Here is a 113,073-nt window from a genome sequence, read left to right as displayed (position 1 = left end):
GCCGAATTCGCCCGGCTCGGGGGTCTACACCGCAACACCTTCCTCAATTCGCCCGAAGTGCTCGACCGCCAGCTGCGGTTGCGCGCTGCGCCGCATATCCGCTTTGCCGGGCAGGTGACGGGCTGCGAGGGCTACGTCGAAAGCGCGGCCATCGGCCTTGTGGCCGGCATGATGACCGCCGCTGAGCTTGCCGGTCGCGAATGGCGTCCCCTGCCTGCCACCACCGCGCTGGGTGCGCTGCTGAGCCACATCACCGGCGATGCCGAGGCCGAGACCTTCCAGCCCATGAACGTCAATTTCGGGCTGTTCCCACCGCTTCACGAGATCGGCAAGAAGGTCCGCAAAGAAGCCTATACCGCCCGCGCCAAGGCTGACCTTGCCGGCTGGATCAGCGAAACCCGCGAGACTATCGCGGCATAGGCGGTCAGCACTTGCAGGCGGGCTTCTTCGCCACCGGCTTTGGCGCAGTCGCCGCGAATTCGCGCGGGGTCAGGCGCTCATCGCCATCGCCATCGGCCTTCTCGAACCTCATGACCGTGGACACCGCCCATTCTTCAAAGGTCAGCAGATTGTTGCCATCCTTGTCGAGCGCGCGGAATCCCTCTGTCCGGGTGCTGAGCATTTCGTTGCGGGTGATCAGTCGATCACGGTTGCGATCATAGCGGAAGAAGCGCTGCTCCTCACGGCTGAGATCACTCATCTCGGGCGGTGACGGGCCGGACATGTTGCCGGGATCGGCATTTGGGAGCGCCTCGGGATCAGGCGCCGGTGTGGCTAGGGGCGGCGGCGGCGCGCTCTGTTCAACCGCGGCGCGGCCCTGCCACCAGAACATTCCAATCCCGACAAGGGCCAAGGCCCCTAAGCCTCCCAACACGGTTTGTCGCAAAGGTCTGCCCCCTTTTGCTGAACACCCTCACGTAAATATACCCAATTAGTTCAGAAAGATAGCGCCCCTGAGTGCCGCAAGTGCGGCGCCCCTCCCCTCCATCAAGGGCCGTCCACCACGCTGAAGCGCTCGCGTCGCCAAGACATCGAGCACGCCAAGACCGCGAAGGCCCCGCGGAAGGCGTGTGGCCGTGCCGTCCTGCGCTTTCGCAAGGCCAGCAGTGACGAATGCGGCCCGCTCTTCTTCGTCCGAGACGGCAGCCGCAGCATCGGCCAGCGCCCAACGTGATCCTACCGCCGCCAGACGCGTGGCCACCGCTGGAGAGCTATCAGGAGCCAAGGCTGCAAAGAACGCTCCGCGCGCTCTGCCGAAGGCTTCGGCTTCGCCCGGCCCCAAGCGCTCGGCGCTCAGCAGGACCTCCCAGCCATCGACCATCTCGGCCAAAGACCTTTCGCGCCCGGCCCAATGCAGCCCAATGCCATCGAGCACCAGATCACCGCGCGGGCGCCCCGCCACAGGTTTGGCAAGAGCGTCACGCCACCACGCCAGCCGCATCTGACCCAGCATCGGTTCGCTGGTGCGCATCACGATCCGCGCCAGCCGCCGATCAAGCTGAAGAGCTATGCTTAACGGCCCGCGAACCTTTGGGCTGCTCCATGCAAGGGCCAGATCAGCTTCGGGCGATAGGGGTTCGGGTGTCTCGTTCGTCACGCTTCCAGCGCGTAGCCAAGCATTCGCACGCTTGGCAAGCAAACTGTCCCGGCCCGGGACGCCACCATTTCGGGAACCTGCGAGCAGGCCGTTAGGACTTTGCTAACCATGTCCTTTCGCACTCCGCTTACCAGAACCGCTTAAGGGCGAAGGCTGCATCTGAATTGTCCGCGGTAGTTCCGTGCGGGCATCAGGGGAAGGGCAGCTAAGTGATGGGGCGAGAAAAGCAGGCCAAGATGTCGTTTATGCGCAAACTGGCGCGCGACAAGACCGCAAACACCCTCGTGATTTCAGCCGCTGCGCTGGTTCCGATCATGGCGATGGTGGGCGGCGGTGTCGACGCGAGCCGCTATTACATGGCCGCTGCGCGGATGCAGGCCGCGTGCGACGCAGGCGCCCTCGCCGCGCGGCGCGCGATGACGAATGACACATTCACATCAGCGCATCGCACGATTGGGCTCAATTTCTTTGATCAGAACTTCAACGACGGCATCTTCGGCACCGAAAACCGGACCCGCGATTATACCACCGACGGCGACGGGGTCGTAATCGGCAATGCCAGCGCAACCTTGCCGGCGACGATCATGGACGCCTTCGGTTACGGTGAGTTCAACATCGAGGTCAGCTGCACGGCCGAAATCAACATCTCCAACTCCGACATCATGTTCGTGCTCGACGTTACGGGCTCCATGTCGGAATGTCCCAACGGCACCCAGTGCAACTCGAACTCCAGCTCGAAGATCGTCGCGCTTCGCACGGCTGTGATGAACTTCTACGACACGGTGGAAGCGGCAACCTCATCCAGCGCGCAAGTGCGTTATGGATTTGTGCCCTATTCGCAGCAGGTCAATGTCGGTTTCTCGATCCCCCGCGCCTACATGGCTGACACGCACAACTATGAAACGCGCGTCGCGCGGTACAATCCCGCCCCGTTCCCCAATTCCGCACACCCGGATGTGGATCAGGTGGGCGAGACGATCCTGATTTCAGATCAGGACGAATGGTTGCCGCGAAACACGTCGCGATTCAACTCCACCAATACTGACGATTATCGCTTCCGTACCGATGGCTCAAACGGAACGACCGCGACCAATTTCTGCAGGAACACGCTGCCGGGCACCCGCAACGTAACGGTCAGTGGCCAGACCCAAAGCTGGCAGGTCTTTGCGACGCCGCAGATCGTGCTTAACCAGTGGGATGGCGGCAACTCCAACAATCGCGCCGGTTGTCGCGGCCGGGTGCGCAAGACGCGTCTTGCGACCGCCGCTGACGTGATTCCGCAGTTCCGCGAGTGGATCTATTGCGAGGTTACGCCGGGGACGGCCAATCCGTGCAATGTGAACAACCCGCCTCGCAGCCCCGCTGGCTGGGAGTCGGTCAACCTTTCGTCGATCTATGCCAACAACACGCTCCAGATCCCGGTCGGCACCAATGGTGCAATGACCACCCAGACCTGGACCGGCTGCATTGAGGAGCCGGTGTGGATGGACACCACGGGCAATTACAGCCCCATTGTTCCCGCAGCCCACGATCTCAACATCAATCTGGTGCCAGCAAACGAATCGCAGAAGTGGAAGCCGGCGCTCAATACTGCGGCCTATGAACGCCGCGACGGCAGCGGCAATCGGACTACGAACCCGGTGAGCGATTCCGACCGGATCGCCGCCGGACTGTCGACCACTCAGGACCGCCCTGGCTGGGTCTGCCCCGCGGCAGCGCGCAAGCTGGCCGAAATCAACCGCACTGATCTGCAAACCTACGTCAATGGTCTGGCTGCCAACGGCAACACCTATCACGACATTGGCATGGTGTGGGGCGCACGCTTCATTTCGCCGCGTGGCATGTTCGCTTCGGAAAACACCACCGCGCCGAACGGCGACGCGATTGCCCGTCACATCGTGTTCATGACGGACGGTATTCTTGTCACCGGCATCGAGAACTATTCGACCCAGGGGATCGAATGGTGGGATCGCCGTGTCACGGGTAACGCCGATGCGAACCGCGAAGCGACCCGGCGTGCAGCCCGTCTGCAAGCCATCTGTCGTGCTGCCCAGCAGGAGAACATCACCGTCTGGGTGGTGGCCTTCGGGACCGCGCTGACCCAGAATCTGATCGACTGCGCATCGCCCGGCCGTGCCTTCCAGGCCAGCGACTCCGTGACCCTGAACGCCCGGTTCCAGGAAATCGCGCAGAAGATCGCCGCGCTGAGGTTGACCTCGTGATCGGCCGGTTGTCACGCACAGTCGCGGTGCTCCGCCGGCTGCATGCCGACCGGGGTGGTACGACCCTCATCGAGTTCGCGATCGTCGCACCGGTTCTGCTCCTGATGATCATGGGCCTGTTCGACATGGCGCATACGCAATACTCGAGTTCGGTGTTGCACGGCGCCATGCAGAAGGCGGGCCGCGACCTTACGCTGGAGAATGCCAATAGCCAGCAAGTCAATATTGATCAGCGGGTTACGGATCAGATCAGGACGGTTATGCCGTCTGATGCCACGATCGATCTTGAAAAGCTGTCATTCTTCGAATTCGCCGACGTTAGCGAGCCGGAGGAATTCACCGACCTGAACAACGACGGCATCTGCAACAACAACGAACCTTACATCGATGCCAACGAGAATGGCGGCTGGGATGAAGATCGCGGCAGGGACGGTATCGGGGGTGCACGCGATGTCGTGCTCTACACGGCTACCGTTACCTACCCCCGTCTGTTCCCGATGTACTCCATGGCTGGCCTGTCGGACACCGTGACCATTGAGGCATCGACCGTGCTGCGCAATCAGCCGTTCGACGAGCAGAATGACCGCGTCACCACTCCGGGGAATTGCACATGACCAGCACCACGAGGAAACCGCTGCGGAGCCGCGTGCGAAGCCTCGCCCGGCGGCTTTCGCTTGACACATCCGGCCTTGCGCTGATCGAGTTCGCCTTTGCCGCGCCACTTGTGCTTGGCATGGGGATGCTCGGCACCGATACGGCCTATCTGGTAATCACGCATATGCAGATCAGCCAGATCGCGATGCAGGTCGCGGACAACGCCTCGCGCGTCGGTGAACAGGACGTGCTGACAGCGCGTAAAGTGTTCGAGCGTGACATCGCCGAAACGCTGATCGGTGCGGAAAAGCTCGGCCAGAACCTAGACTTCTATGACAACGCACGGGTCATCATTTCCAGCTTGCAGCGCAATGCATCGGGCGGTCAGTGGATTGCCTGGCAACGGTGCCGCGGGGCGGTCCAGCATACCTCCAGCTACGGCGTTGAAGGCAACGGCGCAACCGGAACCAGCTTTCCTGGAATGGGTGTGCCCGGGCGCTATATCACGGCATCACAAGGCACCGCCGTGATGTTTGTGGAAGTGGCGTTCGATTATGAGCCGATCACGCCGATCACCGTGTTTGAGAACCGCCGCATCGTCTACACGGCCGCCTTCAATGTCCGCGACAACCGCGACCTGACCCGGCTGTACGCCGGTGGCCCGGTGGCGCGTTGCAACGTCTTTTCCGCAGCCCGCCCGACCTGACCCAGGCCGGGCGGTTTGCGCCGTCGGCTTTACTTGTAGCAGACCTTGCGCGCAGCAGCCGCGATGCGAGCCGGATCGATCAGCGCGAGCTTTTCGAGATTGGCGGCATAGGGCAGCGGCACGTCTTCGTTGCAGACCCGCAGCACCGGCGCATCCAGGTGGTCGAAGCCCTCTTCCATGCAGATGCTGATGACTTCGCTGGCGATCGAGCAGGTCGGCCAACCTTCTTCGGCCACGATCAGCCGGTTGGTCTTGGCGAGGCTTTCGAGGACGGTCTGTTTGTCGAGCGGGCGCAGGGTGCGCAGGTCGATCACTTCGGCATCGAATCCCTCGTCCGCCAGCGTCGCTGCTGCTTCGAGCGCCATGCCGACGCCGATCGAATAGCTGACGATGGTCACGTCCTTGCCTTCGCGCATGATGCGCGCCTTGCCGATCGGCAGGACATAGTCCTCGACATCGGGCACATCGAAGCTGCGGCCATAGACAAGTTCGTTTTCGAGGAAGACGACCGGATCTTCGCAGCGGATCGCGGCCTTCATCAGCCCCTTGGCATCGGCAGCATCATAGGGCGCGATGACAATCAGGCCGGGGACGCTGGCGTACCACGGGCCGTAGTTCTGGCTGTGCTGCGCGCCCACGCGGGAGGCCGCACCATTGGGGCCGCGGAACACGATCGGGCAGCGCATCTGCCCGCCCGACATGTAGTTGGTCTTGGCGGCCGAGTTGATGATGTGGTCGATCGCCTGCATAGCGAAGTTGAAGGTCATGAACTCGACGATGGGGCGCAAGCCGCCCATCGCCGCGCCGGTGCCGATCCCGGCAAAGCCATATTCGGTGATCGGCGTATCGATCACGCGCTTGGGGCCGAACTCCGCCAACAAGCCCTGAGTGACCTTGTAGGCGCCCTGATATTCGGCAACTTCCTCGCCCATCACAAACACCCGCGGGTCGCGGCGCATTTCCTCGGCCATGGCATCGCGCAGCGCTTCGCGTACGGTGGTGCTGGTGAGGCTGGTGCCGGCAGGGATGGCGGGATCGGCAGCCGCAGGCGCGCGCGCGGGGGCTGCCGCCTTGGGGGCCGGAGCGCAAGCGGGTTCAGGTGCAGGCGCTTCTGCCTTCGCCGGAGCAGGTGCGGGCGCCGCAGACGGCTCCTCCCCTTCCCCCGCGATCAGGGCGATCACCGCGCCAACCGCGACATCTTCCGTCCCGGCGGCGACCAGAATCTTCTCCAGCACGCCCTCATCGATGGCTTCGAATTCCATCGTCGCCTTGTCGGTCTCGATCTCGGCAAGAATATCGCCCGGTTCGATCCGATCACCCTCCTGCTTGAGCCACTTCGCGAGCGTGCCCTGCTCCATCGTCGGCGACAGCGCCGGCATCTTCAGTTCAATCGCCATGGCTCAATAGGCCTCCACCAGAACATCGGTGTAGAGTTCGGCTGCACCCGGCTCGGGCGAGGTTTCCGCAAAGTCGGCGGCGGATGCCACCTCGGCGCGGATCGCCTTGTCGATCGCTTTCAAATCGTCCTCGGTCTTGCCTGCTTCGATCAGGGTCTTCTTCAGCCCCTCGATCGGATCGTGGTGGTCACGCTGTTCCTGCACTTCCTCGCGGGTGCGGTACTTGGCCGGGTCGGACATCGAATGCCCGCGATAGCGATAGGTGTTGCACTCCATCAGCACCGGGCCCTTGCCGGCGCGGACATGGGCGAAAGCGACTTCGGCCGCAGCGCGCACTTCGAGCACGTCCATGCCGTTCACTTCCATCCCCGGAATACGGAACGCAGTGCCGCGGCGGTGGAACCGGGTTTCGGCCGACGAGCGCGAGCTGGCCGTGCCCATCGCGTATTGGTTGTCCTCGACTACAAACACGATCGGCAGCTTCCAAAGCGCCGCCATGTTGAAGGTCTCGTAGACCTGCCCCTGGTTGGCCGCGCCGTCGCCGAAATAGGCCAGACACAACCCGCCATCATCGTTGTATTGATGCGCCAGCGCCAAGCCCCCGCCCAGCGCGACCTGCGCGCCGACGATTCCGTGGCCGCCGTAGAATTTGTGCTCGGTGCTGAACATGTGCATCGAGCCGCCCTTGCCCTTGGAAATCCCGGCTTCGCGGCCCGTCAATTCCGCCATGATCACCTTGGGATCGATCCCGTAGGCAAGCATGTGGCCATGATCGCGGTAGCCTGTGATCACGCTGTCCCGTTCGTTGTCGAGCACGCTTTGCAGGCCGATCGCCACGGCTTCCTGGCCGATATAGAGGTGGCAGAAGCCGCCGATCAGGCCGAGGCCGTAAAGCTGGCCAGCCTTTTCCTCAAAGCGGCGGATCAGCAGCATCTGGCGGTAGAACTCCAGCATCTCTTCCGGCGAAGCGTCATAACGCTTCTTGGCCTCGAAGGCGGCTTGCAAGGAGTGGAGCATGAAATCGGCGTCGTCCGCAGCGGTTGCGGACTTCTTTGCAGGCTGTTTGGCCAAGACAAGTATCCCTCTCTCTGGCGCACTCATGGGGAGGAGAAGCGCATCATGGTTCTATAGGCAGGGAGATAAGGCCCGCGCAACGCCAAGCCGTAACGGTAACCGCTCACGCATACGAAATCAGGTGAGCGGAGCCGATAGCCCGACGTCAGTCTTCGAGCGTGATTACGACCTCATCTTCGCGCATCACGCCAAGCTGATCGCGAACCAGTTCACTGGCGAGATCGGGATCAGCGGCTTCAGGATCGAGGAGCATCACCCGGTTGCGCAGTGCATCGCGCTTGGCCGTCAGCTGGGCGATTTCGGTCTCGCGCGCTTCCAGCGCGGCAGCGTTCACGCTCCAGGCGAGCAGGCCCGTCGGACCGGCCACAGCCACGCCCGTCAGGAGCAGCAAGGCACCAAGGGCGCCAAACCGCTTCAGCCTGTTTTCAGATCCTGATTTACGCATTGCCGCGAATGATCCCTCGTCCGTTAAATCGAACAGAATCATATCTGACCGCCCTCTGCAAGAACAATGCGACACAATGGGACACATTGCGGGCAATTCCTTGGGGATTGCCGGTTTCAGTAGCTTCGCGGCAACCCCAGCACGTGTTCGGCAAGGTAGGAGAGGATGAGGTTGGTCGAGATTGGCGCCACGGTGTAGAGTCGCGCCTCGCGGAATTTGCGCTCGACATCGTATTCTTCGGCGAACCCGAAGCCGCCGAAGGTCTGCACGCACATGTCCGCCGCCGCCCAGCTGGCCTCGGATGCCAGGAGCTTGGCCATATTGGCCTCCTCGCCCGGATTGCCGCCCTCGTCGTAAACCCGCGCTGCGTGGTACACCATCAACTCTGCAGCGCGCATCTGCGCGTAGCAGCGCGCGATCGGGAACTGCACGCCCTGATTCTGCCCGATGGGTCGGGCAAAGACCGAGCGGTCCTTGGCATAACCCGTCGCCTTCTCGATAAACCACTTGGCATCGCCGATACACTCGGCGGCGATCAGGATGCGTTCGGCATTCATGCCGGAGAGGATGTAACGGAAGCCTTTCCCCTCCTCGCCCACCAGCGCGGAGGCCGGGATGCGCAGGTCGTCGAAGAACACCTCGCAGGACGAGTGGTTCATCATCGTACGGATCGGCTTGACCGTCATGCCGCCCGCCAGCGCGGCCTGCATATCGACGAGGAAGATCGAAAGCCCTTCGGTCTTGCTCGCCACTTCCTCGCGCGGGGTGGTGCGAGCGAGCAGCAGCATGAGGTCGGAGTGCTCGGCGCGGCTGGTCCAGATCTTCTGACCGGTGATGATATACTCGTCGCCATTGCGGACTGCGCGGGTCTTCAGGCTGAGGGTATCGGTGCCACTGGTTGGCTCGCTGACGCCAAACGCCTGCAAGCGCAATTCGCCGCTGGCGATACGGGGGAGATAGGCCGCCTTCTGCGCTTCGGAGCCGTACCGCAGCAGCGTGTTCATGATGTACATTTGCGCATGGGCGCTGGAGCCGTTGCAACCGGACGCCTGAATCTCCTCCATGATCACGCAGGCCGCCTCCAGGCTGAGGCCGCTGCCACCGTGTTCGACAGGGATGAGCGCGGCGAGGAAGCCCGCCTTGGTCAGCGCGTCGACGAATTCCGCCGGGTATTCCCGAACCGCATCCTTGGCGCGCCAATAGTCCCCCGGAAAACCATCGCACAGGCTGCGCACTGCGTGCCGGATTTCGGCGATTTCATCGGGTTCGTGGCGATACATCGACAAGCCTTCTCTCCTGCAATCGGCGGGTGGCTTGCCCGCTCCCTGCGGCCAAGTCCACCTCATCAATTTGGGTGCTTTTGTGCAAGATGGCGGGCATGGCAATCCCGTTTCGATCTGCTACTCACCATGGTGATGGAAGGAACGGCCATGAAAATCATCGCTCACGACCCGGCGCGTTTTGCTGCTTTGCCCTATTACCCGTTTGCCGAAAACTGGCTGACCATCGACCTTGGCGAAGGGCAGTCAGGGCAGATGCATTATCTCGATGAAGGGCCAAAGGACGCCCCTCCCCTGATCCTGTTTCATGGCGAGCCGAGCTGGAGCTATCTCTATCGTAAGATGATCCCGCTGCTCGTGGAGGCGGGCTTTCGCTGCCTGGCCCCTGACCTCATCGGCTTCGGCAAGAGCGACAAGCCGGATGATCAGACCTTCTACACCTATGCCCGCCATGTCGATTGGCTGAAGCAGTGGCGCGATGCCGTGGTGCCGGAAGTCGCCGGGCTGTTCTGTCAGGACTGGGGCGGGCTTCTGGGCCTGCGCATCGTCGGGCAGGAGCCGGAGCGCTTTGCCTTTGTCGTCGCCAGCAACACCTTCCTGCCGACAGGCGGCGGCAAAGCTTCACCGGGGTTTCTCGCGTGGCGCGCCTTTGCCAAGTCCTCGCCCGATTTCAGGATCGGCGGGATCATGGATCGCGGCTGCCAGAGCGAACTCAGCGCTGCCGAGATTGCCGCCTACGATGCCCCCTTCCCCGATGAACCCAGCAAGGCCGGTGCGCGCGCCTTCCCGCAATTGGTGCCGGTCGAGGATGACAAGCCCGGTGTCGCCGAAAACGTCGCTGCGTGGGAGGGCCTTGCCGCCTTCGACAAGCCGTTCCTGACTCTGTTCGGAGAGGATGACCCGGTGCTCGGTCTGGCAGGGCCGCAGCTCGCCAAACGCATCAAGGGGGCCGAGGGCCAACCCCATGCGATGCTATCGAAATGCGGCCACTTCAGTCAGGAAGACCGTCCGGCAGAGCTGGCTCAAGGCGTGATCGACATGGCGCGGCAGGCAGGCTTCCTCGCTTGATCCAGTCCACCTCCGTGCCTGCCTACCTCACCCGCACGCAGGAACGGGCGCTGGCGCTCACCATCGCGGTGGTGACGGCGAACGCCTATTACATCCACCCGATCATCGGCGAAGTCGCCCGCGCATTTGGCGTCGGCGAGGCGGAGATCGGGCTTGTCCCGGCGCTCAACCAGCTGGCACTTGCGCTGGGGATCCTCCTGCTGCTGCCGCTGGGCGACTTCTATTCGAACCGGCGGCTGTGCATGGTGTTCGTCGCCGCGCAGACTGTATGCCTTGGCGGCATGGTGCTGGCGGGGGATCTGGTGCTGTTCACCGCCGCCTCCACCCTGCTCGGTTTCGTCACCATCGCTCCCTATCTGATCCCCGCCTTCGCCTCCAAACGCGTTGCGCTTGAGCGGTTGGGACAGGTTACCGCGCAACTCACCGCAGCGGTGATCTTCGGCATTCTGGTCGCACGGGTCGGCGCGGGGATCATCGCCGAGCACGCCGACTGGCACACGGTCTATGTCGGTGCGTTCGGCTTGATGGCGGCCGTGACCGCCTTTCTGCCCATCGCCATGCGCAGCGAGCCTGCCGCACCCAAACAATCGCAGGCGCGTTACGGCACGCTGATTGCTTCGGTCTTCACGCTGGCGGCCAAGCATCCCGACATGCGGATCTCTGCCGCGATCCAGGGCCTGAACTTTGCGATCTTCACCGCCAGCTGGCTCGCGCTCGCGCTGCACCTCACCAGCCCCACCATGGGCTACGGCACGGATGATGTCGGCTATCTGGCAGGCGTTGCGGCGATCAGCGTGTTCACCACGCCACGGCTGGGGCGCTGGGCGGATAAGGTTGGCCCACGCAAAGCCCGGCTGACGGCAGCTGCGGTGCAGATTTTCGGCATCGCGCTGTTCTATCCGCTCGGCTTCAGCATCTGGGGCGTGCTCGTGCCACTGCTCGTGGTCAACATGGTCGGGCCGACCATTGATGTGACCGGGCGGATGACCCTGTTCACCCTCGCCCCGGACATCCGCACGCGGCTGACCACGTCCTATATCGTTACGATGTTTGTCGGCGGCGCGATCGGCAGCGCGCTTGGCACGGCGGTGTATGATTTTGGCGGTTGGGCCGGCACCTGCGCACTGATGCTTGCCATGTCGAGTGGGGTGCTGGGGTTGGCCCTTTACGCCGAGCGGCGCTGGCAGCGCCTGCAAGCATAGTGGTGACCCCGGCGCGATTCGAACGCGCGGCCCCCAGATTAGGAATCTGATGCTCTATCCGGCTGAGCTACGGGGTCCCGAGGCGCTTCATAGCAGTCGCGCGTTTCAATTCAACTTTTCGGGCGGCGCCACGGGGAACGGCAGTGGGGCAACCCGCACGCCCTCCTCGATCAGCGCCTTGGCCTCGGCGAGGCTTGCCTGCCCGTGGATCGGAGCTTCGTCACGCTCGCCATAATGCATCTTCCGGGTTTCCTCGGCGAACTTGTCGCCGACCCATGTGCTGTTCTTGAGTGCAGCTGCCTGCGCCTTGGCCAATGCGGTGAGCGCCTTTTGCACCTCGGGCGGCATCGGCGTGTTGGCGACCTGCCGCGGTGCCTCTGGCGGCAGAACTTCCTGCCGGGCGTTGCCCTTGGCCGGCACGGCGGGGGCCATCGGGGCCTTGCTCACCTCGGCCGAGCCGCAGAACGGACACGCGAGCAACCCGCGCGCTTGCTGATCCGCGTAATCGGTCGAGGAGGCAAACCAGCCCTCGAAGCGGTGGCCTTCATGGCAGGAGAGGTCGAAAACGATCATTGCAAGTCAGGATGTGGCGATTTCACGGCGGTTGGCAAGAGCGGGCACCTGCGCGCGCACTTCGGCGATGCGGGCCAGGTCGATGTCGCAGAATGCCAAGCCGGGCGCATCCCCGCCCATATCGAGCAGCACCTCACCCCACGGATCGACGACGAGGCTATGGCCGTAGGTCTCGCGCCCGTCTTCATGGCTCCCGACCTGTGCGGCGGCAATCACGAAGGCGCTCGCCTCGATCGCGCGGGCGCGCAGCATCACGTGCCAATGGGCAGCCCCGGTGGGTTTGGTGAAGGCGGCTGGCACGGCAATCGCATCGCAGCGCCGGTTGCCAAGCTCGCCAAACAAGGCAGGGAAACGCAGATCGTAGCAGACTGCCAGACCAAGCCGCCCGACGGGCGTATCTTCGACGCTCACCACCGCGCGACCCGGTTCATAGGCATTGCTTTCCCGCCAGGTCTCGCCCGTCGCCAGTTCGACATCGAACATATGGATCTTGTCGTAGGTCATCGGCTGCGCGGCGGCGGGAGCGAAGAGCATTGAACGGTTGGCGTTCTTGCCGCCCGGCACCGCCACGGCCATGGAACCAAGCGCAATAGTCAGGCCCATCTCGCCTGCCAGATCGGCCAATAGGGGCACATAAGGCGATTCGTCCTGCGGGACGATATGCTCTGCCGCGCGCGCACGGTTGCGGTCGAGCAGTAGCGACATTTCCGGCGTAAAGAGTATCTCCGCCCCGCCTTCACGCGCGGCATAGGCGGCATCGCGGATGCAATCGAAATTACGGCCCGGGTCGATCCCCGAACACATCTGCAAGACCGCAATCTTCGGCATCAGCCCGCCAGCAACGCGTCGAGCTTGCCCGCAGCTTCCAGCGCGGCGAGATCGTCCGACCCGCCAACATGCACATCGCCGATAAAGATTTGCGGCACCGTCATCGCGTTGGGCGCGCGGGCGAGCATCTCGTCGCGTCGTGCTCCACCCATGGTGATGTCATGCTCGGTGAATTCGGCGCCTTTTTGCGTCAGCAGTCGCTTGGCGCGTACGCAGAAGGGGCAGGCAAACTTGGTGTAGATATCGATCTGTGGGCTGGCCATAGGTCCCTCTTGCCAAATGCTCTTGAAAGCGCGGGTTGATAAACCAGATAGGCGGTGTCGCCGCGTTTCGCCAGTCTTGGGAAACGGCCACGGCGACAAGGCGGGTGCTGCATCCGGCAGGCCCGCATCCGAGCCAAATTGCTCAACCAAGAGGATTTGCAACTATGTCCCGTTTTGATTTCACCCCGTACCGCCGCTCGACCGTGGGCTTTGATCGTCTGTTCGACCTGCTCGAAAATCAGGCACGCCTGAATGCGGGCGACAATTATCCCCCCTTCAACATCTCGCGCCGGGGCGAGGACAATTACCGCATTACCCTCGCTGTGGCCGGTTTCCGCCCGCATGATATCGACATCACCGCCCAGCAGAACCTGCTGGTCGTGCAGGGTCGCAAGCGCGAAGAGGCTGAGGATGGTTCAGAGCTGATCCATGTCGGTATCGCCAACCGCGGCTTTGAACGCCGGTTCGAGCTGGCTGATTTCGTCCGCGTCGAGCGTGCTGATCTGGCCGATGGCCTGCTGATCATCGACCTGGTGCGCGAAGTGCCCGATGCGATGAAGCCTCGCAAAATCGCGATCGGCGGCACCACGACGCTCACCGCCGTCCCGACCAACGAAGGCGACGACACCGCCAGCGCTGCCTGAGGCACGCCGGTTCAATCCGATCATGAAATTGAAAGGGGGCGGGTCTTGCGATCCGCCCCCGCGACTTGCGCCGCCTCGTCTGAACCTATCCGTCCGGGTCGCAGAAGACGGACAAGACCAGACAAGCCTGTTTCATAAAGACCCGCAAAAGCCGGATCGAATCACTGTGTGTTTGTACAACAGCAATCCGATAGACTCAGCGCAATTGTCCCTAGAAAATAGTTAAATCTGGCCCCCGTCTAATGCGGAAAGGCAACAACGCGCAAGGCTTATCTGCAAACCTTGTAAGGAAGGGAAATCGCAAGTCCCGCTTGTGAAACAAAGGATTGCAAAGCCTTGCTAAACGCCGATTGAGTTCCCTCAGGAGCCGGCCGAACGACGGCCGCGCAGACCAACTCGAGCGCTATGAAAAGTGACAGGACGAGCGCTTAGACGAGTCGCGACTGTTCCAGCGCCGCCGCAATGAACCCGGCAAACAGGGGGTGCGGATCAAATGGCCGCGATTTCAATTCCGGGTGGAATTGCACGCCCACGAACCACGGATGATCGGGCCGCTCGACGATTTCAGGCAGCAACCCGTCCGGCGACATACCGGCAAAGATCAGGCCCTGCTTCTCGAGCGGCTCGATGAAGGCGCTATTCACCTCATAACGATGGCGGTGGCGTTCGGAGATGACCTCCGCCCCGCCATAGATCTGCGAGGTGTGGCTGTTGGGGCTGAGTTTGGCCGGGTAGGCGCCCAAACGCATCGTGCCGCCCAGATCGCCGCCTTCGGCACGGCTCTGGAGGCCTTCCTTGCTCATCCACTCGGTGATGATGCCGACCACCGGGCTATCCGTCGGACCAAACTCGGTCGACGAGGCATCGGCAAAGCCGGCCGCGCGCGCGCCTTCAATGCAGGCCATCTGCATGCCGAGGCAGATGCCAAAGAACGGCACGTTGCGTTCCCGCGCGAAGCGAACGCTGGCAATCTTGCCTTCGCTCCCGCGCTCACCAAAGCCGCCGGGGACGAGAATCCCGTGCATCGGTTCCAATGCGGCGATGATCTGCGAATCGTCGTCGCCTTCGAAGATTTCGGCGTCGATCCAGCGAATGTTGACCTTGACCCGGTTGGCGAGGCCACCATGCACCAGCGCCTCGTTGAGGCTCTTGTAGGCGTCCTGCAGGCCGACATATTTGCCGACCACAGCAATCGTCACTTCGCCTTCCGGGTTGAACTGGCGGTCGGTCACATCCTCCCACGCCGAAAGATCGGGTGCGGGCGCATCTGTGATACCGAACGCGCGGAGCACTTCGGCGTCGAGACCTTCGGCGTGATATTGCTGCGGCACCGCATAGATCGAAGGCGCATCCAAGGCCTGAATCACCGCTTCGGTGCGCACGTTGCAGAACTGCGCGATCTTGCGGCGGTCGCTTTCCGGGATCGGGTGCTCGGCGCGGCAAAGCAGAATGTCGGGCTTGATACCGAGGCTGGCAAGCTCGCGCACCGAGTGCTGGGTCGGCTTGGTCTTCAGCTCGCCCGCGGCCTTGATATAGGGCACCAGCGTAACGTGGACCGAAAGGGTCTGGAGGGGTTCCAGCTCGTTCCTGAGCTGGCGGATCGCTTCCATGAACGGCAGCGATTCGATGTCGCCCACCGTGCCGCCAATCTCGCACAGGATGAAATCGTGATCGTCCTGATCGGCGAGCGCGAAGGCCTTGATCTCGTCGGTGACGTGCGGGATCACTTGCACCGTCGCGCCAAGATAGTCCCCGCGCCGTTCACGCGCGATAATGTCGCGGTAAACCCGACCCGAGGTGATGTTGTCGCTTTGCCGCGCGGAGACCCCTGTGAAGCGCTCGTAATGCCCGAGGTCGAGATCGGTCTCGGCCCCGTCATCGGTCACATAGACCTCGCCGTGCTGATACGGGCTCATCGTGCCCGGATCGACGTTGAGATAGGGATCAAACTTGCGGATGCGGACCTTGAAGCCACGCGCCTGGAGAAGAGCAGCCAGTGAGGCTGCCATGAGACCTTTGCCGAGCGAGGAGACCACGCCGCCGGTGATGAAAATGTACCGCGCCATGGGATTTGGGCCTTAAGCAACAGGAGGGATTCGGGGCAAGCGAATTGCGCCGCACAGGATGCGCGCCATCCACAGTCACGTAGATTTTATGGCCGCGGGGCAGCAGCGCGCCGCCCCATGCGGGCGATTACTGGCCGGCCGGAGCCGCAGGAGCCGGTGCAGCGGGCGCAGGCGCCGCTTCGTTCGGGGCCTGAGCAGGCGCCGGAGCGGGGTCGGCCAAAAGGTCAGGCACTGCCGGAGCCGCGGCGCCGGGTGCATTGCGGTCGAGCGTGCTCGTCACCCCGCCGACGCGACTTTCACGCACGGCGAGAGCGGCCAGAACGATCGAGAGCGTCACGAAGGCCACCGCCAGCCACTTGGTCGACCGTGTGAGGAAATCCGCCGCACCGCGCGCACCGAACGCCCCGCCGGGGCTGGAGCCGATGCCGAGACCGCCGCCTTCGGAGCGCTGCATCAGCACGACGCCGACCAGTGCGGCGGCCACGAGGGCCTGAATCACGGTGAGGAAGATGAACAGAGACATGAACGATTCTCGTGGCCGAGGGCGATTGCCCGCCCGGTTGCATTGCTTGCGCGCCATGTAGGGGCGCAAGGCCTGCGCGGCAAGCCCGCAGCGCCTTGTCGTCCGTCACGGCATGGCCGCCTAGTTCTCGAACGGCTCGCTTGCAGCAAGGGCGATGCCCATGAAGCTGTCCGCCGTCAGGCTCGCTCCGCCGACCAAGGCGCCGCCGACATCGGGGACAGCGAAGATCGCAGCCGCATTCTCAGGCTTGACCGAGCCGCCATAGATAATGCGCACATCGCGTCCATGCTCCTCGCCGAACAGCTCAATCAAGAGCGCGCGGATCGCGCCATGCATCTCGGCGATATCATCGGTGGTGGCGGCATTGCCGGTGCCGATCGCCCAGATCGGCTCATAGGCGACCGTCAGCTTGTCGCCGATGTCGGAGGGCAATTGGTCGGCTGGCGGGAGCGAGGCCTTGAGCTGCTTCTTCACGAAGGCGACCGCCTTGCCCGATTCGCGGGTTTCCGCACTTTCGCCGCAGCACATGATGATCCGCAGGCCCGCCGCCAACGCGGCTTCGGCCTTGGCACGCACGCGGGCATCGCTTTCATTATGTCCGGTGCGGCGTTCGGAATGGCCGAGGATCACGAACTTCGCGCCCGCATCGGCAATCATCGCCGCCGAGATATCGCCGGTATGCGCGCCGCCATCTTCATGGTGGCAGTCCTGCGCGCCAACGCCGATCTGTTCGGCTTCGCGGTGGATCGGATGGATGAGGGTGTAAGGCGGCGCGAGCGCCACCTCCACCTTCATGTGACGCTGAGCCGCACGGTCGATCGCACGCGCTTCGGACAGCATCGCGCGGGTGCCGTGCATCTTCCAGTTTCCGACGATATAGGGTCGGCGGGTCATGACTTGTCCTGCACTTTATATAATTGAGAGGGATAGCCCTGAGCGGGTTATGATTCTGTGCTCGCTGTAGTGCCCGGGGCCCGCGTCCGCTAGCCGAGGAAGCCGGACTAGTCAAAACGCGCAGCCACCTGTTGCCGTGTGGTCGCAGGGCCTCTAAAGCGCCCGGGCAACGCGAGTGATCGCGGTGTGCGAAAAGGGCGCTTGCGTCCTGCCATCAGCCAGCCTCGGATGGGTCAATTACGCCATGTTTTCGTTTTTCCGCCGCTTTTTCCAGTCGAAGATCGGGCTGCCGATCTTTCTTGCCTTCCTTGGTCTGATGGCGCTGGCCTTCGTTGCTTCTGACCTTGGCAACACGAATTTTGGCGGCGTGACCAATACCGACCGCATGGCTGTGGTGGGCGGCGAAGCGATTCCGATTTCCGATCTGACCGTATCGGCGAACAACGCGCTGGCGCAGGTTCGCCAGCGCAACCCGACGCTGACCATGCCCGAATTCATCGCCGAAGGCTCACTTGACGAAGTGGTCAAGCAGATGATCGACCGCTTTGCCGTGGGCCAATATGGCAAGGACTATGGCCTGCGCGCCGGCGAAAACCTGGTGAACAGCGAGATTTTGCAGATTCAGGCGTTTCAGGGCCTCACCGGGCAGTTCGATCAGCAGGCCTATCTTGCCGCGATCGGCCAGCGCGGACTGACCGACGCGACCTTCCGCCGCGACCTCGCGATTGACCTTATCGAGCAGCAGTTGCTGCGCACGGCAGTGGCAGCGCCGCAACTCCCTGAAAAGGTCGCGCGCCAATATGCCGCGCTGGTGCTGGAAAAGCGCAAGGGCGAGATCGCTCTCATCCCGAGCGCAGCCTTCGCTCCCGCCGGGAACCCGTCCGAGAGCCAGCTCACTGCCTGGTATAATGACAACCGCGCCCAGTTCGTCCGGCCAGAGCGACGCACGCTGCGTTTCGCGGTGTTCGGCACCGACACGCTCAAGGTCAACGCAGCGCCCACCCCGGCCGAAATCGCCGAGCGGTTCAAGCGTGATGCCACCAAGTATCAAGCCTCCGAGAGCCGCATCGTCTCGAGCTTCGTCGTGCCCACCGAAGACGCCGCCAAGGCGCTCGCCGCCCGCATCCGCGCGGGCGCCTCGCTCGAGACCGTTGCGCGCGAAGCGAACTTCACCGCCTCACGCTCCCCGGCGCGCACCCGCGAAGCCATGGCGAGTGCCACCAGCTTTGCGTTTGCCCAGGCCGCCTTCAAGGCGAGCGAAGGCGGCGTCGTTGATCCGGCCCAGGGCACGCTCGGCTGGTATGTCGCGCGGGTCGACAAGATTGAGCGCGCGCCGGCTCGCACCTTGGCGCAGGCCACGCCTGAATTGACCGAACAGCTCACCACCGAAAAGCGGGCCGCCGCAATCGCCGACCTCACTTCCGAAATCGAAGCCGAAATCGACGGCGGTACGGCTCTCGCCGAAGTTGCCAAGGCCTATGGCCTGACAGTCGAGACCACACCAGCACTGCTGGCCGATGGGCGCGCCTTCGGACAGCCGCAGGTGCAGATCGTGCCGCAGCTCGCCCCGCTGCTCAGCACGGCCTTCCAGATGGAAGAAAGCGAGCCGCAGCTCGCGCAGGTTGAAGCCGAGCAATTCGTGATCTTCGAAGTCGCCCGCGTCGATGAAGCCCGCGCCGCGCCGCTCGCCGAAGTGCGCGAAGGCGCAATCGCCGGCTGGAAGCGCAGTCAGGGTGCGGTCCTCGCCAAGCAGGCGGCTGACCGGATCATGGCCAAGGTTCGTGCCGGAACGCCGCTGGCTGCTGCGATGGCCGCCGAAAACAAGCCGGGTTTCGAGCGTGAACAGATCAATCTGGAACGCCGCGAACTGCTCGCCAGCCAGCGTCAGCGAATTGCGCCGCCGCTTGTGCTGCTGTTCAGCATGGCCGAAGGCACGGTCAAATCGCTCGAAGGTCCGCGCGGACTCGGCTGGTATGTCGTCGCGCTTGAGGACATCAGCACTCTGCCGCTCGACCAGGAACCCAATCTCGTCGCCCAGACCCGTCAGCAGCTTGGCGCAGCGCTGAGCGATGAATACCGCGCGCAGGCGGCGGCCGCCATGCGCAAGTCGCTGGGCGTGACCCGCAACGAGACCGCCATCGCGGCGGTGCGCAAGCGGCTCTCGGGCGAACAGTAAGCGACTGGCGGGCTGGCTTCGTGACTGCACCCCTCTCCGGCGCTGCCGCAGGCCTGCCCGAAAACGCCGCCGCAGCCGCAGCCATGCTGGCCGAGGGCCGCGCGGCGCTGGTGTGGCGACGGATCATCGCTGACAGCGACACGCCGGTCGGCGCAGCGCGGCGGCTTATCGTGCCGGGGCGCGGTGATTTCCTGCTCGAATCGGTCGAAGGCGGCGAAGTGCGCGGGCGTTACAGCCTGCTCGGGCTCGACCCTGATCTGGTGTTCCGCGCCAAAGGCAACGCGGCCGAGATCAATCCTGACTGGCGCATTGACCGCGATGCCTTCACGCGCTGCCGCGGCGACGCGCTTGGGGAACTGCGCGCGCTTGCAGCCACCTGCCGTATCGACCCGATGCCTGAAGGCCTGCCACCTGCGCTGGCCTGTCTCGTCGGCTATCTCGGTTACGAGACGATCGGGCTGGTCGAGACCCTGCCCCGCGCGGCCGACAGCCCGCTCGACCTGCCCGACATGCTGTTTGTGCGGCCCACGGTCATTCTGGTGTTCGACGGCCTGACCAACGCGTTGTTCGCCATCGCGCCGATCTGGGCGGCAAGCGATCCCGCCGCCGCCGTAGAGCGCGCTGGCGAGCGGATCGACGCGACCCTCAGCCAGCTTGGTCAGGCCATGCCTGCGGCCTCCGCCGATGCGGTGCCCGGCAGCCTGCCCGATCTCGCCCCCGTCATCGCGCCCGACGATTACAAGGCGATGGCCCTACGCGCCAAGGACTACATTCTGGCAGGCGATATCTTCCAAGTGGTTCTGGCCCAGCGCTTCACCTGCCCCTTTACCCTGCCTCCACTGGCGCTCTACCGCGCGCTGCGACGGGTGAACCCTTCCCCGTTCCTCTATTTCCTCGACCTGCCGGGCTTTGCACTCGTGGGGTCGAGCCCGGAGATCCTCGTCAGGGTCCGCCCCAACGACAAGGGCGCGAACGAAGTCACAATCCGCCCCATCGCCGGAACGCGCCCCCGCGGCGTCACGCGCGAAGACGACCTCGCCAACGAGGCCAGCCTGCTCGCCGATCCCAAGGAACGGGCCGAGCATCTGATGCTGCTCGATCTCGGGCGCAATGATGTCGGACGGGTCGCAGCGGCGGGGACGGTAGAGGTCACCGACAGCTTCACGATCGAGCGCTACAGTCACGTCATGCACATCGTCAGCAATGTCATTGGCAATCTCGCGCCTGACAAGGACGCGCTCGACGCGCTGTTTGCAGGCTTCCCGGCAGGCACAGTCTCGGGCGCACCCAAGATCCGCGCCTGCGAAATCATCGCCGAACTCGAACCCGAGACTCGCGGCGCCTATGCGGGCGGCGTAGGTTATTTCGCCCCGGATGGCAGTCTCGATAGCTGCATCGTGCTGCGGACCGCCGTGGTGAAGGACGGGGTAATGCATGTGCAGGCGGGCGCAGGGATCGTTGCCGACAGCGACCCCGATTACGAACTCGCCGAATGCCGCGCCAAATCGGGCGCGCTCATCGCCGCTGCGCGTGAGGCTGTGCGGGTCGCTGGCGAACCGGGGTATGGCCAATGACGCGCGCAGCCCTCCTCGCCGCCGGTCTGATCTTCGCCCTCTCCGCCTGTTCCGAGGCGCCGGCGGGTGATGCCGTGGTGACCGTCAACCTTGATGGGTCGCCGGTCACACAAGGCAGCTCGCCCTCCCCCACGCCGAGTGAGAATGCCGGGCCTTCGGCCTGCCGCAGCGTGACCTTTGAGACCGTCGCGCTCACCCATTGCATTGCCGATCCCGCCACGCACGCGATCACCATGGCGAACCTCGGCGCGGACAAGCAACCCTTTGGTTCGCTCTCCGCCTTTGCGGGGAGCGTCGATCCCAAGCGTATCGCCTTTGCCGTCAATGGCGGAATGTATGGCGATGACCTCAAGCCGATCGGCTACTACGTCCAGAACGGCGAGCGTCTCGGCGAACTCAACCGCGCCGAGGGTGACGGCAATTTCTACATGAAGCCCAACGGGGTGTTCTTCGGCACCGGCACCACATGGCGCGTGCTGGGAAGCAACACCTTCTTCGAGACCGTCGGCGACCGGCCGGACTTCGGCACGCAATCCGGCCCACTGCTGCTGATCGACGGCAAGCTCCACCCGGAAATTCAGGACGACGGCCCGTCAAAGGCGATCCGCAACGGCGTAGGCGTCGACGCGGCGGGCAAAGCGCACTTCGTGATCTCCGACGCGCCGATCAGCTTCGGGCAATTGGCGCGCTTCTTCCGCGATGAGCTGAAGGTATCGACCGCGCTCTACCTCGACGGGCAGGTGTCGAGCCTGTGGGACCCGGCGAAGGGGCGGCAAGACAAGGGCCGGGTCGGGCCCATAATCGTGGTGACCAAACGCGAGAAGGCAGCCGCAGAATGATTCTCGTCATCGACAATTACGACAGCTTCACCTTCAACCTCGTCCATTACCTGATGGAGCTGGGGGCCGAGGTGCGCGTGGAACGCAACGACGCGATGAGTGCGGCAGATGCCTTGCGCACCAATGCCGCCGGGTTCCTGATTTCGCCCGGCCCCTGCACGCCCAACGAGGCCGGAATCAGCCTCGATCTGGTCGCGGCCTGTGCCGATGCGGGCAAGCCTTTGATGGGTGTGTGCCTCGGCCATCAAGCGATCGGGCAGCATTTTGGCGGGACCGTGCAACGCGGCGGGTTGATGCATGGCAAGACCTCGCCGGTGACGCATGACGGGACGGGCGTGTTTGCCGGGTTGCCCTCGCCCTTCATCGCCACGCGCTATCACAGCCTTGAGGTGGTGAATGAGCCCGCCGAGTTGGTCGCCAATGCTCACGCGGAAACGCCCGGCGCGGATCACCCCAGCGTAATGGGCTTCCGCCACGAAAGCCTCCCGATCCACTCGGTACAGTTCCACCCGGAAAGCATCGCCACCGAACATGGCCACGCGCTGCTGGCCAACTTCGTGCGTCTCTGCGGCCTGAAGCCGGCAATGCCTTCAAGGCTAACGGCATGAACGCCCTCCCCGATGTCGCCGCACCGCTGAGCGAGGCCGAAGCCGAAGCGGCCTTTGGCGTACTGCTCGATGGCGCACCGTCCGAAAGCGAGATCGAAGCCTTCCTCGTCGCCCTTTCTGCGCGCGGGGAGACGGCGGACGAAATCGCAGGCGCAGCGCGGGCGCTGAGGGCACGGCTGATCCCGATCACCGCCCCCGATGATGCGATCGACGTCTGCGGCACAGGGGGCGACGGGCACCACACCTTGAACGTCTCGACCGCCGTCAGCTTGGTGGTCGCCGCCTGCGGCGTGCCGGTCGCCAAGCACGGTAACCGTGCGGCATCGTCGAAAGCGGGCGCGGCGGATACGCTGGAAGCGCTCGGCCTCGACATGGACGCCGCCGGGCGGACGGCGGAACGCACCCTCGCCGAAATCGGCATCTGCTTCCTGTTTGCGAAGAACCATCACCCTGCGATGGCGCGCATCCAGCCCATCCGCCTGAAAATCGGCAAGCGCACGATCTTCAATCTGATGGGCCCGCTGTCGAACCCAGCGAAGGTGACCAGCCAGCTGATCGGCATTGCGCGGCCCGCCTATGTCCCGATCTATGCCGGTGCGATGGCGCGGCTTGGCACCGGCAAGTCGCTGATCGTCTCGGGCGACGAAGGGCTCGACGAATTGAGCCTCGCGGGCGGTAACGAGGTGGCGGTGGTCACCGGCAACGCCTTCACGATGGAGCGCCTCGACGCGAGCATCGCCGGACTGCCCCACGCCCCGATCGAAGCGATCCGCGGCGATGATGCGACGCATAACGCCGCCGCCTTGAAGGCGCTGCTGATGGGCACCCCCGGCCCCTATCGCGATGCGGTGCTGCTCAACGCGGCCGGTGCGCTGACGGTCGCGGGACGCGGCAGCAACTGGACGGAACGCGCCGCAATGGCAGGCGAGGCACTGGATTCGGGCGCGGCGATGGGGCTGCTCGAACGCTGGATCGAAATGGCAAAGTAACCCCACACGTTCGCCCTGAGCTTGTCGAAGGGCCGTACTTCCTCTTATCTGCCGCTCGAAGAAAGACGGTGCTTCGACAGGCTCAGCACGAACGGTAGTTTTTTAGGTGAACAAGCTCGAAGAAATCTGCGCCACCAAGCGCGAGGAAGTCGCCGCGCGTCAGCACGCGGTGAGCGACGCGCAGCTGGCAGAAGCCGCCCGGCTGCAATCTGCACCACGCGGGTTCGAAGCGGCCCTGCGCGCCCGTGCCGCCTCAGGCTACGCCCTGATTGCCGAGATTAAGAAGGCAAGCCCCTCCAAAGGGCTGATCCGCGCGGATTTCCACCCTGCCGCGCACGCAGCCGCCTATGAAGCGGGCGGCGCAGCGTGCCTCTCGATCCTGACCGACGCGCCTTATTTTCAGGGGCACGAGGATTACCTCATCGCTGCCCGCGCCGCCTGCAAGCTGCCCGTGCTGCGCAAGGACTTCATGGTCGACCCGTGGCAATGCCTCGAAGCGCGCGCCATTGGGGCCGATGCGATCCTGATCATCGTCGCCGCGCTGGAGGACAGTGTGATGGCCGAAATCGAAGCCGCCGCGCGCGATCACGGTATGGACGTGCTGGTCGAAGTCCATGACGAGGCCGAGATGGAGCGCGCCGCGGGCGTGCTCAAATCGCGCCTGATCGGGGTCAACAACCGCGATCTCAAGACCTTCACCACCAGCCTTGCCGTCACCGAACGCCTCGCCCCGCTCGCGCCGGAAGGCACGTTGCTGGTGGGCGAGAGCGGGATCAACACCCATGCGGATTGCCAGCGGCTCGAAGCGGCAGGCGTGCGCACTTTCCTCGTCGGCGAAAGCCTGATGCGCGCTGACGATATTGCGAGTGCCACCGCCGCGCTGCTCGGGCCACAAGCGCACGCATGAGCAAGCTCACCCACCTCGACAGCGACGGCGCGGCGCATATGGTCGATGTGGGCGGCAAGCCGCAGACACAGCGCCGCGCGGTCGCGTCGGGACGGATCATGATGTCGGCCGAGGTTCTCGAAGCCATCCGCCACGGCAACGCGCCCAAGGGTGACGTGCTCGGCACGGCGCGCATCGCCGGGATCATGGCGGCCAAACGCACCGGTGAGCTGATCCCGCTGTGCCACCCGCTCGGGCTGGAAGCGGTGAGCGTGGATTTCGCCTATGAAGACGGCGCTATCCGTGCGACGGCCACCGCCTCGCTGACTGGTCGAACCGGCGTCGAAATGGAAGCGATGACAGCGGTTTCTGTCGCACTCCTCACAATCTATGACATGGCCAAGGCGATCGACAAGGGCATGGTCATCTCCGACATCCGCCTGATCGCCAAGTCCGGTGGCAAGTCGGGTGACTGGAACGCACCCCTTTGAGCGAGCTGCTGGGCCTCGAACAAGCGCAGGCCCGTCTGCTGGCGCTGGCCCCGCTGCTGCCGCTGCAATCAATCCCGACCGAAGCGGCGCTCGGCCGCATCATTGCCGAGGATATCCGCGCGGCCCGCACCCAGCCTGCGGCCGACCTGTCGGCAATGGACGGCTATGCACTCAGCCCCGGCGAAGGGCCGTGGACCCTGGTCGGCGAAAGCCGTGCCGGTGCGCCCTTCCCCGGCACGCTTATCCCAGGCGAATGCGTGCGGATCTCGACCGGGGCGATCGTGCCCGAAGGCGCGGACCGGGTGCTGCTTCAGGAAGATGCCGTGCGCGCCGAGAGCACTATCACCGCCACCGAAATGCCCCCGCCCGGTCGCCATATCCGCATGGCCGGGTTCGATTTTCGCAGCGGCGACCTGCTTCTGACGCGCGGCACGCGCATCACCGCGGGCCGCATGGCACTGGCGCTCGCCGCCGGGCATGGGCAGGTCACCGTCACCCGCCCCATTCGCGTTGCGGTGATGGACAGCGGGGACGAACTCGCGAGCGACCCGGCCCAGTGCCTCCCCCACCAGATCCCTGCCAGCAACGGCGCAATGATTGCCGCCCTGATCGCGCCCTTGGGCTGCGAGGTGACTCGCATCGGTCCCGTCCCCGATGATCGCGCCGCGCTCGCCGCAGCCCTGGCACGGGCCGAAGCGGCCGACATCCTCATCACCTCGGGCGGCGCGTCGGTCGGCGATCATGACCTCATCAAACCCGCGCTGACCGATTGGGGCGCGCAGATCGCCTTCTGGAAGATCGCGATCAAGCCGGGCAAACCGCTGCTGGTCGCCACGCGCGGTTCGCAGGTGGTGCTGGGCCTGCCGGGCAATCCGGTCTCCAGCTTCGTCACCGCGCTGCTGTTCGCCTTGCCGCTGATCCGCGCGAGCCAGGGTGATCCCGATCCCCTGCCCCGCCCCGAGACCTTGCGTGCAGGCGAAGACCTGCCCGCCATCGGGCCCCGGCGCGAATTTCTGCGCGCGGTGCGCGAGGGCGACAGTGTGCGGCTGGCCGGATCGCAGGATTCCTCCGCGCTGTCTGCCTTGGCCGAGGCCGATTGCCTGATTGACCGCCCGGCGCATTCGCCAGCCCTTCAGGCGGGCGAGCCTGTTCCGGTGTTCAAGCTCCAAAATGGCTGAAATGCGCGGGTTTGGCGCAAGGCGCGCTTGACACCTCCCATTGAGTTGCCTAATTGTTCCTTGTTCGTTCACCTTAATGGCGGATCGAACGTGCATGCAACGCACCACGCGCTGACCGGCGCGGGTGCCTCTTGGAGCACAAGTGGGACTGGCGCCTGGCCGATGGGCTGGGCGTGAATGCGACCAAGGGAGATTTGATCCATGCTGACGGCCAAGCAGCACGAGTTGATCCGTTTCATTCAGCAGCGGCTGGAGGAGACCGGGATCTCGCCAAGTTTCGAGGAAATGAAGGAAGCGCTCGATCTGAAGAGCAAGTCGGGCGTGCACCGGCTGATTTCCGCTCTGGAAGAACGCGGCTTCCTGCGCCGCCTGCCTAACCGGGCACGCGCGCTGGAAGTGATCCGTCAGCCTGAAGATGCCACCCCGGCCCGCGCCGCTGCGTCTGCGGGTGACAACGTGGTGCCAATGGTTCCGCCCGCCCCGCGCGTTGCCGAAGCGATCGCCGCGAATGATGTGATCGAGCTGCCGTTGCATGGCCGGATCGCGGCTGGTGCCCCGATCGAGGCGCTGGAAGGCCAGACCACCTTGCCGGTACCGGCTGCACTGCTTGGGCCGGGTGAGCACTATGCGCTCGAAGTGTCAGGGGATTCGATGGTCGAGGCCGGGATCTTTGATGGCGACTTCGCGCTGGTGCGGCGGACAAACACCGCCCGTGACGGCGAGATCGTGGTCGCGCTGGTGCGCGGCGAGGAAGCGACGCTCAAGTACCTGCGGCGCGAGGGCAGTCAGGTGCGGCTCGATCCGGCCAATGCGGCTTATGATCCGCAATTCTACCGCCCCGACGAAGTTGAAGTGCAGGGCAAGCTGGCAGGGTTGCTGCGGCGCTATCACTGATGCGCTGACGCGACTGGCGGATGCCAAGCGTGCTTTGGCTAGTGAATAGTCTTTGATTGCAAACGCGTAGAGAAATGTGAGGCCGCGTCAGGGAACCCCTTGAGGCGGCCTTGCTGCGTCTAAACCCCCGCCATGCTGTGCTTGGCCCAGATTAGACCCCTTTGTGTCTGGACTTATCGCGGTTGCCGGCAGAGCGCGGCGGGGGCGATTGTCCTCGATCCGCCACCAGCCATGCGATCCCTGCCCCGCTGAGACCGTGGTGATCGTCTGGCTGGCAAGATCGATAGACAGTCCGCCACTTTGGCGCAGATAGCGCCGATCCGCCTTGAGCCAGCGCGGGCGACAGGAGCGGGGGAGAAACCGCTCTGATACAATCACATCCGCCTCGGCGCAGGCTGCAGCCAAGGCGCGTTCCTCGACCTGCTCGCGCCCCCGCCCGAGCAGGAGAACCCAATCCCGCCCGCCGCGGTTCAGGATCAGCGTGCAGAACGCCGAAGAACAATGCGCCCCGTCCCAATCCGTCAGCGGCACAGGCTCGGCCGCGACGCCGGCAATCTCCATCAGATTATCGCGAGTGTAGGACGAGCGGCTATCGCGCAGAGACAGCAGCTGCCGCGATCCATCAGGACCGGGGACAGTGATGCCCACCTGCTGCCCGTCACCTGCCACCAAGAGATCGGGGATCGGGGTGAGCGCCACCATCACGCTCGCCACCGTTACTGGCACCAGCCCCGCGAGCCGCACCGGCCCGCGCCAGAGCGCAAGCCATAGCCCACCCGCTGCAAACAGACCGACCACGAAACCGCTGATCTGCGGCATCAGCGTCACCGCCCCCGCCTGCCCAGCCGTGACATGGGCAATGGCCAGCAGCAGCGAGAGCGAGCGTTCGACCAACCACCACACCGGGCCACCCAGCCCCACCAGATCGAGGAACAAACCCAGCGCAATCAGCGGCATGGATACAAATGTAACCAAGGGTATCGCGATGACATTGGCTACCGCGCCATACATTCCGGCTCGGTGAAAATGGAACAGCACGATCGGCATGAGTGCGAGTTCGATCACCACCCCGGTCACAAACAGCATCACCACCTGCCGTCCGGTGCGCGCCAACCACGGCTCCTCGCGCGGGGCGAGAAAGGCGCGGACCGGCGCGCTGTTCGACAGGGCGATGATCGCCAGCACCGCGGCAAAGCTCATCTGGAAGCTCGGACCGATCGCGCTCTCGGGCCAGAGCAGGAGCACGAAGCCCGCTGCCACCGCCACCATCCTGAGCGAGAGCGCATCCCGCCCCAGCGCCAGCGCGCCGAGCACCAGCAGCGCCGCAATGCAGCTGCGGACCGTCGGCACTTCGGCACCGGTCAGCAGTGTATATCCGATCCCCGCCAGCGCCCCGATCCCGGCTGCCACCACCGGCAGCCGCACCCGCAAGGCCAGCGCGGGCCACAGCGCCAGCAAGCGCAGCGCGGCGAAATAGGCCGCCGCGATAACCGCGCTCACATGCAGCCCGCTGATGGAGAGCAGGTGAGTGAGGCCCGAATCGCGCATCGCCACCTCGTCCGCCTCGGCGATCCCGCCACGGTCACCGCTGGCAAAGGCTGCCGCAATCGCTCCCGGCGACCCTTCGACCCGGCCGCGCATATAGGCCGAAAGCCAACGCTGCACGCTGGCAATACCCGTGTCTTCGGGGGCAGGCCGAACGAGCGTCAGGGGGCCGACCATGGTTCCCGTGGCCGCCAGCCCCTTGAACCACGCCGCCCGCGCAAAGTCGTAACTGCCGGGTAGCATCGGGCTCGCCGGGGGCATAAGCCTGGCGCGCAATCGTACCATTGCCCCTTCGGCAAGGCCCGCAGGCGCGCCCCGCTCGCCCAGCGCCGCCAAGGGCACGTTGACCCTGACCTTCCGCGCCGTTGCGCTCTCGGTGCCCTCCGCCGGCAGCCGCACCGCCAGCGTCAGCCGCAACCTCTCATCCGCAGGCTGGTCCTCGCGCGCCAGCACGCGGCCTTGCAGCAGTGCGACAACCGGCCCAGCAATCGGCGTCGCCCCGACAATCGCCGAGCGGGCCCACACCGTCGCAATCCCGCCCGCAAACACCAGCCCGCACAGGATCAGAGCGAGACGCAGGTTGGCGCGGGTTTCGTCCGCGATACTCCCCATCGGCCACACCGCCAGTGTCGCCAGCACGAGCGCGGCTCCCAAAGCCATGGCTGCGATCCAGTGCGACGCCTCGGGGAGCACGAACCATGTGATAATCCCGAGCGCGAACACCACCGCCAGCCACGGCGCACGGTCGAAGCCGGCCTCTCCCAGAAAGCGTTCCGCCCCGTCGAGCATCCGCCCGCCGAGACCTCGGGTGCTGGACAATCGCCGTAGGGTTTGCCAAGGGCGCGGCGTCGGTTCTCCGGGGCTAATCAGGCCACCCGGGTCCTCTCCCATCGGAATGATCGGCACATCGCGCATCGGCTTGTCCCCCGACAGGCCCGGAAGGCGCCCAAGCCGTTCAAATTGAACAGGAAGTCGAAGCCAATGGCAAGCGAAAGCAGCACCCCCCTCGCAAGCGCGCCAGGCGAAGTCGTGACCCGCTTCGCGCCCTCGCCCACCGGGTTCCTGCATATCGGCGGCGCGCGTACCGCGCTGTTCAACTGGCTGTATGCCCGCCACCACGGTGGTCGCACGCTGCTGCGGATCGAGGATACCGACGCCAAGCGTTCCACGCAGGCGGCGATTGATGCGATCATCGACGGGCTCGATTGGCTCGGGCTCGATTACGATGCGCCGCCGGTGTTCCAGTCCGACCGGGCCGAGCGCCATGCCGAGGTCGCGTGGCAACTGCTCAACGCAGGCCACGCTTACAGGTGCTTTGCCACCCCCGAAGAGCTTGAAGCGATGCGCAACGACCAGCGCATGAACAAGCAACCACTGCGCTATGACGGGCGTTGGCGCGACCGCGATCCTGCCGAGGCCCCGGAAGGCGCGCCTTTCACCATCCGCCTCAAGACCCCGACCGAGGGTGAAGTCACCATTCACGATCAGGTGCAGGGTGCTGTGACGGTCAGGAACGAGGAAATCGACGATTACATCATCCTGCGCGCGGACGGGACGCCGACCTATATGCTCGCGGTGGTGGTCGATGATCACGACATGGGCGTGACTCACGTTATCCGCGGTGACGATCACCTCAACAACGCGTTCCGCCAGTTGCCGATCAATCGTGCGATGAACGCTATCGAGGGCAACTGGCCCGATCCGGTCTATGCCCATATCCCGCTGATCCATGGCTCGGACGGGGCCAAGCTCTCCAAACGCCACGGTGCACTGGGCGTTGAGGCCTATCGTGACGAATTCGGCATACTGCCCGAAGCGCTTTTCAATTACCTGCTGCGTTTGGGCTGGGGCCATGGCGACCGCGAGGAAATCACGCGCGATGAGGCCGTCGAACTGTTCGATCTGGCCGGCGTCGGCAAGAGCCCGTCGCGCTTCGACATGAAGAAGCTCGAAAACCTGAACGGCCATTACCTGCGCGAGGCCGAGGATGCCCGCCTTGCCGCGCTGGTAGCGGCGCGCATTGGCGAGACGGCCGACGAAGACCTGCTCGCCCGCGCAATGCCGGTCCTTAAAGTGCGCGCGAAGAACCTCAATGAAGTAGTTGACGGCGCAGCGTTTCTGTTCGCAAAGCGTCCGCTCGCCATGACCGAGAAGGCCGCTGCCCTGCTGGAAGGCGATGCGCCCGCGATCCTGCGCACAATTCACGACCATCTGGCTGCGCAAAACGACTGGACAAGCGAGGCGCTCGAAGCCACTACGAAGGCGCTCGCCGAGGAGCAGGGATTGGGACTTGGCAAGCTGGCGCAGCCGATGCGCGCGGCGCTGACCGGGACGACCACCTCACCCGGTATCTTTGACGTACTGGTCCTCTTGGGCCGGGACGAAGCTCTCGCTCGGCTCGACGCACAGGCTGCGTAGCCGCGCCGCTGCGGGGGCAGAAAACTTGGACAGGAGAAACATCGTGGCAGACAAGCTGGCGAAACTCGAACTCGGGGGCAATACCTTCGACTATTCCGTGCTCGAAGGCAGCACCGGGCCGGATGTGATCGACATCCGCAAGCTCTACGCCCAAACCGGGGCGTTCACCTTCGATCCGGGCTTCACCTCGACCGCCAGCTGCGAAAGCGCGCTGACCTATATCGATGGCGATGAAGGCGTGCTGCTGCACCGCGGCTACCCGATCGGCCAGCTGGCCGAACATTCCAGCTTCATGGAAGTCAGCTACCTGCTGCTCAATGGCGAGTTGCCGAGCAAGGTCGAGCTCGACGATTTCAGCTACACCATCACCCGCCACACCATGCTGCACGAGCAGCTGATGACCTTCTACCGCGGGTTCCGCCGCGATGCGCACCCGATGGCGATTATGTGCGGCGTGGTTGGCGCGCTGTCGGCGTTCTATCACGACAGCACCGACATCTCCGATCCCACGCACCGGACGATCAGCTCGCACCGCTTGATCGCCAAGATGCCAACGATTGCGGCGATGGCGTACAAGTATTCGGTCGGCCAGCCCTTCGTCTATCCTGACAATTCGCTGAGCTACACCGGCAACTTCCTGCGCATGACCTTCGGCGTTCCGGCCGAGCCCTATGTGGTGAACCCAGTGGTGGAGCGTGCGCTTGACCGCATCTTCATCCTTCACGCCGATCACGAACAGAACGCTTCGACCTCGACCGTGCGGCTCGCCGGTTCGTCGGGCGCCAACCCGTTCGCCTGCATCGCGGCGGGCATCGCCTGTCTGTGGGGCCCGGCGCACGGCGGCGCGAATGAAGCCGCGCTCAACATGCTCAAGGAAATCGGCACGCCCGACAAGATCCCGCACTATATCGAGCGCGCGAAGGACAAGAACGATCCGTTCCGCCTGATGGGCTTCGGCCACCGCGTGTACAAGAACTACGACCCGCGCGCGACGGTGATGCAGAAGACCGTGCGTGAGGTGTTCGAGGCGCTGAAGGTCACCGACCCGCTGTTCGAAACCGCACTGCGGCTCGAAGAGATCGCGCTGAACGATCCCTACTTCATCGAGAAGAAGCTGTTCCCGAACGTCGATTTCTATTCGGGCATCATCCTCTCGGCGATCGGCTTCCCGACCACCATGTTCACCGCGCTCTTCGCGCTGGCCCGCACCGTGGGCTGGGTGGCGCAGTGGAACGAAATGATCAGCGATCCCGGCCAGAAAATCGGGCGTCCGCGCCAGCTCTACACCGGCCCGACCGAGCGCGACTACATCTCGCTCGACCAGCGCTAAGGCCCTAACAAACCCATGATGATGCTCCGCGCGGCAGGCATATTCCTGATCGCGATGGGCATCATCTGGGCCTTGCAAGGTGCCGGGCTGCTGGCTTGGCCCGCGGACAGCTTCATGCTGGGTCAGGGCGAGTGGGTTGTGCGGGGTTTTGCGGTGATCGCCGCCGGGGCGGCATTGCTTGCACTCATCACATACCGGCAAGGCAAATCATAAGCGTGCGAATACAGCGCGGCGTTTCAGTCGCGCGGCAGTTCGAGCCGGAACAGCGCTCCGCCGCCCGGTGCGCTCTCCACCGTCAAACTGCCTTCCATCGCCTCGGCCAGTCGGCGCGAGATATAGAGGCCGAGGCCTGACCCTCGATCTCGCCCGCCGTCACTATCGCGGCCCAGACGTTCGCCCTTATCGAAGATGCGCTCGGCCTGTTCGGGCGTGACCCCCGGGCCTTCGTCGGCAACGGTGACAGCCACCCTGCCCTCGCTCACCCCATGCGCCGTGATCGTGACCGTGCTCGCTGCGGGCGAATAGGCGATGGCATTGCCGATCAGGTTGATGAGGATCTGGAGCACCCGCCGGAACTCGGCTGTGGCGACTGCCTCGGCATGGACCCCCTCGGTCACCAGCACGGTGTCGCGGTTGCGCGCGCGCACGCCGAGTATCCCGGCGGCCCGCATGGCCGCATCCGCCAGATCGACCGGCTCCTTCGCCGTGGCAAAGCCGGGGGTCTCGACCACTTCGAGATCGGCGAGATCGTCCAGCATCGCGGAAAGGTGCTGCCCGGCGCTGGCGATGGTGCCGGCATATTCGCTGTATTCGTCCCGCAAGGGCCCGGCGAGCCGCGCGCGGATCGTCTCGGCATTGGCGATGATGCGGGCGACCGGCTGGCGCAACACCGGGGTGAGCGCAGTGCCGACAAGCCGCGTGGGCGACGTTTCGGGTGCGCCGTCCTCAGCCGGATCGGGCTCGGTCGGTGCAGTGAGCGGCTCCTCGGCGATCAGCAGCAATTCGAATCCCGCCGGGTTCTGCACATCCGTCCCCAGCGGGATCAGCCGCACGCGCCAGTGGCGCTGCGATCCGGCAAACCGGCAGGTCGCCCCGTCGAGCAATCGCCAGTGCAACGGCTGTTGGTGGGCGATGCCGATCAATTCGACCAACTCGCTCCACACTATACCGGGCGCGGCCAGAGCGGCGACCTGAAGCGCGGCGGCATCGGGCGCGCGGGCGCTGAGCACCTGGAGGCGCTGGCGGGCATCGAGCCGAGCGCTGACCTCGGCAGTGGCACGGTCAATCGCGTCGATTGTCTCGGCGAATTCGCGGGCACTGGGCGGCGTCAGCGGGCTGCGCTGCCAGTTCTCGACCAGTACTTCGCACCCGCCGCCATCATCATCGCTCAAGGGGTGGATGCGGGCGAAACCGGAAATCTCGGCATCCCCGTCAAAGGCGCTGAAGGCCCGTGCGATCCTGAGTCCCATGCGCCGTGCCTGCTGCACCAGCGCCAGAAGCTCAGGGATCGCCAGGGTGCCGGGCAGATCGCCGCCGCACCGCTCCTGCAATTCCGCGAGCGGCGCATCGGCGCTCAGCAGCCGGTCCCGCGCATCGGTGAGGCCATAGGCGCCCAACAGGCCGTCCGTGCGGTCTATGGTGTTCATCACAGCGCGCCGCCGCCCAGCAGCACGCCCGCGCGGTCGGCCGAAACCCCGCCAAAGCCGCGCGGCAAGCGGCCCGATGGCTCGACCAGCAGCAGCTGACGCTCGATCGCAGCAGGTGACAGTTCGCCCGCCCGCAGCATCAAGGCGAGCCGCAATCCCTGCCCGTCGTGGCAGGCGAGCACCGCGTCTCCGCGCTGTTGGCGTGTGGTGATCGACAGCGCACTGGCGAACAGCGCCAGCCCGGCATGATCCAGCGCCAGCGCCGCCATCGCCCCGCGCCGCATCGCTGCGACCAGTCTCGCCAGCAGGCCGAGCCGCCCAGTCGCCTCGTCATAGCCTGCCTGCAACCGCCCCAGCGCCGCGGTTTCCTGTGCTTCGGTCTGAGCCCTGCCGATCAGGCGGTGGAACAGTTCGGCGGGCAATTCGCCCAGCGGCAGTTCCATCCGGCGCTGGCCTTGGACGAACCGCGATTGCGCCGCGAGCGTGCTCATCGCAAGGCTGGCGATGGCGGGGTCTTCGGAGGCGATTAGCTCCTGCAAGAGCGGGCTCAACACCGGATCGATTGCGTGGCGTTGGTGCAAGCGTTCGGCAATCAGCCCCTCGGCCGCGAGCGCATGGCAGAAGCCGAGCAATGCCTCGTCCGCCATCAGGGTCGCAGCAAGCCGATCGAGCGCGGCTGGATCGGCGGAGGCATGCGCGCGGGTGACCGGATCGCGGCCCGACAATGCGGCCAGCAATTGTGCGGCGAGATCGAAGATCATGCCCCTCACGCGGGCGAGGATCGCCTCGCTCACCAGCGCTTCAGCCTCGCTGCTCAAGAGATGGCGCAGAACGGGGACGACCGCCGCCAGCGCGCGGGCTTCCCGCGCGAGTTCATCCGTGAGGATCGCCTCGACATCAGCGTCGGCGGCCAGGTCCATCGTCTTTTCGCCCATCCTTGCAGGCCATAGCGCCCACATAGTTAAGACGGCGTTAGATCAAACCCGGTCAGGACGCAGCAGCAAAGCGAGGAGTAGCCCCAAGGCGAGACAGGCCAATCCTTCTGGCAAAACGCCAAAGGCGGCGGCAAGCGCCAGCATCAGCAACAGGCTCGCTCGGTCAGCAGCAGGGACAGCCAACATTGCCTCGGACTGGCGCGCGGTGAGGCGGGCGAGACCGACCACCACAGGCCCCAGAACCGCGAGCGGTTGCCATTCGGGCCAGGGCGACAGCGCAAACCATGCCGTGAGCGCCGCCAGCCCGTCCACCGCCGCCGCCAGCACGGCTGGCCCGCGCCCGGGATCGCCCGCCCGCCTGAGCCTTGCGGCCAGCGCGGTATAGTCAATCGCGACCCTCGCGGCGAAGGCCCCCAGCCCCGCCAGCGCCAGCCCCACGGCCGCCGGACCGAAAGCTGCAAACATCACGCCGATCAGCAGCAGCGCCAAAGCCAGCCCGCCTGCCGCAAGCCCGCCCTGTTCAAGGCCCCTCGGAGCCAAGGCGCGCACCAGCATTGCCGCCAGCGTCGCAAGCGGTGCGCGCCAATCCGTCGGCGCGGCGGCATCGGCGATCAGTGCCTGCTCGGCCTCGGCAACCGTGGCTGTGCCATCGGCCAGCAGCCAGCGTTCCGGCACCAGCTCGCGCGCGGCGAGATCGCGGCACAGGGTTCCTGCCTGCAAGGCGAGCCGCAGCAACAGTGAGACGGCGTCGGCATCATCCGGAAAATCCGCCAATTGCTGCACCGGCGCGCCGCGCATCACCAGCACGCCCGCCCAGTGGCGCGCGGCATCAATCCGCTCGAAATCATCGGGGTAAGCGGCGGCGAGCGCGTGATCCGCCGGGATCGCTGCGATCACCCTCTGGAGCCCCACGTCTCCCCCGAGCACTGCCTGCACGACCGCTGGATCGGGCACCAGACCATCGCGCAGGATGATGAGATCATCCTCTGCCCGCACCAATGCAGGCAGAGCGGCGAAGTTTGGCAATGCATGAAACGCTGCCCCGTCTGCCTCGATCCGGTGCTGCAATTGCAGCACTTCGTCAGTGTTGGTCTCGGTCAGGCACAGCACCCGCTCGGCGCCCAGGGATTGCAGCAGATCCGCCTGCCAGGCCAGAACGCTGCGCCCGGCGAGTGAGAGTTCCGCGCGCAGTCCACCATCCGCGCTGCGCCGGAGTGCTGCGATGAGGCCGATGCGCATTCCAAACCCCCTTCCCTCGATCCGCCAGCAGGCGACCAAGGATTGGCGGTTTCAGAGCGGAGGTTCAAGCGGCACTGCGCGGTTTGCCCCGACGCAGCGCACGGCGCGGCGAATCAGAAGCGGATGTTGCGATTCTGCGCGCGGTTGAAGCGTGCGAGCACAGCCTCAATCTCGCGGATTGCCATCGGCTCGCCCGGCGCGGCGTGGAGCGCGATTTCAGCGGCCTGGAGCAGGTCTTCGGCGTGAAAGCTGGCAGCAAGGCCCTTCAGCCGCATCGCTGCGACATGCCAATTGCCATCACAGCGCGCGCGCTTGAGCAGATCGAGCTGCTTGGCCGCACTTTCGAGGAAAGCCGCGCGCAGCTCACGCAGCAAGGCGGCATCGTCGCCGGCCGCTGCCGCAAGGGTCGCATCAAGAGCACCGTGATTGAAAGCCATGACAGGCACATAGGCCGAATTGGGTTAATGCGGGGTTTATCCCGATTCCGGCTGTGGTATGAGGTGGCTTATGGCAGGACGGCACCAGATGCGCGCGTTGGGGCGCAAGAGCGGCGATGACGGCGCAGACGACATGGCTTTTGCAGAAGCCGATGGGCAGGATGGGGCATTCGACGCTATGCTCGATCTGTCCGAAACCTGGGCCGAGGATGATGAGGTAGCGGTCTCCCCCGCCCGATCCGGCTGGCTCGCGCCAAGCCTTGCGGTGCTGGTGATTGCGGGATGGAGCGGGTTTTTCGTCTCGGCTCACCTGGCTGACATTCGTGGCGGGGCCTTGCCTGCGCAGTGGGCTGGCTGGATCGTCGAATGGGCTGTGCCGGTTGCCTTGGTGGGTATCGTGTGGCTGCTCGCGATGCGCTCCTCACATGCTGAAGGCCGACGCTTTGCCGCAACCGCCGCGCTGATGAACCGCGAGGGCGCCGCTCTCGAAGCGCGGCTGAAGTTCGTGAACCGCGAATTGAGCCTGGCGCGTGAATTTCTGGCCGCCGAAGCCCGCGATCTTGAGGCGCTTGGCCGAATCGCGGCGGAACGCTTGTCCACCCATGCCGGCGAATTGCAGGCGCTGATCACCACCAATGGCGCACAGGTCGAGGCGATTGGCACCACCAGCGAAACCGCGCTGGGCAACATGAACCGGCTGCGCGACGATCTGCCCGTGATTGCCAATGCCGCGCGCGATGTCGCCAATCAGATTGGCGGCGCGGGCCGCGTCGCCGAAGATCAGTTGGCGCGGCTCACCGGCGGGTTTGACCGGCTCGGTTTCGCCGGGGCCGAAAGTGAGGCGCAGGTCACACGCCTGACCGCGCAAGTCGGCGATACGCTCGGCCAGTATGAGGCCCAGCTGACCCGGATCGAAGCGATTGTCACGAAGCGCTTTGCGGCCTTGCAGACAGAGGCTGAGGCCTATCGCACCCGCATCGCGGCGCTTGAGGAAGAAGCGCTGGCGGCACATGGCGAGCGGGCGCAGGCCATCGCAAGCCAAAGCGAAGCGCTCGCCAATCGGCTGCGCGAAGCGGGAGAGACCGCGCGCGCCAGCTATGCCGCCGCGATTGCCGCGCTGCACGAGACGCTGGTGGAGAAACTCAATCTGGTCGACCAGCTCGACCGCAATTCTGCCACCGTTGCGAACGAGCGGATCGCCAAGCTCCGTGAGGAAGCGGTGCAGTTCGATGAGCAGCTGGCGACACGCAACCGCCAGTTCGACGAGCTGATCGAACAGCGGCAGGCGGCCTTTGAAACCCATGAAGCGCAGGCAAGCGAAGTGTTGGCCCAGCGGCTGGCGGCGCTCGACGATGCGCTCGCCCAGCGGCGCGAGGCGCAGGTCGCCGAGATCGAAAAGCTGGTCGTCCAGGGTGAAGCGATGACCGAGCGGGTCGCAGAACTCGGACGGGTCTTGGCCGAGATCGACCAGACAAGCGTAGCTGCCCGCGAAAGCCTTGGTGCGGGCCTTGACACGCTGGCCCAACAGCTTGGCGAGAAGCGCGCTGTGATCTCTGCTACCGAAGCGCATTTGATGCAATTGACCGATAGCAGCGTGCGCTTGCTGGAGATTTTGCAATCCGGCGCTCGCACGTGCCGCGAAGACCTCAACACCGCGATCAACGGGGCCAACATCGCTCTGGAAGGGGTCGAAGCGCGGGCCGACAAGGTCGAGGCGCTGATGCTGCGCAGCACGCAGGCGGGCAGCGACCTGTCGGACTATCTGCTGCGCACCCGCGCGGAGATCGAGACGGCGGAAACGGCAATTGCCGGGTTCAAGTCCCATCTGGCCGAAGAAACAGAAGACGCCCTCGCCCGGTTGCAGGGTCTGCGCGGCGGGTTCGCGCGGCTGGCCGAGGAAAGCGGCACGCTGGCGGTCGAGACGCAGGACAGCCTGCGCGCATCGCTTTCGGCGCTGGAAACCGCGATCACCCGCGCCTTCGCCACCCTTGATGAAGGCGCGCGCGAGAAGATGCTGGCCTTGGCGAACAATCTCGGCGGCGAAGCGGTTGAGGTGCTCGAACGCGCGCTGCGCAATGAGGCCGCTGCGACGCTCGGCAAGCTTGAACAGTCAGCCGCTCATGCCTCGGGAGTGGGGCGCGAGGCGGCGATCCAGCTGCGCGATCAGTTGGTGAAGGTGAACGAGCTCACCGGCAATCTCGAACAGCGGGTGATGCACGCCCGTGAACTTGCAGAGGAGCAGGTCAATAACGACTTCGCCCGGCGCATGGCGCTGATCACCGACAGCCTCAATTCAGCCGCGATTGACATCACCGGAGCCTTGGCTGACGAAGTGGCCGACACGGCGTGGGAAGCCTATCTCAAGGGTGACCGGGGCATCTTCACCCGCCGCGCCGTGCGGCTGATCGACAATGGCACTGCCAAGGATATCGCGGCGCTCTACAGCGCCGACGACACGTTCAAAGCCAATGTCAGCCGCTACATCCACGACTTCGAAGCGATGCTGCGCCAGACCCTCTCGACCCGCGATGGTCACGTCCTGAGCGTGACGATGCTGGGTTCGGACATGGGCAAGCTCTACGTGGCGCTGGCCCAGGCGATCCAGCGGTTCCGGACTTAGTCGGCTGCCGAGGGCGGCTTGGGCAGAAAGTCGATATCGGCCGCAGTGATCCACCCATAGGTATAGTTGGCGACGAATAACGCGGTCGCCACCGCCGCCACTATGGATGCGCGCGCGGCGACCTTGCCCGGCTGGAAGTTGACCGGCGCGCTGTCTGCCTGCCCCGGCACCTTTTCGATCCCCGCCTCGTCCGCCGTTTTCACGCCGAACGGCAGCATCATGAAGCCGCTCATCACGAAGAACAGGAAGTAGATCGCCGCAATCGAGGTGATCTGCATCAGGCCGCCGCCCCCGGCATCACTACCCGCACCTGCGGCTTCTTACCCGACCAGCGCTGCGCCGCACGGCGCGCCGCAAGGCGCGCAGCCTCTCGGATCACGGCCATATCGCGCGCGTCCTTGCCCTTGAGGCGATTGATCGCGGTCAGCACATCGCCCGCAGCTTCCTCAAGGAAGTCGGGCAAATCCTCGTCGAGCGGCAAGCCGATCGCCTCGATCACCGGCTTTGCCCCGCGCGCCAGCACCACGATCAGCACACCATCACCCGAAATGCGGCGGCGCATGGTGATGGCATCGCCGTCAGCCGCGGTGATGATATCGCCATCCAGAACCAGACGCCCGGCACGCACTTCGGCGAGTTTGCCCGGCTTGCCGGGGGCGAGGCGGACCAGATCGCCGTTCTTCTGCACCACCTGATGCGGGATACCCGCAGCCTTGCCGACCCGCGCCTGCTCGGCCATGTGGCGGATTTCACCGTGGACCGGCACGAGGATTTCGGGCTTCAGCCAGCTGTAGAGCGCTTCCAGCTCCGGCCGCCCCGGGTGGCCCGAGACGTGGATCAGCGCCTGACGGTCGGTCACCATCTGGATTCCGCGCGCGGCGAGCTGGTTCTGGATCTTGCCAATCGGGATTTCGTTGCCGGGGATCTGGCGTGAGGAAAACAGGACGACATCACCGGCGACCAGCTCAATCGGATGGTTCATGTCCGCCATCCGGCCTAACGCGGCGCGGGGCTCGCCCTGCCCACCGGTGGCGATGATCAGCACCTCGCCGCGCGGGAGGCCCATCGCCGTCTCGAAGCTGATCGGGGTCGGGAAGTCCTCAAGATAGCCATTGTCCTGCGCCACCTCAATAATCCGGTCGAGCGAGCGGCCGGCAACACACAGCTTCCGCCCCGTCTCAATCGCGACTTCGCCAAGGGTTTGCAGGCGGGCAACATTGCTGGCGAAGGTGGTCACGACGACGCGCTTGCCCTTGTGGCGCGCGACTTCCTCCATCAGCGCACTATGGACCGCGCCTTCCGAGCCGGAGGGGTTGGGATTGAACACATTGGTCGAATCGCACACCAGCGCGAGCACGCCTTCCTCACCGATTTCGCGCAGTTCTTCCTCGGTGGTCGGCTCGCCGATGATCGGATCGTCATCAAGCTTCCAGTCGCCGGTGTGAAAGATGCGCCCATGCGGCGTGTCGATCAGCAGCGCGTTGCCCTCGGCAATCGAGTGCGCCAGCGGGAGGTAGGTGATGGTGAAGGGGCCAAGCTCGATCTCACCGCGATCTTCCTCGATGATGATAATCTCGACCTTGCCGAGCAGCCCCGCTTCTTCCAGCTTGCGCGCCACCAGATCGGCCGTGAACGGCGTGGCATAGAGCGGCACGCCCAGCTCGCCAGCGAAATAGGGCACCGCGCCGATATGATCCTCGTGCGCGTGGGTGAGAACGATACCGATCAGGTCCTTGCGGCGCTCCTCGATAAAATCGAGATCGGCGAAGACCAGCTCGACGCCGGGATATTCATTGCCCGAAAAGGTCATGCCGAGATCGACCATGATCCACTTGCCCTGACAGCCGTAGAGATTGACGTTCATGCCAATCTCTCCGGACCCGCCAAGCGCGAGAAACAGGAGTTCGTCTTCGGGGGTAAAATCTTTCTTCAATGTGTTTCCGGTTCTGTGAGAGAGGATCAGGCGGCTTCTGCCTGCCTGGCAAGTATGGCGAGGCCGTCCAGTGTAAGGTCGGCATCAACGTGGTCGAAAATTTCGGTGGCGTCGTCGAACAATATGGCGAGCCCGCCGGTGGCTACAACCTTTGCGGGGCGGCCGATCTCGGCCTTCATCTTGGCGACCATGCCCTCCATCATCGCGACATAGCCCCAGAAGACGCCGATCAGCATCTGGTCTTCGGTGTTGCGGCCAATGACGCTGCGGGTGGACGGCGCGCGGATCGCGATGCGCGGCAGCTTGGCGGTCTTGCCGACCAGCGCGTCCAATGACAGGTTGATCCCAGGCGCGATCGAGCCGCCCTTGTAGGCGCCGGTGAAATCGACCGCTTCGAACTTGGTGGCGGTGCCGAAGTCGACGATGATAAGGTCGCCGCCATATTTGTGGTGCGCGGCAAGAATGTTGAGTGCGCGGTCAGCGCCGAGCGACGAGGGTTGGTCGACATCGATCTCAAAGCGCCAACGCGCTGTTCCCTGCCCGGCGAACAGCGGCGTGATGCCGAAATACTTTTCGCACAATACGGTGAGGTTGTGGTCGGCGCGCGGGACGACCGAGGCGACGATGATCTGGGTGATGTCCGAGCGTTCGAACCCCTCGATCTTCAGCAGTTGGAGCAGCCACACCGCATATTCATCGCCCGTCCGGCGCGGGTCGGTGGCGATGCGCCAGCGTGCACGAATGTGGTGCGTGCCGTCCTCCCCATAGGTGAACAGGGCGAAGACGACATTGGTGTTCCCGACATCGGCGGCGAGCAGCATCTCTGGCAGTCCTTAACTTACGAAATGTCGCCTGCGCGAATGACACGTTCGCTGCCATCCGCCAAGCGTAGCCGCAAAGCGCCGTCGCTTTCCTCAAGGCCAGCAAAGGAGCCCGACAGCACTGAGCCATCGGTATCGTGGACAGTTACGGGAGATCCCTGCGCATGGATGGAGCGGCTGAGGAAGGCGTGGAGTGTCGCGCCAAGGCCGTAGGTGCGCCAACTTTCCAGCCTGCGATCGAAGGCGGCGGCGAGGCTGGCCGCGAAATCTTCCAGCGGCGGCGGCGGGATCACATCCGCGAGTGCGGCGGTCTTGCGGTCAGGCAGGTCAGGCGCACGGGCGAGGTTCACCCCGATCCCGACGACAATGTGCCCGCGCACCATCTCCAAGAGGATGCCGGACAGCTTGCCGCCATCCAGCAGGACATCATTGGGCCATTTGAGCGCCAGCGCAGTATCGTCGGGCAATGCGGCAGCAGCCGCGTCACTAACGGCCAGCGCCGCGACGAAGCTGAGGCTGGCAGGCGGCGGACCGCCCTCCGCCAGCATCACTACGGTGGAGCCCATGAAATTGCCCGCGCCGTCAAACCATTCGCGCCCTTGCCGCCCGCGTCCCGCGGTCTGGCGGCGGGCGACCAGCCAGCGCCCCTCGGCCCAGCCCTCACCCGCACGCAAGGCTGCGGCGAGGTCGGCGTTGGTCGAGCCGGTCTGTTCGGCGAAGGCGATCAAACCGTAAGGAACAGCGAGGCCGCAGCCTTGTCAGCCAGATCGGTCAGCGACGGGGTCAACAGATAGCCCAAGGGCGAGACGATCAATGCCGTCAGCCCCAGCAGCACCCAATGCGCCGCACCGCTCTTGCCAGTGGCCACGCCTGCGGGTTCATCGAAGAACATCACCTTGACGAACTTGATGTAGTAGAACGCGCCGATCACACTCGCCGCGATGGCGATCGCGCCGAATGCCACCAGCCCGGCCTCAATGGTCGCCTGGAACACCACGAACTTGCTGTAGAAGCCGAGCAGCGGCGGAATGCCCGCGAGGCTGAACATGAACAGGAGCAGCGCCCACGCAATCGCAGGCTGGGTCACGGAAAGCCCGCGGATGTCGGCAAAGGTTTCGAACAGCGCGCCATCCTCGCCGCGCAGCATCAGCAGCGCGACAAAGCTGCCAAGGCTCATGGCGACATAGATGAACAGGTAAACGAGCATGGCGCTCGCCCCGTCGGCATTGGCTACGGCGAGGCCGAGCAGGATGAAGCCGATATTGTTGATCGAGGAATAGGCGAGCAACCGCTTCAGGTTCTCCTGCCCGATCGCTCCCAATGCGCCGAAGATGATCGAGGCGAGCGCCATGAACATCACGATCTGCTGCCACGCGGCGACTTGCCCGCCGAACACTTCGAACACCACCCGCGCGGTGAGCGCGACGGCGGCAACCTTGGGTGCCGTGGCAAAGAAGGCGGTAACCGGCGTCGGCGCGCCTTCGTAGACGTCGGGCGTCCACATGTGGAACGGCACGGCAGAGATCTTGAACGCAAGGCCGGAGAGCACGAAGATCACCCCGAACAGCGCGCCGTAACCCATCTCGCCCGTCAGGCCTGCACGGACAGCGGTGAAGGACGTGCCGCCGGTGAACCCGTAAAGCAGGCTCATCCCGTAAAGCAGGATGCCCGAGGCAAGCGCCCCCAGCACGAAATACTTGAGGCCCGCTTCGCCCGACCGCGGATCGCGCCGCAGGATCGCGGCGAGCACATAGGCTGACAGACTGTTGAGCTCGAGCCCGAGGTACAGGCTCATGAAATCATTGGCCGAGACCATGATGCTCATGCCGACGGCTGCGAACAGGATCAGCACCGGGTATTCCGCGCGCATCCCGCGCTCGGTGCCCGCCGAGGGGCCATCGAAGAACGCCGGCGCGATCATCAGCGCACCGATGGCGGCGAGGTAGATCAGCGCCTTGGCAAACAGCGCGAAGCTATCGACTTTGATCAACCCGCCGAACGCCAGCGTGGCGGGGCCATCGACCCCGAAATGCAGCCCCGGCACGAGCAGGAACCCGGCCGCGAAAAATGCAGCAACGGCAGCGATGGCGATCAGGCGCGCGGCCTTGTCTCCGCCCCAGGCTGCGACCAGCAGCAGCGTGAGCCCGGCTGCAATCAGCACCAGCTCGGGCATCACAAGCGCGAAAGAAGCAGCGAATTCCATCAGTGCGCGCCCTCCTTGGCGCTCGAAGTCTCGGAGCCCTCATGATGTGGCATCGCATTGGCAGCCGCCGCGCGCGGGGCGCCGGGGGCCAGCTTCGCATCACCCGCCGGGGCCGCCGCCGCAAGCCGTGCATCGAGGACGGCGATGTCGGCGCGCATCGGCGCAAGGAAGCTTTCGGGATAGACGCCCATCCACATCACCGCCGCCGCAATCGGGGCCATCATGACCCACTCGCGCGCCGAAATGTCGCGCATCGCGGCGGCGTCTGCATTCACCTGTCCGCCAAATGCGACGCGGCGATAGAGGTAAAGCATGTAAGCCGCACCCAGAATGATGCCGGTGGTGCAGATCAGCGCCACGAGGCTCGAGGTCTGGTAGATGCCCGCCAGCGAGAGGAACTCGCCGACGAAACCGCTGGTGCCCGGCAGGCCGATGCTCGCCATGGTGAACAGCAGGAAGAACAGCGCGTAATAGGGCATGTTGATCGCCAGCCCGCCGTAACGCGCAATCTCGCGGGTGTGCAGGCGGTCATAGATCACACCCACGCACAGGAACAGCGCGCCCGATACGAGGCCGTGTGAGAGCATGACGATCATCGCGCCCTCCAGCCCCTGCACGTTGAAGGCGAACAGTCCGACCGTGACAATCGCCATGTGCGCGACCGAGGAATAGGCGATCAGCTTCTTCATGTCGGTCTGCACCAGCGCAACCAGCGAGGTATAGACCACCGCGATCATCGACAGGGCGAACACCAGCCAAGCGAACTGCGCCGATGCCTCGGGGAACATCGGCAGGCTGAAGCGGATGAAGCCGTATCCGCCCAGCTTCAGCAGCACGCCGGCAAGGATGACCGAACCTGCGGTCGGCGCCTGCACGTGGGCATCGGGCAGCCAGGTGTGGAGCGGCCACATCGGCACCTTCACCGCAAAGCTGGCGAAGAAGGCCAGCCAGAGCCACGTCTGCGCGCTGGTCGGGAAGCTGTACTGCATCAGCGTCGGGATGTCGGAGGTGCCCGCTTCGGCCACCATCCAGAACATCGCGATCAGCATCAGCACTGATCCGAACAGCGTGTAGAGGAAGAACTTGTAGCTCGCGTAAATGCGGTTGTCCCCGCCCCACACCCCGATGATCAGGTACATCGGGATCAGGCCCGCCTCGAAGAAGACGTAGAACAGGAAGAGGTCCTGCGCCGCGAAAGTGCCGATCATCAGCACTTCCATGAACAGGAAGGCCGCCATGTATTCGCCGACGCGCTTTTGCACCGATTCCCAGCTTGCCAGAATGCAGACCGGCATCAGGAAGACGCTGAGCATGATCAGCATCAGCGCAATCCCGTCGATCCCGAGTGCATAGCTGAAGCCTGCGAAAAGCTCAGCCCGCTCGGTGAACTGCCACTGCGGGCCGCCGATCTGGTAATTCGACCACAGCACGACGCCGAGCACGAAGGTGACAAGCGTCGCGCCGAGCGCGATCCAGCGGGCCGCAGTCGCGCCCGCAAACAGGCACGCCGCAGCACCCGCCAGCGGCGCGAGCATCATCAGCGACAGGATGGGAAGGCCTTCCATTACGAAGCGCGCTCCTAAAGCAGAACAAAGGTGACAGCGGCGACCAGCCCGAGCAGCATGATCAACGCGTAGGTGTAGACGTAGCCCGACTGGATCGACTTCGCGGCGACCGACGAACGCTCGACCGCCCAGGCGATGCCGTTGGGGCCGAAGCGGTCGATCGTGCCGATATCGCCGAGCTTCCAGAAAGCGCGGCCCAGCGCGAAGGCAGGCTTCACGAAGATCGCATCGTACAGCTCGTCGAAGTACCACTTGCGGTAGACGAAGTTATGCAGCGCGCCAAAGGTCGCGACGAACTTCGCCGGGATGTCAGGCTTGGCGATGTAGGCCACATAGGCACCTGCAAAGCCGATCAGCATGACGATCAGCGCCGTATACTTCACCCAGTAGGGCACGGCGTGCATCGCGTGGATCAGGTCTTCGTTGTAGAAAATCGAGCCGTTCCAGAAGGCCGCGCTGTCGAGGAAGCTGGGCGCAAACACCTGCCCTGCGGCAATCGCGCCAATGGTCAGCAGGCCGAGCGGGATCAGCATCGTGATCGGGCTTTCATGCGGATGATAGCCACCCGTGGTGTCCTCACCCGCTTCGGCAGGGGTCTTGTGCACCGAGTGCTGGATATGCTCGCTCTCGATCCAGCGCGGCTTGCCCCAGAAGGTCAGGAACATCAGGCGCCAGGAATAGAAGCTGGTCAGCAGCGCAGCGATGGCACCGGCCCAGAAGGCGAACTGCCCTGCGCCATTGTGGCGCGCATAGGCAACTTCGAGGATCGCGTCCTTCGACCAGAAGCCCGCGAAGCCGACACCGAGGTGATAGACACCCAGCCCCGTGATCGCCAACGTGCCTGCCAGCATCGCATAGAAGGTGAACGGGATCACTTTACGCAACCCGCCGTAGTACCGCATGTCCTGCTCGTGGTGCATCGCGTGGATCACAGAGCCCGCACCCAAGAACAGCAGCGCCTTGAAGAAGGCGTGGGTGAAAAGGTGGAACATCGCCGCGCCATAAGCGCCGACGCCCGCGGCAAAGAACATGTAGCCCAGCTGCGAGCAGGTCGAATAGGCGATCACCCGCTTGATGTCCCACTGCGTCGTGCCGATCGTGGCAGCAAAGAAGCAGGTCGCAGCGCCGACGATGGTGACGATGGTGAGTGCGGTCGGTGCCGTCTCGAACATCGGCGAGAGGCGGCACAGCATGAACACGCCCGCCGTCACCATGGTCGCGGCGTGGATCAGCGCGGACACCGGGGTCGGGCCTTCCATCGCGTCCGGCAGCCAGGTGTGCAGGCCCAGCTGCGCGCTCTTGCCCATCGCGCCGATGAACAGCAGGATGCACAGGATATCCATGGTGTAGAGCCGCATCCCGACGAAGGTGATCGTCGAACCGCTCATGCCCGGAGCCGCCGCCAGAATTTCGGGGATCGAGGTGGTCTGGAACACCAGATAGGTGCCGAAGATGCCGAGCATGAAGCCGAGGTCACCCACGCGGTTGACCACGAAGGCCTTGATCGCCGCTGCGCCCGCACTCGGCTTTTTGAACCAGAAACCGATCAGCAGGTAGGACGCAAGGCCCACCCCTTCCCAGCCAAAGAACATCTGGACGAGGTTATCGGCCGTCACCAGCATCAGCATCGCGAAGGTGAACAGCGAGAGGTAGGCGAAGAAGCGCGGCTGATCCGGGTCTTCCTCCATATACCCCCATGAATAGAGGTGCACGAGCGCCGACACGGTGTTGATCACGACCAGCATGATCGCGGTCAGCGTATCGACCCGCAGCGCCCAGTCGAAGCTCAGCGTGCCGCTTTCGACCCACTTCAGAACCTGAACGACCTCCGCGCTTTCGGTCCCGCCGATAAAGCCGAGGAAGATCGGCCAGCTCAGGCCCGCGGATAGCAGCAGCGCGCCGGTGGTGACGGACTTGGCCGCCACATTGCCGAGCATCCGGTTGCCCAGCCCTGCGATCAGGGCAGCAACCAACGGCGCGAAAACAATGATGAGGATGGGATGCACGGGCGTCTTACCCCTTCATCCGGTTGATATCGTCAACCGCGATCGAACCGCGGGTGCGGAAATAGATCACCAGGATCGCCAGCCCGATCGCCGCCTCGGCCGCTGCCACGGTCAGCACCAGCATTGCGAAGACCTGACCCACCAGATCCTGCATGAAGGCGCTGAAGGCCACGAGGTTGAGGTTCACACTCAGCAGGATCAGCTCGACCGCCATCAGGATGACGATCACGTTCTTGCGGTTGAGGAAAATCCCCAGCACGCCGAGCACGAACAGGATCGCGCCGACGGTGAGATAATGTTCGATGCCGATCACAGTTCGACCCCTTGCCCGATCTCCGGGTTCTTCATGACGGTTGCGTCCTCTGGACGGCGACGGATCTGCTTGCCCACGTCCTGCCGCGCGCGCGCGCCGGGCTTGGGCGGCTGGAAGGTCAGCACAATCGCGCCGATCATCGCGACCAGCAGGATGATCCCTGCGATCTCGAACAATACGATGTAGCGGCCATAGAGCAGCGCGCCGAGCGCCTCGATGTTCGACGTGTCAGCGGCCTGCACCGCAGACCCGTCAGGCGTGCCAAGGCTCAGCCCGCCCGCATTGTAAGCGCCCACGGCCAGCAGCAGTTCGGCGAGCAGCACGGCTGCGATAAGCAGGCCCAGCGGCGCATTGCGACTGAGCCCTGCGCGCATCGCGGCAAAATCGATGTCGAGCATCATGACCACGAACAGGAACAGCACCGCGACTGCACCGACATAAACGATCACCAACAGCATCGCGATGAACTCCGCGCCCACCAGCACCATCAGCCCGGCGGCGTTGAAGAACGCCATGATCAGCCACAGGACCGAATGCACAGGATTGCGCGCCATGACGACCATCACGGCGCTGGCGACAACAATGGTCGCGAAGAAATAGAAGGCGATGGCCTGTATCATGACGTTACTCCGCCGATCCGCAGCCCCGGCAATGCGCCCGAGCCCAGAAAGCGGCAATGTGATCCCTAGTCCAAGTTCCGTCCCGGTTCCGATCCCTCGGTGCCGGGGCGGCATTTACGTTGACCCCAATTCCCTCGTCCGGCGCGCCCTAGCGGTAGGGTGCGTCGGCTTCAAGGTTGGCCGCGATGGCCCGTTCCCACTTGTCACCATTCGCAAGCAGCTTGGCCTTGTCGTAAAGCAGCTCCTCGCGGGTTTCGGTGGCGTATTCGAAATTCGGTCCCTCGACGATGGCATCGACCGGACAGGCTTCCTGGCAGAAGCCGCAATAGATGCACTTCGTCATGTCGATGTCGTATCGCGTGGTGCGGCGGCTGCCGTCTTCACGCGGTTCGCTCTCGATGGTGATCGCCTGCGCGGGACACACGGCCTCGCACAGCTTGCACGCGATGCAGCGTTCCTCGCCGTTCGGATAGCGCCGCAAAGCGTGCTCACCGCGGAAGCGGGGCGAAAGCGGGGCTTTCTCGAACGGGTAGTTGATCGTCACCTTGGGCTTGAAGAAATACTTCAGCGTCAAGGCGTGCGCCTTGAGGAATTCCCAGAGGGTGAAGCTCTTGATGAGGTGGGAGACGGTGGTCATGACTGGCCTCTCACAGCGACAGGCTGCGCAGGGGTGGTTTGGACGATTTCGGTGGAGGTCGCAGGCGCAGTCGGCGCTATCGAGCGATCAAAATGCCCCGTCGCCATCAGGTACCCACTGGTGACTGCGACGAACACGAGGCTCATCGGCAGGAACACCTTCCACCCGAGCCGCATCAGCTGGTCGTAGCGGTAGCGCGGCACGGTGGCCCAGATCCAGCTGAACATGAAGAAGAACACGAACGTCTTGAGCAGGAACCAGATGATCCCCGGCACCATGTAAAGCACCGGAATGTCGAGAGGCGGCAGCCACCCGCCCCAGAACAGCAGCGTGTTGAGCGAGCACATCAAGAGGATGTTCGCATACTCGCCAAGCCAGAAGAGAGCGAAGCTCATCGAGGAATATTCGGTCTGGTAGCCCGCAACGAGTTCGCTCTCGGCCTCGGTGAGGTCAAACGGCGCTCGCGCGGTTTCGGCCAGCGCCGAGATGAAGAACACCACCCACATCGGGAAGAGCAGCGGGTGGATCGCATAGGCGTTGATCAGCCCGAGCCCGAAGCCCTGCTGCGCGTTGACGATCCCGCTCATGTTGAAGGTGCCAGCAAACAGCACCACGCACACCAGCACGAATCCGATCGAGACTTCGTAGGAGATCATCTGCGCCGAAGCGCGCATCGCCGAGAAGAACGGGTATTTTGAGTTCGACGCCCACCCGCTCATCACCACGCCGTAAACCCCCATCGAGGAGATCGCGAGGATGTAGAGCAGACCCACATTGATATCCGCCAGCACCACGCCCGCCGAGAACGGGATGACCGCCCAGGCTGCCAGCGCGACGGTGAAAGTGATGATCGGCGCGAGCAGGAAGATGCCCTTGTTCGCGGCGCTCGGGATGATGGTTTCTTGGAGGAAGACCTTGAGGCCATCCGCGAAAGATTGCAGCAAACCGAATGGCCCGACCACATTCGGCCCCCGCCGCATCATGATCGCGCCCAGCACCTTGCGGTCGACATAGATCACCATGGCGACGCTGAACATGACGAGCAGCGAGATCACGATGATCCCGGTCAGGGTCGCGGCGGTCCAGGCCCATTCGTAGCTGAGGCCGAGGGATTGGAAGAAGGCGGTCATTCCGCAGCCTCCTTCACGTCCGCCCCGTGGAGCAGCTCGTCCGAGCAGCGCTGCATCACCTCGCTTGCGCGGGCGATTGCGTTGGTGAGGTAGAAGTCCTTGATCGGGTAGCCTGCAAGCTCGCCTTCGAACTTCGCGCCGCTGTCGGCCTTGGGAAGCGCGCCATAATCGGCGAGGCCCTCTTCTACCAAGGCGGGCACTGCAGCGATCATCTTGGCCTGCAATGCGGCAAAGCTGTCAAAGCCGACGGTGACGCCCACCGCGTCAGCAAGTGCGCGCAGGATCGTCCAATCCTCACGCGCGTCGCCGGGGGCGAAGACCGCCTTCTCGGCGAACTGCACCCGGCCTTCGGCGTTCACGTAAGTTCCGTCCTTCTCGGCATAGGACGCACCCGGCAAGATGATGTCGGCGTGATGCGCGCCCTTGTCGCCGTGGTGGCCGATATAGACCTTGAGGCTGTTCGCGTAGGGCGCGTAGTCCATCTCGTCCGCGCCGAGGCTGAGCAGCACCTTTGGCGCAGCTTGCGCGATATCGCCCATCCCGCCCGGCAGCGTGAAGCCGAGCATCAGCGACGCCATCCGCGCGGCCGAAATGTGGAGGACATTGAAACCGTTCCAATCGTCACGCACGAGGTTGAACTTGTCGATCAGCTTCAGGCCCGCCGGAAGCGCGCCCTTCGCCAGCGCCGCCGCGCCGAGGATCACTGCCGGACGATTCGCCGACTTCATGACGTCACCCAATTCCTTGGGGATGCGGTTCAGCAGCTTGAGGTCGGAACCGAGGAAAGTCGCAGGATAGGTCGGGTCCCATTCGGGGCCGATGATGTAGACCTTTGCCCCCGCCTTCACCGCCTTGCGCAGGCGGACGTTGAGCAGTGCCGCTTCCCAGCGGACATTGCTGCCGACGATCAGGATCGCGTCGGCGGTCTCGATCCCCGCGAAGGTCGAGTTGAAATTCACCGCCGCAAGGTTCGACACGTCATAGGTCATGCCGGTCTGGCGCGCTTCGGTGAGCTGCGATCCGCAGGCATTGACGAGCGCCTTGGCGGCAAACATCGTCTCGGCATCGAGCAAATCGCCCGCCACCGCCGCAATGCTAGCTTTGTCGCCCTCCAGAGCGCCCGCGATCATCCCGAAAGCCTCGGTCCACTCAGCAGGCTGGAGCTTGCCTTCACGGCGCACCCACACGCGGTCCAAGCGACGCTTGGTCAAGCCATCGACCTGATAACGGCCCTTGTCCGACAGCCACTCCTCGTTGACGTCGTCATTGACGCGCGGGAGCGCGCGCATGACTTCGCGGCCCTTGGAATGGAGCGTGATGTTCGCGCCAACCGCGTCCGAGACGTCGATGCTGAGCGTCTTCTTGAGCTCCCACGGCCGCGCCTCGAAGGCATAGGGCCGCGAGGTCAGCGCGCCCACCGGGCACAGGTCGATCACGTTCGCCGAAAGCTCGTGCGCCGCCGCCTGTTCCAGATAGGTCGTGATCTGCATGTCCTCGCCGCGATAGAGCGCGCCGATTTCGTCCACGCCCGCGATCTCTTCGGAGAAGCGCACGCAGCGGGTGCAGTGGATGCAGCGGGTCATGATCGTCTTGATCAGCGGGCCCATGTACTTCTCGGTCACCGCGCGCTTGTTCTCGTGGTAGCGAGAGCCGCCGCGGCCATAGGCAACGGCCTGATCCTGAAGATCGCACTCGCCGCCCTGATCGCAGATCGGGCAATCGAGCGGGTGGTTGATGAGCAGGAACTCCATCACCCCCTCGCGGGCCTTCTTGACCATCGGGCTGTCGGTGCGGATTTCCTGGCCCTCTGCTGCCGGCAGCGCGCAGGAGGCCTGCGGCTTGGGCGGCCCGGGCTTCACCTCAACAAGGCACATGCGGCAATTGCCCGCGATGGAGAGGCGCTCATGATAACAGAAGCGCGGAATTTCTTTGCCCGCCAGCTCGCACGCCTGCAGCACAGTCGCGCCCGCCGGGACCTCGATTTCCTGACCGTCTACGGTGACTTTAGGCATTACTCGGCTGCCTCTTGGAATTGCGCATTATGCTCGTTGATTCGCCGCTCAAGCTCGGGGCGGAAATGGCGGATGAGGCCCTGGATCGGCCACGCGGCGGCGTCGCCCAGCGCGCAGATGGTGTGGCCTTCGACCTGCTTGGTGACTTCCTGCAGCATGTCGATTTCCTCGATCGCCGCATCGCCGGTGCGCAGGCGCTCCATCATGCGCCACATCCAGCCCGTGCCTTCGCGGCAGGGGGTGCACTGGCCGCAGCTTTCGTGCTTGTAGAAGTAGCTGAGGCGGCTGATCGCGCGGACGATGTCGGTGGACTTGTCCATGACGATGACCGCCGCGGTGCCAAGGCCTGAGCCCAATTCCTTCAGCCCATCAAAGTCCATCGGCGCGTGGCGGATTTGCGCAGCCGGGACCAGCGGCACGGACGAACCGCCGGGGATCACCGCCAGCAGATTGTCCCACCCGCCGCGAATGCCGCCGCAGTGCTTCTCGATTAGCTCCTCGAAGGGGATGCTCATCGCTTCCTCGACCACGCAGGGCTTTTCCACGTGGCCAGAAATCTGGAACAGCTTGGTGCCCTTGTTGTTCTCGCGTCCGAAGGACGAGAACCACGAGGCCCCGCGCCGCAGGATCGTCGGCGCGACCGCGATGCTTTCGACGTTGTTGACCGTGGTCGGGCAGCCATAGAGGCCCGCGCCCGCCGGGAACGGGGGCTTGAGGCGCGGCTGGCCCTTCTTGCCTTCGAGGCTCTCGATCATCGCGGTTTCTTCGCCGCAGATGTAGGCGCCCGCACCGCGGTGCATGAAGACGTCGAAATCGTAGCCCGAACCGCAGGCGTTCTTGCCGATCAATCCAGCTTCGTAAGCCTGATGGATCGCCGCCTGCAGCACTTCGGCCTCACGAATGTATTCGCCGCGCACGTAAATATAGGCCGCCCGCGCACGCATGGCGAAGCCTGCGACCAACGCGCCTTCGACCAGCTTGTGCGGATCATGGCGCAGGATCTCGCGGTCCTTGCAGGAGCCGGGCTCGGATTCGTCGGCGTTGATGACGAGGAAGCTCGGGCGTCCATCGCGCGATTCCTTGGGCATGAAGGACCACTTGAGCCCAGTCGGGAAGCCCGCCCCGCCCCGACCGCGCAAGCCGGATGCCTTCATTTCCTCAATGATCGCCTCAGGCCCGCGCGCGAGCAGCGCCTTGGTATCGTCCCAATCGCCCCGCGCCTGGGCTGCCTTCAGGCCCCAGTCCTGGAAGCCATAGACGTTGGTGAAGATGCGGTCCTTATCCGCCAGCATTGCTGCCATCCCTTTGTTTGGCGCGCTTGATGCGCACCAGCGAAATCACTTGAAACACAAGGCCCAGACCCATCACGATCACGCCCATCTCGAGCGGCCCCGTCACGGTCAATATCGCGCCGAGCGCGAAACCGCCGAGGCCGAGGATGGCGAGCAGAAGCGTCACCGGGTTCATCCGATCGCTCCCGACTGCCACAGGCCCGCGAGGACTGCGATGATGAGCAGAATCACACCCACGCGCACCAAACCCATCAGCACCTTGTAGGCGATGAAGGCCAGCAGCAGCGCGCCGAAGATGGAGACGACTGCGGTCACCACTCGCTCCGATAGTCGTGATTGGCGCTGACCATGTCCTTCAGCGTGGTCGGCCCGCCCGAAGGCTCGGAGGTGTGACGGCCCGGCTCCTGCGTGCCCGCCTTGGGCGTCTCGCCCGCGGCAAGCGCATCAAGCACCGCGTCGAGGCGTTCGGGCGTCAGGTCCTCGTAATTGTCGTCGTTGATCTGGACCATCGGCGCGGTCGCGCAATTGCCCATGCATTCGACCTCGGTGAGGGTCCAGAGGCCATCCGCCGAGATCCCGCCCTTCACCATCCCGCGCTTCTTGCAGGCGGCCATGATGTCGTCGCTCCCGCGCAGCATGCAGGGCGTGGTGCCGCACACCTGCACGTGGAATTTGCCGACGGGCTTCAAGTTATACATGAAGTAGAAGCTGGCGACTTCGAGCACGCGGATCACCGGCATCCCGAGATAGGCCGCGACATATTCGATCACCGGCAGCGGCAGCCAGCCCTGCGTATCGGTCTCCGCGCCGACCTGCCGCTGGGCGAGATCGAGCAGCGGCATCACCGCCGAGCGTTGACGCCCCTCGGGATACTTGGCGATGTGCCAATCGGCGGTTTTCTTGTTCTCCGGCGTCCACGCGAAGGCGCTCCAACGGGCGCGCAGTTCGGGGGTATCGGGTGCGGGGGTACGGTCAGCCATTAGCGGATGAACTCCACGCGAGAGCACTTGTCGCCCTCAAAGGAATAGACGGACATGACTTCGAACGGCTCAGCGGCCGACGAACGGTAGACCCGCTCATGCAGCACCGCATATTCGCCCAGTTCATAGCCAGTGATGATCTCGGCGCGGTTCTCCGGAAACTCGGCGAACATGGCCTTGAGGCCCGCGCGCGTGCCTTCCTTGCCATCACGGATCACAGCCCCGCGGTACCCTGCCTCGCAGGCATCATCGGTCATCAGCGCCACATAGGCGTCAGCATCCTGCGCGTTGTAATGCGCGATCATCTGCTCGGCGATGGCGAGTTTGCTCACCGGTCACACTCCCCGAACACCACGTCGATCGCGCCGAGAATGGCGGTAGCATCAGGCAACATGTGGCCCTTGGACATGAAGTCCATCGCCTGAAGGTGGCTGAACGCCGTGGGGCGGATCTTGCAGCGGTAGGGCTTGTTGGTGCCGTCGCTGACGAGATAGACGCCGAATTCGCCCTTGGGGCTCTCGGTCGCGACGTAAACCTCGCCCGCGGGCACGTGGAAGCCTTCTGTGTAGAGCTTGAAGTGGTGAATCAGGCTTTCCATCGACTGCTTCATCTCGCCGCGCTTGGGCGGAGAAACCTTGCCGTCGGTGCTAGCAATCGGCCCCTGCGGCATATCGCGCAGGCACTGGCGGATGATCTTGGCGCTCTCGTAGACTTCCTTCACGCGCACCATGAAGCGGTCGTAGCAGTCCGAATTGGTGCCGACCGGAATGTCGAACTCCATGCGGTCATAGACATCATAGGGCTGGCTCTTGCGCAGATCCCACGGAATGCCCGCCGCGCGGATCATCGGTCCGCTGAAGCCCCAGGCAATTGCGTCCTCGCGGCTGACGACCGCGATATCGACGTTGCGCTGCTTGAAGATGCGGTTGTCCATGACGAGGCTCATCGCGTCCTCGAACAGCTGGAAGAAGCGATTGTCGAGCCAGTCGCCGATATCCACCAGCAGCTTCTCCGGCACGTCCTGATGGACGCCGCCGGGGCGGAAATAGGCGGAATGCATCCGCGCGCCGCTCGCCCGCTCGAAGAAGTTGAGGCAATCTTCGCGCAGGTCCATGATCCACAGGTTCGGCGTAAACGCGCCGACATCGAGGATGTGCGCGCCCATGTTGAGCATGTGGTTGCAGATGCGAGTCAGCTCGGCGAACAGCACGCGCAGATATTGCGCGCGGATCGGCACCTCGAGGTTCAGCAGCTTTTCGATGGCGAGCACGTAGGAGTGCTCCATCGCCAGCGGCGAGCAGTAATCGAGCCGGTCGAAGTACGGCAGCGCTTGCAGATAGGTCTTGTGCTCGATCAGCTTTTCGGTGCCGCGGTGAAGCAGGCCGATATGCGGATCGATCCGCTCGATCACTTCGCCGTCCAGCTCCATCACCATCCGCAGCACGCCGTGCGCGGCCGGGTGCTGGGGGCCGAAGTTGATCGTGTAGTTGGAGATGACTTCGCCCGTGGTGGTGAGCGAGTCTTCGCGTTGCATGGTCATCGTCCACCCTCCTTCGAGGTGGCATCTGGCGCACCGGGGGCGGGCGTGCCGCTACCCTTTTGCTCGGGGGCAGAGGGCTTGGCCGCGGCTTCGTTGGCCTTGGCCCCTGCGCCGGTGTCGGCGGGCTTTTCGGTCGTCTTGGGCTCGGTCACCGTCGGCGCGCCGCGCGATTTTTCATCGCCAGGCAGCTCGTAATCAGCGCCTTCCCACGGGCTGAGGAAGTCAAAGCTGCGCATTTCCTGCGCGAGTTCGACGGGTTCATACACCACGCGCTTCTCTTCCTCGGAATAGCGCAGTTCGGTGTAACCCGTCATCGGGAAGTCCTTGCGGAACGGGTGGCCTTCAAAGCCATAATCGGTGAGGATCCGGCGCAGGTCCGGGTTACCAGCAAAGGTGACGCCGTACATGTCGAACACTTCGCGTTCCAGCCAGCCGGCATTGGGCCACAGCGTGGTGACGGTCGGCACCGGCGTATCCTCGCTCGCCGAGCACTTGACCATCACGCGGTGGTTCTTGGTCAGGCTCTGGAGCATGTAGACGACTTCGAAGCGTTCGGCCCGGTCCGGATAATCGACGCCCGCGATCTCCATCAGCTGCTGGTAGGCGTGATCATCACGCAGCGTCTCAAGCACGCGGGCGATGTCGTCACGCTTCACGCGGAAACTGACTTCGCCATGCGCTTCGGTAGCGCCCAACAGCCAGACGCTGATGCTTTCGCTGATAGCGTCAATCACGCCTTCATTCGAGGCGTATCTGGGGGCGGAATGGAGAACGGCCATGCGCCCTTACCTCTCGATCGTGCCGACGCGGCGGATCTTCCGCTGCAACTGCATTACGCCGTAGAGCAGCGCCTCGGCAGTGGGCGGGCAGCCGGGCACATAGATGTCGACCGGGACGATCCGGTCACAGCCGCGCACGACGCTGTAGGAATAATGGTAATAGCCGCCGCCATTGGCGCAGCTGCCCATGCTGATCACATATTTGGGGTCCGACATCTGGTCGTAAACCTTGCGCAGCGCCGGGGCCATCTTGTTGCACAGAGTACCCGCGACGATCATCACGTCTGACTGGCGCGGGGACGCGCGCGGGGCAGCGCCGAAGCGCTCCATGTCATAACGCGGCATGTTCACGTGGATCATCTCGACCGCGCAGCAGGCAAGCCCGAAGGTCATCCACCACAGGCTGCCGGTGCGCGCCCACTGGAACAGGTCCTCGGTCGATGTGACGAGGAAGCCCTTGTCATTCACTTCGGTCTGAAGCGCGGTGAAATAGGACGCATCAGGCTGCCGCACGTCACCGCCAGCGGCGGTTGTCAGCGCAGAAATGTCGGGCAATCCTTGGGGAGGAGTAACGATGGTATTCATTCCCAGTCCAACGCCCCTTTCTTCCATTCATAAGCGAGGCCTACCGCGAGGATGAACAGGAACACCATCATGCCGCCCCAGCCAACCCAGCCCGTCTCACCCAGGCTGACAGCCCAGGGGAACAGGAAGGCGGCTTCAAGGTCGAAGACGATGAAGCTGATCGCGACCAGATAGAAGCGCACGTCGAACTGGCTGCGCGCATCCTCGAACGCGGGGAAGCCGCATTCATACTCGGAGAGCTTTTCGGCATCGGGATTGTGCGTGCCCGTGAGGCGCGACACCGCCATGGGCGCGACCACAAACAGGATCGAGAGCCCGAAAGCCACGAGCACGAATAACAGTATCGGTAGATACTGGCTGAGGTCGACCACGACGATGTCCAAGCTGTTAATCCCGTTCGTCGCCCTAAGCCTGTCGCACGCGGGGCGCAAGCCTGCGACTCGCGGAAAACCCCTCAGGTATGTTGCAGGAAATCGAACAAAGGTTGCGGCAGGTCGTTCAGCGCGGGGCGAGCGGCAACCGGCGGATCACGTTGGGGATGGCGGCCATGCCGTCGCGCAGGCGCCCTTGCTCGTAACGGTCCCACTGGCCGGTGGCGATATAGTAGAGCGTTCCTTTGGCGATGCTGCCGCCCAGGGGCTCGGTCCATTCCGGGTGCGCTTGTTCCAGGATGCGGTGCCCGATGATCCGAGTGCCGTCCTCCGACAGAGCGAAAGCGCTGATCCGCATCGGGCTCGTGCCATTCTGCACGGCAATCAGCTCGCGACCATGCAGCCACAAGCCATCCACCCCGTCGAGCGCCGTCGGAACATCGCTGGAAATCCGCCGCACTGCGCCGCTGGCAAGATCGACCATCGCCAACCCATAGCGGTAATCGCTGACATAGAGCCGCGCGCCATCCGCGCTGGCCGCCAGCCCTTGGGGCGAGCGGAAGGTGCCGGGGGCAATGAGCGTCTCAAGCGCAGGTGCATCGTCGCGCGCGCGATAGACACCGCCGCCTTGCGGATCGCTGGCGTAAACCGTGCCGTCCACCCCAACCGCAAGGTCCGATACCGCCACCCCTGCCGGAGCAGGGACAAAGCGAAACGCGCCGGGTTCATCGGTCAACCCGATCAAGCCGGAGAACATTTCCGGTTCAGCGGGCAAACCGTCGATATTGCCCGATGCGATCCAGCCCGCTTGCCCATCGGGGGCAGCGACAATGCCGGAGAGGGCATAAGCGCGCGGGATTACGGTCTCCTCCCACGTGTCGCCGGGTCCGCGAACATAAACGGACCGACGGGAAACCGAAGTTGCCAACGCTTCAACGCCGTTTGGCGCGACAAACACGCTCTCGATCAAGCCGGCTTCGGCCTGCATCGTGTCGAAGATAGTGCTTGCAGCGATCACCCCGGGTGATGGCAACAGCAGTGCGCGCGCCGCTTCGGCATGGGCCGGACCGATCAGTTCGGGAATCTGCGCCTGCGCCCTTGCCCCGAACACATGCCCGCGCGCCTTGAGCCAGGCGAGGCTGACAAGCGCCCCCGCGCCATCTCCCGCCGCAAGCTGCGCATTGAACAACCGCAGCCGCACATTGGCGCTGTCCGGAAAGTCGCGCGCCAACTGTTCCAGCCCGGCGACGTCTGCGATCGTGCCTGTCGCGGCATCGACAGCGCGCCACGCCGGCGGCTCCTCAGCGCCGAGCGGGACCGCCGGGATCTGGGCCAGAAGCACAGCCAGCGCGGCGGCGAGCGCCTTCATTTCATCATGTTCGCCGCAGCCTTCTCCGTCGCCTTGCCATAGGGCGGCTTCATCCCGGCGAGCTTGGCGATGTCGATCTTGGGCTGGTGATAGACCGCGCGGGCGTGGCTGAATTCGCGGAAGCCCTCGATCGCGTGATAGCTCCCCATCCCCGACGGACCGACCCCGCCGAACGGCAGGTCTTCCATAGAGACGTGGAACACCACGTCATTGGTGGTCACCCCGCCCGAGATCGTGCGGGTCAGCACCCGCTCCTGCTCGCCCTTGTCCTCACCGAAGTAATAGAGGCCGAGCGGGCGGTCATGCTCGTTGATGTAATCCACCGCCTGATCGACCGCCTTGTAGGTCATCACCGGCAGAACCGGGCCAAAGATTTCCTCCTGCATCGCAGCCATGCCGTCGTTCACGTTCTTGAGGATGGTGAGCGGCATCTTGCGCTGGTTGGAGTTGGCGAAGTCCTCGCCCGCCGGGTTGACCTCGATCACCTCGGCGCCCTTGTCTTTCGCGTCGGACACGAGGCCCTGCAACCGTTCAAAATGGCGGTCGGATACGATCGAGGCATAATCGTCGTTGTCGAGCAGCGTGGGATACATCGCGCTGGCGGCACCGACGACACCCGCGACGGCCTCGTCCTGCTTGTCTTCGGGCACCATCAGATAATCGGGCGCGAGGCAGATCTGGCCAGCATTCATCATCTTGCCGAGCGCGATCCGCTCACCCGCCTTGGCGAAGTCGGCGCTGCGGCCCATGATGACGGGCGACTTGCCGCCGAGTTCAAGCGTCACGGGCACCAGATTCGCTGCGGCGGCCTGCATCACGCGGCGGCCGGTGGCGGTCGATCCGGTGAAGACCAGGTGGTCGAAGGGCAGCGAGGAGAATGCGGCGGCCACTTCCGGGCTGCCCGTCACGACCGCGACTTCCTCGGGCGCGAAATACTCAGCCGTCAGCTCAGCCATCAGCTCGCTGGTGCGCTCGGTGAATTCGGACGGCTTGATCATCGCCCGGTTGCCCGCAGCCAGCACCTGCATCAGCGGGCCGAAAGCCAGCTGCACCGGGAAGTTCCACGGCGAGAGAATGCCGATCACGCCCTTGGGTTCGTAACGCACCTCGGCCTTGGCCCCCAGCAGACCGAGCGGGAACTGCACCTTGCGCTTCTCAGGCTTGGCCCAGGCGTCCATGTGCTTGAGCGCATGATTGCCCGCGCCAACCGTGGCGGCAATGTCGGTCAGCATCGACTGCGCGTAGGAACGATTGCCGAAATCGGCGCTCATCGCCTTGGCGAACGCCTCGCCGTGGTCCTTGACCAACGCGATCGCGCGGCGGATGCGGTCTTTGCGCTGCGACAACGGCTCGGGGCGCGAGGCGGTGAAGGCGGCGCGCTGGCGCGCAAGCAGGGCTTCGAGTTCATCGCGGCGATCATCGGCCATGTCATTCTCCCGTGAGACATAGATGCGTTTTCATTTGCGACGCGTTCTCGCCCAAAGGCGAGGTCAAGGCAAGGCGCTTCGATCCGGGCCGCGATTGCGTTTGACGCATTGCAGCATTACATCCGCCCCGGAACACCCCCCTATGTCACGCAAGGACTTTGCCATGACCCAGCTCTCCCCCGCCGACCCGATCGTGATCCTCTCTTACGCCCGCACCCCGATGGGTGCGATGCAGGGCGCGCTGTCCGAAGTGTCGGCGACTGATCTCGGGGCGATCGCGGTCAAGGCTGCGGTCGAGCGCGCGGGCGTGGCGGGCGAGGATATTGACCGCGCCTATATGGGCTGCGTGCTGCCCGCTGGGCTCGGTCAGGCCCCGGCGCGTCAGGCGGCGATCAAGGCGGGCTTGCCGCTCTCGGTCGAGGCGACCACGGTGAACAAGGTCTGCGGCAGCGGTATGCAAACCGTGATCATGGGCAGCGAGGCACTGGCCAGCGGAACCGTCGACGTGGTGGTCGCAGGCGGGATGGAGAGCATGACCAATGCGCCCTACCTCCTCAAGAAGCACCGCTCGGGCGCGCGGCTGGGCCATGACACCGCCTATGACCACATGTTCCTCGATGGCCTCGAAGACGCTTACGAGCCGGGCCGTGCCATGGGCACCTTCGCGCAGGACACCGCCAACGCCTACCAGATGACCCGCGAGGACATGGACGCCTATTCGATCGAATCGCTCGCCCGCGCCAATCGCGCGATTGCCAGCGGCGCCTTTGCAGACGAAGTGGTGGCCGTCACGGTCTCGACCCGCGCCGGCGATGTCGTGGTCGAGCATGACGAAGCCCCCGGCAAGGGCCGCCCCGACAAGATCCCGCAGCTGAAGCCCGCCTTCGCCAAGGACGGGACGATCACCGCCGCGACCTCCAGCTCGATTTCGGACGGCGCCGCCGCCGTGGTCCTCACCCGCGCCAGCATCGCCGAGGCCAAGGGCCTTACGCCGGTCGCCCGCGTTGTCGCGATTGCCTCACACGCCCAAGCCCCCGCGCAGTTCACCACCGCGCCGATCCCGGCGATCCAGAAGGTGCTCGCCCGCGCGGGCTGGGGCGTGGACGATGTCGATCTGTTTGAAGTGAACGAGGCTTTCGCCTGTGTCGCGATGTTCGCGATGCGTGACCTCGGCATTCCGCACGACAAGATCAACGTCAACGGCGGCGGCACCGCGCTCGGTCACCCGATCGGGGCGAGCGGAACGCGGATCATCGTCACGTTGCTCAATGCGCTGAAGCAGCAGGGCAAGACACGCGGTGTCGCCTCGCTGTGCATCGGCGGCGGGGAAGCGACAGCCGTCGCGGTCGAACTGATCTGATGTGCGCGCGCCGGGCGGCGTTATTCGTCACCCGGCAGCGTGTCGGAGCCCCACAGGCGCGCGGCGCTGACCCAGCCCTTGCGCCCGGCAATATCGACTTCGCACCAGCCTGAGCGGCACGTCTTGAGCTTGGTCACCACGCCCGGCTCGGCCCGCCACTTCACGGCTGCCGCAGTGCTGGGCTCAGCCCGCACCTCGGCGAGCCCCGCTCCAATCACCAACCCACCCCGCGCTGGATCGAGCTGGCTCGAAGCCACCCAGCCCTGCGTGCCTTCATGGTCCTCGACCAAGCGCCAGCCTTCGCGCACCCGCACCACCTTCACCGGCAGGCCCTGCCGCAGATAGACCCAGGTGACGGGATATTCCGCGCTCGGCCCCACGCGCATATTGACCTTCTCGTACCGCAGGCTCGCCCAATAGGGCAGCGTCCGGTCCTGCGCGCTGAGCGGCGCGATCACGAAGGTGGCGGCCAGCATCAGCACAAAGCTGAGCGTCGAGATGAAACGGAATCCCTGCATTCCTGAAGCGATAGCGCCTTAGCCCCTGCGGATTCAAGCAGTGCGTGTGCATCCGCGCCTTGACCGCAAAGGCCCTGTGGCATTAGCCCGTCAGCCATGACCCAGCGCCCCACCCGTCCGCTCGCCAATGCCCCGCGCGTGATCGTCACCCGCCACCTGATGCCGGAGGTCGAAGCGCGGATGCGCGAGCTGTTCGATGTGGTGCTGAATGAGAGCGATGTGCCGCTCACGCGCGAGCAACTGGCCAAGGCAATGCAGGATTGCGATGTGCTGGTGCCGACCGTGACCGACCGGATCGACGCCGATCTGATCGCGGGTGCTGGCGAGCGGCTGGGCCTGATCGCCAATTTCGGCGCTGGCACCGAACATATCGACCTGCCTGCCGCCGCCGCGCGCAAGATCCTCGTCACCAACACCCCCGGCGTCTTCACCGACGACACCGCCGATATCGCCATGGCCGGGATCATCGGCGTGCCGCGCAGGATCCGCGAAGGCACCGGCCTGGTGCGGAGTGGCAAGTGGACCGGCTGGGCGCCGTCAGGCTTGCTCGGGCGTAAGCTGGCAGGCAAGGTGCTCGGCATCATCGGCATGGGCCGCATCGGCCAAGCGGTGGCTCACCGCGCCCGCGCCTTCGGGCTGGAGATCGCCTATTACAACCGCAAGCCCCTGCCCGAAGCATTGGAACGGATGCTCGGCGCACGCTACGTCGGCGATGTCGATACTCTGATGGCCGAGGCTGACATCCTCACCCTGCACTGCCCGCTGACCGAGGACACCCGCCACCTGATCGACGCACGCCGGATCGCGCTGATGAAACCGGGCAGCAGCATCATCAACACCGCGCGCGGCGAATTGATCGATCAGGAGGCGTTGATTGCGGCGCTGGAATCCGGGCATCTGGCAGGCGCAGGTCTGGACGTGTACCCAGACGAGCCTCATGTCGATCCGCGCCTGATCGCGCACCCCAACGTCATGACCCTCCCCCACATCGGCAGCGCCACGGCGGAGGGCCGCGAGGATTCGGGTCACAAGGTGATCGCCAACATCCGCATGTGGGCCGACGGCCACCGCCCACCCGATCAGGTGCTGACGGCGCTGGTGTGGGGCTGATCGCCGCCAACACCGCGCCGAAGGGTCAATCCCCCGTCAAAATCCGCTCGACCAACTCGCCTACGCTCGGGGTGTAGCCGTTGGAGAAGAACGGATCGGTCTTGAACCGGTAAGCCGCGTGGCCTGCGAAGGCGAGGTTGTTGTCGGGATCATCGCCATGGGCAATGTCCTGCAAGGTCTTCTGGATGCAGAAGCTGCGCGGGTCGGCCAGACGCCCGGTGGTGAAGTCGTCGTGGTCCTTCCAGCTCGAAAAACCGCAATGCGACAAACAGCCCATGCAATCCTGTTGGTCCTTGCGGATGGTGTCGCGCGCTTCGGGGGTGACGAACACGATCGTGTCGTCCGGAGTCTTGAGGGGCTCGGTATGCCCGGCGCGCATCCACATTTCGGCCTTGGCCTTGTCTTCCGGCTTGACCCAGAAGCTGCGCGCCTTGCCGTCTTCGCCGAGCTGCACGGTGCCTTCTTCCGCGCCGCGCTTGAAATAGGGCACCTGACGCTCTGAACGGTGCATCAGGTCATAGAGGAACGGGGTCTTCACCGCGCTCGAATAGAAGCCGGTGGGCGAGAACTTGTGGAGCAGCACATCGCCCGGCTCCACCGTGCGCAGCAGATCCTTCCAGATCTGGGGGATCGGGCTCTCCTGCGTGAGCAGCGGCCGCGTGCCGAACTGGAAGGCGATCCTGCCCAGCTCGGGATTGTCGATCCAGTCGTTCCATTCGCGCAGGTACCAGACCCCGCCCGCCATCACGATCGGCACGTCATCGCTGACACCTTCGGCGCGCATCATGTCGCGCAGCACCTTGACGCGCGGATAGGGGTCTTCGGGCTTGGTTGGGTCCTCAGCGTTGGAGAGGCCATTGTGCCCGCCCGCCAGCCACGGGTCTTCATAGACCACTGCCGCCATCAGATCGGGGACCTTGTGATAGGACCGCTTCCACAGCGCGCGGAAGGCGCGGCCCGAGCTCACGATCGGCAGATAGCAGACGTTAAAGCGCGCCGCGATTTCAGCCAGCTTGTAAGGCATCCCCGCCCCGCAGGTGACGCCGGTCACCATGCCGCGGGTGTTTTCCAGCACGCCTTCGAGCACGGCCTGCGCCCCGCCCATTTCCCACAGCACGTTGATGTTGATCGCGCCCTTGCCGTTGGCGAGTTCATAGGCCTGTTTGACCTGCGTGGTGGCGCCGTCAATGGCGTAGCGGATCAGCTCCTGATGCCGTTCTTCACGGGTGCGGCCATGATAGACCTGCGGGATGGGATTACCGTCATTGTCATAGCTGTCAGCATTGACCGCACTGACCGTGCCGATCCCGCCAGCAGCGGCCCAAGCGCCGGAACTCGCATGATTGGTTGCCGATACACCCTTGCCGCCTTCAACCAGCGGCCAGACTTCACGACCGCCATAAACGATCGGGCTCAATCCCTTGAACAATGAAAATCCCCTTTGCGCGAAACCCGCGCTTTCTTACGTAATCTTGCCATAGTCGGGGCGGGCGCGCCTCGCAACCTCATGGGTTAGCGCTCTCAGCCGGCCTCGCAGACCTTGATCGCATCAGGCGCGGTGCGATCGGTGCCGCGCTGAAAGCGTGCGAAATACCCCTTGATATCAGGGCGTTCAATATATTCGACCAGCACATAGCCGACCGCTTCGAACTCGCAGAACAAGAGCGTGTGCGGCAGGCCGTGGCGGCCGACCGGGCTGTCGCTTTCCACGACCACAATCTGCCCGCCAGCGTTCAGCGCGGGCCACATGTTCCACAGGAAGGCGTAGGGATCGGTCACTTCATGGTACATGTGGACCATGAAGATCCGGTCGAAACTGTCAGGCGGAAGCTGCGGATTATCGGCATCACCGAACTTGATCGAGATGTTCTCGAGCCGCTCGCGCTCCACTCGTCGGCCGAGCCGGTCGAGCGCTTCGCGGCTGATGTCCTGCGCCAGCACGCGCCCGTCCACGCCGACCCGTTCGGCCAGGCGCACGGTGTAATAGCCCTCACCCGCGCCGATATCGGCAACGGTCATGCCGGAACGAAGGTCGGCCAGGTCCATGACGACCTGCGCCTCGTTACGCTCGTCACGCGCGTCCTCGTTGGAGAACTGGTTGGAGACGACCTTGGCGACCGGGCGATCGGGCCTGGGGAAACTCACTTCGCCTGCGGCCGGATCGCCGGTGACCGGCGCAATGCCGTCGCACCCGGCCAGCAGCAGCGCTGCGCCCACTCCCAAACCAGACCAGACCGCACCGCGCCGCATCGGGCTTACTCCACGTCCTCGATGTCGACCTTTTCACCCGTCACCCGCTGGGCAAGCGCAGCGGAAATAAAGGGATCGATTGCGCCATCGAGCACAGCGTCAGGGGCGGTCGAAACAACGCCGGTGCGCAGGTCCTTGACCATCTGATAGGGCTGCAAGACGTAGGAACGGATCTGGTGGCCCCAGCCAATGTCGCTCTTGGCCGAGTGTTCGGCGCTGGCGGCTTCCTCGCGCGCGCGCATCTCTGCCTCGTAAAGCCGTGCCTTGAGCATGTTCATCGCGATTTCGCGGTTCTTGTGCTGGCTACGATCCTGCTGGCTGGCGACCACGATGCCGGAGGGCTGGTGGGTGATACGTACCGCGGAGTCGGTGGTGTTGACGTGCTGCCCGCCTGCGCCCGACGCGCGGTAGGTGTCGATCTTGAGGTCGGCCGGGTTGATGTCGATCTCGAAGGAATCGTCGATCACCGGATAGACCCACACGCTCGAAAAGCTGGTGTGGCGGCGGGCGCTGCTATCATAGGGGCTGATGCGGACCAGGCGGTGAACACCGCTCTCGGTCTTGGCATAGCCATAGGCGCCATCGCCCTTGATCAGCAGGGTCGCCGACTTGATCCCGGCCTGTTCGCCTGCCTGATATTCGACCGTGTCGACCTTGAAGCCGCGCCGTTCGGCCCAGCGGCCATACATGCGGAACAGCATTTCGGCCCAGTCCTGGCTCTCGGTCCCGCCGGCCCCGGCGTGGATTTCGAGATAGGTGTCATTGCCGTCCGCCTCGCCCGAAAGCAGCGCCTGCACCTTGTCGGCATCCGCCCGGTCGGCGAGCGCGGCGAGCGTCTTGAGACCATCCTCGACGATGGTGTCTTCGCCCTCGGCCTCGCCCATTTCGATGAACTCGATCGCGTCCGCCATTTCCGCGGCGATTTCGTTCACGGTGTTCACCGCCGTTTCCAGCGACTTCTGCTCGCGGCTGATCGCCTGCGCCTGCTTGGGATTGTCCCACAGGTTCGGGTCCTGCACCCGCGCGTTCAACTCGTCGAGCCTCCGCAGCGCGCGATCCCAATCGAGCGACAGGCGCACCAGCGCCAGCGCCGCTTCGATCCGGTTGATGTAAGCCTGGCCTTCGGCCCGCATCGTCTATCCTTCAGTGATGCTCTAAAAAAGTCGGCCCCGCTTAGCGCTGCGCGCGCGATTGTAAAGCGGCTGCGCCGCTCCCCGGGGCCCTACTTCTTGAGCGCGCGCACCGCCGCCAAGGTCTTTTCGACATGGCCGCGATAGTCGGCGGCGGAATGCACGGCAACGATGCTGCCGTCGCGCGCGATCACATAAGATGTGCGGCTGGCATAGCCCGAACCACTGCCCGCCACATCATAGGCCGCCATGATCTTGGCCGAGGCAACGCCGACCGGAAAAGCATCGCGGCATTCTTCACGGCTGAAGCGCTTAAGGGTTTCGATATCGTCGTTCGACATCCCGATGACGCTCGCACCGGCCGCCTTGAACTGCGGCATGGCGGCGGCAAAGGCATTGGCTTCCAGCGTGCAGCCGCTGGTGAAGGCCTTGGGGTAGAAATAGAGCACCACCGGCCCCTTGGCCAAGGCGGCGCTGAGGGTGAAACCGAACTCCGAGCCTGCCAGCGCGGCGCGGGTGGCAAAGCCGGGGGCCTTGGCGCCCTTGGGCAGTTCAGCCGAAGCGGAGGTGACGGTCATCGCGGCGAGCCCGATCAGGGCGAGTGCGGCGAAGGGGGTGAAGCGGTTGCGGGTGCTGGTCATGGCACACTAACCCGCCAGCCCCGCGACCGGTTCCACGGGAGGTCAGTCGACCCCGCCTTCATCGATGAATTCGACCGCATCGGGTGCTGGCTCGTCGACCACCGCGCTTTCGGCGTTCTGCCGCCCGGCGCGGATCAGCGCGAGGATTTCGTTGCGCTTGGCCGCGATCGCGTCCTGCCGGGTGTATCGCTCTGGCTCAGTGTCGGGCTTGAAGGCTTCCCAGATGATCGCGGAGCGCGGGTCATCGGTTGGCCAGCCATCGAACACACGCTTGCCCGAGCGGCGGTCGACCCGCACCATCCGCACGCCCGCAGGCGCAACGGCAGGAAGGTCAGACCACTTAGGCTTGGTCTTCTCGATGAGGCTCTTGATGATCGGCGCGGCAATCGTGCCGCCAAAGGCATAGCCGCCCATATTCCGCGGTTGGTCGAAACCGATATAGGCGCCTGCGATCATCTGCTGCGTGCCGCCGATGAACCACACGTCCTTGGGGCCGGTGGTGGTGCCGGTCTTGCCGAACAGCGGAAGGTTGAGCGGATTGAGCACCGTCGCGGTCCCACGGCTGACCGCGCCGCGCAGCATGTGCATCACCTGAAACGCGGTGCGCGCGTCCATCGCCTGCGCGCCGCGCACGCCGAAGCGCGGCATCGGCTTGCCATCCCATTTCGCCATATTGCAGCCGCGGCAATCACGGTTGTCGGCGCGCCACAGCACCTTGCCGCGGCGGTCCTGCACATAGTCGATCACGGTCGGCGGATTGAGCCGCCCATGATTGGCGAGCGCGCTGTAAGCAGCGACCATCTTGACCAGCGTCGTCTCGCCCGCGCCCAGTGCGGTCGAGGGATAGGCGGGGAACTTGCCGATGCCGAGCTTCTCGATGCCCTTGACGACATTGTTCATGCCCGCCGTCATGCCGATCTGCACGGTCATGATGTTCTGCGATTGCTCAAGCCCGAAGCGCATCGGGTGTTGCCCACCGCTGCCCGAGCCGCGAATGCATTTCTCGCCGAGATTGGCGCCCTGATAATAGCAGAAGCGGTTGTTATCGACCTGGGTCGACGGGGTCATGCCGGTATCGAGCCCGGCGGCATAGACGAAAGGCTTGATGGTCGAACCCGGCTGACGCATCGCCTGCGTGGCGCGGTTGAAGTCTGACAGGCGGTGATCGAAACCGCCCTGCATTGCCAGCACCCGTCCGGTCTGTGCGCTCTCAACCACCAGCGCGCCCTGCGCTTCAGGGATTGTGCGCACGTTCCAGCCATTGCCCGACGGGCTGGCCGCGATCACATCACCGGCCTTCAGCGCGTTGGGCAGATTGCCAAGCGGCGCTTCCTTGCCATCGGCGAAGCCGATCCGCGCCGATTGCCCGCTGCGGCTGGTGACAACGCCAACGCGCCAGTCCTTGTAACTGATCCCGAGCGGCGAGCTTTGCAGCTGGCTTGCCCAATTGCCCGCGCTGACATCGAGTGTCGCAATCGGCCCCGCCCAGGCGCGCCCGCCATGATAGCGCAGCAAGCCTTCGCGCAGCGCATCGCGGGCGGCGGTCTGCATCTGCGGATCAAGCGAAGTGCGCACCCACAGCCCGCCTGCATAGACCGAGTTCGGCCCGGTCTCCGCCGTTTCTCCAAACCGCGTGATCAGTTCGCGGCGGACCTCTTCGAGGAAGTAGCCGGCATCCACGCTCCGCTCACGCCGCTGGGTGACGAGGCCCAGGGGCTGCGCCGCAGCAGCCCGGCGCTGCGAGCCGGTGATGAAGCCGTTCTCTTCCATCTGGCCGAGCACGAAATTGCGCCGTTCCAGCGCGGCCTCTTCCTGACCTTTGCGGCCATAGCGTTCGGGTGCCTTGGGCAGGATCGCAAGGAAGGCCATCTCGTGCAGTTCAAGCGCGTCGACATCCTTGTCGAAATAGGCACGCGATGCCGCCTGCACGCCAAAGCTGCGCCGACCGAGCGGGATTTCGTTGAGGTAGAGTTCGAGGATCTCCTGCTTGGTCAGCACCTGTTCGATGCGTCCGGCGAGGATCATTTCCTTGAGCTTGCGCGTGACCGAATATTCGTCGCCCAGCAGCAGGTTCTTGGCGACCTGCTGGGTGATGGTCGACCCGCCGACCGCGCGCTCGCCTGAGCCGAACTTGGTGGCATAATCGAACACAGCATTGGCCGTGCCGAAGAAATCGACCCCGCCGTGGCTGAAGAAGGTCTTGTCCTCGGCGGCGAGGTAGGATTCGATCAGCTTTTGCGGGAAGTCGGCATATTGGAGCTGCACCCGCCGCTCACGCGCATAGGTATGGACGATCTCGCCGTCATAGCCACGCACCACCGTGGGGAGCGGCGTCTCATAGGTCAGCAGCGCTTCGGCTTCGGGCAAGTCGCTTGCCAGCCATACAAACACCGCGATCCACAGCGCGAGGAACACGCCGAAGGCGCCTGCGACCAGCTTAAACCAGAAGCTCTGCTGCCAACGCTCACGGAACCACGCCAACGCGCCGCCGAGATCGCGATTCACGCGGTAGCGCAGGTAAGCCCAGGTCGAGGGCGCGCCGGGTTCGGCAACAGGTGAGGCGGTCGGCTCAGTCATGGACGCGCGGCAACTAGCACGCGGGGATTGGCCAAGGCTAGCCGATTTCCCATCCTATTCGCTGTCTGCCACAGGATCGCTGCGCCGCGCGAAATAGACCCGGACCGCGCGCGCCAGCACGGCGGCATATTCGGCCCGCCCCTCAGCCGTGGTCAGCCGCGCACGATCCGTGAGGTTGGTCACAAAGCCGCTTTCGAACAGGACCGAGGGCACATCAGGCGCGCGCAGCACCGCGAGCCCCGCGGCACGCCTCGGCTGCGGGACGAACGCCAGTTTGCGCTCACCTTCGCGCAGAACAAGGCCGGCAAATTCGAGCGCGTCTTCCTGGGTGCGCTGCTGTGACAGTTCGACCAGGATCGTGCTGACAGCCGCGCTTTGCCCGTCAATCGTGATACCATTTAATCGGTCGGCATCGTTTTCGCGGGCTGCAAAACGCGCCGCCGCCTCGCTCGTTGCTTCATCGGACAAAGTGTAGATGCTGGCCCCGCTGACATCGTCGCGCTCTCCGGCGGAATCGGCGTGGACCGAGATAAACAGATCCGCCTCAAGCAAGCGGGCGATCTCTGGCCGATAAGGCAGCGGCACGATGCGGTCATCCGCGCGGGTCAGCGCGACCCGGATCCCGCCTTGCTTCAGCAATTCGTCCCGCAGCGCGAGCGCGATGGCGAGGGTGATGTCCTTTTCGCTGACTTTGCGCCCCTCGGGATCGGTGCCGATTGCGCCCGGATCGCGTCCGCCATGCCCGGCGTCGATCACCACCAGCGGACGCGAGGGATCGTCGGGGCCCTGAACCGGCGGCAAATCGATGTCCGCGCCCTCACCTTCGAGCGCAAACAGCAGCACATAATCGCGGTCCCATTCGGGTACCGGGATCATCAGACCCAGCAGGCTCGCCCCGCCAAGCACGGCAATCGGTGCCAGAAATACGATCAGCAGAAGAGTGCGAAAACTCATGGTGGTAAGGTGCTTACGGTCTCGCCGCCTGCCAGCGCAATAGAGTTGCGGGGTTTGCCCCACAGTGCTAGCGGTATTGCCAGAGAGGTTGCATCACGGCGCACTTTGCGCTCCACCTGCGATCCTCTTGCGCCGGGGCATCACCATTTCTCGCACCCGGCCCAGTACAGGTTGATGTAGTGACAGAACGTTTTTCCCGATCGATGAGCACAATGCGCAAACAGCGCGTGCGTGCCCTCGCGGGTCAAGATGCGGCGCTCGGCCGCACGTTCCACATTGCAGACACGAGCTTCGCACTGAGCGCCGCTGGCGGCCAAAGCGCGATTTCCCCTTCCGGCACAGCTATCACGCAGGCCGGTTCACCACATAATGCGCGCCCCCTTGATGCCCCATTGCGGGCAAGGCCGGGCGCATGGAGATTATTCAATGGCAACGCGCATGCTTATCGATGCGCGCCACCCGGAAGAAACACGGGTGGCGGTTCTGCAGGGCAACCGGATTGAGGAATTCGATTTCGAATCTGCCGAACACAAGCAGATCAAAGGCAATATCTATCTCGCCAAGGTAACCCGGGTCGAACCATCGCTACAGGCGGCTTTCGTCGACTTCGGCGGCAATCGCCACGGCTTCCTCGCTTTCAGCGAAATCCACCCCGACTACTATCAGATTCCCAAGGCTGATCGCGACGCGCTGCTGGCTGAAGAGGCTGAAGCGGCAGAAGAAGAAGAGCGTCTGCGCGCTGAAGAGGAAGATGAAGGCATCTCCCCCGGCGAAGAATATGATGCCGAGGAAGAAAGCGGCGAATCTCTCGCCGAAGACTTTGCCGAAAACGGCGTCGAGGAAGTCGACACCTCCGACAAGGATGATGTCGCCACCTTCGAAGGCGGCGCATCTGACGACAATTCGCACGACGAAGACGGTTCGGACGAAGACGCCGATAATGGCGACGAAGACCAGAACGGCGAAGAGAACGCCGATGGCTCGGATCAGGACCGCGGTCGTGGTCGCCGGGGCCGTCGCCGCCAGGGCGGCAAGGGTGGCGACAACGCCAAGGGCCGCAGCCGCGCCAAGCAGGTCGACGAAGTGCGCGCCAAGCGCATGGCGCTGCGTCGCCGCTACAAGATTCAGGACGTGATCCAGCGCCGCCAGGTGCTGCTGGTTCAGGTCGTCAAGGAAGAGCGCGGCAACAAGGGCGCGGCGCTGACCACCTATCTCAGCCTTGCCGGGCGTTACACCGTGCTGATGCCCAACAGCTCCAGCGGCGGCGGGATCAGCCGCAAGATCAGCTCGACCAGCGATCGCAAGCGCTTGAAGGACATGGTTTCCGATCTCAAGCTGCCCAAGTCGATGGGCCTGATCGTGCGCACCGCCGGCATGAGCCGCACCAAGCCCGAGATTAAGCGTGACTTCGATTACCTCGCCCGCGTGTGGGACGAGATTCGCGAGAACACCCTCGCCTCAGTCGCGCCCGCATTGATCCATTCGGACAGCGACCTCATCAAGCGGGCGATCCGCGACATCTACAACAAGGAAATCGAGGAAGTCGTCGTCGAGGGCGAGGACGGCTACAAGTCGGCCAAGGCCTTCATGAAGATGCTTATGCCCAGCCATGCCCGGCGGGTGAAGGCCTATTCCGATCCGGTGCCGCTGTTCCAGCGCTATGGCGCCGAAGATCAGCTGCGCGCAATGTATGATCCGATGGTGCAGCTCAAATCGGGCGGTTACCTGATCATCAACCCGACCGAGGCGCTGGTCTCGATCGACATCAACTCCGGCCGCTCGACCAAGGAACACGGGATCGAAGCGACGGCGCTTCACACCAACCTTGAAGCGGCCAAGGAAATCGCCCGCCAGCTGCGCCTGCGCGACATGGCGGGTCTGGTTGTGATCGACTTTATCGACATGGAGTACCCCTCCAACGTCCGTAAGGTCGAAAAGGCGATGAAGGACGCGCTCAAGAATGATCGCGCCCGCATTCAGGTCGGCCGTATCTCCAGCTTCGGGCTGATGGAAATGAGCCGCCAGCGCCTGCGCACCGGTGTGCTCGAAGCGACCACCCGCCCCTGCCCGCATTGCGACGGCACGGGTCTGGTCCGCACCGCATCATCGGCTGGCCTCTCGGCGCTGCGCCTGATCGAAGACGAAGCGGCGCGCGGCAAGGGCACGCTGATCCGGCTTGCCGCCAGCACCGAAGCGGCGATCTACCTGCTCAACGAAAAGCGCGCCGATCTGGTCGAGATCGAACAGCGGTACGGCGTCAATGTCGCTGTGGTGCCCGAAGGCGAAGATGAAGGCGCCAAGATGGCCGTCTCCAGCTCCGGCCCCCGCCCGGCCTTTGCGCCCAAGTTCGAACCGATCGTCGATGACGAGCCGGAAGATGATCTGCCCGAGGAGGAGGAAGACTTCGCCGAGGACGAGGTGGAAGAGCGTGAGCCCCGTCAACCGCGCCGCGAACGCGCGGACAATGATGACGAAGGCGGCCGCAACAAGAAGAAGCGCCGCCGCCGCCGTGGTGGTCGCAACCGCAATCGCGGCGATGAAGGCGAAGGCGCCGAGGGTGAAAGCTCCGAAGATGGCGCTGATGGCGATAGCGACGACAATGGCGAAGCCCGCACCGCCGATGGCAGCGACGATAGCGGCAATGACGGCGCGACCGACAGCGAAGGCCGGCCCAAGAAGCGCCGCCGCCGCGGTGGTCGTGGGCGCAAGCGTCGTGACGGCACCTACGAAGGCAGCGAAGGCGGCTCCGATGGTGATGCTGACAGCGATGGCAGCGAAGCGCAGGATGGCGGTGAGCCCGCCGCCGCAGCCGAGGTAGAGGCCGCGCCGGTCGACGCTGAGGTTGCTGCCGATGTGCCCGAAGCCGAAGTGGCTGAAGCCGCTCCGGCAGAAAAGCCCAAGCGCGTCCGTGCACCCCGCAAGAAGAAGGAAGCGGTCCCGGTTACCGAAGTGGCGGCCGAGCTCGCACCGGAAATCGCTGCCGAAGCGGCCGATGCCGCCGCAGAAGCGCCTGCCGAAGCCCCGGCTGAAAAGCCCAAGCGCAAGCGCGCGCCGCGCAAGGCCAAGGTGGCCGATGCCGAACCGGCCGAAACCGCTGAAGCAACCGAACCGGCAGTGGTAGAAGCGGCTCCGGCCCCTGCACCCAAGGCGGATGCCGAACCCGATGGTGAGGCCAAGCCGCGCCGCGGTTGGTGGCAGCGCACCTTCGGCGAGTAAGCGCTCGCCGATAAGTCCAAGCATTCATGGGGCGGGAGCGGGCAACCTCTCCCGCCCTTTGCTATTGCGGTTTGCGGGCGATGCCCCACTCCATCCACCCGGCAAAGCGCGGAGTCTTGGGCGTGTAGCCTTCCCCCAAAGTCTCGACCGCAAAGCCTGCGCCTGCAAGCGCGCCCGCAATCGGCCGCGTCAGGTGACAGCCGCCTGCGAGGCGCTTCCAGACCGGCTCGATCCGCTCCTGCCAGCGGCGCACGTCATTGTCGGGCGCACGGCCATGTTCGAGGAACAGCGCTTGCCCGCCGGGACGCAGAACGCGGCGCAGCTCGCGCATCACCTGCGCCGGATCGTTCACCGAGCAGAGCGTAAAGGTGCACACCACGCAGTCGAAGCTCGCGTCATCGAAGGGGATCGCCTCGCCCCATCCTTGCCGAAGATCGGCCGCCCAGCCCTTCGCCCGCGCCGCTGCCCGCGCGCCGTCGAGCAAGCCCTCATGCGGATCGATCCCCGCATAGGAGGTGATCGCCTTGGGATCGTAAAATTCGTGATTGATCCCGCCGCCGCAGCCCAGCTCGAACACGTCTCCGCGCGCCAGCGGCACGACCGCAGAGCGGCGCTTCATCACCTGCCCTTGCGAACAGGCGCACGTAATGAGGCGCGGCATCACGTTCGCTTCGTACCAGCTGGTGATCCCCATCCGACGCTCCCCTTCCCGCTCCGTCTCGGGTGTAGCCCGATGCGCGCGCAAGGAAAGCTGTGCTTTGTGCTCAGGCCGGGACTTCATCCCCGCGGAAATCGAACACTCGGCCCGATTGCTCCGGCGTCAGGTCGGCAAGTACCCGCAGCAAATTGGCCGCCGCATCTTGCGGCGTGGTCAGCTGACCCTCCGCAAGGCCCGACTGGAACGGCTGGGACAGCCCGCTGTCGACCGTACCCGGATGCAGGCCGACAATCACGCTTTCGGGGTGGGTCCGCGCCATCTCCAGCGCGAAGTTCCGCAGCAGCATATTGAGCGCCGCCTTGCTCGCCCGGTAGGAATGCCATCCGCCGAGCCGGTTGTCCGAGATCGACCCGACCCGCGCCGAAAGCGCCGCAAAAGTGAAGGCCCGCCCGCGCGGCATGATCCCCAGCATATGCTTGGCGATCAGCGCCGGGCCGATGGTGTTCAATGCCAGAACCTCGGCCATCGCGGCGGGATCGAGGCGCTTGTAGGTCCGCTCCGGCCCCGTGCCATCGGCCAGCGTCAGCACGCCGGTTGCTGCGATCACCAACTCGGGCGGATCAGCGCGCATCACTTCGGCCGCCGCAGCGATGCTGGCCTCGTCCTTGAGATCGAAGGCGAACGGAAGGATGCCCGCGCCATCAGGGCCCTGCCCGGCGCGCGATCCGGCATGAATTACCTCCGTCCCGCCCGTTGCCAGCGCATCGCATAGCGCGCGCCCGATCCCGCCGCTCGCCCCGAAGACCGCCGCGACCCGCGGCCATCGCGCGCCATTTTCCGATGATTGGATTGCACTTGCCATTGTGGACCAAAGCGATTGGCCGGGCGCATGGTTCCGGCAGGTGAGGCGCTTTCAACTGGTGTGCGAAAGCGCGCAACACCGCCCGCTTGCGCCGGGGGACAATGGCGTTAGATAGGGTGCAAATCGAAACGGGATCAGTTCATGGCGACCTTCACTCTCCCCAAGAATTCCAAGATCAATGCCGCGGGCAAGGTGCACAAGGCATCGGGCGGGCGCGTGAAGGCGTTCAAGGTCTATCGCTACGATCCCGACTCCGGCCAGAACCCGCGCTACGACAAGTTCGAGATCAATCTCGACGAATGCGGCCCGATGGTGCTCGACGCCCTGTTCAAGATCAAGAACGAGATCGACCCCACCCTGACCTTCCGCCGCTCGTGCCGCGAAGGCATCTGCGGGTCGTGTTCGATGAACATGAACGGAAAGAACGGCCTCGCCTGCACCACCGCGATCGAGGACCTCAAGGGCGAGATCCGCATCACGCCGCTGCCGCACATGGACGTGATCAAGGATCTGGTGCCGGACTTCACGCACTTCTACGCGCAATATGCGTCGATCCGCCCGTGGCTCCAAACCGTCACCCCGACGCCGAGCGGCAAGGAGCGGCTGCAATCGCCTGAGCAGCGCGAGCAGCTCGATGGCCTCTATGAGTGCATTCTGTGTGCCTGCTGCTCGACCTCGTGCCCGAGCTATTGGTGGAATTCTGACAAGTTCCTCGGTCCGGCGATCCTGCTGCAAGCCTATCGCTGGCTGGCGGACAGCCGCGACGAGATGACCGGTGAGCGGCTGGATGATCTGGAAGATCCGTTCCGCCTCTATCGCTGCCACACGATCATGAACTGCGCTAATGTGTGCCCCAAGGGTCTCAGCCCCGCCAAAGCGATCGCTGAAACCAAGAAGATGATGGCCGAACGCGCGATCTGATCCTCGCAGACTGACCGGACAGGCGCGTAGACATGGCGACCAGCGAACCCATCAACGCGCCGTTCGATCACCACCCCCTCGCCCCCGAGGAATGCGGTGGTGAGGCTGGCTGGCACAGCTGGAATCTGGTCGACAGGACGCGGTTCAATACCGCTGTGCTCGGCGACATGCGGGTGCGCAAGGAAGGCGACAAATGTCGCCTGCGGATGTTTCCCGAGCGCCGCCACACCAATCTTGGTGACAACATCCACGGCGCGGTGACGCTGGGGTTGATCGACATTGCCCTGTTCGCCGCGATGCACATCAACGGCAGTGGTGAGGCCGGACCTTCGGTCACGGTTGAACTTTCGACGCAATTCGTGGGCGCTGGCGATCCCGCGCGTCCGCTTGACGCCGTCAGCGAGATCGTGCGGGAAACCGGGCGGATGCTGTTCCTGCGCGGCTTTGCGACCCAGCCCCGCGATGACGGAAGCGAAGATATCATCGCCAGCTATTCGGGCATCGTGCGCAAGATGCGCTCACGCGCGTGAGCGGGCTGCTGGCCCGCTACGACGCGCTGATCGCCAGCGGTGAGCTGCGCGCAGACCCGGATCAGCGCGCAGCGGCGGAAAAGCTGGCCGCGCTTCAGACCGCGCTGGAGGCCGAGGCGCCAGCGAGCGGGCTGCTGGGCAAGCTGTTCGGCAAGAAACCCACGCCCCCGCGCGGCCTGTACATCTGGGGCGGCGTGGGACGCGGCAAGTCAATGCTGATGGATCTGTTCGTCCAGACCCTCGCCATTCCGGCCAAGCGCCGGGTTCATTTCCACGCCTTCATGCTCGAAGTCGACCGCCGCATCGCCGAGGCGCGCAAGGCGCAGTTGAAAGACCCTCTCATCGCGGTCGCAACGCGCCTGTCCGAAGAAGTGCGCTGCCTCGCGTTTGACGAAATGGTGGTGAACAACACCGCCGATGCGGCAATCATGGGGCGGTTCTTCACCGCGTTGATGGAGGCGGGCACGGTGATCGTCACCACCAGCAACCGCCCGCCGCGCGATCTCTACAAGGATGGGCTCAACCGCTCGCTGTTCCTGCCCTTCATCGATCTGGTCGAACGCGAGATGGACGTCTTGTCGCTCAACGGCCCGACCGATTACCGGCTCGACCGGATCGGCGACCTCAAGACCTGGCACGCACCGATTGGTGATAAAGCGACAGCACAGGTGCGTGAGGCGTTCTTCCGTCTCACCGACTTCGAACCCGAAGACGCTGCCCATGTACCCAGCGGCACGCTCGATCTGGGCGGCGGGCGGACGCTGCACGTGCCCAAAAGCCTCAAGGGCGTCGGCGTGTTCAGCTTCAAGAAGCTGTGCGGGGAGAACCGCGGTGCGGCGGATTATCTCGCGATCGCGCGCAGCTTTCACACGGTAATCCTGGTCGGCATCCCGCGCATGGGGCCGGAGAACCGCAACGAGGCGATCCGCTTCACCAAGCTGATCGACGCGCTCTACGAACACCGCGTGAAACTGTTTGTCACCGCCGCGGCCGAGCCCGAAGCGCTGTATCAGGCAGGCGACGGGGCGTTTGAGTTCGAACGGACGGTGAGCCGGCTCAATGAGATGCAGAGCGCCGATTACATGGCCTTGGGCCACGGGGTCGAGGACTAACCGCTCACCCCCAATTGCGTCAGCGACTTTTCCAGCATCAGCAATTGCCACAGCGTGCGCGAATGGTCGACGCGTCCGGCGATATGGGCTTCGGCCATGGCGCTGATCGCTTGCGGGTCGAAGAACCCGGTCTGCGCCAGCCCGCCGCTCACCCCGATCCCCCGCGCCGCGCCCGCCAGCGGCCCCCTCAGCCATTCGGCAATCGGGGTGACGAAGCCCTGCTTGGGCCGGTAGAGAATGTCGTGCGGCAGATAGCGTTCGAGCGACTTCTTGAGCAGGTATTTGCCGGTGCTGCCCTTGACCCGCATCCCTTCGGGCAGCCTTGCGGCGAACTCGACAAGGCGGTGATCAAGCAGCGGCTCGCGCGCTTCGAGGCTCACCGCCATGCTGGTGCGGTCGACCTTGGTGAGGATGTCGCCGGGCATCCAGAACATGAGGTCCGCATATTGCGCACGATCGAGGCCCGAGCGACCCGGCGCGGCGCGCATCAGGGCGATCAATTCATCCTCGCCACGGAAGCCTTCGAGGCTGGCGGTGAAGCTGTCCGAATAGAGCGCGCGGCGCGCATCGGGGAGCGTCACGGAAAGCCCGCGCGCGTAACCTTCCTCACCGCTCTCCGCGAGCGCCAGCAAGGTCGCCTTGGCGCGTAGGGGACGCGGCGCCCAGTCGGCCTTGGGCCACGCCCGGCCCAGAGTGCCGAATAGCGGCGCGCGCAGGCCAGCGGGCAGGATCGAGCGCGCGCGTTCCTCGTGGTGATGGAACACCTGACGCCGGTATCCGCCGAACGCCTCGTCCGCCCCGTCGCCCGAGAGCGCCACGGTCACCCGCTCGCGCGCCAGTTGGCAGACGCGCCAAGTGGGCAGCGCCGAGGCATCGGCGAAGGGCTCGTCGAACATCGCCGCCAGCTGGTCGATGGCGGAGAAATCATCGGTCGCGACGATCCGCTCGGCATGGTCTGCGCCGAACTTGGCGGCAACCTGCCGAGCGTAGCTTGTCTCGTCATAGGCGGCGACATCGAAGCCGATCGAGCAGGTCTGCACCGGCTGGCTCGACGCCTCGCTCATCAGCGCGACCACGCCGGAGGAATCCACCCCGCCCGAAAGAAACGCGCCAAGCGGCACATCGGCCACCATGCGCGAGCGCACACCTTCGCGCAGCAGGTGCACCAACTGCGCGGAGAGATCCGCTTCACTTCCACGTTCGCGCTGGGTGAAGTCGATGTCCCACCAGCGTTGCGGACGGCCCGGCGCACGGCCCTGCTCCAGCAGCCAGAAGTGTCCCGCAGGCAGCTTCTCGACGCCCGCCAGAATCGAATGCGTATCGGGGACATAGCCCCAGGTCATATAGGCCTCGATCGCCTGCGGATTGATCCGGCGACGCAGTTGCGGATGGGCGAGCAGGCCCTTCAGTTCCGAGGCAAAGGCGATGCTGCCATCCGAAAGCGGCGCGTAGAACAGCGGCTTCACCCCGAACCGGTCGCGGGCGAGAAACAGCTGGCGCTTGTCACGGTCGAACAGCGCGAAGGCGAACATCCCGTCGAGCCGTTTGAGGCAATCCACCCCCCAGCGCTGCCACGCGGCGAGGATCACCTCGGTATCGCCTGAGGTGCGGAAGGTGAAACCGGCCTGCTCCAGCTCCCGGCGCAGTTCGCGGAAATTGTAGATCTCGCCGTTGAAGACGATCACCGCGCGGCCATCGGGCGTGTGCATCGGCTGGGGAGAACCGGCGAGGTCGATGATCGACAGGCGGCGATGGCCGAGGCCCACGCCTTGGTCGGTCCACACCCCTGCCCCGTCCGGCCCGCGATGAGCCAGCGCGTCGCACATCCGCTCGACCCGCGACGGGTCAACCGGCTTGGGCGTCTCAGCATGAAAGATCCCGGCAATCCCGCACATGGTCTTGCCGCCTAGAGCAGCGCAGCCAGCGCGGCAATCGCCGCCAGGGCAATGATCGCGAGCGCAGCGCTGGTGGGCGCAAAGCGCAGGGTCTCGGCGCGGGCAATCAGGGGCCAGTTGGCAATTGTCGTGGCGGGCCAACCATAGGCTTCGGGCTCCCGCTCGAAGAACCGCCATGCCCCGCCGAGCAGCGCAGCGAGCACGATGGCGAAGAAAATCCAGCCATAGACGATGTGGTCGAAGCCGGTCGCCTGCTCAGCCCCGATAAATTGCGCGACATAGATCGTCGCCCAGGCCCGGACGCCGTTCGCCAGAATTGGCACGATGATGCAGGCGGCGAGGAAAGCCGCGCGGCGGCTCCAGCGCTCAAAGCGGGTGAAGGACACCAGCACGGCGAGCGTCACCATCGCGATCAGGAATTTGACCCCGGAGCACGCCTCGGCGACGATAAACAGGCCGGCGGGCGTGTGGATATGGATACCCTCGATCCGCGCGGGCACCCCGCTCACATGGGTGAGCGCGATGGCGATTTCGGCGGTCACGGTTTGCAGCGGCGGGATGATCTCGTCACCGAATGGCACGAGGAAGCTGGCAAAGGCGAGCGGCAAGGCGAGCAGCAGGCTGACCCGCAGGCCCAGCACAGTGACGATCGCCGCCTGCAAGGCTGCCACCGCACCGGCTTGCGCGACAAGGTTGATGCCGCGTGTCTCGCCAACCCACCAAAGTCCCAGAGCGGCAACGACGCCTACCAGACCCGGCCAGAACGGCTGCGGCGTGAGCGCGGCCATTTCCTTCTCCTTCAACGCCACCAACCAGGCGGTGATGAAAGGGACGAGCAGCAAGTGGTTGTATGTGTCGATATTCCACCACTGGTGCAGCATCGCGCCCCAGCTCTGCGCCGTCACCGCGATCAGCACCGCCGCCGTTAGAGCCAGCGCGCCAAGCGGGCCGCGCCATGCAACCGGAAGGCTGGCAGAGGCGGTCGGTGGGGTGAAGGTGGCGGTCTCAGGCGGCATGGCGCTGGCCCTCGCCCTCCATGCCGATCAATCCGGCGAGCGGTGCCAGCATCGCCTCCCACCCATGATGATCGAGCACGAAGCGCCGCGCTGCCGCGCCAATCCGGACGGACCCCGCTGGATCACCCAGCAAGGCCTCGATCCGGGAACACATGGCGGCGGGATCGGGCGGACACACCAGCCAATCCTCGCCGTCGGTGGCGGCAATGCCGGTTGCCGCATCGGGCGTCAGCACCACGGGCTTGGCCATCGCCATCGCTTCGAGCACCTTGTTCTGCACTCCGCGCGCGATCAGCAGCGGGGCGAGGACGGCATCGGCGGCAGCGATGAAGGGGCGCACGTCGGGGACCTCGCCCGATACCTGCACGCCGGGGGTGCCGTGATGGGCCATGAGCTTGCCCGTGGGGTTGCGCCCCACAACATGAAACATCGCCTGCGGAAACCGCGCGCGCAGTGTCGGCATCAGCGCCTCGATCACCCACAGCGCGGCCTGTTCGTTGGGGCGGTAGTCCATCTGGCCGGTGAAGACGAAATGCGGCCCCGGCAGGTCCGCGATTACCGGGTGCGGGGTAACGGTGGCAGGGTCGAAGAACGCAGCGTCGATCCCGTTGCCGATCACCTGCACATTGACCTTGCCCGGTGCCGTCAACCGGCTGCGATAGAGCGCGGCCTCTGCCTCGGAAATCAGGATGGTCGCATCGGCGCGGCGGCCAAGCCGTTCTTCCTCCGCCGCCAGCAACCGCGCCTCGCGGGCGTTGAGCCACACCCGCTCACCGGCAGCGGCGTAGCTTGCAAACTTGGCGCTATCGACGTCGCACAGATCGATTACGACGCGGCCTTTGAAATCCGCCGGGACATATTGACCCATCTGGCCGGAGAACACGACAATGGCCGCAATATCGCGCGCCGCGATGGTTTCGCGGACCCAGCGTTCCAGCTTGCGGGAATGGAAGGCGGTCAGGCTCACCGGCTTGCCTGACAGCACCGCCTCAACCCCGGCGAGCGGTAGCGGCTTGGTGCGCGGCGCGATGCAATGGGTGGCGGCCATGGCGGCGAGCGCCATCTCACCCTCACCCGCCCCATCGGCAAAGCACCCCACATGCACCGGAGCAAGCCGCGCCAACGCCTTCAACAAGTGGTGCGAGCGGATGCGGTCACCTCGGTCGGGAGGAAACGGCACCCGGTGGGCGAGGAACAGGAACTCGCCCATCACGCGAGCCCGCGCGCGATCCACGGCCCCAGTGTGTTGGCGATGGGCAGCGGCAACTTCTTCCACAGCTCGATCTTGCGGGAGTAGCTGGCATCGGTCGGGTCGATATTGCGGGGCGGCTGGCCGGGCGCGGTCCACGCGCCATAGGTCAGCGGCACCGGATCAAAGCCCCAGTTCTTCTTGAAGGCAAACGGGCCGCTGCCAGTCTTGGAGCGGCCGAAATCGAACCGTGTCATGCCCTGCCGACGTGCGTGGAGCATCAGCTCGTAATACATCACCTCGTTGGCGCGCGCGGCCCGGGCAGCGAAGACGCCGCCGCCCCAGAACGGTAGCACTGCGCCATCGTGGTAGAAGCTGAGCACGCTCGCGAGCGGGTTTTCGCCCTGCCACACGGTGAGGATGTCGCTGCTGGTCGGAAACACTTCCAGCATCGCCGCGAACAGGCGCTTCGGAAACACGGGAGTGCCGAGGTTGCGGACGCTTTCGCTGTAGCAGGCGTAATGCGCGGCCAGATCAGCAGCGCTCCGGCCCACTGTGACACGGTGGCCAAATCCCAGCCCCTTGCGCACTTCAGCGCGGGCTTTGCGCGGGATAGCGAGCAATTCTGCCTCGTCATCCGCCGCAAGCACGCGTTCGAAACCGCAATGCTTGTCCGACCAGCTGTCCCAGCCATCCGGGATCGCCCCGCCCCGCACTTCAATCCCGGCAAAGCCGCCGCGCACCGCGTGATCCTGCGCCGCAGCCGCAAGCGCGCCCGCAGCTTCGGGGCTTGTCGCGATGATCCCGCCGCCAACGCCGAACCCGCTCGATACCAGCGCCTTGCCGAACAGGGCCGAGCGCACTTCGGTGAGCGGCAGCCAGCCTGTCACGAGGCCAAGCCGTTCGGCGACAAGCCCGCAAGCGCGCTGGCCACTTCCAGCTTCAACTGCTTGCAGCCATGCCGGTCGGTGGAACAAACTCGCCCCCGCTTCGGCAAGGAAGCCGTCGATCCGGCGCACATCCTGTGCATCGCGGAAATCAACAGCGCGCACACTCGTTCCGGCTTTCACCGGCGCGTTCATGCCGCGATATCCGCCGTCGCAGCGTCAGGGGCTGACAGAAAGAGATCCTCGGCCCGCGCCGCCTCGCGGTGGGCAACCAGATCCATCCGGCCCCAGCGAAAATCGTGGACCAACTCGCGCAGCTTGCCAGCCATCTTGCCGAGGCCCGTATAGTGCCGGAAGCGCGAACGCAGCGGCGCATGTGCAACCCGCGGCTGATCGGGATCGACCTCCCACGGGTGGAAATAGAACACCGCTGGGCGGCCATCGGAGCGGTTGACCTGCCGGATCGCCCAGCGCGAAAAGGCGTAAGGCAGCACCCGGAAGAACCCGCCGCCGCCCGCCGCAACGCGCCGTCCGCCCAGCATCGCTGTCGTCACCGGAAGCTCTATCATCGGCGACCACGGCAATGGCTTGAAGGCAAAACGCGGCGCTTCGGGCCAGCCATAATGGTCATGGGCCACCGGAGCGACGCTGGAAGAATAGGCATAGCCCTGCTCGGCCAGTTCGGCGAAGGCCCAGGGCGTGCGGTGATCGATCGAGAAGCTCGGCGCGCGGTAGCCTGTGACTGCCACGCCCGAACAATCCTCAATGATGGTGCGTGCCTTGCGGATGTCTTCGGCAAAGCCAGCACGGTCCATGGTGAACACCCGCGCATGATCATAGCCGTGGCTGGCGAGTTCATGGCCTGCGTCGGCGATGCGGCGGATCATGTTGGGGTGCCGCTTGGCCACCCAGCCCAGCGTGAAGAAGGTCGCGCTGACATCGGCCTCAGCGAACAGATCGATCACGCGGTAGACATTGTCCTCCACGCGGGTCTTGATGCTGTCCCACTCACCGCGCGCGATGACGTTCTCGAAGGCGCCGACCTGGAACCAGTCTTCGACATCGACCGACAGGCCATTCACGATGCCCTGCGCAGCGCCATGACTGGCGCCGGTTGCAAGGCTTTCCGAGAGCGGCTGGAAAGGGGCATTCATGGCGTTACGCCGCCTCGCGCGACGGGTCTTCCTCAAGCCATTCAATCAGCATGGTGAGCACATGGCGGAAGGATTGCTCCTGCTCTTCGAGCCGCGCTTCGATCCGTTCGAGCGCGGTGGCAAAGCGGGCTTCGGCGATGCGGGCTTCCTCGGGCGAAAGCGCTTCGCCGTCTGCACCCTGGCCCATCCCGGCGGCCTGCAATTCGCTGATCGCGGCTTCAAGCTCGGCAGTGCGCGCGTCGCGTTCGGCCAGCAGCGCGGCGACTTCGGTCGCGGGCAGGCTGCCCTGCGCGACCGGAGCGGCAGGCTGCGGCGCAGCGGCGGGTGCGGAGCGCAGATCGCTCGCGCCGCGCGCGCCGCGGTTCTGATCCGCCGCCATTTCGGCGATCACATCGTCGAGCATGGCGAGGCTGAGCGTATCGCACTCCTCGATCGCGCCCAGCAGCAACAGGCGGTTCATGACCTGATTGACCCGGCGCGGAATCCCGCCGGTGTGGCGATAAAGGCTTTCGAGCAGCCCGGCATCGAACATCGGCCGATTGTCCCACCCCACATGGCGGAGCCGGTGGCGGACGTAATGTTCGACTTCGCTGGCATCGAGCGCTTCGAGATGGTGGGACGCGATGATCCGCTGGCGCAGCTGCTCCAGCCCCGGATGATGCGCGACCATGCGGCGGAACTCGGGCTGGCCGAGCAGCAGGCTTTGCAGCAAAGGATGTGCGCCAAGCTGGAAGTTGGAGAGCATCCGCAGCTCTTCCAGCGCGGTCAGCTCAAGGTTCTGACACTCGTCGACCACGAGCAGGCAGCGGCGGCCCGCGCGCGCTTCGTCCTGGAGGAAGCGTTCGATCGCGCCGAGCGCGCCGGCCTTGTCCTGCCCTTCGACCTGCAGACCAAACGCTTGCGCCACCACATGCACAACCTCGGCTCCGTCGAGCGCGGAGGTAACGACCTGCGCCACAGTCAACGCCGCCGGATCGATCCGCTCCATCAGGTGGGCGACCAGCGTCGATTTGCCTGCGCCGACCTCGCCGGTGATGACGATGAAGCCCTCACCCTGCGCCAGGCCATAGCCAAGATAGCTCATCGCCTTCTTGTGGCTGGTGCTCTCGAAATAGAACTGCGGGTCGGGGGTGAGCTGGAAGGGTCGCCCGCTGAAGCCGTAGAATTGTTCGTACATGAGCCGCTTATCCCGTCAGAAATTGTAGCGCAGGCCAACCAGCGCGGTGGCAAAGGCGAAGTCCTGGGCGGTGAATTCGCTGTCGAAATAATCGACCGCAATCGCTGCCCGGCCCACAAGCCGCTGGGTGATTGACTGGTTGTAGGCCGCCGAAGCGCCCGTTGCCGTCACGTCGTTGTTGTTACCGGCCGCGTTGAACCAGTTGACGTAGGCATTGGTGGTGATGTTCGCGTCCTGCCCGATCTGGCGGGTGAGACCGCCGATCACGTAGTAGCTTTCGTCGGTCAGCCCGTTCACCGGTGCGAGGACTGTCCCGGCCGCAGCGATGAAAGTGCGCCGGTCGTAGCCCGCGCCCAGCGCCGCCACAGTGCGGCCCATTGTGCGCTGATACGACGCACGCACCCCGCGCCCGCGGAACGCGGCCGAGCGGGTCGAGCCGACGCCGCCGATCAGCGCTTGCCCTTCGGTGCCGCTCACCAGCCCGCCGAAATCACCCGTCACCGGGTTGCGGATCGCTTCGAAATCGCTCGAAAGGCCCGCAAGCGCGTTGTTGAGCGTGCCGCCGACGCCGCTCACCCCGTCATAGGCCGCCACGGCAAAGGCGCTGCGCTGGCTGGGGACGTAGGTGAAGGTGCCGTAATAGGTGGTGGAATCGTACCGCCGCCCGACCGACGCCTGAAGGCTGGTGCGCGAAGACGGCCGCCACAGCACGCCGACATCCCACAGCAGGCCGTCGACATCAAAGGCGATCCGGCGCGGAGCGTTGGGATCGGTGACAAAGCGGCCATCCGAACCGATCACCGGTACGCCATTGGCATCGCGCACGGCATCGCGGCTCGAAATCTCGACGTCCTCGTAACCCGCGCCCGCCACCAGAGCGAGGGTGCGCGACACCGGCAGTGTCACATCACCGCGCACAAACAGATCGCGGACCCGCTGATCGAGATTGCCGATATCTTCCTGGAAGCCACCTGCCGTGACCGCAAGGCCGACCGGCAGAACCTCGCCCGGACTCACCCCGGCGCGTAGCTGGCCGAGATAGGTCACGCTGTCATCGAACACATCGGTGGTGTTGCCCGCTTGCGTGACCAGCGCATCATCGGCCTCAAAGCGGTTGTACCCGACGCGCGCCACGCCCTGCACATCAACATCGCCAACGCGGGTGTTGAGGCTTGGCCCAGCATAGAAACTGTAGATCCGGCTTTCGGCATCTTCGCGCACCAGCGGGTTGGCGGTGGTGCCGCCGCCCGCGTCGATCCGGCTGCGTGAGGCAAGTGCGCCCGCTTCGAGGCTCAGCGTGTTCGGCACCAGCGCCAGCGTGCCGCGTGCGACGCCGCTGATGGTGTTGGTGTCGACGCTGTCATCGCCATAGCCAATATTGCGTTCATAACGGACCGAGACCGCCGCGCCGCTGTTGCGGCCCTGCACGTTGATGTCCACGCCCACCGCGACTTGCGTGAAGGTGACGACATCATTGCCGGGGCTCAGCTCGGCCGAGACAATCTGCCCGACCTCGATATAGGGCTGCACGACGCGGTTGCTGCGCTGGCCGGGGGTGTCGCCCCCCTGACCTTGACCTTGGCCGGAACCCTGACCTTGGGCCTGTGCGTAAGCCGGATTGGCAGCCGCGGCGATCAAGCCAGCAGCCAGCAATGCGGCGGCAAATGAGCGGGCACGCATTGTCATTTCCCCTTGGTGCCATAGGTGCCGAAGCGCCGCCCCGAAGGGCTGTAGCGCGCGGCATTCAGAAGCAGTTTGATATCGCCGCAGGCCGAGAGCAGCTGCTGCGCGTCTTCCAGAGCCGCGCGGCTGGTTTCGTCTGCGCGCACCACAAGCAGAGCTTGCCCGACATGCTGGGCCAATTCGGCGGCGGGCGATGCGGCAAGCGCGGGCGGCGTGTCGAAAATCACGATGCGGTCCGGCGCACCCTGGGTCAGCCGGTCGAGCACTTCACCGGTGCGCGCACTGGCGAGATATTCGGCGTCGAGTGACGTGGCGGTTCCGGCGGGTAGCACGAACAGGCCTTCGATATCGGTGCGGATCACCAGACTTTCCGGCCGGATCGCCGGATCGGCGAGCGCATCCATCAGGCCTTGCTCAACATCGATGCCGAGGCGCAGCGCCACTGACGGCTTGACCACATCGGCATCGACCAGCAGCACCTCAAGCCCGCGCTCGGCAGCGAGCGCGATGGCGAGGTTGGTGGCGCAATAGGTCTTGCCCTCGCCCGGATGGGGCGAACACACGAGAATGCGGCGGGCGAGTGCGCTAGCCCCCGCACGGGCATCGGCGAGCAGCTCGCGCTTGACGATGCGGAACTCTTCGAGGAGGCCGGTTACCGGGTCTTCCGGCACGATCAGCCCACCATCGCGCAAATGCTGGCGGTCGATGTGGACAAGCGGCCCGCCAAAGGCGGCAGCGCGCGGCGCTTCGGGCTGAGGCGCAGCGGGTATTGCGGCAGGCTCGGGCTTGGCGAAAGCCACCGGCTGCAGCGCGGCGGGCGCTTGCGATGCAGGTTGCGGGGCGGGCGCAGGGCGCACTGCTTCAGGCACCGGCGGCACGGGCGGCGTGCGCACCGGGCCTAGCCCGAATGTCGCGTCAGCGCGCTCGAACAGCGATGCCGGCCGTGCGCCTTCGCGGTTGATCTTTCCCTGATCGGTCATGCTTCGGCCCCCATCCTCACGCTATCGACCCGATCGAGATGACCTCGATGGCGACAAGGATCACAAACATCATGCCAAGCCCTGCGCAGGCTCCGGCGAACTGCATCAACCGGCGGCGTTCGATCACGCGCGCGGCGTCCGACACGGTCAGCGAGATCGAACCGATGACCGGCAGATCGAAGGTGCGCTCCAGCTTCTGCGGCGTGGCGAAGCTGGATTTGAGCTGTGCCAGCGCATAGGCCGCTGCGACCCCTGCCCCGATCCCGACGATCAGCACGCCGAACAGCAGCAGCGGACGGTTGGGCGCGGCAGGCTTTTGCGGCACACCGGGCTGCTGGATGATGTCGAACCGGAACTGGCTGGCCTTGTCCTCGACCTTGCCGCGCGTGCGCAGCGCCTCGCGGTCTTGCAGCAGCTTTTCGTAATTCTGGCGCAGCACGTCGTAATCGCGGCTGATGCGGTTGGCTTCGGCGGCGACCGTTGGCTCGCTCGCCTGGCTCGCCATCAGGGCGGCAAAGTTGCTTTGCAGCGCGGCGCGGCGGGCCTGGAGGGCTTCGACGGTCGCCTGACGCTCGCTCTTGATCGCGATCAGCGAGGCATAGGCGGGATTGGGCGTGCCGCCCGCGTCATCGCCCGCAGCCGCAGCCTGCCGGGCGAGGATCGCAACCTGCTTGGTGGTCGAGACGACATCGGGATGGCTGTCGGTCAGCCCGCGTGAGCGCAATTCGGCCAGCTGGGTCTGCGCCTGTTGCAGCGCGGCACGCGGGCCGGTTGCCTGCGGACCGCCCGCAATCGTGCGCGGCGTGGCGGCCAGCTGCGATGAAATCGCCGCAAGGCCGCTTTCCGCCGCAGCCAGATCGGCATCGACATTGCGCACTTCGGTGCGGGCCTGCTGGACCTTGGTCGACAGGCTATCCGAGCCGCCGACCAGATCGGGATATTGCGCTTCGAACGCCAGACGGCGCTGTTCGGCCTGCTCCAGTTCGAGCTTGCGCTCGTCGAGCTGGCGGTCGAGATCGCCAATCGCGGTACTGATCCCGGTGCGGTTACCGATCACATGCTCTTCGCGCAGGATGTCGAGCAGCTTTTGCACCACATCGCGCGCCAGCACGGCGTTCTCGGCATCGGACAGATCGCCCCGGCCGATAGCGGCGGTGATTTCGAACAGGTTATCCTGCTCGCTGGTGACAGTGACCTTCTTCTCTAGCTCGCCGATCATCGAATCCAGCGCGCCGCGCTCGGTGATGCCTTCGCCCAACCGGGTCGAGGTGATGACCTTTTCGAGATTCTTGGCGCTCGACAGCGTTTGCCGCACGCGCATGATCTCTTCCTTGCCGTCCCCGGCAATGCCGAGCTGCTTGGAGAGCACATCCTGCACATCGACATAGACGCGCGCTTTGGATTCGTAGCTGTTGGGGATCATGCTGACCACCAGCCACCCCAGCACGCACACGCCCCATGCGGTCGCAATCGCGACCCAGCGCCGGTGCCATACCGACCACAGCGCTGCGCGCAGCTCGTCGAAGATTTCGCTCATCCCCCAGCGCGCCCTTTAGAACCGGCTCTCGGGGATGATGATCGTGTCGCCCGGCTTGAGCATCACGTTGGCGGTCGAATCGCCCTTGCGGATCAGGTCCGACAGCCGCAGCCGGTATTCGACCTGGGTGCCGGTTTCATGATCGAGCCGGATCAGCTTGGCGCGGTTGCCCGCGGCAAATTCATTGAGCCCGCCCACCGCGATCATCGCGTCGAGCACAGTCATGTTGGCGCGGTACGGCAAGGACGCCGGCTGCCCGGTCGCGCCGATGACGCGCACCTGCTGGGTGAAGTTACCCTCGGGCGTGTTGACGATCACCGAGACAATCGGCTGCTCGATATACTTCGCCAGCTCGCCCGCGATGTATTCCTGCAACTGGGTGGCGGTCTTCCCCACGGCCGGAATGTCCTGCACCAGTGGGATCGTCAGCCGCCCATCGGGACGCACGCGCACCTTGTCGGCGCTGAGTTCGGGGTTGCGCCAGACGTGGATCGTGATCTCGTCGAGCGGGCCGATGGTATATTCTTCGGACGGGGCGACGCTGCCGTCACCATAGCTGGCCGATGGCAGTTCCGTGCCTCCAGTGGTGCAGGCTGCCAGCAAGGCAGCGCTGACGCCAAGAGCTGCGAGGCGCATCGGGGGCAGACGGTACAACATCGGTCGAAGATCCTTGGCCAGTTCTTGCCGGGCGGCGCGTATCAGCGCAGGAGCGACCTGCAACACGGACCGCCCGGTTATGGGGGTTCTTGTCGCTGGAAATGGTGAACATCTGGTTAGTTATACAGCGCCAAATCCGGCCCTATCCCGCGATGGGACAGCGGCTTTGCGGGGATTAACGCAGGTTGTTGTGACGCGTCAGACCAGCAGTTCGGCCGCCGGGCCGTGACCGAGGAAAGCACTGGGTGAGGCGGTCGCGCCGTAAGCCCCGGCGCAAAACACCGCGACCAGATCGCCCACGTCAGCGTGAGGCATCGCGGCATTGTCGGCGAGCCGGTCCAGCGGGGTGCACAGGCAGCCGACGATGTTGACCTCCTCGGTCACCTCTGCCCCGTAACGCGTTGCAATGGCCGAAGGATAGTTGCGCCGCACCACGGTACCAAAATTGCCCGAAGCGGCGAGCTGGTGATGCAACCCGCCGTCCGTCACCAGGTAAGTCACGCCGTGGCTAACCTTGCGGTCAATAACGCGGGTCAGATACACGCCCGCCTCGCCGACGAGATAGCGCCCGAGTTCGATGCACAGCTCGGTATCCGCGAGGACGGGCGGCAAATCCGCCACACGTTCGGACAAAGCCGCACCGACGCGCGCCAGATCGACCGGCGTATCGCCTGGGAAGTACGGAATCCCCAGTCCCCCGCCCATGTTCAGCTTGGGCAGGCCGTGGCCAATCGCGTCGGCAAGTTCGGCGGCCAGTTCCAGCACATTGCCCTGTGCTTCGATGATCGCGTCCGCGCTCAGCGTCTGGCTGCCGGTGAAGATGTGGAGGCCGCGCCACTCGGCCCCTTCGCCGATCAGGTTTCGGGCCAGTTCGGGCACGCGCTCGGCATCGACGCCGAATTGCTTGGCCCCGCCGCCCATCTTCATCCCCGAGCCCTTCATTTCAAAGGAGGGGTTTACCCGGATCGCGATGCGCGGCGCCTTGCCAAGCCGCTGGCCGATGGCGATCGCCCGCGCGCCCTCACCCTCGCTTTCGCAATTGAGCGTCACGCCTGCGGCAATCGCGGCCTCCAGCTCATCGTCCCGCTTGCCCGGCCCGGCAAAGCTGATGCGGCGCGGGTCGATCCCCACGGCCACGCACAGGGCAAGCTCGCCCGAGGAGGCGATGTCGAAACCGTCCACCAGCGGCGCCATATGGCCGATAACGGCGAGGTTCGGGTTCGCCTTCACCGCGTAGTTCAGCCCTACCCGCGTCGGCAGCGCCGCGCGCAACTCCGCCACGCGGGCATCCAGGTGCGCGCGCGAATAGACGAACAGCGGGGTGCGCCCCGCCTCGGCGACCAATTCGCTCGCGCGCTTGCCGCCAATGGCGAGTTCGCCTGCGATCGTCTCGTAACCAGCGGGGATCGGGCCGACGGGCTTCATGGGGCAAATTCCTGATTGAGCTGGGCCTGCAAGGCGGTGCGGTCGATCTTGCCGTTGGGGTTCAAGGGCATCGTCTCGCGCCAATGGATGTGCTGGGGCTGCATAAAATTTGGCAGGTCGCGCTGGAGCCGCTTGGGCAATTCCGCCCGCGCCGCTTCGTCTGCGGCGCCGCGCACCACCAGATGCACCGCTTGGCCCAAGCGCGGATGAGCCACGCCCAGCGCGACCGCTTCGGCAGCCAGACCTGAGGCCAGCGCGGCTTCCTCGATTTCCTGCGGGCTGATGCGGTTGCCTGCGCTCTTGATCATCGCATCGCGCCGTCCGGCGAAATAGAGCAGCCCCTCCGCCGAGCGCCGCACCCGGTCGCCCGACCACACCGCCATCCCGCCATAGGCCGATGCGGCCGGTGCAGGCTTGAAGCGCTCCGCCGTGCGCTCCGGGTCCTGCCAATAGCCCTGCGCGACCAGTGGGCCGCAATGGACCAGCTCGCCCTCCTCGTCATCAGCGGCGATATCACCTGCATCATTGATCACGAGAATCTCTGCGAAGGGGATCGCCTTACCCATTGATGTTGGATGCGAATCAACCAGCTTGGGATCAAGGAAGGTCGACCGAAACGCCTCGGTCAGGCCGTACATCGGGAACAGGCGCGCGTCGGGAAACAGGCCGCGCAAGGATCGCACCAGATCCACCGTCAAGGCCCCGCCGCTATTGGTGAGCCGTCGCAAAGGCGCGCACGCCTCCGCGGGCCAGTCGATCTCGGTCAGTTGCACCCACAGGGGCGGAACGGCTGCGAGCGTCGTTACCCCATGCTTCGCGCAGGCTTTGGCGACATCCTTGGGGAACAGGAAATCGAGCGGCACCACACAACCACCCGCATACCAGGTGCTCAAAAGCTGGTTCTGCCCGTAATCAAAGGACAGCGGCAGCACGGCGAGCGTCACGTCGTCATCGGCCAGCCCGAGATAATGCGCCACGCTCACCGCGCCGAGCCACATATTGGCATGGCTCAGCATGACGCCCTTCGGGCGACCGGTCGAGCCCGAGGTATAGAGGATCGCTGCCAGCTCCCCAGGATCAGCCTCGGACGGCCCCAATTCTCGCGCAGCAGCCTCAGCGGCTGCCAGCGCTTCAGCCTCACCCAGCGCGGCGCAACCCGGCGGAAGATCGCCCGGCTCCAGCGAGGCAAGCCGCGAGCCCGTCCCGATCAGCAGCTTCGCCCCGCTATCGGCGAGGATATGCGCTGCCTGCGCGCGTTTCAGCAGCGGGTTGATCGGCACATGCACCAGCCCAGCCCGCGCGGTAGCGAGCGGCAGCAGGCAGGTGATCTCGCCCTTCGCCGCCCAGCTTGCCACACGCGCACCCTTGTCCGGCACCATCTCGGCCAGCCATCCGGCGAGCCGCGCGACACGCTGTCTTAACTGATTGTGGTTAAGCGTACCCTCGCGCAGCACCAGCGCCGGGTTCTCCCCACGCCCCGCCGCCCCCGCCAGTTCGGCAAGGTGGTCAAGCGGGCGCAAGGCGGGATCAGGCTGGTGCGGCATAGTCAGGAGCATTCTTTTACAGTGATCGAAGCGCGGTATCACGATAGCGTTAACGTCTTGCAAGCGTTGAGCGCCAAAGGAGCAGGCAGCGGCACTCCCGCGCCGTTCGACCGTGCCGAGTGGTTTGCGCTGCTGGCGGAGACCGGGCTCGTTCCATTGATCGCCATGGCGAGCGACGCCGATAGCGCCGCCGCCCTCGCCTTGACCGAAGATGGCGGGCGAATCATTCCCTTGCGCAACTGGTACAGCTTTACCTGGCGCGAGCTTGCTCCGGCCGGCGCAGCGGGTGACCGGCTGCTCGAAGCGATTGCCCGGCAGCTGAAAACGCGCGGATATCGGGTGACGCTCGAACCCGTGCCGGGCGAGGATGGGTCAGCCGAGCGGCTCGCCCGTGCGTTCCGCAACGTTGGCTGGAAGGTTGCGGTGGAACCTTGCGATATCAACCACATCCTGCCCGTGCGCGGGCGCAGCTTTGCCGAATATTGGGAGAGCCGCCCCGGCGCCCTGCGCACGACGCTGAAACGCAAGGCGAAGAAGGTCGAGGTGGAGGTGCTCACCCACTTCGACGCGGACGTCTGGGCCGATTACGAAGCGATCTATGCTGCCAGCTGGAAACCCGCCGAGGATCAACCCGCCATGCTGCGTGCCTTCGCCGAGGCGGAAGGCACTGCGGGACGGCTGCGCTTGGGTGTGGCCCGAGCCGAAGGCATCGCGGTCGCAGCGCAATGCTGGACTGTCGAAAATTCAATTGCTTACATTCATAAGCTCGCCCATCTTGAGAGCCACAAGCCGTTATCGGCCGGCACCACGCTGACCGCCGCGCTGTTCCAGCACGTGATCGATGTGGACCACGTCGACCTTGTCGACTTCGGCACCGGCGATCAGGGCTACAAGGCCGACTGGATGGAGGATGTGCGTCCACGTTTCCGCGTCGATTGTCTCGACCCGGCACAGCCGAAAAGCTGGCCCCCGCTCGCCAAGCGCCTGCTGCGCCATAACGGGGCCTGAGGCGCGCGGGTGCGGGCCCGCAATGCTTGCACCCAGCCCCGCGCATGGCTAAGCCCCGCCGCCACGGCCAAACACAGGGATTTGGGCATAAATGACCACCATTCCGAACATCGATAGCGCAGCAGGCGAAGCCGCGCTCGATAGCGAACTCAAGGCGTTGATCGCCGATGTTCTGGGGCTCGACCCGGCACAGGCCGCTGCCTTCGGTCCGGAATCGGGGTTGTTCGGCCATCTTCCCGAGCTGGACTCGATGGCGGTCGCCGGATTGCTGACCGAAATGGAAGACCGGCTCGGCATCGTGATCGAGGATGACGATGTCGATGGCGAGATGCTTGAGACTTATGGTGGCCTGCTGGCGTTTGCGCGGGCAAAGCTCAACCCGCGCTAGGTCGGGCTTGACCTCCTCCAGGGTGCCTCTCGGGTGATTTTCACGTGGAACCATCCGGGGCCCGACGGTGGATCTCCGTCTGAGGAATTGCTGGTCGCCTTCGATCGCGGCCGCACGGTCCGGGTGCTGGTGTGCCCGGCATGGTTCGATGAAGCGAACAAGCTGCGCCGGTTCACCATCGAGGTAATGCGGCGGCTGGATGCGGCGGGGATCGACACGCTGCTGCCCGATCTGCCGGGTTGCAACGAGAGCCTTGCTCCGCTTGAAGATCAAACACTGGCAAGCTGGCGCGCGGGCATGGCCGCTGCGGGCGAAGCGCTGGGCGCGACCCATGTGCTGGCGATCCGGGCGGGCGCGCTTGTCGCGCCGGCTTCGCTGCCCGGTTGGCACTATACGGCACAAACCGGCCCCAAGCTGCTGCGCGGCATGATCCGCGCGCGTACCATTGCGGCGCGAGAGGCCGGAATGGCCGAAACGTCTGAGGGGCTTATGGCGCAAGGTCGCGAGTCCGGTCTGGTGCTGGGCGGCTGGCCCATCGGGGCGGCGATGTTCCGCGAACTCGAAACCGCCGAACCGGCGCTCGCCCCGGGCCAGATGGACATTGCCCAAAGCATGGTCGGAGGCCCCGGCCTATGGCTGCGCGCCGAGCCTGACGAAGACGCTGGGCAGGCCGATCGTCTCGCCGCGATTATCGTCGAAAGTATCGGAAATTCAGCGCCATGACGCGGCTTTCTCACACCTTCGGTTGCGGCAGTCTGACGCTGGCCGGCACGCTCGACACCGCGCCGGGGACGACCGGGCTGCTGATTGTCAGCGGCGGCAACGAGATCCGCTCGGGCGCGTTCGGCGGACAGGCCGACATGGCCGCGCGGATCGCCGGGGCAGGCTTTCCGGTGTTCCGGTTCGACAGGCGCGGGATTGGCGACAGCGAGGGCCAAAACCGCGGGTTCCGCCAATCTGCCAAGGACATTGCCTGCGCCGTCGATGCTTTCCGCGCGATGACACCGCAGCTCGCGCGGGTGGTCGCTTTCGGCAATTGTGATGCGGCGTCTGCGCTGATGCTGGCGGGCGGTGCAGGCTGCGATGGGCTGGTGCTGTCGAACCCCTGGACAATCGAGCAGGACGAAAGCCAAGGCGCGGCCGACGACACGCCGCCCCCGGCCGCAATTCGCGCGCGCTATCTGGAAAAGCTGAAAAACCCGCGTGAGGTCATGCGGTTGCTGGGCGGAGGTGTAAACCTTGGCAAGCTGGCGCGCGGTATTGTCCACGCCCTGCGCCCGCCCCCGCCACCGTCGAGCCTCGCGCAGGACATGGCCGCCGGGCTGGCGAGCTTCACCGGGCAGGTGCGCATCCTCGTCGCGACGGCAGACCGCACCGCGCAAGTGTTCGAAGCCGCGTGGGACAGGAACGACCCGCGCATCTACCGCTGCGAAGGCGCAGGCCATGCCTATGTCGAGCCGGAGCACCGCGCGTGGCTGGAAGCGCGAATTCTAGAAAGCTTGCGCGCTTAACGCTCGAAATAGCTTACCAATTCCACGTGGGTCGACCAGCGGAATTGGCCAACCGGGCGCAGCTTCGCAAGCCGGAACCCTGCCTCTGCCAGCACAGCGGCATCGCGCGCCCAGCTTGAGGGGTTGCAGCTGACATAGACCACCCGGGCGACCGTGCTCGCGGCGATTTCCGCGACTTGAGCACGGGCACCAGCCCGCGGCGGATCGAGCAGAATGGCGTCGAAGCGGTTCAATTCCTCGGGCTGAAGCGGGCTTCGGAACAGATCGCGGTGGAGCGCCAACACCCGCCCCCCAATCATCGCCCCGGCCGCCTTGCAAGCGAGATGCGCGGCGCGTTCCGCTTCGACCGCCAGCACCTTGCGTCCTCCCCGCAGCGCAAAGGCAAAAGTGCCAAGCCCAGCAAACAAATCCGCAACGACCCCAGCACCCGCCAACCATTCCGCAGCATCGGCGACCATCACGCGCTCCGCATCAGCAGCCGCCTGAAGGAAGGCGCCCGAGGGCAAGCTCACTGGCACGCCTGACAATGTCACCGTCGCGGGTTCAGGCTCCCAAAGGGTCTCAGGACCATAGCCTTGGTCTATGGTAAGCCTTGCAAGCCCCTGATCGCGCGCGAAATCGAGCGTCGCCTCGGTCGGGCCAAGCCCTTCGATCGGGAAGTGCATCAGGCCCGCTTCCACGCCCTGATCCGCCAAGGTCAGATCGATTCCGACCATCCCTTTTGGCCCGTGCGCCGCCACAAACCGCCGGAGCGGCGCGATCAGCGCGGCCAGCGCGGGGTGCAGCACCGGGCATTCGGCCAGATCGACCACACGGTGCGAACCGCCCTCGCGGTAGCCCAAGACCGCGCCCCTGGCCGTGCGCAGCCCGTGGAGGCCCGCGCGGCGGCGCGTCTGCGGCGGGGAGAGATGGACGGGGAGCAATACGGCCGGTTCCAGCCCTTGCCCCCGCGCAGCGTTGACCACCCGGCCCTCGACAAACTCGGCGAGCGCCGTGTCGTCTGCGTGCTGCAACAGGCACCCGCCGCACACGCCGAAATGGCGGCAGGCGGGGGCGATGTGGTGTGGGCCCGGCGTGATCGTGCCAGCTGCGTCCACCATGTCGCCAGGCACGCCGCCCGCGATATGGCGGCCAGAGACGGTCACGCCGTCGCCCTTGGCGGCGAGGCGGATAATGGGTTCAGATAAGGTCACAAGCAGGCCGCTAGCGCCTCGGACACCCGTTCGGCAAGCTGCGTCGGCGTGAAAGCCGCCCCCGCCCGCTGTGCGGCCTCGCCGTGGAGCCACAGCGCCTCACAGGCGGCGGTAAAGGGATCGGCCCCGTTCGCCATCCGGCTCGCGGCAATCCCGGCCAGCACATCGCCCGTTCCGGCCACCGACAGCCAGCTCGGCGCAGGCTGCCCGAGCGCGAGGCGGCCATCGGGCGCAGCGACGATGCTGTCCGGCCCTTTGGCCAGCACAACCATCCCGCTGACCCTCGCCAATGCCAAAGCCCGGTCACGGCGGGTCTCCGCGATGACGCCAAAACTGCGGCACAAGGCCTCAAGCTCGCCGTCATGCGGGGTGGCAAGCATGGGAACAGCACGGGTGAGCAGCGCGGGGGTAAGCAGCATCAGCGCGTCTGCATCCAGCACCAGTGCGGGGGCCTGCGCCAGCGCGGCTTCGAGCCTTTCGCGCGCCGCGTCATCACGGCCCAGCCCTGGCCCGACCAACACCGCAGCCATACGCGGATCGGCCAGCGCTTCGGCGAGCGGCGCAGTGTCCGTCACCACATCGGGCGGCGTGCGCGGATCGACGTGAGGGGCGAGCAGCTTCACATAACCCGCGCCCGAGTGCTGGGCGGCAGCCGTAGCCAGAAGGCTCGCCCCCGGCATGGCGCCGGTCACGATGCCAAGCAACCCACGGCGATATTTGTGACTATCCGCCGCGGGGGCGCTGAGGCGCGGCCGTTCGACCAGCTGCGCTGCACCCTCCAACGGTGCGATTCCGATCGGCACAAGCCGCATCTGTCCCATCAACGCCCGGCCCGGCAGGCTCCAATGCGCAAACTTCCACGCGCCCAGCGCGAGGGTCAGATCAAAGTCGGGCAGCCGCTCGTTCAGCACCGCGCCGCTATCACTGGCAATGCCCGAGGGCACATCGACCGCCACCGTGTAGCGATGCCTTGCCGCCAGATCGCGCAGCAGCAACGCGTGCTCGGCGATCAGGGGCCGCGCGAGCCCGGAACCGAACAGGCAGTCGACGAACACATCAGCTCCGGCCCCTCCGGCCGTGCTGACCGGCCCGTCCCACCGCCGCCGCGCCTCTTTGGCGGCGTCTGTTGCAGGGTCGAGCGGAGCGATCACTGCCACCGCATTGCCCGCCTCACGCAGGCGGCGGGCGATGACATAGCCGTCTCCGCCGTTGTTGCCGGGGCCACACAGCACCGTCACCGCGCGTCCGGCGGCGATCCGGCGGATCCACTCGGCCGCGCCGCCTGCGGCGATCTCCATCAGTTCCGAAACGCTGGTGCCCGCATCGAACAGCGCCTGTTCGGCAGCGCGCATCTGGGCGGCGGTAAGGACCTGTGCGGCGGTCACTTTGGCGGCGGATCGAGGAGCGTGCGCGGGATCAGATAGCGGTCTGCCCCGATGGCAAAGGCCTCCGCGCCCGCCGCGCCCTGTTCGGGCACCAGCACCTCGGCCCCGTCACGCGGCGCAAGCGCGCCGGTGGCCGGATCGCGGGTCAAGCGCCGAAAACCGCCGTCGGGATGGTGGAGAATGACGTCATTCCCGACCAGCTCCAGCGTGCAGACCGGCGAGAGCGCCGCACCTGCGCCGATCGCGCATTCGACCTCGTCGCCCGGCGGCGGCGGACTTTCCGCCGCGCCGCAGCCTGCCAGCACAGCCAAGGCCGCAAGCGTGCTAGATATCCGCAAACACATGGGTCTCCGCCTTTGCGCCGGGATGGGTGATGGCACCGTAGCGTGCGAGGCCAACGACCTGACTGTAACGCCACAAGGCGCCCGACTGGTAGTCATTGGTGCGCGGCTGCCAGGCCTTGCGCCGCTCGGCCAGCACGTCCTCGGGCACGTCGAGTTCGATGGTGCCCGCCTCGGCATCGATGCTGATGATATCGCCATCCTCGATCAGCCCGATCGGCCCGCCGTCGGCGGCCTCGGGGCAGACATGGCCGATGCAGAAGCCGCGCGTGGCGCCCGAGAAGCGCCCGTCGGTGATGAGGGCAACCTTCTCGCCCATGCCCTGCCCATAGAGCGCGGCCGTGGTGGAGAGCATCTCGCGCATACCCGGGCCACCCTTGGGCCCTTCGTAGCGGATCACGATCACGCAGCCCTCAGCAATGTCGCGCTTTTCAACCGCGGCGAAGGCATCTTCCTCGCAATCGAACACCCGCGCCGGGCCGGAGAATTGCAGGCGCGCCATCCCGGCGACCTTCACGATGGCCCCGTCAGGCGCGAGGCTACCCTTGAGGCCCACGACGCCGCCGGTCCTCGTGATCGGGGTCTTCACATCGTAGAACACCTTCTGATCGGGGTTCCAGGTGATCTCTTCGAGGTTCTCGCCGATGGTCTTGCCGGTGACGGTGATCGGGTTGGGATCGATGAACCCGCCGTCGAGCAGCGTCTTCATCGCCATATAGACCCCGCCCGCTTCGTGCATGTCCTTGGCGACATACTTCCCACCGGGCTTCAAGTCCGCAATGTAAGGCGTTGATTTGAAGACTTCAGCAACGTCGAACAGATCGAAATGAATCCCCGCCTCGCTCGCCATCGCGGGCAGATGGAGCGCTGCATTGGTCGAGCCGCCGGTGGCCGCGACCACGCGTGCGGCGTTCATGAAAGCCTCGCGGGTGCAAATGTCGCGCGGGCGCAGGTTGCGGGCGACGAGTTCCATCACCTGCTTGCCCGCCGCCACCGCGATATCATCACGCGAGCGGTAAGGCGCGGGGGCCATGTTGCTGTTGGGCAGGCTGAGGCCAATCGCCTCGCCGACGCAGGCCATGGTGTTGGCGGTAAACTGACCGCCGCAGGCACCGTGGCCGGGGCAGGCGACCTTTTCCAAGGCGATCAGCTCGGTCAGCGGGCAATTGCCGGCCGCGAACTGGCCCACGGCTTCAAACACATCGACCACGGTCACATCATTACCGCGGTGCGTGCCGGGGAGGATCGAGCCGCCATAGACGAAGATCGACGGCACGTTCAGGCGGAGCATCGCCATCATCATACCGGGCAGGCTCTTGTCGCAGCCCGCAAAGCCGACCAGCGCGTCATAACAATGGCCTCTGACCGATACTTCAACCGAATCCGCAATGATCTCGCGGCTGATGAGCGAGGACTTCATCCCCTGGTGGCCCATCGCGATGCCATCGGTGACGGTGATGGTGTTGAACCGGCGCGGGGTGCCGCCGCCTGCGATCACGCCCTCGCGGCAGATATCGGCCTGCGCGTTCAGGGTGGTGTTGCAGGGAGCCGAGTCGTTGCCCGCACTGACCACGCCGACGAAGGGCGCGGCGATCTCTTCCTCGGTCATGCCCATCGCGTAGTAATAGGAGCGGTGCGGCGCGCGCTCCGGGCCGACCGACACGTGGCGGCTGGGGAGCTTCGACTTGTCAAACTTCTGCGACATAAGATTTCCCATTGAAGGCAATTTGTGAAACGTCCCCTGCCTTCAGGCGAGCGCTGACGCAACCCTTTGCGCAATATTCGCCAACAATGCCGCCCAACGGGTGTGGGTTTCGGGGGTTGCAACAAGGTCTTGGCGCAGCTCGATCCCGAGGTAAGGGCGGCCTTTTGCTTCGGCGTGACGGTTCATGGTGTAATTGAGATCGCGCCCTGAATAGGGGAGATTGTCGCCCACGTTCAGCCCTTCTGTCGCCAGCAGCGGGATGGCGATGCGCGCGGCGCGGTCGTCCTGATTGTAGAGCACGCCCACCTGCCACGGGCGCGGCTCGTCCCGGCTGGCGAGGCGCGGGGTGAAGCTGTGGAGCGAGAGGATCAGCGCGGGCTCGGCGGCGGCCAGCCAATGCTCCAGCGCGGTATGGTAGGGTCGGTGGAAGCGGGCGAGCCGCGCTTCGCGGTCTGCAACGACATTGCCGGGGATCGGGTGGCCGTCACTGGCTTCGGGGACGAGGCCGGGAGCGGTTTCCTCGCGATTGAGGTCGCAGACGAGGCGGCTGACGGCAGCGATGTGGGCGGGGATGGCATGGCACTGCGCCAACCGTTCGGCGATGGCCGCGGTGCCGATATCGACGGCGATGTGCTCGTGGAGCAGCTGCGCGGGGATGCCGAGGGTGATGTCGGGCGGCACGGCATTGGAGGCATGGTCTGCGGTGCAGACGATCCCGCCGGGGGTGGGCGTGCCGAGTTGGCGGTAAGCCTCACTCACAACCTAACTCCGTTCGTGTCGAGCGAAGTCGAGACACCCTGCCCCAGCCTCTCGACTTCGCTCGATGCGAACGGGGTGAAGGATAGAATCTCACCGCAGCCGCCCCGCCATGGTCCACCACTCTGCAGGCATCGCGGCCGCCGCCGCGTCGCGGGCCTCGGGGGTGTCATAGAGCGCAAAACAGGTCGCGCCGGAGCCGGACATGCGGGCGAGCCACGGGTTGGTTTCGGCCAGTGCCGCCAAAACTTCCGCGATCACCGGGCAAAGCGAAATCGCGGGAGCTTCGAGGTCGTTGCGCCCTTCCCTTGCGATTGTGGACGCCGGACCTTCCGGCAGAGCGCCGCGATCCTGCCCATCCCACGCCTTGAACACCGGCCCGGTCGCAAGCGGCACGCGCGGGTTGACCAGCAGGACCGGGGTTCCGGCGAGATCATCCTCGACCTCCAAATGCTCAGTGCCGGTGCCGAGCCCAATATGGGTGTGGCTGAGCACGCAGGCAGGCACATCTGCGCCGAGCTTCGCTGCGCGGGCCTGCCAGTCCTCCGGCAGGCCGTGGAGCGCCTCGACGATCCGGAACACCGCTCCTGCATCCGCCGACCCCCCGCCGAGACCAGCCGCAACGGGGAGATTCTTCTCCAGCGTCACCGCGAGGCCCTGCGGGCGCGGTAGCGTGGTGAGCGCGCGGGCCACGAGGTTGTCGAAGGGGCTGTCGAGCCCGCCCGCAAATTCGCCCAACGTGGCAACGCTGTCCTGCGCGGCCGGCTTCGCCGTCAGCACATCGCCCGCATCGACGAAGGCGAACAGGGTCTCAAGCGCGTGATACCCGTCCTCCCGCCGCCTGCGGACATGCAGCGCAAGGTTGATCTTGGCGTAGGCGGTTTCGCGCATCAGTCCTGTCCGTCGATCCGCGCGCCGAGTTGCCATTCGGCTACGTCCCATTTGTGCACCGCGCCGGTGGACGCTTCGACCGCATACCAGCCCATCAGCACAGTCCCGCAGCCTTGGGGGTCGCCGCAGATTCCGTTGACGCGCAGGACATAAAATCCGGGGTTTTGGTCATCCCTGCCGCCATCGCAGCCTGCCAGCTGATCGGCATGGAAAGTCCTGTTGGCGACGAGGACCGACATGACGCGTTCGCAGGCCTGATCGTCGGACGTCATCGGCAGTGGCTCTTCCGCAGACGCGTAACCTGCGCTCGTAACGGTGGCGAGCAGCGCGAGTTTGATAATCGCTTGGGCGGTTTGGGTGTGGGCCAAACTTCAATCCTTCGTCATTGCGAGGAGCCGCAGGCGACGCGGTAATCCATTACCGAGCCCTTCGCCTTTACGGAACGTTCGATACTGGATTGCTTCGCTGCGCTCGCAATGACGAGGGATAGGCGATCCCTCATCACATATTCGGATAGTTCGGCCCGCCGCCGCCTTCGGGTGTCACCCAGTTGATGTTCTGGTTGGGGTCCTTGATGTCGCAGGTCTTGCAGTGGACGCAGTTCTGCGAGTTGATCTGGAACTTGGGCTCGCCGGTCTTCTCGTCGGTCAGCCATTCATAGACCCCCGCGGGGCAGTAGCGTGCCGAAGGCCCGCCGAAGACGCCGAGCTCGCTCACCTTCTGCAATTCGAGGTCCTTCACCTGCAGGTGGCAGGGCTGGTCCTCCGCGTGGTTGGTGTAACTGTAGGCGACATTGGTGAGGCGGTCGAAGGTGATCACGCCGTCGGGCTTGGGGTAGTCGATCTTCGGATACAGGTCAGCGCGGCCGGTCATCGTGTAGTCGCTGTGGTGCTTCATCGAAATCGGCAGGCCGATCTTCAATGTGCGCATCCACATGTCGATGCCCGCCAGCACCGTGCCGATGTCACCGCCAAACTTGGCGACCGCAGGCTCGGCGTTCTGGACGACCTTCAGCTCGGTCGCGATCCAGCTGGAGCGCACGGCGGCGTCATAGTCCATCAACTCGGTCTTTTCATGCCCGGCCGCAATCGCCGCCGCGATGCTTTCAGCCGCCAGCATCCCGCTCTTCATCGCGGTGTGGCTGCCCTTGATCCGGGGCACGTTGACGAAGCCCGCTGCGCAGCCGATCAGAGCGCCGCCCGGAAAGGCGAGCTTGGGCACGCTCTGCCAGCCGCCCTCGTTGATCGCGCGCGCGCCGTAGCTCACCCGCTTGCCGCCTTCGAGATATTCGCGGATCGCCGGGTGCTGCTTCCAGCGCTGGAATTCCTGATAGGGCGAGACCCAGGGGTTCTTGTAATCGAGCGCGGTCACGAAGCCCAAGGCCACCTGACCATTGGCCTGATGGTAGAGGAAGCCCCCGCCCCAGCTTTCGCTTTCGGTCAGCGGCCAGCCCTGCGTGTGGATGACACGGCCCGGCTTGTGCTTCTTGGGATCAATGTCCCACAATTCCTTGATGCCGAGGCCATAGACCTGCGGCTGACAATTCGCCTCAAGATCATACTTCGCCTTCATCCGCTTGGTCAGGTTGCCGCGCGCACCTTCAGCAAAGACGGTGTACTTGGCGTGGATTTCCATGCCGGGGGTGTAGTCGCCCTTGTGGCTGCCATCGGCGGCAACGCCCATGTCCTGCGTGATGACCCCGGCAACGCGGCCGTCCTCGTCGATCATCACATCGGCGGCCGGGAAGCCCGGGAACACCATCACGCCCAGCCCTTCGGCCTGTTCGGCCAGCCAGCGGGTCATGTTGCCCAGCGAACCGGTGTAGCAGCCGTGATTGCTCATCAACGGCGGCATGATCGCATGGGGGATCGAGGTTTTGCCGGTCTTCGACAGCACCCAATGCCAGTTATCGGTCACGGGGGTTTGCGCCATCGGACAGCCTTGATCGCGCCATTCGGGCAGCAATTCGTCCAAGGCCTTGGGATCAACCACCGCGCCTGACAGGATATGCGCCCCGATTTCGGAGCCTTTCTCCAGCACGATCACTTCGAGGTCTGCGTTGATCTGCTTCAGGCGGATCGCCGCTGCCAGCCCCGCAGGACCGCCCCCGACGATCACGACATCGCAGGGCATTGATTCACGTTCGATCATGGGGCTTTCCTGATCCTTGTTGGTATTGGGCGCGCAGGCCGCACAGTCTGGCGATATGGCTTGATTGTCCACTTGCTAACACCCTCGGGGACAGTCAAGACCCGCGATGGATAGCATGACCCCGCAATGAGCCGGCCCGACCTTACAATAGCGCGCGAATTCGAAGCGGCGCTTGCCTGGTGGCACGCGGCGGGGGTCGATTGCGACTATGCGGATGACGCTACGGCGTGGTTGGCCGACGCGCCCTTGGCCAAGCCTGCCGCAGATGCCAACAAAGCCGGATCAGCGCGCGGCGGTTCCGCTCAGGTATCGGGCCCAGCCAGCGAATCTGTCGCCGCCCGCGCCTTGCCCGCTGCGCCACCATCGCCGCCCGCTACGCTGCGCCGCGATCTCCTGGGCGAATCGCCCCCGCAGGATCTGGCTGCTTTCCGCGACTGGTGGATGACGGCACACGGCATCGACACCGCGCGCGCTTTTCCCCGGATTGCGCCGCGCGGCGCAGCGAATGCAGCCCTCATGGTGCTGGTGCCGCAGCCCGAAGAGGCCGACCGGGACCGCCTGCTGTCCGGGCGGCAAGGACGCCTGCTCGCCAATATTCTGGCCGCGATGGGGCTGGATGAAAGCGCGGCCTATATCGCCGCCGCCCTGCCCTGTCACACGCCGATGGCCGATCTGGCCATGCTGGCAGCGGGCGGGATGGACGCGGTGACACGCCATCATATCAGTCTGGTACGCCCGGCGCGGCTGATCGCCTTCGGCACCGGCCTCGCGCCGATGCTTGGCGCGAATGAGGCGGAACATCCTTTACGCGAAATCAACCATGCCGGCGGCAAGGTCCCGGTAATCGTGAGCGAAACGCTCGATTCCCTGATGGACATGCCCCGGCTTAAAGCCCGGTTCTGGCGGAGATGGACGCAATGGTCGCCCCCACAATGAAACTTCGCCTGCGCGTACTGACAGCGACGATGCTGGCTGCCGCGGCCCTGCCTGCGCCGCTGGCCGCGCAATCGGGCGATCTGGTCGCACGCTGGAACGGCGCGACCCCGGCCGAGACGGCGATTGCGCCGGTGCTGACCCCTGAGGAGCGCAATGCCTACCGTCAGGTCTTCGCCGCGATCGACGCCGAACAGTGGGACGTGGTCGAAAACCTGCTGGCCCAACGGCCCGAAGGTCTCCTGACTCAGGCCGCGCGCGCCGAATTCTACACCCACGCCAAAAGCCCCAAGGTTTCGGCCGAGCAGATCGCGAGCTGGTTTGCCGCTGGCACCGATCTCCCGCAGGCTGAGCAGCTCGCGAAGATGGGGGCCAAGCGCGGGGTCACCTACCTGCCGCCCCTGCCGAGCGAACAGGGCTTTGCGCGCCAGCCCTATGCGCCCAAGCGGATCCTGCCGCGCTCCGTGAACGACGGCACCATGCCGAGCGCCACCGCAAGCCTGATCCTCGAAGCGATCAAGGCCGATAATCCGGGCGAAGCGCAGCGCCTGCTTGCCGAAATCGATCCAATGCTCTCCAGCGATGCGCGCGCCGAGTGGCGTCAGCGCGTGGCGTGGAGCCACTATATCGAAAATAACGACAACGCTGCTCTCGAGCTTGCACGCACCGTGGCCGAAGGCTCAGGCGAGTGGGTTGCGGAAGGCGCGTGGGTCGAAGGGCTGTCGTCGTGGCGGCTGGGCTATTGCTCGCTCGCCGGGGACGCGTTTTCACGGGTGGCGGGCAGTGCTTCCAATGTCGAGCTGGCCGCCGCCGGGCATTATTGGGCCCACCGCGCGCTGGTGCGGTGCCGGGAGCCTGAGCAGGCGCAGCAGCATCTGTCTGCCGCAGCCCAGATGAATGAGACGCTGTACGGGATGCTCGCCGCCGATCAGCTCGGGGTCGAACTGCCTGCGAATGCGCCGCCGCCGCCGTTCAGTCGTGACGATTGGGCGCAGCTCGCCCAGCGGTCCAATGTCCGCGTGGCCGCAGCGCTCGCGGAGATCGGGCGGCCCAGTCTGGCAGACGAAGTGCTGCGCCACGAAGCCCGGATCGGTCCGGCCTATCAGTACAGCGCGCTCGCCCGGCTGGCACGCGAGATGGGCCTGCCCTCCACCCAGCTGTTCATGGCGCACAATGCGCCTTACGGCACCAGCAGCGATCCGAGCCTGCGCTTTCCCGTTGCCCATTGGCAACCGGTCGGCGGGTGGCAGGTCGATCCGGCTCTGGCCTTTGCCCATGCCTTGCAGGAATCGAACTTCCGCGCCTCCGCCGTCAGCCCTGCCAATGCGCGCGGGCTGATGCAGATCATGCCCGGCACGGCGCGCGATCATTCGGGCCGCCTCAGCCTCGGCGCGAGCTACGAGGATCTGAACGACCCGCAGGTCAATCTCGCCTATGGCCAGCGCCACCTTGCGATGCTGCGCGATCACCCGGCGACCGGCGGCGTGCTGCCCAAGATCATGGCGGCCTATAACGCCGGCCTCACCCCGGTCGGCCGCTGGAATTACGAGATCAACGATCAGGGCGATCCGCTGCTCTGGATGGAGTCGATCCCCTATTGGGAAACGCGCGGCTATGTCGCGATCGTGATGCGCAATTACTGGATGTATGAGCGTGCCGCAGGCGTGCAATCGCCCAGCCGCCGGGCGCTGGCGCAAGGGCGCTGGCCTGAGTTTCCGCGCGCTGCTACGACCCGCTCTGCCCGATTGGAGCCGTGAGGAGCGCAGCAGGTGGCGATTGACGAGAGCCGGGTTTTCAAGCCGATCAACATTGCCGTCCTGACCGTATCGGACACCCGCACGCCGGAAACCGACACCTCGGGCGATATTCTGGCGGCGCGGGTCACGGACGCGGGGCACAATCTCGCCGCCCGAATGATCGTGAAGGATGATGCGAAGCTGCTCGCTGCCCAGTTCGATGCCTGGATCGACGATCCTGCCATCGACGCTGTGGTCAGCACGGGCGGCACGGGTCTGACGGGCCGCGATGTCACTCCCGAAGCCCTGTCACTGATTGCAGGTGCCCGCGACATTCCCGGCTTTGGCGAACTGTTCCGCTGGCTCAGCTTCCAGTCCATCGGCACCAGCACCGTCCAGTCCCGCGCCTGCGCGGTGGTGGCGCGCGGCACCTATATCTTTGCCCTGCCCGGATCGAACGGCGCGGTGAAAGACGGCTGGGACGGGATTCTCGCAGAGCAACTCGACAGCCGCAATCGGCCCTGCAATTTTGTCGAGCTGATGCCGCGGTTGAAGGAAGTCTGACGGCCAGTGGTTGTCACTTCGTACCGGGGCAGTTGCCAAGCGGTTCGCAGGTAGAGGCGTCGCGTTGCGATTGTAGCAGGTCTTGGCAAACGCACCTTTGTTCCGTAAATGTTCCACGTGAAACATTCTCCGGTCAAAGGTCGCGGTGCACAATCGGGGGCGGTCCCTACCCGGTTCGGGCTGGCGGAGCGCGAGGTCGATGGGGACTGGCGCGACCATGTGCAATCGCTCGACGGCCCGCCGGTCAAGCTCCGCACCACGGTGATCGAGGAGCGGCCCAAGTCGATCCTCACCTTCAACCAATCGCCCGATGTACCGTTTGACCGCTCGATCAACGCCTATCGCGGGTGCGAGCATGGCTGCGTCTATTGCTTCGCCCGCCCCACTCACGCCTACCACGATCTCTCCCCCGGCCTCGATTTCGAGACGCGGCTGTTTGCCAAGCCCAACGCGGCCGAATTGCTCAAAGCGACGCTGGCGAAGCGCGGCTACCGCCCCAAGCCGATCGCGATGGGCACCAACACCGATCCCTATCAGCCGATCGAGCGCGATTACCGCATCACGCGCCAAGTGCTGGAGGTGTGTCTGGAAGCCCGCCACCCCGTCACCATCACCACCAAGTCAGACCGCGTGCTGGACGATGCCGACTTGCTGGCCGCGCTGGCGCGCGAGAAGCTGGTGGCCGTGTCGATCTCGGTGACGAGCCTTGACCCCATCCTGTCCGCCAAGCTCGAACCACGCTGTGCTGCGCCTGCCAAGCGACTCGCGGCATTGGGGCGGCTGGTGGAACTTGGCGTGCCAGTGCATTGCTCGATCTCGCCGATCATCCCGGCAATCACTGACGAATTCATCGAAGCCACCATCGCCGAAGTCGCCCGGCGAGGGGTGCGGAGCGTCAACTGGATCCCCCTGCGCCTCCCCCACGAAGTCGCGCCCCTGTTCCGCGAATGGCTCGCGGTCCACTACCCTGAACGCGCAGGCAAGGTGATGAGCATCGTGCGCGAAATGCGCGGCGGGCGCGACAATGACCCCAACTTCCACAGCCGCTTCAACCCGCAAGGCGTCTGGGCCGACCTGATCCGTGCGCGGTTCAAGGTCGCATGCAAGCGGGCGGGGATCGGTAAAGCGCGGTTTGAGCTGGATTGCTCACGGTTCCGCGCGCCGGAGGTGGGTGGGCAGTTGCGGTTGCTCTAGCTCACCCGAACGCCGCCCCGGCCTCACCCGGCGCAAAGCGCACCAAGCGGCTATCCACCAGCGCCGCGGTGCGGTTGACCACGGCCTGCTGATACTCCGGGTCCTTCAACATCGCGAAGAACGCACCCGCATTGGGGTATTGGGCGATAAAGCCATCGTGCCAGCGCTCGCCCTCCGGCCCCGTCACGACCGATTGGAAGCTCCCGCGCCACAGGATGCTGCCGCCGACGCGCTGGAAGATCGGGCCGCTGGTTTTGCCGTATTCCTCATAGGCGCGCTTGCCGCTCCAGCCCTTGCCCGCGTGTTCGTGGCCCTCGGGATATTCGGCCAAATCCCGATAAAGCAATAGGTTCAGCATATTGATCGGCGTATCGCGGGGCAGGTCCTTGAAGGCCTGAAAGTTCACCGGCGAGGGGTCGATATAGGTTTCGCAGGTCATCGCTCATGTCCCTCCAGCGTCAGATCACATTGCATATAGACCGTATCGAGCCTGCGTCCGAACTTGAAGCCGACATTGCGCATCCGGCCCGCGTGGACAAAGCCGCACTTGGTGTGGAGCGCGATCGAGGCCGGTTCGCCCCCGCCGATCACCGCGATCATCTGCTCGAAGCCGCTCGCCCGCGCGGCTTCGACCAGGGCAGCGAGCAAGGCCGAGCCCACCCCGCCCCCGCGCGCCGTGTCGGCAACATAGATGCTGTCCTCGCAGGTCCGCGCATAGGCGGCGCGGTCGCGGAACTGTGTGGCGTAGCAATAGCCAAGCACCGCACCGTCCCGCTCGGCGACAAGAAACGGCCAGCCGCGCGCGGAGACGGCCGCGATCTTCTCCGCCCACGCCGCTGCATCGGGGGCAACCGTGTCGAAGGTCGCCGTGCTGTGCGCGACGTGAAACGCGTAAATGTCGCAAACGGCCTGCGCATCGCTCGCGCGCGCAGGCCGGATGGTCAGGTCAGCCAAGCGTGTAATCCGCAAAGCGGTCACGCAGGTCCTTCTTGCTGATCTTGCCGGTTGCGGTGTGCGGGATGTCGTCGACGAATTCGACCGCATCGGGCAGCCACCACTTGGCGATCAGCGGCTTCAGGTGTTCGATGATGTCATCGCCCGAGACCTCCGCGCCCGCCTTCTTGACCACGAACAGCACCGGGCGCTCGTCCCACTTGGGGTGGTAGATGCCAATGCAGGCGGCTTCCGCCACCGCCGGGTGCCCGCACGCCGCGTTCTCAAGCTCGACCGAGCTGATCCACTCGCCGCCCGACTTGATCACGTCCTTGGTGCGGTCGGTCAGTTGCAGCGTGCCGTCGGGGTGGAGGATGCCGACATCGCCGGTGTCGAACCACCCGTCATTGCCGACCGCGTCCTTCTCGGCCTTGAAGTAGCGTTTGATCACCCACGGCCCGCGGATCTGGAGCGCGCCGGAGGTTTTGCCGTCGCGCGGCAGCTCAGTCGCCATGTCGGAAAGATCGACGGTGCGCAGCTGGACACCGAAGATCGGGCGGCCCTGCATGGCGGTTTTCTCGACCTTCTGTTCCAGCGTGAGGCTGTCCCAGTCCCAGGTCGGCCCACCCACTGTCCCGATGGGGCTGGTTTCGGTCATGCCCCAGGCGTGTTGCACACGGGTGCCATTCTTCAGCAAGCGCTCGATCATGAACTTCGGCGCGGCCGAGCCGCCGATGGTGGCGGCTTTCAGGGGCGGCAGATCAAGGCCTTCATGGTCGCAATACTGGAAATGCGCCAGCCATACGGTCGGCACGCCCGCGCTGTCCGTCACGCCTTCACGCAGCATCAGATCGTGGAGCACCGCGGGATCGTTCACCGCCGAGAACACGAACTTGATCCCCGCCATCGCGCCCGCATAGGGCAAGCCCCAGCTCGCTGCGTGGAACATTGGCACCACCGGCAGCATCACCGAGGCCGAGCTGAAATTGAACGCCGCCGGTTGCAGCCCGCTCATGGCGTGGAGCACGGTCGAGCGGTGCTCGTATTGCACGCCCTTGGGATTGCCCGTGGTGCCGGAGGTGTAGCAAATCATGCAGGGGTCGGTTTCCGGCCCCATGACCCACTCGAAATCGCCGTCCTCTGCCGCGATCCAGTCTTCAAAGGCGGGGGAATGCGCGCCGCTATCGTAGCAAATGTAATGCTCGACTGTGGTCCAGCGCTCGCGCATCCGATCGACGATCGGCTGGAACGCCGCGTCATAGCACAGCACCCGGTCTTCGGCGTGGTTGACGATGTAATCGAGCTGATCATCGAACAGGCGCGGGTTCACGGTGTGGAGCACCCCGCCCATCCCCGCCACGCCATACCAGCTGACCAGGTGGCGGGAGTGGTTCATCGCGAGGCTCGCGACCTTGTCGCCCGGCTTCAGCCCCAAACGCTGTAACGCCTGCGCCATCTTCAGCGCATCGCGGCGGATGCCTGCCCAGTTCGTGCGCGTCTCACTTCCGTCGGCCCAACGGCTGACAATCTCGCGTTCCGGCGCTTCGCGCGCGGCGTGATCGATCACTGCGGTCACCCGCATGGTCCAGTCCTGCATTGCCCCGAGCCTGGTTCCGGCCATTGTCTGTCTCTCTCCCATTGTGATTTAATTTCGCCGCGCAGAAACGGCACAGGCTGTGTTCATGCCTCTGCTTATAGGCCTTGGCAATCGGTTCGCCCAATCGCTGACACGTTTCGTCCCGGTGTCATGAAACATTCCGACCATCGCGACACTATCCCACTCGCCGCTCTCAATACCCGTGTGTCACACCTGTGGCACAGAGCGGCGCCAGTTACCTCCGGGCACCCCTTTTCGAGAGATTAAAACAATGAAAAAGACTGCAATTCTCATGGCAGGCGCAGCGATGATCGTCGCCGCCCCCGCATTCGCACGTGAAGGCCAAGCCTATATCGGCATCAATGGCGGCGTCAGCTTCGACGATCAGGTCGATGTCGACATCGACACCGGCAACGATACCTACAACAACGCGGCCTTTGCCGACACCAATCTCGGCCTCGATGGCGATGTCGTGATCGGTTACGATTTCGGCGCGTTCCGGCTCGAAGCAGAAGGCGGCTACAAGCGCGCCGGCTATGAAGGCCTGACCGTGGTGAATTCGGCAATCCTGCCGGGCGGCCTGACCGTTCCTTCGGGCACACGCGTGCAGAACTCGCGCGATCTCGAAATCTACAGCGGCATGGTCAATGCGCTGGTCGAATTCGGCAATGATGACGGCTTCCAGGTCTTCGGCGGCGGCGGCGTTGGTATTGCCAACATGAAGCTCCCGGTCGACGTGGCTGGCGTTGGCACCGTGATTGACGACAGCGCGACCGATTTCGCGTGGCAGCTGCTGGCTGGCGCGCGCCTTGCGGTGACCGACAATGTCGATCTCGGCGTGAAGTACCGTTATTTCGTCGCGGACAACTTCGATTTGCAGGCCGCCAATGGCCGCGATCTGCGCGCGGATTACTCGGCGCATTCGGTGCTGGCGAGCCTGACCTACAACTTCGGTGGTCGTCCCGCGCCGGCTCCCGTCGCAGCCCCCCCGCCGCCGAAGACCTGGAGGCCGTCATCATTGCCGAATTCGACCAGCGCAT

At 65.0% G+C, this 113,073-nt stretch carries 107 protein-coding genes and 1 tRNA gene (1 of these 108 only partly in view); 35 read left to right on the top strand and 73 right to left on the bottom strand.

Annotated elements, in window-relative coordinates; translation table 11 throughout:
• A protein-coding gene (gene trmFO, locus GVM20_RS09690) for a methylenetetrahydrofolate--tRNA-(uracil(54)-C(5))-methyltransferase (FADH(2)-oxidizing) TrmFO (RefSeq protein ID WP_166546992.1) crosses the window boundary here: on the top strand, positions 1–420 show its final stretch. 966 nt of this gene lie to the left of the window's left edge; the window shows 420 of its 1,386 coding nt (coding positions 967–1,386); its start codon lies beyond the left edge, outside the window; it ends in the stop codon at positions 418–420.
• A gap of 4 nt (positions 421–424) precedes the next feature.
• Here trmFO and GVM20_RS09685 read toward each other — a convergent pair whose 3' ends face one another.
• Positions 425–832 (bottom strand): EF-hand domain-containing protein, encoded by a 408-nt coding sequence (locus tag GVM20_RS09685; protein ID WP_234031943.1) that lies wholly within the window; start codon positions 830–832, stop codon positions 425–427.
• A gap of 99 nt (positions 833–931) precedes the next feature.
• Positions 932–1,597: a hypothetical protein gene (locus GVM20_RS09680; RefSeq protein WP_166546990.1), complete on the bottom strand. Its 666-nt coding sequence runs from the start codon at positions 1,595–1,597 to the stop codon at positions 932–934.
• Between the two features lie 212 nt (positions 1,598–1,809).
• On the opposite strand from GVM20_RS09680, the gene GVM20_RS09675 reads away from it, so the two are divergent.
• The 3 genes from GVM20_RS09675 to GVM20_RS09665 are packed head-to-tail and all read left to right on the top strand — an operon-like array spanning position 1,810 to position 5,119.
• Entirely contained in the window at positions 1,810–3,819 is a 2,010-nt protein-coding gene (locus GVM20_RS09675; protein WP_166546989.1) for a pilus assembly protein TadG-related protein, read from the top strand.
• Positions 3,816–4,433: a TadE/TadG family type IV pilus assembly protein gene (locus tag GVM20_RS09670; RefSeq protein WP_166546988.1), complete on the top strand. Its 618-nt coding sequence runs from the start codon at positions 3,816–3,818 to the stop codon at positions 4,431–4,433. Before GVM20_RS09675 ends, GVM20_RS09670 begins: the two co-directional genes overlap by 4 nt.
• Complete coding sequence (locus GVM20_RS09665; protein ID WP_166546987.1) at positions 4,430–5,119, top strand: TadE/TadG family type IV pilus assembly protein; 690 nt, start codon at positions 4,430–4,432, stop codon at positions 5,117–5,119. Before GVM20_RS09670 ends, GVM20_RS09665 begins: the two co-directional genes overlap by 4 nt.
• 29 nt (positions 5,120–5,148) lie before the next feature.
• Here the strand turns inward: GVM20_RS09665 and GVM20_RS09660 are convergent, their stop codons facing one another.
• From GVM20_RS09660 to GVM20_RS09645, 4 genes are all read right to left on the bottom strand, one after another.
• Complete coding sequence (locus GVM20_RS09660) at positions 5,149–6,516, bottom strand: pyruvate dehydrogenase complex E1 component subunit beta (RefSeq protein WP_166546986.1); 1,368 nt, start codon at positions 6,514–6,516, stop codon at positions 5,149–5,151.
• A 3-nt stretch (positions 6,517–6,519) separates the two neighbouring features.
• The gene (pdhA, locus tag GVM20_RS09655; RefSeq protein WP_234031946.1) at positions 6,520–7,533 is read right to left on the bottom strand and encodes a pyruvate dehydrogenase (acetyl-transferring) E1 component subunit alpha; all 1,014 of its coding nucleotides are present in this window, start codon (positions 7,531–7,533) and stop codon (positions 6,520–6,522) included.
• 202 nt (positions 7,534–7,735) lie between these two features.
• Positions 7,736–7,963 carry an FtsB family cell division protein gene (locus GVM20_RS09650; protein ID WP_353653130.1) on the bottom strand — a complete coding sequence of 76 codons (228 nt, stop codon included), beginning with the start codon at positions 7,961–7,963 and terminating at the stop codon, positions 7,736–7,738.
• 188 nt (positions 7,964–8,151) lie between these two features.
• A complete protein-coding gene (locus tag GVM20_RS09645) occupies positions 8,152–9,315 on the bottom strand; it encodes an acyl-CoA dehydrogenase family protein (protein ID WP_166546984.1) in 1,164 nt (387 codons plus the stop codon).
• Between the two features lie 150 nt (positions 9,316–9,465).
• Here GVM20_RS09645 and GVM20_RS09640 point away from each other — a divergent pair, with 150 nt between their 5' ends.
• Positions 9,466–10,383, top strand: a complete 918-nt coding sequence (locus GVM20_RS09640; RefSeq protein WP_166546983.1) for a haloalkane dehalogenase — start codon at positions 9,466–9,468, stop codon at positions 10,381–10,383.
• On the top strand, positions 10,380–11,585 hold the full coding sequence (locus GVM20_RS09635) for an MFS transporter (RefSeq protein WP_234031942.1): 1,206 nt from the start codon (positions 10,380–10,382) through the stop codon (positions 11,583–11,585). Before GVM20_RS09640 ends, GVM20_RS09635 begins: the two co-directional genes overlap by 4 nt.
• On the opposite strand, the gene GVM20_RS09630 is transcribed toward GVM20_RS09635, so the two are convergent.
• The 4 genes from GVM20_RS09630 to grxC all read right to left on the bottom strand — a co-directional run bounded on the left by GVM20_RS09630 (position 11,586) and on the right by grxC (position 13,249).
• Positions 11,586–11,662: transfer RNA gene (locus GVM20_RS09630), tRNA-Arg, on the bottom strand.
• 28 nt (positions 11,663–11,690) lie between these two features.
• Positions 11,691–12,158, bottom strand: a complete 468-nt coding sequence (locus GVM20_RS09625) for a DUF1178 family protein (protein WP_166546981.1) — start codon at positions 12,156–12,158, stop codon at positions 11,691–11,693.
• A gap of 6 nt (positions 12,159–12,164) precedes the next feature.
• Positions 12,165–12,986, bottom strand: coding sequence for a carbon-nitrogen hydrolase family protein (locus GVM20_RS09620; RefSeq protein ID WP_166546980.1), 822 nt, complete (start codon positions 12,984–12,986; stop codon positions 12,165–12,167).
• Positions 12,986–13,249, bottom strand: a complete 264-nt coding sequence (gene grxC, locus GVM20_RS09615; RefSeq protein ID WP_160761017.1) for a glutaredoxin 3 — start codon at positions 13,247–13,249, stop codon at positions 12,986–12,988. Before grxC ends, GVM20_RS09620 begins: the two co-directional genes overlap by 1 nt.
• Before the next feature lie 164 nt (positions 13,250–13,413).
• Here grxC and GVM20_RS09610 point away from each other — a divergent pair, with 164 nt between their 5' ends.
• Positions 13,414–13,893 (top strand): Hsp20 family protein, encoded by a 480-nt coding sequence (locus GVM20_RS09610; RefSeq protein WP_166546979.1) that lies wholly within the window; start codon positions 13,414–13,416, stop codon positions 13,891–13,893.
• Between the two features lie 428 nt (positions 13,894–14,321).
• Here GVM20_RS09610 and pyrG read toward each other — a convergent pair whose 3' ends face one another.
• From pyrG to tpiA, 3 genes are all read right to left on the bottom strand, one after another.
• Entirely contained in the window at positions 14,322–15,959 is a 1,638-nt protein-coding gene (gene pyrG, locus GVM20_RS09605; protein WP_166546978.1) for a CTP synthase, read from the bottom strand.
• Positions 15,960–16,086: 127 nt separating this feature from the next.
• A complete protein-coding gene (gene secG / locus GVM20_RS09600; RefSeq protein WP_166546977.1) occupies positions 16,087–16,482 on the bottom strand; it encodes a preprotein translocase subunit SecG in 396 nt (131 codons plus the stop codon).
• Positions 16,483–16,602: 120 nt separating this feature from the next.
• Positions 16,603–17,376, bottom strand: a complete 774-nt coding sequence (tpiA, locus tag GVM20_RS09595; protein WP_166546976.1) for a triose-phosphate isomerase — start codon at positions 17,374–17,376, stop codon at positions 16,603–16,605.
• Between the two features lie 244 nt (positions 17,377–17,620).
• Here tpiA and GVM20_RS09590 point away from each other — a divergent pair, with 244 nt between their 5' ends.
• From GVM20_RS09590 to lexA, 9 genes are all read left to right on the top strand, one after another.
• Positions 17,621–19,552 (top strand): peptidylprolyl isomerase, encoded by a 1,932-nt coding sequence (locus GVM20_RS09590; protein ID WP_166546975.1) that lies wholly within the window; start codon positions 17,621–17,623, stop codon positions 19,550–19,552.
• An 83-nt stretch (positions 19,553–19,635) separates the two neighbouring features.
• The gene (locus GVM20_RS09585; RefSeq protein WP_166547024.1) at positions 19,636–21,126 is read left to right on the top strand and encodes an anthranilate synthase component I family protein; all 1,491 of its coding nucleotides are present in this window, start codon (positions 19,636–19,638) and stop codon (positions 21,124–21,126) included.
• The gene (locus GVM20_RS09580; RefSeq protein WP_166546974.1) at positions 21,123–21,965 is read left to right on the top strand and encodes a phosphodiester glycosidase family protein; all 843 of its coding nucleotides are present in this window, start codon (positions 21,123–21,125) and stop codon (positions 21,963–21,965) included. The genes GVM20_RS09585 and GVM20_RS09580 overlap by 4 nt, the downstream gene beginning before the upstream one ends.
• Entirely contained in the window at positions 21,962–22,573 is a 612-nt protein-coding gene (locus tag GVM20_RS09575; protein ID WP_166546973.1) for an anthranilate synthase component II, read from the top strand. Before GVM20_RS09580 ends, GVM20_RS09575 begins: the two co-directional genes overlap by 4 nt.
• Complete coding sequence (gene trpD / locus GVM20_RS09570) at positions 22,570–23,562, top strand: anthranilate phosphoribosyltransferase (protein ID WP_166546972.1); 993 nt, start codon at positions 22,570–22,572, stop codon at positions 23,560–23,562. Before GVM20_RS09575 ends, trpD begins: the two co-directional genes overlap by 4 nt.
• A 106-nt stretch (positions 23,563–23,668) precedes the next feature.
• On the top strand, positions 23,669–24,469 hold the full coding sequence (gene trpC, locus GVM20_RS09565; RefSeq protein ID WP_166546971.1) for an indole-3-glycerol phosphate synthase TrpC: 801 nt from the start codon (positions 23,669–23,671) through the stop codon (positions 24,467–24,469).
• Positions 24,466–24,939 carry a cyclic pyranopterin monophosphate synthase MoaC gene (moaC, locus tag GVM20_RS09560; protein ID WP_166546970.1) on the top strand — a complete coding sequence of 158 codons (474 nt, stop codon included), beginning with the start codon at positions 24,466–24,468 and terminating at the stop codon, positions 24,937–24,939. The genes trpC and moaC overlap by 4 nt, the downstream gene beginning before the upstream one ends.
• Entirely contained in the window at positions 24,936–26,117 is a 1,182-nt protein-coding gene (locus GVM20_RS09555) for a molybdopterin molybdotransferase MoeA (RefSeq protein WP_166546969.1), read from the top strand. The genes moaC and GVM20_RS09555 overlap by 4 nt, the downstream gene beginning before the upstream one ends.
• 201 nt (positions 26,118–26,318) lie before the next feature.
• Entirely contained in the window at positions 26,319–27,011 is a 693-nt protein-coding gene (lexA, locus tag GVM20_RS09550; protein WP_166546968.1) for a transcriptional repressor LexA, read from the top strand.
• Between the two features lie 87 nt (positions 27,012–27,098).
• On the opposite strand, the gene GVM20_RS09545 is transcribed toward lexA, so the two are convergent.
• The gene (locus GVM20_RS09545) at positions 27,099–29,375 is read right to left on the bottom strand and encodes a ComEC/Rec2 family competence protein (protein ID WP_234031941.1); all 2,277 of its coding nucleotides are present in this window, start codon (positions 29,373–29,375) and stop codon (positions 27,099–27,101) included.
• Between the two features lie 162 nt (positions 29,376–29,537).
• Between GVM20_RS09545 and gltX the strand changes: the two genes are divergently transcribed.
• The 3 genes from gltX to GVM20_RS09530 are packed head-to-tail and all read left to right on the top strand — an operon-like array spanning position 29,538 to position 32,517.
• Complete coding sequence (gene gltX, locus GVM20_RS09540; RefSeq protein WP_166546967.1) at positions 29,538–30,974, top strand: glutamate--tRNA ligase; 1,437 nt, start codon at positions 29,538–29,540, stop codon at positions 30,972–30,974.
• Between the two features lie 43 nt (positions 30,975–31,017).
• A complete protein-coding gene (locus tag GVM20_RS09535; protein ID WP_166546966.1) occupies positions 31,018–32,304 on the top strand; it encodes a citrate synthase in 1,287 nt (428 codons plus the stop codon).
• A 15-nt stretch (positions 32,305–32,319) separates the two neighbouring features.
• The gene (locus GVM20_RS09530; RefSeq protein ID WP_166546965.1) at positions 32,320–32,517 is read left to right on the top strand and encodes a hypothetical protein; all 198 of its coding nucleotides are present in this window, start codon (positions 32,320–32,322) and stop codon (positions 32,515–32,517) included.
• A 23-nt stretch (positions 32,518–32,540) separates the two neighbouring features.
• Here GVM20_RS09530 and GVM20_RS09525 read toward each other — a convergent pair whose 3' ends face one another.
• The 4 genes from GVM20_RS09525 to GVM20_RS09510 form a co-directional block, all read right to left on the bottom strand.
• Positions 32,541–33,950 carry a sensor histidine kinase gene (locus GVM20_RS09525; RefSeq protein ID WP_166546964.1) on the bottom strand — a complete coding sequence of 470 codons (1,410 nt, stop codon included), beginning with the start codon at positions 33,948–33,950 and terminating at the stop codon, positions 32,541–32,543.
• Entirely contained in the window at positions 33,950–34,870 is a 921-nt protein-coding gene (locus tag GVM20_RS09520) for a hypothetical protein (protein ID WP_166546963.1), read from the bottom strand. The genes GVM20_RS09525 and GVM20_RS09520 overlap by 1 nt, the downstream gene beginning before the upstream one ends.
• Positions 34,871–34,927: 57 nt before the next feature.
• Positions 34,928–36,124, bottom strand: a complete 1,197-nt coding sequence (locus tag GVM20_RS09515; RefSeq protein WP_166546962.1) for a hypothetical protein — start codon at positions 36,122–36,124, stop codon at positions 34,928–34,930.
• A gap of 113 nt (positions 36,125–36,237) precedes the next feature.
• Positions 36,238–36,561 (bottom strand): Hpt domain-containing protein, encoded by a 324-nt coding sequence (locus GVM20_RS09510; protein WP_166546961.1) that lies wholly within the window; start codon positions 36,559–36,561, stop codon positions 36,238–36,240.
• A 70-nt stretch (positions 36,562–36,631) separates the two neighbouring features.
• Here GVM20_RS09510 and GVM20_RS09505 point away from each other — a divergent pair, with 70 nt between their 5' ends.
• Positions 36,632–39,181 (top strand): coiled-coil domain-containing protein, encoded by a 2,550-nt coding sequence (locus GVM20_RS09505; RefSeq protein WP_166546960.1) that lies wholly within the window; start codon positions 36,632–36,634, stop codon positions 39,179–39,181.
• On the opposite strand, the gene GVM20_RS09500 is transcribed toward GVM20_RS09505, so the two are convergent.
• The 23 genes from GVM20_RS09500 to GVM20_RS09390 all read right to left on the bottom strand — a co-directional run bounded on the left by GVM20_RS09500 (position 39,178) and on the right by GVM20_RS09390 (position 60,764).
• A complete protein-coding gene (locus GVM20_RS09500; RefSeq protein ID WP_160761037.1) occupies positions 39,178–39,459 on the bottom strand; it encodes a DUF1467 family protein in 282 nt (93 codons plus the stop codon). The genes GVM20_RS09505 and GVM20_RS09500 overlap by 4 nt on opposite strands.
• On the bottom strand, positions 39,459–41,114 hold the full coding sequence (locus GVM20_RS09495; RefSeq protein WP_199799530.1) for a ribonuclease J: 1,656 nt from the start codon (positions 41,112–41,114) through the stop codon (positions 39,459–39,461). The genes GVM20_RS09500 and GVM20_RS09495 overlap by 1 nt, the downstream gene beginning before the upstream one ends.
• A 26-nt stretch (positions 41,115–41,140) precedes the next feature.
• On the bottom strand, positions 41,141–41,935 hold the full coding sequence (locus GVM20_RS09490) for a type III pantothenate kinase (protein WP_166546959.1): 795 nt from the start codon (positions 41,933–41,935) through the stop codon (positions 41,141–41,143).
• Positions 41,936–41,952: 17 nt separating this feature from the next.
• Complete coding sequence (locus GVM20_RS09485) at positions 41,953–42,663, bottom strand: biotin--[acetyl-CoA-carboxylase] ligase (RefSeq protein WP_166546958.1); 711 nt, start codon at positions 42,661–42,663, stop codon at positions 41,953–41,955.
• The gene (gene nuoN / locus GVM20_RS09480; protein WP_166546957.1) at positions 42,660–44,138 is read right to left on the bottom strand and encodes an NADH-quinone oxidoreductase subunit NuoN; all 1,479 of its coding nucleotides are present in this window, start codon (positions 44,136–44,138) and stop codon (positions 42,660–42,662) included. The genes GVM20_RS09485 and nuoN overlap by 4 nt, the downstream gene beginning before the upstream one ends.
• On the bottom strand, positions 44,138–45,703 hold the full coding sequence (locus GVM20_RS09475; protein ID WP_166546956.1) for an NADH-quinone oxidoreductase subunit M: 1,566 nt from the start codon (positions 45,701–45,703) through the stop codon (positions 44,138–44,140). The genes nuoN and GVM20_RS09475 overlap by 1 nt, the downstream gene beginning before the upstream one ends.
• Positions 45,704–45,717: 14 nt before the next feature.
• Positions 45,718–47,709 carry an NADH-quinone oxidoreductase subunit L gene (nuoL, locus tag GVM20_RS09470; RefSeq protein WP_166546955.1) on the bottom strand — a complete coding sequence of 664 codons (1,992 nt, stop codon included), beginning with the start codon at positions 47,707–47,709 and terminating at the stop codon, positions 45,718–45,720.
• Between the two features lie 7 nt (positions 47,710–47,716).
• The gene (gene nuoK / locus GVM20_RS09465; RefSeq protein ID WP_160761044.1) at positions 47,717–48,022 is read right to left on the bottom strand and encodes an NADH-quinone oxidoreductase subunit NuoK; all 306 of its coding nucleotides are present in this window, start codon (positions 48,020–48,022) and stop codon (positions 47,717–47,719) included.
• Positions 48,019–48,642 (bottom strand): NADH-quinone oxidoreductase subunit J, encoded by a 624-nt coding sequence (locus GVM20_RS09460; protein WP_166546954.1) that lies wholly within the window; start codon positions 48,640–48,642, stop codon positions 48,019–48,021. The genes nuoK and GVM20_RS09460 overlap by 4 nt, the downstream gene beginning before the upstream one ends.
• 148 nt (positions 48,643–48,790) lie before the next feature.
• Complete coding sequence (nuoI, locus tag GVM20_RS09455) at positions 48,791–49,279, bottom strand: NADH-quinone oxidoreductase subunit NuoI (RefSeq protein WP_166546953.1); 489 nt, start codon at positions 49,277–49,279, stop codon at positions 48,791–48,793.
• Positions 49,276–50,409 (bottom strand): NADH-quinone oxidoreductase subunit NuoH, encoded by a 1,134-nt coding sequence (gene nuoH, locus GVM20_RS09450; protein WP_234031940.1) that lies wholly within the window; start codon positions 50,407–50,409, stop codon positions 49,276–49,278. Before nuoH ends, nuoI begins: the two co-directional genes overlap by 4 nt.
• Positions 50,406–52,421, bottom strand: a complete 2,016-nt coding sequence (nuoG, locus tag GVM20_RS09445) for an NADH-quinone oxidoreductase subunit NuoG (RefSeq protein ID WP_166546952.1) — start codon at positions 52,419–52,421, stop codon at positions 50,406–50,408. Before nuoG ends, nuoH begins: the two co-directional genes overlap by 4 nt.
• Complete coding sequence (nuoF, locus tag GVM20_RS09440) at positions 52,421–53,713, bottom strand: NADH-quinone oxidoreductase subunit NuoF (RefSeq protein ID WP_166546951.1); 1,293 nt, start codon at positions 53,711–53,713, stop codon at positions 52,421–52,423. Before nuoF ends, nuoG begins: the two co-directional genes overlap by 1 nt.
• On the bottom strand, positions 53,700–53,888 hold the full coding sequence (locus GVM20_RS09435) for a hypothetical protein (protein WP_166546950.1): 189 nt from the start codon (positions 53,886–53,888) through the stop codon (positions 53,700–53,702). Before GVM20_RS09435 ends, nuoF begins: the two co-directional genes overlap by 14 nt.
• Positions 53,885–54,028 (bottom strand): hypothetical protein, encoded by a 144-nt coding sequence (locus tag GVM20_RS09430; protein WP_166546949.1) that lies wholly within the window; start codon positions 54,026–54,028, stop codon positions 53,885–53,887. Before GVM20_RS09430 ends, GVM20_RS09435 begins: the two co-directional genes overlap by 4 nt.
• Complete coding sequence (gene nuoE / locus GVM20_RS09425; RefSeq protein ID WP_166546948.1) at positions 54,025–54,693, bottom strand: NADH-quinone oxidoreductase subunit NuoE; 669 nt, start codon at positions 54,691–54,693, stop codon at positions 54,025–54,027. The genes GVM20_RS09430 and nuoE overlap by 4 nt, the downstream gene beginning before the upstream one ends.
• The gene (locus GVM20_RS09420) at positions 54,693–54,998 is read right to left on the bottom strand and encodes a nuclear transport factor 2 family protein (protein ID WP_166547021.1); all 306 of its coding nucleotides are present in this window, start codon (positions 54,996–54,998) and stop codon (positions 54,693–54,695) included. Before GVM20_RS09420 ends, nuoE begins: the two co-directional genes overlap by 1 nt.
• A 23-nt stretch (positions 54,999–55,021) precedes the next feature.
• Positions 55,022–56,233, bottom strand: coding sequence for an NADH-quinone oxidoreductase subunit D (locus tag GVM20_RS09415; protein WP_166546947.1), 1,212 nt, complete (start codon positions 56,231–56,233; stop codon positions 55,022–55,024).
• Positions 56,230–57,012, bottom strand: coding sequence for an NADH-quinone oxidoreductase subunit C (locus GVM20_RS09410; RefSeq protein ID WP_166546946.1), 783 nt, complete (start codon positions 57,010–57,012; stop codon positions 56,230–56,232). The genes GVM20_RS09415 and GVM20_RS09410 overlap by 4 nt, the downstream gene beginning before the upstream one ends.
• Before the next feature lie 6 nt (positions 57,013–57,018).
• Positions 57,019–57,597, bottom strand: a complete 579-nt coding sequence (locus tag GVM20_RS09405) for a NuoB/complex I 20 kDa subunit family protein (RefSeq protein WP_234031939.1) — start codon at positions 57,595–57,597, stop codon at positions 57,019–57,021.
• Positions 57,594–57,968, bottom strand: coding sequence for an NADH-quinone oxidoreductase subunit A (locus GVM20_RS09400; RefSeq protein WP_160761620.1), 375 nt, complete (start codon positions 57,966–57,968; stop codon positions 57,594–57,596). Before GVM20_RS09400 ends, GVM20_RS09405 begins: the two co-directional genes overlap by 4 nt.
• A gap of 127 nt (positions 57,969–58,095) precedes the next feature.
• The gene (locus tag GVM20_RS09395; protein ID WP_166546945.1) at positions 58,096–59,337 is read right to left on the bottom strand and encodes an SMP-30/gluconolactonase/LRE family protein; all 1,242 of its coding nucleotides are present in this window, start codon (positions 59,335–59,337) and stop codon (positions 58,096–58,098) included.
• Positions 59,334–60,764 carry a coniferyl aldehyde dehydrogenase gene (locus tag GVM20_RS09390; RefSeq protein WP_166546944.1) on the bottom strand — a complete coding sequence of 477 codons (1,431 nt, stop codon included), beginning with the start codon at positions 60,762–60,764 and terminating at the stop codon, positions 59,334–59,336. The genes GVM20_RS09395 and GVM20_RS09390 overlap by 4 nt, the downstream gene beginning before the upstream one ends.
• Positions 60,765–60,927: 163 nt before the next feature.
• Between GVM20_RS09390 and GVM20_RS09385 the strand changes: the two genes are divergently transcribed.
• Positions 60,928–62,124, top strand: coding sequence for a thiolase family protein (locus GVM20_RS09385; protein WP_166546943.1), 1,197 nt, complete (start codon positions 60,928–60,930; stop codon positions 62,122–62,124).
• A gap of 20 nt (positions 62,125–62,144) precedes the next feature.
• Here GVM20_RS09385 and GVM20_RS09380 read toward each other — a convergent pair whose 3' ends face one another.
• On the bottom strand, positions 62,145–62,642 hold the full coding sequence (locus GVM20_RS09380) for an SH3 domain-containing protein (protein WP_166546942.1): 498 nt from the start codon (positions 62,640–62,642) through the stop codon (positions 62,145–62,147).
• A gap of 96 nt (positions 62,643–62,738) precedes the next feature.
• Here GVM20_RS09380 and GVM20_RS09375 point away from each other — a divergent pair, with 96 nt between their 5' ends.
• Positions 62,739–63,752, top strand: a complete 1,014-nt coding sequence (locus GVM20_RS09375) for a 2-hydroxyacid dehydrogenase (protein ID WP_166546941.1) — start codon at positions 62,739–62,741, stop codon at positions 63,750–63,752.
• A 25-nt stretch (positions 63,753–63,777) separates the two neighbouring features.
• Here GVM20_RS09375 and GVM20_RS09370 read toward each other — a convergent pair whose 3' ends face one another.
• The 6 genes from GVM20_RS09370 to GVM20_RS09345 all read right to left on the bottom strand — a co-directional run bounded on the left by GVM20_RS09370 (position 63,778) and on the right by GVM20_RS09345 (position 71,304).
• On the bottom strand, positions 63,778–65,181 hold the full coding sequence (locus GVM20_RS09370) for an NAD(P)H-dependent flavin oxidoreductase (protein ID WP_166546940.1): 1,404 nt from the start codon (positions 65,179–65,181) through the stop codon (positions 63,778–63,780).
• Between the two features lie 92 nt (positions 65,182–65,273).
• The gene (locus tag GVM20_RS09365) at positions 65,274–66,002 is read right to left on the bottom strand and encodes a class I SAM-dependent methyltransferase (RefSeq protein ID WP_166546939.1); all 729 of its coding nucleotides are present in this window, start codon (positions 66,000–66,002) and stop codon (positions 65,274–65,276) included.
• Between the two features lie 5 nt (positions 66,003–66,007).
• Positions 66,008–67,135 (bottom strand): peptide chain release factor 2, encoded by a 1,128-nt coding sequence (gene prfB, locus GVM20_RS09360; protein WP_166546938.1) that lies wholly within the window; start codon positions 67,133–67,135, stop codon positions 66,008–66,010.
• A gap of 89 nt (positions 67,136–67,224) precedes the next feature.
• Positions 67,225–67,773: a peroxiredoxin gene (locus GVM20_RS09355; RefSeq protein ID WP_166546937.1), complete on the bottom strand. Its 549-nt coding sequence runs from the start codon at positions 67,771–67,773 to the stop codon at positions 67,225–67,227.
• Between the two features lie 42 nt (positions 67,774–67,815).
• Positions 67,816–70,350, bottom strand: a complete 2,535-nt coding sequence (locus GVM20_RS09350; protein ID WP_166546936.1) for a penicillin-binding protein 1A — start codon at positions 70,348–70,350, stop codon at positions 67,816–67,818.
• A gap of 54 nt (positions 70,351–70,404) precedes the next feature.
• Positions 70,405–71,304: an N-acetylmuramoyl-L-alanine amidase family protein gene (locus GVM20_RS09345; protein ID WP_166546935.1), complete on the bottom strand. Its 900-nt coding sequence runs from the start codon at positions 71,302–71,304 to the stop codon at positions 70,405–70,407.
• A gap of 426 nt (positions 71,305–71,730) precedes the next feature.
• On the opposite strand from GVM20_RS09345, the gene GVM20_RS09340 reads away from it, so the two are divergent.
• Positions 71,731–74,520 carry an Rne/Rng family ribonuclease gene (locus GVM20_RS09340; protein WP_166546934.1) on the top strand — a complete coding sequence of 930 codons (2,790 nt, stop codon included), beginning with the start codon at positions 71,731–71,733 and terminating at the stop codon, positions 74,518–74,520.
• A 61-nt stretch (positions 74,521–74,581) separates the two neighbouring features.
• Here the strand turns inward: GVM20_RS09340 and GVM20_RS09335 are convergent, their stop codons facing one another.
• Both GVM20_RS09335 and GVM20_RS09330 read right to left on the bottom strand, forming a co-directional pair.
• On the bottom strand, positions 74,582–75,214 hold the full coding sequence (locus GVM20_RS09335; RefSeq protein WP_166546933.1) for a class I SAM-dependent methyltransferase: 633 nt from the start codon (positions 75,212–75,214) through the stop codon (positions 74,582–74,584).
• Positions 75,215–75,284: 70 nt separating this feature from the next.
• The gene (locus GVM20_RS09330) at positions 75,285–76,040 is read right to left on the bottom strand and encodes an SDR family NAD(P)-dependent oxidoreductase (protein ID WP_166546932.1); all 756 of its coding nucleotides are present in this window, start codon (positions 76,038–76,040) and stop codon (positions 75,285–75,287) included.
• 141 nt (positions 76,041–76,181) lie between these two features.
• On the opposite strand from GVM20_RS09330, the gene GVM20_RS09325 reads away from it, so the two are divergent.
• From GVM20_RS09325 to zapE, 3 genes are read left to right on the top strand one after another with little or no spacing between them, the layout of a single operon-like run.
• Positions 76,182–76,961, top strand: coding sequence for a succinate dehydrogenase iron-sulfur subunit (locus GVM20_RS09325; RefSeq protein WP_160761068.1), 780 nt, complete (start codon positions 76,182–76,184; stop codon positions 76,959–76,961).
• 32 nt (positions 76,962–76,993) lie between these two features.
• Positions 76,994–77,491 (top strand): PaaI family thioesterase, encoded by a 498-nt coding sequence (locus GVM20_RS09320; RefSeq protein ID WP_166546931.1) that lies wholly within the window; start codon positions 76,994–76,996, stop codon positions 77,489–77,491.
• Entirely contained in the window at positions 77,488–78,603 is a 1,116-nt protein-coding gene (zapE, locus tag GVM20_RS09315) for a cell division protein ZapE (RefSeq protein ID WP_166546930.1), read from the top strand. Before GVM20_RS09320 ends, zapE begins: the two co-directional genes overlap by 4 nt.
• Here the strand turns inward: zapE and GVM20_RS09310 are convergent.
• The 12 genes from GVM20_RS09310 to GVM20_RS09255 form a co-directional block, all read right to left on the bottom strand.
• Complete coding sequence (locus GVM20_RS09310; protein ID WP_166546929.1) at positions 78,600–80,498, bottom strand: XrtA/PEP-CTERM system amidotransferase; 1,899 nt, start codon at positions 80,496–80,498, stop codon at positions 78,600–78,602. The genes zapE and GVM20_RS09310 overlap by 4 nt on opposite strands.
• Before the next feature lie 11 nt (positions 80,499–80,509).
• Positions 80,510–81,514, bottom strand: a complete 1,005-nt coding sequence (xrtA, locus tag GVM20_RS09305) for an exosortase A (RefSeq protein WP_166546928.1) — start codon at positions 81,512–81,514, stop codon at positions 80,510–80,512.
• The gene (locus GVM20_RS09300; protein ID WP_166547019.1) at positions 81,504–82,724 is read right to left on the bottom strand and encodes a TIGR03087 family PEP-CTERM/XrtA system glycosyltransferase; all 1,221 of its coding nucleotides are present in this window, start codon (positions 82,722–82,724) and stop codon (positions 81,504–81,506) included. The genes xrtA and GVM20_RS09300 overlap by 11 nt, the downstream gene beginning before the upstream one ends.
• Positions 82,724–83,785: a FemAB family XrtA/PEP-CTERM system-associated protein gene (locus GVM20_RS09295; protein ID WP_166546927.1), complete on the bottom strand. Its 1,062-nt coding sequence runs from the start codon at positions 83,783–83,785 to the stop codon at positions 82,724–82,726. Before GVM20_RS09295 ends, GVM20_RS09300 begins: the two co-directional genes overlap by 1 nt.
• Positions 83,782–84,744 carry an XrtA system polysaccharide deacetylase gene (locus GVM20_RS09290; protein ID WP_234031938.1) on the bottom strand — a complete coding sequence of 321 codons (963 nt, stop codon included), beginning with the start codon at positions 84,742–84,744 and terminating at the stop codon, positions 83,782–83,784. Before GVM20_RS09290 ends, GVM20_RS09295 begins: the two co-directional genes overlap by 4 nt.
• 4 nt (positions 84,745–84,748) lie before the next feature.
• Positions 84,749–85,921 carry an XrtA/PEP-CTERM system-associated ATPase gene (locus GVM20_RS09285; protein ID WP_166546926.1) on the bottom strand — a complete coding sequence of 391 codons (1,173 nt, stop codon included), beginning with the start codon at positions 85,919–85,921 and terminating at the stop codon, positions 84,749–84,751.
• Positions 85,922–85,936: 15 nt separating this feature from the next.
• On the bottom strand, positions 85,937–87,601 hold the full coding sequence (locus tag GVM20_RS09280; protein WP_234031937.1) for a preprotein translocase subunit YajC: 1,665 nt from the start codon (positions 87,599–87,601) through the stop codon (positions 85,937–85,939).
• A 2-nt stretch (positions 87,602–87,603) separates the two neighbouring features.
• Complete coding sequence (locus GVM20_RS09275; RefSeq protein WP_166546924.1) at positions 87,604–88,584, bottom strand: AAA family ATPase; 981 nt, start codon at positions 88,582–88,584, stop codon at positions 87,604–87,606.
• A gap of 16 nt (positions 88,585–88,600) precedes the next feature.
• Positions 88,601–90,121: an XrtA system polysaccharide chain length determinant gene (locus GVM20_RS09270; RefSeq protein ID WP_166546923.1), complete on the bottom strand. Its 1,521-nt coding sequence runs from the start codon at positions 90,119–90,121 to the stop codon at positions 88,601–88,603.
• 15 nt (positions 90,122–90,136) lie between these two features.
• On the bottom strand, positions 90,137–90,757 hold the full coding sequence (locus GVM20_RS09265; RefSeq protein ID WP_166547017.1) for an XrtA/PEP-CTERM system exopolysaccharide export protein: 621 nt from the start codon (positions 90,755–90,757) through the stop codon (positions 90,137–90,139).
• 219 nt (positions 90,758–90,976) lie between these two features.
• Positions 90,977–92,203 carry a pyridoxal-dependent decarboxylase, exosortase A system-associated gene (locus tag GVM20_RS09260; protein WP_166546922.1) on the bottom strand — a complete coding sequence of 409 codons (1,227 nt, stop codon included), beginning with the start codon at positions 92,201–92,203 and terminating at the stop codon, positions 90,977–90,979.
• A complete protein-coding gene (locus GVM20_RS09255; protein ID WP_166547016.1) occupies positions 92,200–93,747 on the bottom strand; it encodes an acyl-CoA ligase (AMP-forming), exosortase A system-associated in 1,548 nt (515 codons plus the stop codon). The genes GVM20_RS09260 and GVM20_RS09255 overlap by 4 nt, the downstream gene beginning before the upstream one ends.
• A 21-nt stretch (positions 93,748–93,768) precedes the next feature.
• Between GVM20_RS09255 and GVM20_RS09250 the strand changes: the two genes are divergently transcribed.
• From GVM20_RS09250 to GVM20_RS09235, 4 genes are all read left to right on the top strand, one after another.
• Positions 93,769–94,755, top strand: coding sequence for a GNAT family N-acetyltransferase (locus GVM20_RS09250; RefSeq protein WP_353653129.1), 987 nt, complete (start codon positions 93,769–93,771; stop codon positions 94,753–94,755).
• A 91-nt stretch (positions 94,756–94,846) separates the two neighbouring features.
• The gene (locus tag GVM20_RS09245) at positions 94,847–95,143 is read left to right on the top strand and encodes an acyl carrier protein (protein ID WP_166546921.1); all 297 of its coding nucleotides are present in this window, start codon (positions 94,847–94,849) and stop codon (positions 95,141–95,143) included.
• A 33-nt stretch (positions 95,144–95,176) separates the two neighbouring features.
• A complete protein-coding gene (locus tag GVM20_RS09240) occupies positions 95,177–95,866 on the top strand; it encodes an alpha/beta hydrolase family protein (protein WP_166546920.1) in 690 nt (229 codons plus the stop codon).
• A complete protein-coding gene (locus GVM20_RS09235; RefSeq protein WP_166546919.1) occupies positions 95,863–96,654 on the top strand; it encodes a hydrolase 1, exosortase A system-associated in 792 nt (263 codons plus the stop codon). The genes GVM20_RS09240 and GVM20_RS09235 overlap by 4 nt, the downstream gene beginning before the upstream one ends.
• Here the strand turns inward: GVM20_RS09235 and GVM20_RS09230 are convergent.
• The 8 genes from GVM20_RS09230 to GVM20_RS09195 form a co-directional block, all read right to left on the bottom strand.
• A complete protein-coding gene (locus GVM20_RS09230) occupies positions 96,651–97,847 on the bottom strand; it encodes a class I SAM-dependent RNA methyltransferase (protein WP_166546918.1) in 1,197 nt (398 codons plus the stop codon). The genes GVM20_RS09235 and GVM20_RS09230 overlap by 4 nt on opposite strands.
• A complete protein-coding gene (locus GVM20_RS09225; RefSeq protein ID WP_166546917.1) occupies positions 97,844–99,232 on the bottom strand; it encodes an NAD(P)H-hydrate epimerase in 1,389 nt (462 codons plus the stop codon). The genes GVM20_RS09230 and GVM20_RS09225 overlap by 4 nt, the downstream gene beginning before the upstream one ends.
• Complete coding sequence (locus tag GVM20_RS09220; protein ID WP_166546916.1) at positions 99,229–99,543, bottom strand: hypothetical protein; 315 nt, start codon at positions 99,541–99,543, stop codon at positions 99,229–99,231. Before GVM20_RS09220 ends, GVM20_RS09225 begins: the two co-directional genes overlap by 4 nt.
• 13 nt (positions 99,544–99,556) lie before the next feature.
• Positions 99,557–101,278, bottom strand: a complete 1,722-nt coding sequence (gene ilvD, locus GVM20_RS09215; protein WP_166546915.1) for a dihydroxy-acid dehydratase — start codon at positions 101,276–101,278, stop codon at positions 99,557–99,559.
• A 42-nt stretch (positions 101,279–101,320) separates the two neighbouring features.
• A complete protein-coding gene (locus tag GVM20_RS09210; RefSeq protein ID WP_166546914.1) occupies positions 101,321–102,037 on the bottom strand; it encodes an N-formylglutamate amidohydrolase in 717 nt (238 codons plus the stop codon).
• Between the two features lie 90 nt (positions 102,038–102,127).
• Positions 102,128–102,925: a 4-(cytidine 5'-diphospho)-2-C-methyl-D-erythritol kinase gene (locus tag GVM20_RS09205; RefSeq protein WP_166546913.1), complete on the bottom strand. Its 798-nt coding sequence runs from the start codon at positions 102,923–102,925 to the stop codon at positions 102,128–102,130.
• Positions 102,925–103,293, bottom strand: coding sequence for a hypothetical protein (locus GVM20_RS09200; RefSeq protein ID WP_166546912.1), 369 nt, complete (start codon positions 103,291–103,293; stop codon positions 102,925–102,927). The genes GVM20_RS09205 and GVM20_RS09200 overlap by 1 nt, the downstream gene beginning before the upstream one ends.
• A gap of 133 nt (positions 103,294–103,426) precedes the next feature.
• Positions 103,427–105,076 (bottom strand): electron transfer flavoprotein-ubiquinone oxidoreductase, encoded by a 1,650-nt coding sequence (locus GVM20_RS09195; protein ID WP_166546911.1) that lies wholly within the window; start codon positions 105,074–105,076, stop codon positions 103,427–103,429.
• A 126-nt stretch (positions 105,077–105,202) separates the two neighbouring features.
• On the opposite strand from GVM20_RS09195, the gene GVM20_RS09190 reads away from it, so the two are divergent.
• The 4 genes from GVM20_RS09190 (at position 105,203) to GVM20_RS09175 (ending at position 109,503) form a co-directional block, all read left to right on the top strand.
• Positions 105,203–106,012, top strand: a complete 810-nt coding sequence (locus GVM20_RS09190) for a uracil-DNA glycosylase family protein (protein ID WP_166546910.1) — start codon at positions 105,203–105,205, stop codon at positions 106,010–106,012.
• Positions 106,009–107,766 (top strand): lytic transglycosylase domain-containing protein, encoded by a 1,758-nt coding sequence (locus GVM20_RS09185; protein WP_166546909.1) that lies wholly within the window; start codon positions 106,009–106,011, stop codon positions 107,764–107,766. The genes GVM20_RS09190 and GVM20_RS09185 overlap by 4 nt, the downstream gene beginning before the upstream one ends.
• Before the next feature lie 12 nt (positions 107,767–107,778).
• Positions 107,779–108,309: a molybdenum cofactor biosynthesis protein B gene (gene moaB / locus GVM20_RS09180; RefSeq protein ID WP_166546908.1), complete on the top strand. Its 531-nt coding sequence runs from the start codon at positions 107,779–107,781 to the stop codon at positions 108,307–108,309.
• A gap of 108 nt (positions 108,310–108,417) precedes the next feature.
• Positions 108,418–109,503 carry a PA0069 family radical SAM protein gene (locus GVM20_RS09175; RefSeq protein WP_166546907.1) on the top strand — a complete coding sequence of 362 codons (1,086 nt, stop codon included), beginning with the start codon at positions 108,418–108,420 and terminating at the stop codon, positions 109,501–109,503.
• Position 109,504: 1 nt separating this feature from the next.
• On the opposite strand, the gene GVM20_RS09170 is transcribed toward GVM20_RS09175, so the two are convergent.
• From GVM20_RS09170 to GVM20_RS09160, 3 genes are read right to left on the bottom strand one after another with little or no spacing between them, the layout of a single operon-like run.
• Positions 109,505–109,942: a DUF1330 domain-containing protein gene (locus GVM20_RS09170; protein WP_166546906.1), complete on the bottom strand. Its 438-nt coding sequence runs from the start codon at positions 109,940–109,942 to the stop codon at positions 109,505–109,507.
• Entirely contained in the window at positions 109,939–110,466 is a 528-nt protein-coding gene (locus GVM20_RS09165; RefSeq protein ID WP_353653133.1) for a GNAT family N-acetyltransferase, read from the bottom strand. Before GVM20_RS09165 ends, GVM20_RS09170 begins: the two co-directional genes overlap by 4 nt.
• Positions 110,450–112,057, bottom strand: a complete 1,608-nt coding sequence (locus GVM20_RS09160; RefSeq protein ID WP_166546904.1) for a long-chain fatty acid--CoA ligase — start codon at positions 112,055–112,057, stop codon at positions 110,450–110,452. The genes GVM20_RS09165 and GVM20_RS09160 overlap by 17 nt, the downstream gene beginning before the upstream one ends.
• Positions 112,058–112,304: 247 nt before the next feature.
• On the opposite strand from GVM20_RS09160, the gene GVM20_RS09155 reads away from it, so the two are divergent.
• Positions 112,305–113,073, top strand: a 769-nt coding sequence (locus tag GVM20_RS09155; RefSeq protein ID WP_166546903.1) for an outer membrane beta-barrel protein, incomplete at its 3' end; no start/stop codon positions are given.

It is taken from the genome of Porphyrobacter sp. SLTP, from assembly GCF_009905735.1.
Classification (GTDB): domain Bacteria; phylum Pseudomonadota; class Alphaproteobacteria; order Sphingomonadales; family Sphingomonadaceae; genus Erythrobacter.
This window is presented reverse-complemented; position numbering and strand designations above follow the sequence as displayed.

What these genes read in the sequence shown, in the direction of transcription:
- GVM20_RS09585 (WP_166547024.1), top strand. Translation starts at nt 19,636, where the DNA reads ATGCTGGCCGAGGGCCGCGCGGCGCTGGTGTGGCGACGGATCATCGCT.
- GVM20_RS09300 (WP_166547019.1), bottom strand. Translation starts at nt 82,724, where the DNA reads ATGGGCGAGTTCCTGTTCCTCGCCCACCGGGTGCCGTTTCCTCCCGAC.
- GVM20_RS09190 (WP_166546910.1), top strand. Translation starts at nt 105,203, where the DNA reads ATGAGCCGGCCCGACCTTACAATAGCGCGCGAATTCGAAGCGGCGCTT.
- GVM20_RS09490 (WP_166546959.1), bottom strand. Translation starts at nt 41,935, where the DNA reads ATGCTGCTCGCCGCCGATGTCGGGAACACCAATGTCGTCTTCGCCCTG.
- GVM20_RS09185 (WP_166546909.1), top strand. Translation starts at nt 106,009, where the DNA reads ATGAAACTTCGCCTGCGCGTACTGACAGCGACGATGCTGGCTGCCGCG.
- grxC (WP_160761017.1), bottom strand. Translation starts at nt 13,249, where the DNA reads ATGGCCAGCCCACAGATCGATATCTACACCAAGTTTGCCTGCCCCTTC.
- GVM20_RS09405 (WP_234031939.1), bottom strand. Translation starts at nt 57,597, where the DNA reads ATGAATACCATCGTTACTCCTCCCCAAGGATTGCCCGACATTTCTGCG.
- GVM20_RS09325 (WP_160761068.1), top strand. Translation starts at nt 76,182, where the DNA reads ATGGCGACCTTCACTCTCCCCAAGAATTCCAAGATCAATGCCGCGGGC.
- GVM20_RS09460 (WP_166546954.1), bottom strand. Translation starts at nt 48,642, where the DNA reads ATGATACAGGCCATCGCCTTCTATTTCTTCGCGACCATTGTTGTCGCC.
- pdhA (WP_234031946.1), bottom strand. Translation starts at nt 7,533, where the DNA reads ATGCTCCACTCCTTGCAAGCCGCCTTCGAGGCCAAGAAGCGTTATGAC.
- GVM20_RS09260 (WP_166546922.1), bottom strand. Translation starts at nt 92,203, where the DNA reads ATGAAGCCCGTCGGCCCGATCCCCGCTGGTTACGAGACGATCGCAGGC.
- GVM20_RS09610 (WP_166546979.1), top strand. Translation starts at nt 13,414, where the DNA reads ATGTCCCGTTTTGATTTCACCCCGTACCGCCGCTCGACCGTGGGCTTT.
- GVM20_RS09675 (WP_166546989.1), top strand. Translation starts at nt 1,810, where the DNA reads ATGGGGCGAGAAAAGCAGGCCAAGATGTCGTTTATGCGCAAACTGGCG.
- pyrG (WP_166546978.1), bottom strand. Translation starts at nt 15,959, where the DNA reads ATGGCGCGGTACATTTTCATCACCGGCGGCGTGGTCTCCTCGCTCGGC.
- GVM20_RS09375 (WP_166546941.1), top strand. Translation starts at nt 62,739, where the DNA reads ATGACCCAGCGCCCCACCCGTCCGCTCGCCAATGCCCCGCGCGTGATC.
- GVM20_RS09640 (WP_166546983.1), top strand. Translation starts at nt 9,466, where the DNA reads ATGAAAATCATCGCTCACGACCCGGCGCGTTTTGCTGCTTTGCCCTAT.
- GVM20_RS09295 (WP_166546927.1), bottom strand. Translation starts at nt 83,785, where the DNA reads ATGAACGCGCCGGTGAAAGCCGGAACGAGTGTGCGCGCTGTTGATTTC.
- GVM20_RS09665 (WP_166546987.1), top strand. Translation starts at nt 4,430, where the DNA reads ATGACCAGCACCACGAGGAAACCGCTGCGGAGCCGCGTGCGAAGCCTC.
- GVM20_RS09335 (WP_166546933.1), bottom strand. Translation starts at nt 75,214, where the DNA reads ATGGGGATCACCAGCTGGTACGAAGCGAACGTGATGCCGCGCCTCATT.
- GVM20_RS09395 (WP_166546945.1), bottom strand. Translation starts at nt 59,337, where the DNA reads ATGAAGGCGCTCGCCGCCGCGCTGGCTGTGCTTCTGGCCCAGATCCCG.
- GVM20_RS09345 (WP_166546935.1), bottom strand. Translation starts at nt 71,304, where the DNA reads ATGAGTTTTCGCACTCTTCTGCTGATCGTATTTCTGGCACCGATTGCC.
- nuoG (WP_166546952.1), bottom strand. Translation starts at nt 52,421, where the DNA reads ATGCCTAAAGTCACCGTAGACGGTCAGGAAATCGAGGTCCCGGCGGGC.
- GVM20_RS09410 (WP_166546946.1), bottom strand. Translation starts at nt 57,012, where the DNA reads ATGGCCGTTCTCCATTCCGCCCCCAGATACGCCTCGAATGAAGGCGTG.
- prfB (WP_166546938.1), bottom strand. Translation starts at nt 67,135, where the DNA reads ATGCGGGCCGAAGGCCAGGCTTACATCAACCGGATCGAAGCGGCGCTG.
- GVM20_RS09350 (WP_166546936.1), bottom strand. Translation starts at nt 70,350, where the DNA reads ATGACTGAGCCGACCGCCTCACCTGTTGCCGAACCCGGCGCGCCCTCG.
- GVM20_RS09170 (WP_166546906.1), bottom strand. Translation starts at nt 109,942, where the DNA reads ATGACCTGCGAAACCTATATCGACCCCTCGCCGGTGAACTTTCAGGCC.
- GVM20_RS09355 (WP_166546937.1), bottom strand. Translation starts at nt 67,773, where the DNA reads ATGACCAGCACCCGCAACCGCTTCACCCCCTTCGCCGCACTCGCCCTG.
- GVM20_RS09505 (WP_166546960.1), top strand. Translation starts at nt 36,632, where the DNA reads ATGGCAGGACGGCACCAGATGCGCGCGTTGGGGCGCAAGAGCGGCGAT.
- nuoE (WP_166546948.1), bottom strand. Translation starts at nt 54,693, where the DNA reads ATGGCTGACCGTACCCCCGCACCCGATACCCCCGAACTGCGCGCCCGT.
- GVM20_RS09625 (WP_166546981.1), bottom strand. Translation starts at nt 12,158, where the DNA reads ATGATCGTTTTCGACCTCTCCTGCCATGAAGGCCACCGCTTCGAGGGC.
- nuoH (WP_234031940.1), bottom strand. Translation starts at nt 50,409, where the DNA reads ATGACCGCCTTCTTCCAATCCCTCGGCCTCAGCTACGAATGGGCCTGG.
- GVM20_RS09175 (WP_166546907.1), top strand. Translation starts at nt 108,418, where the DNA reads ATGTTCCACGTGAAACATTCTCCGGTCAAAGGTCGCGGTGCACAATCG.
- GVM20_RS09660 (WP_166546986.1), bottom strand. Translation starts at nt 6,516, where the DNA reads ATGGCGATTGAACTGAAGATGCCGGCGCTGTCGCCGACGATGGAGCAG.
- GVM20_RS09265 (WP_166547017.1), bottom strand. Translation starts at nt 90,757, where the DNA reads ATGCGCCTCGCAGCTCTTGGCGTCAGCGCTGCCTTGCTGGCAGCCTGC.
- nuoI (WP_166546953.1), bottom strand. Translation starts at nt 49,279, where the DNA reads ATGACCACCGTCTCCCACCTCATCAAGAGCTTCACCCTCTGGGAATTC.
- GVM20_RS09365 (WP_166546939.1), bottom strand. Translation starts at nt 66,002, where the DNA reads ATGCGGCGCGGTGCGGTCTGGTCTGGTTTGGGAGTGGGCGCAGCGCTG.
- secG (WP_166546977.1), bottom strand. Translation starts at nt 16,482, where the DNA reads ATGTCTCTGTTCATCTTCCTCACCGTGATTCAGGCCCTCGTGGCCGCC.
- GVM20_RS09235 (WP_166546919.1), top strand. Translation starts at nt 95,863, where the DNA reads ATGACGCGGCTTTCTCACACCTTCGGTTGCGGCAGTCTGACGCTGGCC.
- GVM20_RS09285 (WP_166546926.1), bottom strand. Translation starts at nt 85,921, where the DNA reads ATGTACGAACAATTCTACGGCTTCAGCGGGCGACCCTTCCAGCTCACC.
- GVM20_RS09245 (WP_166546921.1), top strand. Translation starts at nt 94,847, where the DNA reads ATGACCACCATTCCGAACATCGATAGCGCAGCAGGCGAAGCCGCGCTC.
- GVM20_RS09515 (WP_166546962.1), bottom strand. Translation starts at nt 36,124, where the DNA reads ATGCGCATCGGCCTCATCGCAGCACTCCGGCGCAGCGCGGATGGTGGA.
- GVM20_RS09645 (WP_166546984.1), bottom strand. Translation starts at nt 9,315, where the DNA reads ATGTATCGCCACGAACCCGATGAAATCGCCGAAATCCGGCACGCAGTG.
- gltX (WP_166546967.1), top strand. Translation starts at nt 29,538, where the DNA reads ATGGCAAGCGAAAGCAGCACCCCCCTCGCAAGCGCGCCAGGCGAAGTC.
- GVM20_RS09500 (WP_160761037.1), bottom strand. Translation starts at nt 39,459, where the DNA reads ATGCAGATCACCTCGATTGCGGCGATCTACTTCCTGTTCTTCGTGATG.
- GVM20_RS09390 (WP_166546944.1), bottom strand. Translation starts at nt 60,764, where the DNA reads ATGGCCGATGATCGCCGCGATGAACTCGAAGCCCTGCTTGCGCGCCAG.
- GVM20_RS09270 (WP_166546923.1), bottom strand. Translation starts at nt 90,121, where the DNA reads ATGAGCGAAATCTTCGACGAGCTGCGCGCAGCGCTGTGGTCGGTATGG.
- GVM20_RS09435 (WP_166546950.1), bottom strand. Translation starts at nt 53,888, where the DNA reads ATGAACCCGGTGACGCTTCTGCTCGCCATCCTCGGCCTCGGCGGTTTC.
- ilvD (WP_166546915.1), bottom strand. Translation starts at nt 101,278, where the DNA reads ATGTCGCAGAAGTTTGACAAGTCGAAGCTCCCCAGCCGCCACGTGTCG.
- GVM20_RS09475 (WP_166546956.1), bottom strand. Translation starts at nt 45,703, where the DNA reads ATGGAAGGCCTTCCCATCCTGTCGCTGATGATGCTCGCGCCGCTGGCG.
- xrtA (WP_166546928.1), bottom strand. Translation starts at nt 81,514, where the DNA reads ATGCCGCCTGAGACCGCCACCTTCACCCCACCGACCGCCTCTGCCAGC.
- GVM20_RS09330 (WP_166546932.1), bottom strand. Translation starts at nt 76,040, where the DNA reads ATGGCAAGTGCAATCCAATCATCGGAAAATGGCGCGCGATGGCCGCGG.
- GVM20_RS09310 (WP_166546929.1), bottom strand. Translation starts at nt 80,498, where the DNA reads ATGTGCGGGATTGCCGGGATCTTTCATGCTGAGACGCCCAAGCCGGTT.
- GVM20_RS09160 (WP_166546904.1), bottom strand. Translation starts at nt 112,057, where the DNA reads ATGGCCGGAACCAGGCTCGGGGCAATGCAGGACTGGACCATGCGGGTG.
- nuoN (WP_166546957.1), bottom strand. Translation starts at nt 44,138, where the DNA reads ATGGAATTCGCTGCTTCTTTCGCGCTTGTGATGCCCGAGCTGGTGCTG.
- GVM20_RS09530 (WP_166546965.1), top strand. Translation starts at nt 32,320, where the DNA reads ATGATGATGCTCCGCGCGGCAGGCATATTCCTGATCGCGATGGGCATC.
- GVM20_RS09510 (WP_166546961.1), bottom strand. Translation starts at nt 36,561, where the DNA reads ATGGCTTTCAATCACGGTGCTCTTGATGCGACCCTTGCGGCAGCGGCC.
- GVM20_RS09520 (WP_166546963.1), bottom strand. Translation starts at nt 34,870, where the DNA reads ATGGACCTGGCCGCCGACGCTGATGTCGAGGCGATCCTCACGGATGAA.
- GVM20_RS09275 (WP_166546924.1), bottom strand. Translation starts at nt 88,584, where the DNA reads ATGACCGATCAGGGAAAGATCAACCGCGAAGGCGCACGGCCGGCATCG.
- GVM20_RS09205 (WP_166546913.1), bottom strand. Translation starts at nt 102,925, where the DNA reads ATGCGCGAAACCGCCTACGCCAAGATCAACCTTGCGCTGCATGTCCGC.
- GVM20_RS09685 (WP_234031943.1), bottom strand. Translation starts at nt 832, where the DNA reads ATGTTCTGGTGGCAGGGCCGCGCCGCGGTTGAACAGAGCGCGCCGCCG.
- GVM20_RS09195 (WP_166546911.1), bottom strand. Translation starts at nt 105,076, where the DNA reads ATGATCGAACGTGAATCAATGCCCTGCGATGTCGTGATCGTCGGGGGC.
- moaC (WP_166546970.1), top strand. Translation starts at nt 24,466, where the DNA reads ATGAGCAAGCTCACCCACCTCGACAGCGACGGCGCGGCGCATATGGTC.
- GVM20_RS09340 (WP_166546934.1), top strand. Translation starts at nt 71,731, where the DNA reads ATGGCAACGCGCATGCTTATCGATGCGCGCCACCCGGAAGAAACACGG.
- GVM20_RS09525 (WP_166546964.1), bottom strand. Translation starts at nt 33,950, where the DNA reads ATGAACACCATAGACCGCACGGACGGCCTGTTGGGCGCCTATGGCCTC.
- tpiA (WP_166546976.1), bottom strand. Translation starts at nt 17,376, where the DNA reads ATGACCCGCCGACCCTATATCGTCGGAAACTGGAAGATGCACGGCACC.
- GVM20_RS09280 (WP_234031937.1), bottom strand. Translation starts at nt 87,601, where the DNA reads ATGCGTGCCCGCTCATTTGCCGCCGCATTGCTGGCTGCTGGCTTGATC.
- GVM20_RS09415 (WP_166546947.1), bottom strand. Translation starts at nt 56,233, where the DNA reads ATGACCATGCAACGCGAAGACTCGCTCACCACCACGGGCGAAGTCATC.
- GVM20_RS09380 (WP_166546942.1), bottom strand. Translation starts at nt 62,642, where the DNA reads ATGCAGGGATTCCGTTTCATCTCGACGCTCAGCTTTGTGCTGATGCTG.
- trpD (WP_166546972.1), top strand. Translation starts at nt 22,570, where the DNA reads ATGAACGCCCTCCCCGATGTCGCCGCACCGCTGAGCGAGGCCGAAGCC.
- GVM20_RS09580 (WP_166546974.1), top strand. Translation starts at nt 21,123, where the DNA reads ATGACGCGCGCAGCCCTCCTCGCCGCCGGTCTGATCTTCGCCCTCTCC.
- lexA (WP_166546968.1), top strand. Translation starts at nt 26,319, where the DNA reads ATGCTGACGGCCAAGCAGCACGAGTTGATCCGTTTCATTCAGCAGCGG.
- GVM20_RS09320 (WP_166546931.1), top strand. Translation starts at nt 76,994, where the DNA reads ATGGCGACCAGCGAACCCATCAACGCGCCGTTCGATCACCACCCCCTC.
- GVM20_RS09575 (WP_166546973.1), top strand. Translation starts at nt 21,962, where the DNA reads ATGATTCTCGTCATCGACAATTACGACAGCTTCACCTTCAACCTCGTC.
- nuoF (WP_166546951.1), bottom strand. Translation starts at nt 53,713, where the DNA reads ATGCTGGCGGATAAGGACCGCATCTTCACCAACGTCTATGGCTTCCAG.
- GVM20_RS09420 (WP_166547021.1), bottom strand. Translation starts at nt 54,998, where the DNA reads ATGATCGCGCATTACAACGCGCAGGATGCTGACGCCTATGTGGCGCTG.
- GVM20_RS09255 (WP_166547016.1), bottom strand. Translation starts at nt 93,747, where the DNA reads ATGCCGCACCAGCCTGATCCCGCCTTGCGCCCGCTTGACCACCTTGCC.
- GVM20_RS09590 (WP_166546975.1), top strand. Translation starts at nt 17,621, where the DNA reads ATGTTTTCGTTTTTCCGCCGCTTTTTCCAGTCGAAGATCGGGCTGCCG.
- GVM20_RS09290 (WP_234031938.1), bottom strand. Translation starts at nt 84,744, where the DNA reads ATGAATGCCCCTTTCCAGCCGCTCTCGGAAAGCCTTGCAACCGGCGCC.
- GVM20_RS09620 (WP_166546980.1), bottom strand. Translation starts at nt 12,986, where the DNA reads ATGCCGAAGATTGCGGTCTTGCAGATGTGTTCGGGGATCGACCCGGGC.
- GVM20_RS09385 (WP_166546943.1), top strand. Translation starts at nt 60,928, where the DNA reads ATGACCCAGCTCTCCCCCGCCGACCCGATCGTGATCCTCTCTTACGCC.